We start from the raw sequence: 115,343 nt of genomic DNA, 5'->3' as shown, positions 1-115,343 counted from the left end.
CGGAGCGCGCAGGGCGCCGGCGGGGTTGACCACGAAGGGCCGATGCGACACCGGGGGAAAACCCCCGCCCCGATTCGGCTGCGTACCGGCTGTGCCGGGTTCGCGCCCCTCGCGAGGCTTGAACCATGCCAGGAACACGCCTTCGACCCCCACCACTCCGTCGCCCCCGCGCCGTGCTCGGCACCGCGCTCGCCGCGGTCGCCGCGGGCGGACTCGTGGCGATCGCCTTCGCCGGATGCGGCGTCGTCGGACCCGGACCGATCTCGACGGTCGGCAAGGTCGACTTCGAGACGCCGCTCGCCATTCCGCCGCTCGCCGAGTCCTCCGTCGATGCCGACGGTACGCGTGTGTTCGCGCTCGACGCCCAGGCGGGCACGACCGAGTTCACCGCGGGGGAGCCCAGCACCACTTGGGGCTTCAACGGCAGCTACCTCGGCCCGACGCTCGTCGCCGAGCGCGGCGAGCACGTACGTGTCGACGTCGCGAACTCCCTCGAGGAGCCGACGACCGTGCACTGGCACGGCATGCACCTGCCCGCCGAGATGGACGGCGGCCCGCACCAGATGGTGGCACCGGATGCCTCGTGGTCGCCCGAGTGGGACATCGACCAGCCGGCCGCGACCCTCTGGTACCACCCGCACCCGCATGGCGAGACCGAGGACCATGTCGCGAGGGGACTCGCGGGCATGTTCATCCTGCACGACGAGCAGGAGCGTTCCCTCGGACTGCCGTCGGAGTACGGCGTCGACGACGTGCCCGTCATCGTGCAGGATACGGGCTTCTCGGCAGAAGGCGAGCAGGAGTCGAAGCAACGCGGCTACGCCGGCGGCCTCGGCGACGAACTCATCGTCAACGGCACCCGCGGCCCATACCTCGACGTCTCCGACGAGCTCGTGCGCCTCCGGCTGCTGAACGCCTCGACCGCGCGCACCTACGCCTTCACGTGGAGCGATGCGCGCCCTGTGGAACTCATCGCGACCGACGGTGGGCTGCTCGAGGCATCCGTCTTGCTCGACCACGTGCGGCTGTCGCCCGGTGAACGCGCCGAGGTGCTGCTGCGGGTCTCGCCCGGTGAGCGCGTCGTGCTGCAGTCGAAGATGACCCCCGAGATCGCGGCACTCGTCGGGCCGGTCGCCGACACCAACGGCGGCAGCGACGCGTTCGACGTGCTCGAGGTGCGGGCCGCGGAGCAACTCGACCCGGCATCGCCGGTGCCCGCCGCCCTCAACACCATCGACGACTTCGACGTGGCCGACGTCGCGACCACCCGCACGTTCACCCTGAACGACAGCTTCGAGATCAACGGTGAGGCGATGGACATGGGTCGCATCGACGAGACCGTGACCGTCGACACCCTCGAACGATGGATCGTCGACAACGCGACATCGCTGCCGCACAGCTTCCACGTGCACGACGTGCAGTTCCGCGTCGCGTCGATCGACGGCGCAGCGCCGCCGCCCGAGCTCGCGGGCTGGAAGGACACGATCTTCACCGAGCCCGAGAAGAAGTACGAACTGCTGATGCGCTTCGAGGACTACGCCGACTCCGACACGCCGTACATGTACCACTGCCACCTGCTCTGGCACGAGGATCAGGGGATGATGGGCCAGTTCGCCGTCGTCGAGCCCGGTCAGCATGCCACGATGACTGAAGGAACCCACCATGAGCACTGACACCACCATCGCAGCCACGCCGCCGACATCCGCGTCGGCCGCGAGCGCGGATGCCGCGCCGAAGCGCCGAAGCTACTGGTCGCTCTGGGCGAAGGTGCCTCGCGAGTTCGCCTTCCTCATCCTCACGATGCCGATCGCGATCACCGGTCTCGTCGTGCTCGCGACCACGTTCTTCACCGGTCTCGGCCTGATCGCACTGATCTTCGGCATCTTCATCGTCGTCGCGTCGCTCTTCACCGCCCGCGGCTTCGGCACGCTCGAGCTCGTGCGGCTGCGCTGGGCGGGCCGCCGCGAGATCACCCGCCCGATCTGGAACCGCGACAACCGCGAGCAGGGCTTCTGGCGCACGATGTTCGTGCCGTTCATCGACGGCCACTACTGGCTGTACCTGCTGCACGGCATGGTGATCAACCCGATCGTCAGCATCGTCTCGTGGAGTCTCACGGTCGCGTGGACGTCGGTCGCCCTCGGCGGCACGACCGGCTGGATCTGGCAGCGGTACATTCCCGACGGTCGCGGCGACCAGGACTTCTGGCTCTACGACGTCGTCGTCGACTGGCTGTTCCCGGGCAACACGCTGAGCGTCGACCCCCGCATCGGCGAAGCGGCCTTCGAGTTCGTCGTCGGCCTGATCTTCCTCGCCACCCTGCCGTTCGTGTTCCGGGGCCTCACCCTGCTGCACGACGTCATCGCGCGCGGCGTGCTCGGTTCCTGGCGCTCCGAGGCCCTCGAGCGCGAGGTCGCACAGCTCGACGCGTCACGCGGCGCCGCAGTGCAGGCCGAAGACGCGTCGCTCCGCCGCCTCGAGCGCGACATCCACGACGGCCCGCAGCAGCGGCTCGTGCGCCTGCAGATGGATCTCGCCGCGATCGAGCGCAAGCTCGAACGCGATCCCGATGCGGCACGCGAACTCCTCGGCGAGGCCCGTGAGCAGGCCCGCGAGACCCTCGAGGAGCTGCGCGCGCTCTCGCGCGGATTCGCCCCGCCGATCCTGCAGGACCGCGGTCTCGCCGTCGCCCTGCAGTCGGTCGCGGCGCGCAGCCCGATCCCGGTCACGGTCGAGATCGAACTGCCGGCGGATGCCACGTTGCCCGCCTCGATCGAGCGCAACGCCTACTTCGTCGCCGCCGAACTGCTCACCAACGCCGTGAAGCACGCCGAGGCGAGCGGCATCCGCCTGACGGTCTCGACGCGGGACACGGGCGCGACGGGGCACTGGATCGACCTCTGGGTGACCGACAACGGCCGCGGTGGCGCAGCGCTCACCGCCGGGCACGGCCTCGCCGGCCTCGAGGAGCGCGTGCAGGGCCTGCGCGGCATGCTCGTCGTCGAGAGCCCCGTCGGCGGCCCGACGACGATCGGGGCGCACATCCCGTTCGCGCCGCTCGCCGCGGGCGAGACAGCGCCCTTGAGCTGACATCGAGCAGCGGATGCCTCGTGGCCCAAGCGGCCACGAGGCATCCGCTCGCCCGCCGATAGTGTGGGGGCATGACCGATCGCGCCCCGCTCCGCATCGTGCTCGCCGAGGATTCGGTGCTGCTCCGCGAGGGGCTCGTCCGGCTCTTCGACGAGGCCGGTTTCGAGACGGTCGCCGCGTACGGCGAGGCCGATTCGCTGCTCGCGGCGCTCGACGAGACCCAGCCCGACCTCGCGATCCTCGACGTGCGCATGCCGCCGACCTTCCGCGACGAAGGAGTGCGCGCGGCGATCGAGCTGCGGCGCCGCATGCCGAAGGTCGGGGTGCTCCTGCTCAGCCAGTACGTCGAGGGCACCTACGCCCACGAGTTGCTCTCCTCGGGCGAGGGCGGCATGGGCTACCTGCTGAAAGACCGGGTTGCGTCCCTCGATGAGCTCGAAGACGCCGTCGAGCGAGTGAGCCAGGGCGGCACCGTGCTCGACCCGCAGGTCGTGCGCGAACTGCTCGCCCGCCGCAGCGACCCCCTCGAGACGTTGACGCCCCGCGAGCGCGAGGTCATGACGCTCATGGCCGAGGGCCGCACCAACGCCGGCATCGCGAAGGAGCTCTTCATCGGCGTCGGCGCCGTGGAGAAGAACGTCACGTCGATCTTCCAGAAGCTCGGCCTCGAGGACTCGGGCACCGACCACCGCCGCGTGCTCGCGGTGCTCACCTGGTTGCAGCGCTGACGTTCAGCCGCGCACGAGGCGGCCGATCTCGCGGCCCTCTTGGTCGAGCAACAGCAGCCGGGTCCCGTCGAAGCCAGCCAAGCGCGCCGTCGCGACCCAGCTCGGCACGAAGGCGCCGTCGCAACCCATGAGGGTCGTCGGGCCGGATGTCGCGAAGAACTGGCCATCCGGACCCACCGCCCAGCGCCCGCCGCCTCCATTGCACCCGTCGGATCCGAGCCATGATCCATCGATGGCGAACTCGACATGCGGGTCGGTCGTGCCCGTACTCCCGATGGGTTCCCACCGCCCGACGAGCTGCTCTGGAGTCGCCGCAGCGATGTTCGGCGGCAGCGGGGCCGGCCTCCGGAAGGCGGCGAGCGTCTCACCGGTCAGCTCAGGGGGTCGCGTGTAGAACTCGGCCGCAGTCTCGATCGGTTCGGGTGCGCCGTCGATGGCGAGGCGGGCCACCGCAGCTCCGTCGTCGTCGGTGAGGGTCCATCCCTCACCATCCCGCTCGTAGGAGGTCGCGGACTCCAGCCAATCGAGGCTCGGCACTCTACCCTCGACGCAGGCGCCGTCAGCTCCGAAGACGGAGGCGACGAACACCGATTCGCCCGCACTCCACGAGCCCATCACCATGCCGCACTCGCGCCAGAGCTGGAACTCGTTCGCGTCGAGACGCAGCCACGTGTACGGCCGCTCACCCGCTGTATCGGAGACGCGCCAGAGCCCGACCAGGCCGATGGCCGTCGATGTACCCGAAACGGGCGGGATCGTCGTCGGCGGCGCGTGCGACGCAGCGGGTGGCGTCGAGTGCGCCGTGCATCCGGTGAGCAGCAGTGCCGCAGCCAGGACGGCGACCATGAAGTGTCGCATGAGCACAGGGTACGGCGGGCCCGACAGCAGGGGTCGACTCCCCGTGTCAATTCGTCGGGCTGCGCCGCAGCGGCACATGCGTGCGCAGCACCTCCAGGTAGCTGCGGTAGCCGCGGAACATCCAGAACAGGAACGAGACCACCGCGAGGATCGCCCCGGCGGCGACCGACCACCCCACCGACGCGGTGAATGCGTAGACCAGCGCACCGGTGAGGAGGCCGACGAGTGCGGTGTTCACGACGAGCATCACCATCGCCGAACTCGCGAAGACCTGCGTGCGGTCGCGCGCGGCGAACGGGTAATAGGTCTGGCCGATGCCCGCCTCATCGTCGGTCGTGCCCATGAGGAAGTACCGTTCGATGCCCGGATCGAGGTCGAGGTAGGCACCGCGTAGCCGGTTCATCGCGAGCACGTACGCGAGGTCTTCGGTCGCGGTGTTGAACACGCGGAACTGCGTGATGACCCCGAGCAGCACGAGCAGCACCAGCACGCCGAGCGCCGCGATGCCGAACCATCCGCGGAACTCGGTGGCGTTGCCGAGCACTCCGAGCGTCACGAGCCCCGCAGAGACGAGCGTGAGGAAGATCGCGATGCGGGTGAGCACCTCGCTCTGCGTCGTCGACCGCGACGCGAGCAGGCTCCAGTGCTCGGTGGCCAGCATCTGCGCGCGCAGCGACTTCTGGGCATCGGTCAAGGGCGGGTCGGATGCCGCGGCCGAACTGGCGCCCGCGGCATCCGCCGAAGACGAAACGGGCCCGGGTGCATCCGCCGTCATACCGGCATTCTGCACCCGGGCCCGTCAGCCCGCCATCGCGTGTTACTTCACGGCGACGTGGGAGAAGAGGAACCAGCGGTCCTTGTCGAGGCCGCGGCGGATCTCGATCACGACGTCTTGGCTCACCGGGTCGAGCTCGTCGAGTCCCTCGATCGCCTCGGCGACCTTCTCGGCCGCGAGATCGATCTGGGCGACGACGTCGGCGATCGCCTCGTCGTACGGCTGGAACCCGAGCTTGGGGTTCGCGGCGCCGCTCTTGTCGGCGACCGACTTCAGGCGTCCGTCGACGGGCAGGCCCAGCGCGACGACTCGCTCGGCGGCGAGGTCGGCCCACTCCTGCGCGTGCGCCACGACCACGTCGAGCAGCTCGTGCACCGCGATGAAGTTCACGCCGCGCACGTGCCAGTGCGCCTGCTTGCCGTTGACGGCGAGGGCGACGAGCTCCTGCACGACGGGGGTGAGGAACTGGGCGACGCCCGATGCGACATCGGCGTTCGCGCCGGCCTTCGGGGTCTTGGGAGCAGTCTTCGTGTCGGTCATGTGGTCCACCTTCCCTGAACGTATGTCGGGTTCAACGCTACGCGGGTGCTCACATATTTCAAGGAAGGGAAGGCTGGGCTGATCCGGGGTTGACACGTGGCGCCGTGCACGTGTTCGCCGTCGCTGTCGATGGTCATCGGGTCTGTTCCGGAAGAAGTCCGGGCGGTGCGGTGCCGGTGATCGGGGTGCACCGCGGCGGGAGCGGTGGCTCTGTGGAGGGGATGACGGGAATCGAACCCGCGTGATCAGTTTGGAAGACTGAGGCTCTACCATTGAGCTACATCCCCGCGTACCCGCTCGCGGGCACTGGATCATCGTAGTACACGATGACCCCCGTCTTGTGACGCGCGCCGGGTCCTCGGCCTAACGTAGGGCGGCAATCGAGCGGATGGTGCCGCGAGCGAGCCGAAGCTGGCGCTCGTACGTCGCCGCGAGCACGACGAGCAGCACGCCGGCGATGCCGAGCCACAGCCACCACCACACGGCCTCGTAGAGGTCCGTGATCCACGGCCAGAGCTGCACGAGCGCGTGCATGAGCAGGACGGCACCGCCGAGCAGCAGCGGTGCCTGGAGCCGGCGCACGGCGCCGACGACGAGCACGACGACCGCGACGATGCCGAGCGTCACGATTCGCCAGAGCTGGGGATCGGTGAAGTCGGCGAAGAGCGGCGGGACGAGCAGCACGGCGAGGCCGGGGCCGAGCGCCGGCCAGCTGCCGAGCTCGGGGGAGCGGCGCATGCGGAACCACCCGGCGCCGATGAGGGCGATTCCGACGGCGGCGGTGACGAGGTCGAACGGGTCGACCTGGGCCGATGCGAGGGCGATCGTGCCGCCGATGACGAGTACGCCGAGCGTCGTCCATCCGAAGATCGGGCCCGCCACCGGGCGCGCCGAGGTCGCGGCGGAGGCGATGTGCGCGAGTGCGAGCGCCGTGAAGAGCGCGGCCGCGCGCACCAGGGCGGCCTCGCCGTCGACGATCTCGAGCAGGGTCGGCACGGCGGCGAAGGCGACGGATGCCGCGAGCAGCGCCTCTGCCAGCCAGAGCGGCCGAGACGTGGTGCGCGCCCACATCACCGCGATCGTCACGCCCGCCGCGAGAGCGATGAGCGGCCAGAACTCGACGATGAGCACGCTGTCGGCGACCTCGGTGGCGACGGCGGCCCCGCGAATGAGGCCGGCACCGGTGAAGGCGACCCAGCCCGTGAGTACGCCGAGGAGTCGCACGGGCACCCCGCGTGCGAGTTCGGGGAGGAACACCGCGGCGATCGCGACGACGATGCCGATCGAGACGAGCAGGAGTGCACGCAGCTCGGCTTCGCCTGCGATGCCGATGCTCGGGAGCACCGCGATCGCCGCAGCGGTCGCGAACAGGGCGGTGCGTCCCTGCGCGGGGGCGCTCCCGCTGGTGCGCCGCCAGGTGATCAAGGCGCCCGCCAGGGCGAGGGCGGCGGCGAGCGGCAGCGTGTAGGCCTCGACGCCGACCGGGTCGCCGGCACGGTCTTCCGAGAGCCACGCCCAGACCGTCGCGACGCCGAGCGCGAGGCTCAGCCATCCGAGGTGGCGGCTGGGCGACGCGCCGCCGATGGGATCGCCCGAGAGCGCGGCGAGCACGATCGGCACCGGGGTCAGCAGCAGGAGCACGACCCAGACATCGCCGGCGCCGAACGAGCCGGTGGCGCCGGCGACGAGTGCGAACGCGCCGACGACGCCGGCCGAGACGGCCCAGACGAGACGCGTGCGGCCCGTGCGCAGCGGCACGACATGGGCGAGCGCGGCGGCGAGCAACGCGGAGCCCGCGATGCCGATGCCGACGAACTCCGCGCCGAACGCCTCGTCGATGACGACTGCGGAGACGAAGCCGAGGGCGAGCGGGGTCAGCGCCGCGAACGCGATCCGCAGCCCCTCGGGCGCCCCGAGCCGCACCCACAGCACCCCGGCGATGACGAGGGCGGTCGCGGGCACCCAGCGCCACGAGGCATCCGTCTCGAAGGCGAGCGCCCAGATCGAGATGACGGATGCCGCGAACAGCGGTGTCACCGTGCACACCCGGTCGATCGTGCTGCCGAAGCGCACGACCGCGGCGAAGACGAGGACCACCGAGGAGACGACGGCGAGCCACATCCACGGCTCGACCAGTCGCACGTCGTCGGGCGCCAGCCAGAACGGGATGGAGAACACGGCGAAGACGAAGAGCGTCGAGGCGATCGCGAGATGCGCCGCGCCCACCACCGGCGCTGCAGCGGCGGGCCAGACCCGCGACGCGAGCATGCGACCGGCGACGGCGAGCACGATCACAAGGACCGCGACCCAGGGCCACACCACGGCGCTGGAGTACCCCACCCACCAGGCGAGCCCGGCGCTGGCGACGCCGCCCACAGCGAGGGCTGGGAGGAGGGCCGGAACTGCGAGGCGATGCCGGACGGCTGCGAGCGCGAGCGCCCCGCCGGCGAGCACGAGGAGCACAGCCACGGCGATCGCGGGGCCCGGTGCGACGCAGGCGAGGGCGATGCCGCTCGCGAACGCGGCGGCGGTCGGGATCGCGGCCAATGCCCGGCCGCGGCGCAGGAGCACGGAGACGACGAGCGCGCCGACGCCGACGACCACCGGCACGAGCACCGTGGTGAGGTCGTGATCGGGGACGGCGGGCGGCAGCGGCTCGCTGACCTCGAGGTTCCACGGCGGTACGCTTCCCGCCAGCCGCGTCCAGACAGTACCGAGGTACAGGACCACGCTGGACAGCACCGCGCACGCGGCGACCGCGAGTGCCGCAATGCACGCGGCGAACGAATCGCGTGCAGCAGCGGCTCCGAGGCGCGTGCCCGCGGCGAACGCGGCGGCCACGACGCCCGCCGCCGCCGGCGCGAGCCAGAGTGCGACCTCGCTGTCGAGTTCGCGGAAGATCGCCAGAGTCGGGGCGAGGGCGAGGCTGAGCCCGAACACCGGGGCCGCGATCCGGCCCCAGATGGCCGACACGCCGGGTCGCAGGCGCACCGCGACGAGTGCGACCAGCCACGCGCCCGCCACTGCGAGGTACCACCACAGTTGACTCCACGGCACCTCGGGCAGCGCCCAGTAGGCGGGAAGCAGCGCGAGCGCCCCGGCGATGAAGCCCGCCGTCATCACGATCGTGCGCTCGAGCATGGGGGGAAGGAGCACCGCGAGCGAGCCGAGGAGCGAGACGGCGAGGAACGCGACCCAGAACGGGGTGCTGAGCTGGCCGTCGGGTGCCGCGTCACTGGCGAGGAGGAACACGCCGACGGGTGCGAAGGCCGCCGCGGCGAATCCCGTGACGCGGATGCCGCTCGCCGCCCGCACACCCGCGAGCACCGCCGCGACGACGAGCAGGGCGCCGCCGAAGTACGCCGACGTGCTGACGGTCTCGGTGCCGAACAGCATGTTGGCCCGCACGATCCACACGTCGAGCAGCAGCAGCACGATGGCGACGGATGCCACGCCCTCTGCCGTGCCCGGAAGGCGGCGGGCCCGGAGCAGCCAGGCGACGCCGAGCACGGCGACGCTCGCGACGGCGATGATGATCGAACGCACCTCGAGGGTCGCGACGAGGTAGGCGACGAAGAGGAAGACGATCGCCGTGATCGAGATGAGCACGACGCCGAGCGTCAGGAGCAGCACCTGCACGCCCGAGCGACCGGAGCGAGGGGCGGCCGCAGGCGCAGATGGGGCTGCAGGCGCACCCGCAGCCGGAGGTGCGGCCGAGGCCGCAGCGGCGGGAGCGGCGACGGGCAACGGTTGGGCGACCGGCGCCGGTACCGGAGCCGATGCGGGCACGGGTACGGGTACGGGTACGGGTACGGAGAGAATCGGTGCGACCGCGACAGGGATCGTAGCGGGCGAGCCCGCCGTCGGGGCGGCGTGTGCCGCGGCATCCGTCGCACTCGACGCCGCCACCTGACGGACGCGTGCCGACTGCGCCGCACGCATGGCGGTGATGAGCGTCTGCCGTTCGATCTCCCGATCGTGCACGGCGCGACCCGCATTCAGCAGGTCGACCGCGGCGGGCACCGAGAGGTCGAGCCCGCAGGTGCCGCACACCGCTCCCTGCAGCGCCGTGAAGCACGAGGGGCAGAGCGTGGTGTCGATCAGTTGCAATGGGCCGGACGGCCAGCGTCGGACGTCGCGGGCATCGGCGGGGCGCTCAGGCATGGCCACACTCTGCCATGGTCGAGGGCGGCTGCGGGGGATCCTCCACAAGTCGTGTTCGGGGTCGGAACCCGGGATGCACAACGGGCGCCTCACGCTGTGCAGTAGACTTTCCGGGGTCCATCCGTCTGACGCATGCTTTCGCATGCCCGCGCGGCTGAATCGACGAGTTGAGTCGCGACTCGGGGCGTAGCTCAGCTTGGTAGAGCGCCCGCTTTGGGAGCGGGAGGTCGCAGGTTCGAATCCTGTCGCCCCGACGAGTTCCACGACTCGACACGAACTTCCACACAACAGGAGAACTTCCACATGCCGACCACTTCGGTTGAGAAGCTGAGCCCCACTCGCGCCAAGCTCACCATCTCGGTGACGCCCGAGGAGCTGAAGCCCAGCATCGCCCACGCGTACGAGCACATCGCCGAGCAGATCAACGTGCCCGGTTTCCGCAAGGGCAAGGTGCCGCCGCCCATCGTCGACCAGCGCGTCGGCAAGGGCGCCGTGCTCGAGCACGCCGTCAACGAGGGCCTCGACGGCTTCTACCGCGCCGCCGTCGCCGAGCACGAACTGCGCCCCCTCGGCCGGCCCGAGGCCGACATCGTCGAGTGGCCCAGCGACAAGGACTTCACGGGCGACCTGCTGCTCGCAATCGAGGTCGACGTGCGCCCCGAGATCGAGCTGCCCGCCTACGACGGCCTCGAGCTCACAGTCGACTCCGTCGAGGTCGCCGATGACGAGGTCGCCGAAGAGCTCGACCGCCTGCGCAGCCGCTTCGGCACGCTCATCACGGTCGACCGCCCCGCCAAGACCGGCGACTTCGTGACCCTCGACCTCGTCGCCAAGATCGAGGACGCCGAGGTCGACACGGCCAGCGGCATCTCCTACGAGCTCGGCTCGGGCGACCTGATCGAGGGCATCGACGAGGCCCTCGACACGCTCTCCGCGGGCGAGACCACCACCTTCGCGTCGAAGCTCCTGGGCGGCGACCACGAGGGCGAGACGGCCGAGATCACCGTCACCGTCTCCGCGGTCAAGGAGCGCGAGCTCCCCGCAGCCGACGACGACTTCGCGCAGATCGCGAGCGAGTTCGACACGCTCGCCGAGCTGACCGACAGCCTCAAGGAGCAGGTCGCTCGCAACAAGTCGTTCGGTCAGGGCAGCCAGGCCCGCGACCTCCTCGTCGACAAGCTCCTCGAGCTCGTCGAGGTTCCCGTCGCGCAGGCCGTCATCGACGACGAGGTGCACCGTCACCTCGAGAACGAGAACCGCCTCGAAGACGACGAGCACCGCGCAGAGGTCGCCGAATCGAGCGAGAAGGCGTTCAAGACGCAGATCCTGCTCGACACGATCGCCGAGGCCGAGAAGGTGCAGGTCAGCCAGGACGAGCTGACCCAGTACCTCGTGCAGGGCGCAGCCCAGTACGGCATGGACCCCAACGAGTTCGTGCAGATCCTCAGCCAGAACGGTCAGATCCCCGCCATGGTCGGCGAGGTCGCGCGCAACAAGGCGCTCGCGATCGCGCTCGGCAAGGCGAAGGTGTCGGATGCCGCGGGCAAGCCCGTCGACCTCTCCGAGTTCACCGCCGTCGCCGCTGCAGAGGCTGAAGCCGAGGCAGAGGTCGTCGACGAGGCCGAAGAGATCGTCGAAGAGGCCGAAGCCGCCGAGAAGCCCGCGCCGAAGAAGCGCGCGCCGAAGAAGGCCGCCGCCGACGACGCAGCTGACGCCGCTGAGAAGCCCGCGCCGAAGAAGCGCGCGACCAAGAAGTCCGACGCCGAGTAATCGAGCAGGATTCGACAAGAGGGGCCGGGCGATTTCGCCCGGCCCTTTCCTGTATTGGAAACGTTCCGACGACGGTCTGCGCCGTGGAGGACGCGTGGCGCATGTCCTCCACGCCGCAGAACATCGCGGGACGAGACGGAGGCCAGAGAGATGCGAATGAGCTCGAACGAGGAATGGCAGCAGCGAGTCGACGCCGTCTGGGCTTCGGCCGACGAACTCGGCGACGCAGAGGTGATCCGCCGCATCGACGCCCTCGCGGGCGAGCGGCCGGCGGGGGACCCGCTCGCACTGTTCGAGCGAGCTGGTGCACGCGACTCGGCCGGTCTCGAGGTTGAAGCGGAGCCGCTGTACCGCCAGGCCATCGCGGGCGGGCTCACGGGCTCCGAGCGCGTGCAGGCGCATGTACAGCTGGCCTCGACGATCCGCAACCTCGGGCGCCCGCTCGAGTCCATCTCGATGCTCGACGAGATCGAGCCCGAGGCCGATGAGCTGCGCGACGCCGTGGTCGCGTTCCGTGCCCTCGCTCGGGTCGATGCGGGCGACGCGCGGCTCGCGGCATCCGAGGCCCTCGCAGCCCTCGCACCGCACCTGCCGCGGTACCGGGTGTCGCTCGCCGCATACGCTGCGGAGCTCGCGGCATCCGCCTAGGGCGAACAGCCCCGTTCACGCGCGTTGCACCGGATAGATTCGAGTGAACGCGACAACGGAAACGGAGCGACACATGGCCGAACCGACACCAGGCACCGGTGTTTTCGATCGACTGCTGAAGGACCGCATCATCTGGCTTGGCTCCGAGGTGCGCGACGACAACGCGAACGAGATCGCGGCGAAGCTGCTGCTGCTCGCCGCTGAAGATGCCAAGAAAGACATCTACCTCTACGTGAACTCGCCCGGTGGCTCGATCACGGCAGGCATGGCGATCTACGACACCATGCAGTTCGTGCCGAACGACATCGTCACCGTCGGCATCGGCATGGCCGCCTCCATGGGCCAGCTGCTCCTGACGGCCGGCACCAAGGGCAAGCGGTACATCACGCCCAACGCCCGCGTGCTGCTGCACCAGCCGCACGGCGGCTTCGGCGGCACCGCGAGCGACATCCAGACGCAGGCGCAGCTCATCCTCGACATGAAGAAGCGGCTCGCCGAGATCACCGCGGCGCAGACCGGCAAGTCCGTCGAGCAGATCAACGCCGACGGAGACCGCGACCGCTGGTTCAACGCGCAAGAGGCCCTCGAGTACGGCTTCGTCGACCACATCCGCGAATCGGCGCTCGACGTCGCCGGTGGCGGCGGAACCCAGGCGTAGGCACTCGAGAGAAGAGAGAACGAGCGAATGAACATCCCTGCTTTCGGTGGCACCGCCTTCAACGGCGTCCAGGCACCGGGCTCGCGCTACATCCTGCCGAGCTTCGAGGAGCGCACGGCCTACGGCTACAAGCGCCAAGACCCCTACGCCAAGCTCTTCGAGGACCGCATCATCTTCCTCGGCGTGCAGGTCGACGACGCATCCGCCGACGACATCATGGCGCAGCTGCTCGTCTTGGAGTCGATGGACCCCGACCGCGACATCATCCTCTACATCAACTCGCCCGGTGGCTCCTTCACGGCCATGACTGCGATCTACGACACGATGCAGTACATCCGTCCGCAGATCCAGACGGTCGTGCTCGGCCAGGCAGCCTCGGCGGCCGCCGTGATCGCCGCCGCCGGCACGCCCGGCAAGCGCCTCGCGCTGCCGAACGCCCGCGTGCTGATCCACCAGCCCGCCATGGGCGAGGCGGGTCACGGCCAGGCGTCCGACATCGAGATCCAGGCCGCCGAGATCATGCGCATGCGCTCGTGGCTCGAAGAGACGCTCTCGCGTCACTCGAACCGCACGCCCGAGCAGGTGCACACCGACATCGACCGCGACAAGATCCTGTCGGCGGCCGAGGCGCTCGAGTACGGTCTCATCGACCAGGTGCTGAGCTCGCGCAAGAGCCTCCCGGCGATCACGCGATAGCTCGCGGCACCGTGAACGCGGCGGATGACCGGCTGAACGACAGCCGCGCCATCCGCCGCGTTTCGCTGTCTCCGGATGCCGCGATCGACCGTGTCGCATGGCCGGCGAGCATTCCCGCGATCGACCAGGTGATCGGCGAAGGCGGTCTCGAGTTCGCTCCCGGGCTGACCTTCCTCGTGGGCGAGAACGGCAGCGGCAAGTCGACCCTGCTCGAGGGCATCGCGACGGCCTACGGGCTGCCGCCCGAGGGCGGCAGCACCAACGGCGGCACCACGACCCGACCGAGCGAGTCGCCGCTGGCTGACTGGTTGCGCATCGAGCGCAGCCCGTCGGCCCCGCGATGGGGGTTCTTCCTCCGTTCCGAGACGATGCACGGCTACTACAGCTACCTCGAGGCGCTGCCCGACAGCCCCGATCGGCACCTGCATTCGCTCAGTCACGGCGAGTCCTTCAACGACCTGCTCGACAACAAGCTGAACCATCCCCGCTACCGCGCCGGACTCGTGTGCCTCGACGAGCCCGAAGCGGCGCTCTCGTTCTCCTCGATCCTCGGATGGATCGCCGGCCTCGACCGGATGGTCGCACGCGGCACCCAGATCATCTGCGCGACGCACTCGCCGGTGCTCGCCTCCGTACCGGGCGCGACGATCCTCGAACTGGGGGAGTGGGGCATCCGCGAGACCACCTGGGAAGACCTCGAACTCGTCACGCACTGGCGCGGGTACCTCGACGATCCGCGGCGCTACCTTCGACATCTCCTCGACTGAGCGTCCCGGTTCGCGACCCGCGAACGGCCGAGCGTGTCGAATCCCGCGCGCTACCCTCGATCCGCCCGATCTCGGGCTAGGCTCGGAACAGATTCGTCGACAGGGAGGGTTTCGATGGCACGCATCGGAGAGAGCGCCGACCTGCTCAAGTGCTCGTTCTGCGGAAAGAGCCAGAAGCAGGTGCAGCAGCTCATCGCCGGACCCGGCGTCTACATCTGCGACGAGTGCGTGGAGCTCTGCAACGAGATCATCGAGGAGCGGCTCGCCGAGGCCGGCGAGACCGAAGCCGGCGAGTTCGAACTGCCGAAGCCGAAGGAGATCTTCGGCTACCTCGAGGAGTACGTCATCGGCCAGGAGGCCGCGAAGAAGGCACTCGCCGTCGCGGTCTACAACCACTACAAGCGCGTGCGCGCCCGCACCGCCCTGACTTCGGCCGACGCCAGAGACGACGTCGAGCTCTCCAAGTCCAACATCCTGCTCATCGGCCCCACGGGTTGCGGCAAGACCTACCTCGCGCAGACGCTCGCGAAGCAGCTCAACGTGCCGTTCGCCGTCGCTGACGCGACTGCGCTGACCGAGGCCGGCTACGTCGGTGAAGACGTCGAGAACATCCTGCTGAAGCTCATCCAGGCTGCCGACTTCGACGTCAAGCGCGCCGAGACGGGCATCATCTACATCGACGAGATCGACAAGATCGCCCGCAAAGCGGAGAACCCCTCGATCACGAGGGACGTCTCGGGCGAGGGTGTGCAGCAGGCGCTGCTCAAGATCCTCGAGGGCACGGTCGCCTCGGTGCCGCCGCAGGGGGGCCGCAAGCACCCGCATCAGGAGTTCATCCAGATCGACACGACGAACGTGCTGTTCATCGTGGCCGGCGCGTTCGCCGGCCTCGAAGACATCATCTCCTCGCGTGCCGGCAAGCGTGGGATCGGGTTCGGCGCACCACTCCACAACAAGGAGGAAGAAGCCGACATCTTCAGCGAGGTGCTCCCCGAGGACCTCCACAAGTACGGTCTCATCCCCGAGTTCATCGGTCGTCTGCCGGTCGTCGCGACGGTCATGCCGCTCGACCGGGATGCCCTCATGGAGATCCTCACGGTGCCGCGCAACGCGCTCGTGCGCCAGTACCAGCGCATGTTCGAGCTCGACGGCGTCGAGCTCGACTTCGAAGAGGAGGCGCTGCAGGCGATCGCCGATCTCGCGGTGCTGCGTCAGACGGGCGCCCGTGGGCTCCGAGCCATCATGGAGGAGGTGCTCGGGCCGATCATGTTCGAGGTGCCGTCCTCCACCGGCGTCGCCCGCGTCGTCGTCACGAAGGCGGCGGTGCTCGACAACGCCGCGCCGACGATCGTGCCGCACGCCAAGCAGCGCCGCACCGAGAAGTCGGCGTAGCCCGGCCGAGAGCGAGCGCCACCCATCTTCCACACCGTCGTCGCGGGCGTCATCGCGGCCATCACCGGATTCGCGAGCTCCTTCGCCCTGGTGATCGCGGGCCTCATCGCAGTGGGCGCCTCCGAGACGCAGGCGGCATCCGGTCTCTTCGCGCTCTGCATCGCGACGGGTCTGCTCTGCATCGTGCTGCCGCTCGCGACGCGCATGCCCGTCTCGTTCGCCTGGTCGACGCCCGGCGCGGCGCTCCTCGTCGCCGCGGCGGCGACGACGCAGCAGTTCGCCGCCGCGATCGGCGCGTTCATCGTCTGCGGCGTGCTCATCGTGCTCGCCGGGCTCTGGCCCGCCCTCGGACGAGCGATCACCAGTATCCCGAAGCCCATTGCGAGCGCGATGCTCGCAGGCATCCTCTTCCCGATCTGCGTGGCCCCCGTGTTCGCCGCCGTCGAGCAGCCGGCGATCGCCGTGCCGATGGTGCTCGTCTGGCTGCTCCTCGCACGCCTCGCACCGCGCTGGGCCGTGCCGGCCGCGATGCTCGTCGCGGTGATCGGCATCGCCGTGTTGGCGGGCCCCGCCGTGCTCGCGAGCGAGGCGGTCCGGCCGCAGCTCCAGTTCGTCGCTCCGGTCTTCGACCCGTTCGTGATCGTGAGCCTCGGCCTCCCGCTCTTCATCGTGACGATGGCCGGGCAGAACGTGCCCGGGTTCGCCGTGATGTCGACGTTCGGCTACCGGCTCGCGCCGAGGCCGGTGCTGGTCGCCTCGGGCGTGGCCTCGGTGGGCGCGGCGTTCGCCGGCGGACACGCGTTGAACCTCGCAGCGATCACGGCGGCGATCATGGCGAGCCCCGAGTCGAACCCCGATCCGCGTCGGCGCTGGGTGGCGACCTTCACCTCGGGCATCGTCTACCTCGCGCTGGGCGCCGGCGCCGGGCTCGCCGCCGCCGTCGTGCAGGCCTCGCCGCCGATCATCATCACCGCGGTCGCCGGGCTCGCCCTGCTCGGGGCGATGGTCACCGCGCTGACCGGCGCGCTCGAGGATCCGCGCCAGCGCATCACCGCGATCGGCACCTTCCTCGTCACTGCGTCGGGCGTCGCCGTCGTCGGCATCGGCTCCGCGTTCTGGGGTCTCGTCGTCGGCGGGGTGCTCATGCTGTGGATCGGCAGGGGAGCGGCGGGTCCCGCCGCGCCGGCACAGGGGCCAGCCGCAGCAGCGCCCTCTGCGGGGGCCGCAACGACCGGCTCAGGCGACGAAGAGCTGGATCGCGACCCAGAGCACGCCTGATCAGTCGAAGACGCGCACGAGCTCCCAGCGATCTTCGTCGCGTCGGCGGACATCGAAGACACGGGTCTCGCCGTCGTCGGCACTCGCCTGGAAGCGCCATCCGGTGATCTGCAACGGCGGACGCCCGGGAGACACATCGTGCCGGGCCACCGGCGCCCACCAGTCGCACGGGCCGACGAGGGTGGTCGGTGTATCGCTCACCCGGAACCGTCGGGCACGCCAGACGAGTCGCACGGGGCGCCCGTCGTCGCTGGTCCACAGCTCGACGTACTCCTGGACGAGCGACATGGGCACCTCACCGATTCGAAGATATGTTCGAATGATACCACCGGGTGCTGGCACGCGGAACGCCGCCGTGCAGAAGCACGACGGCGTTCGACGTGCTGGCACGCGGAACGCCGCCGTGCAGAAGCACGACGGCGTTCGACGAGTGCGCTCGGTGGTGCCGCCGGAGTCAGGCCAGGTCGTCGTCCGTGCGCGCGCCGAAGACGATCTCGTCCCAGCTCGGCATTGATGCGCGGCCCTTCTTGGAGCCTCCGCGGGCGCCGGGACTGGCCGAGACGCCCTTGCCGCCCCAGATGCTGCGTGCGGCGGTGCCGGGCTTCTCCTCGGGCTGCTCGAGCTCGGGGGTCTCCTGCGCGGGTGCCGGGGCGGGAGCGGCCTGCGGGCGCTCGGGCTCGCTGCCTGCTGCCTCGCGTTCGCCGCGCCGCCGGCGCAGCGCCTCGAGCAGGTCGGCGGTCTCGCCGAGCGTCTGCTTCGGCTCATCCGCTCGCTTGATCGCGGCGCGGGCGACTGCGGGGCTCGATGTCTGAGGCGTACGTGCGTACGGAAGCGGCTCGAGGTGCGGCGCCGTGTCGAAGTCGCCGTGTTCGGGCTCCTCGAAGGTGAACGCACCGCTGTCGAAGCGCGACTCCTCGGACTCGGGGCCGACGGCGCGGAGCCGGGGGATGAGCCCGCCCTTCATCTCGCCCTGCTGCGAGAGCGTGACCGCCTCGGAGTTCAGCGGCTGCAGCGCCTGCTTGCGGGGCTCGAAGCTCCAGCGGGCGTCGTGGTCGATGGTCTCGGCGGTGAACTCGAGCTTGATGATCCAGCCCCGCTCCTCGTCCTTCCAGCTCGCCCAACGTTCACCGTGGGCTCCGAGCTGCGCGAGGCGTTCGCGGATGACGCCGCCGAACGACGGCGGCTCGTCGGCCGGGTCGGACTCGGTGGTGACGTGCACGGGCACGGCGAGGGCGGAGGTGACCATGTGCTCGCGCTCAGCGAGCACCGGCCCCTCGAATCGTCGGATGTAGTCGATGGCCGCGCCGGTGACCTGGGCGACCTCCTCGGCCGACATGCCGGCTCGGATGTGGGCCTGCACCTCGCGGGGCGAGGGTTTGGGTCCGACGTGCTGCTCGGGTTGCGCCTGACGGATGCGTGATTGCAGCACCTCGTCGATCTCGATTCGGAAGCGCGCTCCATCGTCGGAAGCGGCGAGCAACGCGCCGTTCTCGACTCCGATTACCTTGAGTTCTTGCATCGCGACAAGCCCTTCCGTGCTTTCGTCTCCGCCCAAGGATGCCACGTCCGGATGGGTGCTCGTGGGAATAGGACGGGCGCGCCGGAAGTTGAGCACGTAGCAGCTGTGGACACGCTGCGAAAGTGGTTTGCTAACGCCACCGATTTGATGCAGACTATGGCCGCCGAATCATCGGCGATGAAGAAATGGATGGGAATGGCAACGGATTACGACGCACCGAGGAAGACCGAAGACGACTCCGAGTCGATCGAGGCCCTCAAGGAGCGCGTCCCCGACAAGATGTCGGGCGTAGTGGATGTCGACGATGCCGATAACCCCGGTGGGTTCGACCTCGCTGGTGCCGATCTCTCCGACGTCGAACTCGACGTCGTGGTGCTTCCACCGCAAGCCGACGAGTTCACCTGCGTGAACTGCTTCCTCGTGAAGCACCGTTCGCAGATGGACCACGAGACGAAGCTCGGACCGATCTGCTTGGAGTGCGCGTCCTAGACGCCAGGCTCGGTACCTTCAGGCCGTCGCGATCCATTGATCGCGGCGGCCAGTTCTTTGGGATGACGCGTCGAGACCAGCCAGTAGGGCGTGGGGTCCGACGGGTCGGTGATCGGCACCCGCACGACGGGTTGCACCCAGCCGCGGATCACGAGGAACGCCCGCGCGTCGAGACCTGTGCCGCGTTCGACGCGAGCCGCGGCATCCGTCGCCCCGGTCGCGACGCCCGTGTCCGCCAGCGCGATCGACGCGCGCCCCGCCCGGAGTCGCCCGTCGGCCACCTCGACGACGGGCGCGGTCACGCTGAGCGCTGCGACCGTCGCGCCGTAGAGGATCAGCCCGGTGGCGATGCCCGCGGGCATCGAGACGGGCGCCAGGACCAGGATGCTGGACGGGATCAGCAGCAGGCTGACGACGTAGATCCAGGGCGTCGGCCAGAGTTTCTCGCGGTAGTCGGGCATGGCTCTATTCGACCAGACTTCTGCACTACCCTCGAACAGTGACCGATTCCGTCGATGTGCTGATCACTGCAGACCGCGTGCCGAACTACGCCCATCCGGGCGACGCGGGCGCAGATCTCCACGCTTCAGAGTCCGTCGTGCTCGGCCCCGGCGAACGCGCCACGGTCGGCACCGGCGTCGCGATCGCCCTGCCCGACGGCTACGTCGCCTTCGTCGTGCCGCGCTCGGGCCTGGCCTTCAAGCACGGCATCACGATCGTCAACGCACCCGGCACGGTCGATGCCGGCTACCGCGGCGAGATCAAGGTCGCACTGTTGAACACCGACGCCCGCGAGGCGCACACGATCGAGGTCGGCGACCGCATCGCCCAGATCGTCGTGATGCCGGTGAGCCGCGCTCGATTCGTCGAGGTCGAGCGGCTGCCCGGCAGTCTGCGCGGCGAAGCAGGATTCGGCTCCACCGGTTTCGGGGAGCACAAGTCAGGAGTGAACGCGTGAGCGACATCGAAACCGGCGGCGACATGCCCGCCGAACAGCCCAAGTCCGCACCCGAGGACCGCGCGGAAGCGGGCCCGTTCGACGAGGCCGAGGCGAACCCCGTTCGCCCGTACGTCGATCTCGGCGGAGTGAAGGTGCTGCCGCGCGACGGGCTCCACCTCCGCCTCGAGGTCGAGGAGGGCACGAAGCGCGTCGTCGCGATCGGCCTCGACTACGCGAACTCGACCCTGCAGGTGCAGCCGTTCGCGGCGCCGCGCTCGAGCGGACTGTGGCACGAGATCCGTGCGCAGATCGCCGACCAGATCGCGCGCCAGGGCGGTTCGACCACCGTGCGCGAGGGCTCGTTCGGACCCGAGCTGCTCGCGCAGATCCCCGTCGCCGCAGGCGAGGGGCAGCAGGGTCAGATGCGCCTCGCTCGTTTCATCGGCGTCGACGGGCCCCGGTGGTTCCTCCGCGGCGTCATCGCCGGCGAGGCGGCCGTCGACCCCACGGCGGCGGCGAAGGTCGAAGACCTCTTCCGCTCAATCGTCGTGGTGCGCGGCAGCACCCCCATGCCGCCGCGCGACCTCATCCCGCTGCGCATGCCCGCGTCCTCCGCGGGTGCGCCCACGGTGTGACCACGATGGCGAACGCCGACGGCTCGCCGCGCCCCGACGAGGGCGAGCGAGCGGATGCCCCGGCGGAACGTCCGACCGAGGCCGAGGCCGAGGCCGAAGCCGAAGCCGACGTCGATGCCGGAACCGGCAGTGCGGCCGGCGAGTTCGGCCGGCAGTTCGCCGCAGCCGCCGAGAAGAGCGGCCTCGGTGCGCTCGCGCGCGACGAGAAGCTGAGCGGGCGCGACCTCCTCACCGCAGTCGGCGGCGTGCGCGGCATCCTCGAGGCCCTGCTGCCCGGGCTCGTGTTCCTCATCGTCTACAGCGGGCTCACGAGCTTCGCCGGCCAAGACCCGCAGGCGGCGCTCGTGCCCGCCCTCGTGGCATCCGTCGGCCTCGCCGTCGTGTTCACCGTCGCGCGTCTCGTGACCAAGGGGCAGCCGACCCAGGCCATCGCCGGCCTCATCGGCGTGCTCGCCTCCGCAGCGCTCGCGCTCTGGTCGGGCGACGCCCGCGACAACTACGTGATCGGCTTCTACACGAACGCCGCCTACGCGCTCGCGCTGACCGTGTCCCTCTTCGTGGGCTGGCCCGCGATCGGCCTGATCGTCGGTTTCCTCATGGGCGACGGCGTCGCCTGGAAGCAGGACAAGCGCAAGTACCGCGCCGCCCAGTTCCTCACGCTCGTCTGGATCGGGCTGTTCGTCGCGCGTCTCGCGGTGCAGGTGCCCTTCTACCTCGTCGACAACGTGGAGGCCCTCGGGGCCACGCGACTGCTCATGGGCGTACCTCTCTACGCCTTGGTGCTGGTCTTCTCGTGGCTCGTCGTGCGGGCAATCTACCCGTCATCCGCCCGCTCCGCCGAGTGATAGAGTTATCTCGACGTCAAGATAAATCCGCACACCGTGCGAGGCCTGTCGGCGGGCGAGTGGCTTAGGTTACCCTTGCTGGAACAGCCCCATGTCTGACGGAGAAGATGGAGTGCCGCCTGCATGTCCGGCGGCATCCGCGAAGGAGAGGACATCGTGTCTGCAGTGAACAGTTTCGGGGCGAAGGACACGCTCCGCGTCGGTGATGAGTCCTACGAGATCTTCCGGCTCGACACCGTGCCAGGGCATGAGAAGCTTCCGTTCAGCCTGAAGGTGCTGCTCGAGAACCTCCTGCGCACCGAAGACGGTAAGAACGTCACCAAGGAGCAGATCGAGGCGCTCGGTTCGTGGGTCCCCACCGCCGAGCCCGACACCGAGATCCAGTTCACGCCGGCGCGCGTGGTCATGCAGGACTTCACCGGTGTTCCCTGCATCGTCGACCTCGCCACGATGCGCGAGGCGGTCGTCGCCCTCGGCGGCGACCCCAACAAGATCAACCCCCTCGCTCCCGCCGAGATGGTCATCGACCACTCCGTGATCGCCGACCTCTTCGGCACCGAGAACGCACTCGAGCGCAACGTCGAGATCGAGTACGAGCGCAACGGCGAGCGCTACCAGTTCCTCCGTTGGGGCCAGACGGCGTTCGACGACTTCAAGGTCGTGCCGCCCGGCACCGGCATCGTGCACCAGGTCAACATCGAGCACCTCGCGAAGGTCACCTTCACGCGCACCGTCGACGGCGTGCTCCGGGCCTACCCCGACACCTGCGTCGGCACCGACTCGCACACCACCATGGTCAACGGCCTCGGCGTGCTCGGCTGGGGCGTCGGCGGCATCGAGGCAGAGGCCGCGATGCTCGGCCAGCCCGTCTCGATGCTCATCCCCAAGGTCGTCGGCTTCAAGCTCTCGGGCGCGATCCCCACGGGCGTCACCGCGACCGACGTCGTGCTCACGATCACCGACATGCTCCGCAAGCACGGCGTGGTCGGCAAGTTCGTCGAGTTCTACGGTTCGGGCGTGGCATCCGTGCCGCTCGCCAACCGCGCCACCATCGGCAACATGAGCCCCGAGTTCGGCTCGACCGCCGCGATGTTCCCCATCGACGACGTCACCCTCGACTACCTGCGCCTCACGGGCCGCAGCGACGAGCAGATCGCCCTGGTCGAGGCCTACTCCAAGACGCAGAAGCTCTGGCACGACGCCGACAGCGAGCCCGAGTTCAGCGAGTACATGGAGCTCGACCTCTCGACCGTCGTTCCGTCGATCGCCGGCCCGAAGCGTCCGCAGGACCGCATCGAGCTCTCCGAGTCCAAGAGCGCCTTCGAGAAGGACCTCCTGAACTACGCGACCGTCGACCACGACCTCGTCGACCTCGAGGGCGCCGAGTCGTTCCCGGCCTCCGACCCGCCCGGCAACTCGCCCGAAGACGAGTACAGCCAGCACGAGCACCACCACAAGAGCCACGCTCCGACGACGGCCTCGAAGCCGACGGATGTCACGCTCGGCACCGGTGAGCAGTTCGTGCTCGACCACGGTGCCGTCGCGATCGCGGCGATCACCTCGTGCACGAACACCTCGAACCCGTCGGTCATGCTCGCCGCGGGCCTCCTCGCCCGGAATGCGGCGAAGAAGGGCCTGAAGGCCAAGCCGTGGGTGAAGACCACCCTGGCTCCCGGCTCGAAGGTCGTCACCGACTACTACGAGAAGGCCGGCCTCACCGACGACCTCGAGGCCCTCGGCTTCTACACGGTCGGCTACGGCTGCACGACCTGCATCGGCAACTCGGGCCCGTTGCTCGACGAGATCTCGGCGGCGGTCAACGACTCCGACCTCGCCGTGACCGCGGTGCTCTCGGGCAACCGCAACTTCGAGGGTCGCATCAACCCCGACGTGAAGATGAACTACCTCGCGAGCCCGCCGCTCGTGATCGCGTACGCTCTCGCCGGTTCGATGAACTTCGACTTCGAGGTCGACTCGCTCGGCACGGACACCGACGGCAATGACGTCTTCCTGAAGGACATCTGGCCCGACGCCGCCGAGGTGCAGCACACGATCGACACCTCGATCAACAAGGACATGTTCGTCACGCAGTACGCAGGCGTGTTCGACGGCGACGAGCGGTGGCGTTCGCTCGAGACGCCGACCGGCGCGACGTTCGAATGGGACGCCGAGTCGACGTACGTGCGCAAGCCCCCGTACTTCGACGGCATGACCATGGAGACGACGCCCGTCAGCGACATCGCCGGCGCCCGCGTGCTCGCCAAGCTCGGTGACTCGGTCACGACCGACCACATCAGCCCGGCCGGTTCGATCAAGGCCGACAGCCCCGCCGGTCGATACCTGACCGAGCACGGCGTCGACCGTAAGGACTTCAACTCCTACGGCTCCCGTCGCGGCAACCACGAGATCATGATCCGCGGCACGTTCGCGAACATCCGCCTGAAGAACCAGCTCCTCGACGGCGTCGAGGGCGGCTACACGCGTGACTTCACGCAGGCCGACGCGCCGCAGTCGTTCATCTACGACGCGAGCCAGAACTACCAGGCACAGGGCACCCCGCTCGTCATCTTCGGCGGCAAGGAGTACGGCTCCGGCTCGTCGCGCGACTGGGCGGCCAAGGGCACGAGCCTCCTCGGCGTGAAGGCCGTCATCACCGAGAGCTTCGAGCGCATCCACCGCTCGAACCTGATCGGTATGGGCGTCGTTCCGCTCCAGTTCCCCGTGGGCGAGAGCTGGTCGTCCCTCGGCCTCGACGGCACCGAGATCGTCTCGATCTCGGGGCTCGAGCAGCTGAACGAGGGCGTGACCCCGAAGACGGTGCACGTCGTCGCGGCGCCGAGCGAGCACTCGCCGGCCGGCAAGCAGACGGTCGAGTTCGACGCGGTCGTGCGCATCGACACTCCGGGTGAGGCCGACTACTACCGCAACGGCGGCATTCTGCAGTACGTGCTGCGTTCGCTCGTCTAGCACGCGCACAGAGATTCGGGGCGGTCGGCATCTTGCCGATCGCCCCCTTCTCTGCCCGGCTTCGCAGCCAGCCCGGCGTAGACTCGTCCCGTCCAGCGGCACCGCCCGCAACCCTTCGGAGGCAATTGCATGACCCTGCTCGAGACCATTTCGGGACCTCGTGATCTCGACGCGCTGAGTCCCGAACAGGTCGATCAGTTGGCGCGCGAGATCCGCGAGTACCTCGTCGAGTCCGTCTCGAAGACGGGTGGCCATCTCGGACCGAACCTCGGGGTCGTCGAGCTCACGATCGCGATCCACCGGGTGTTCGAGTCGCCGCGCGACGCCGTCGTCTTCGACACCGGGCACCAGTCGTACGTGCACAAGCTGCTGACGGGGCGGCGCGACCTCTCCACGATCCGCAAGACGGGCGGCCTCGCGGGCTACCCTCAGCGCTCCGAGTCCGAGCACGACATCGTCGAGAGCTCTCACGCCTCGAGCTCGCTGTCGTGGGCCGACGGCATCTCCAAGGCCTTCGAGATGACCGGCCAGTATGACCGGCACGTCATCGCGGTCGTCGGCGACGGCGCGCTCACGGGCGGCATGACGTGGGAGGCGCTCAACAACATCTCCGACGACAACACGCGCAAGCTCATCGTCGTCGTCAACGACAACGGTCGCTCCTACGCCCCGACCATCGGCGGCATGGCGCGCTTCCTGAACACCGTGCGCACGAAGCAGACCTACCGCAACCTGCACCTCTCGAGTCGCCGCGCGTTCGACCGCATGGGTGCACCGGCCAGGGCGCTCTATCGCGGTGTTCGCGGCGGTCTGCACGGGTTCCTGGCCCGCTTCACCAACAACGAGGCCCTGTATTCGAACCTCGACATCAAGTACATCGGGCCGATCGACGGACACGACGAACACGCCATGGAGGAGGCGCTCCGACAGGCGAGAGACTACGGAGCGCCGGTCATCGTGCACGCGATCACCGACAAGGGCCGTGGTTACGAACCGGCCCTGCGCGACGCGGCCGACCAGTTCCACGCCGTCGGCCAGATCGACCCCGAGACCGGGGAGTCCCTCGAGACGGCGTCGGCGCCGTCGTGGACGAGCGTCTTCGCCGACGAGCTCGTGCACCTCGCCGAGAGCAACGATCGCCTCGTGGGCATCACCGCGGCGATGCTGCGCCCGACCGGCCTGCACCGTATGGCCGAGCGGTTCCCGAGTCGCGTGTTCGACGTCGGCATCGCCGAACAGCACGCCGCGACATCCGCTGCGGGTCTCGCATTCGGTGGGCTGCACCCGGTCGTCGCCGTCTACGCGACGTTCATCAATCGCGCGTTCGACCAGGTGCTCATGGACGTGGCGTTGCACAAGGCGGGCGTCACCTTCGTGCTCGACCGCGCCGGCGTGACCGGTCCCGACGGGCCCAGCCACCACGGCGTCTGGGATCTCTCGATCCTGCAGGTCGTCCCCGGCATCCGCATCGCGGCGCCCCGTGACTCGGTCCGTCTCGTCGAAGAGCTCGGCGAGGCCGTCGCCGTCGACGACGCGCCCACCGTCATCCGCTTCCCGAAGGGCACCGTCGGCGTCGACTTCGACGCGGTGCGGCGCACCGACGACGGCGTCGACGTGCTCGCCGAGTCGGAGCGCAAGGACGTGCTCATCGTCACCGTCGGCCCGATGGCCGAGACCGGTCTCCAGGTCGCCGAGCGTCTCGAGGCGCAGGGCATCAGCGCCACCGTGGTCGACCCCCGCTGGGTCGTGCCGGTGCCCCGCAGCATCATGGAGCTCGCAGCGGAGCACCGCCTCGTCGTCAGCATCGAAGACGGCATCCGCGTCGGCGGCATCGGAACACGCATCCGCCAAGACCTGCGGGAGGCCGGAGTCGACACCGCGGTGACCGAGCTCGGCCTTCCCGACGAGTTCCTCGATCACGGCTCGCGCGGCGACATCCTCGAGCGCGTCGGCCTCACGCCGCAGCACATCGCGCGCGACGTCACCGCGATGGTGCTCGGCTCGAAGCTGCCGCATGCGCGCGGTGCCGGCGTCGATACGGGCGTCTCGACCGACACGCGCCCGCAACCGCGCGTCTGACGCGAGCGCCCCTGTTCGCGCTCGCGCGACGCGAGCCGCAGTGAGCGGATGCCCCGGCGTGTGCAGCGCCCGGAACGAGGAACGGCCCCTGGCTCTCGCCAGGGGCCGTTCTCGTGGAGCTGGTGGCTACGCGCCCACGCCCGTGATCGTCGGGTGGTGGAACGTGTCGCCGAAGACCCGCTCGGACGCGCCGACCCGGTCGAGGTACGGCGTCAGGCCGCCCATCTGGAACGGGAAGCCGGCGCCGAGCACCATGCAGAGGTCGATGTCCTCGGCAGCTGCCACGACCCCGCCGTCGAGCATGAGGCGCACCTCGCGAGCGAGACCGTCTTGCAGGGCCACGAGGATGTCGTCGGCCGAGCGCGGGTTCTTGCCGCCGGCGACGAGCTTCAGGGCGCCCTTGTCGAAGCCCTTGACCTTGCCCTTGTCGTCCTTGTCGAGCAGCTTGCCGTAGTCGGCGAGCTTGTGCAGGTTCTCGCTGCGGTAGAACCGCTCGGGGAACGCGGCGTGGTGGGTGTCGAGCACGTGCGCGCCGACCTTCAGGCCCACGAGGTCGAGCAGCGCCGACGGGGCCATTGGCAGGCCGAGCGGTGCGATCGCCTCGTCGACGGTCTGGAACGAGGTGCCCTCGTCGACCGCGCGCATCGCCTCGCCGAGCAGCACGGCCAGGAGCCGGTTGACGACGAAGCCGGGCGTGTCGGCCGTGATCACGGCGTTCTTCCGAAGGTTCTTCGCGGTCACCATGGCGGTCGACAGCGTCGCCTCATCGGTGTGCGGCGTCTTCACGACCTCGATCAACGGCATGACTGCGACCGGGGTGAAGAAGTGGAAGCCCACGAGGCGCTCGGGGTGCGCGAGCTTCGCGCCGATCTGCTCGACCGACAGCGACGAGGTGTTCGTGGCGAGCACGGCCTCGGGCGAGATGAACTGCTCCACCTCGGCGAAGACGTTCTGCTTGATCTCGAGCTCTTCGAAGACGGCCTCGATGACCCAGTCGCAGTCGGCGAAGTCCGCCTTGTCGGTGGTGCCCGTGACGAGCGCCTTCAGGCGATTCGCCTCGTCGGGGGAGATGCGGCTCTTCTCGAGGAGCTTGTCGATCTCTTCCGCGATGTAGGCCACGCCCTTGTCGACGCGTGCCTGGTCGATGTCGGTGATGACGACCGGCACGCGCAGGCGGCGCACGAAGAGCAGGGCGAGCTGGCTCGCCATGTAGCCGGCACCGAGCACGCCGACCTTCGTGACCTTCTTGGCGATCGCCTTGTCGGGCGCGCCCGCGGGGCGCTTGGCCCGCTTCTGCACGAGGTTGAAGGCGTAGATGGAGGCCTGGAGCTGGTCGCCGACGATGAGCTCGGAGAGCACCTCGTCTTCGCGTTCGAAGCCCTCGGCCTTCGTGCCGCTCTTGGCGGCCTTCATGAGCTCGAGCGCCGCGTACGGCGACTTCGGAACCGAGCCGATGCGGCTCTTCAGCATCTTCGTGGCGATCGCGATCGCGGCATCCCACTTGACGAGGCGCTCGACCTTGCCGGGCTCGTTCGGGCGCTTCACCTTGATGCGGCCGGAGACGACGCCGTCGGCCCACTTGATCGAGTCCTCGAGGAAGGCGACCGAGTCGAACTTCGCGTCGGCGATGCCGAGCTCCATCACGTCGTCGGCCTTCATCGTGCGGTTCTGCTTCAGGGGGTTCTCGATGACGACCTTGAGGGCGTTCTCGATGCCGATGAGGTTCGGCAGCAGGTACGCGCCGCCCCAACCGGGGATGAGACCGAGGAACACCTCGGGAAGGGCCACGGCGGGCACCGAGGCATCCACCGTGCGGTAGTCGGCGTTCAGCGCGATCTCGAGGCCGCCGCCGAGAGCGAGGCCGTTGATGAACACGAACGACGGGACGCCGAGTTCCGATGCCTTGCCGAGCGCGAAGTGGCCGAGCTGGCCCATCTTGCGCGCGGTGTCGCGGTCGGGGATCTCGGCGACCTTCGACAGGTCGGCACCAGCGGCGAGGATGAACGGCTTGCCCGTGATCGCCACGGCGTGGATCTCGCCGGCTGCGGCGCGCGCCTTCAGCTCGTCGAGGGTCTTCGCGTACTCGAGCAGCGAGACCGGGCCGAGCGTGTTCGGGCGGGTGTGGTCGCGGCCGTTGTCGAGGGTGACGAGGGCGAGCGTCTTGCCGCCCGAGATCGGCACGTCGCGCACGAACGAGTGCGTGACGACCTCGTCGTCGGAGAGGGCGGCGAGCGAGTCGAAGTCGATCTTCGTGTAGTCGGTCATCAGGCCTTCTTCGCCTTCTTGTCGTAGTTCGGGTTCTCCCAGACCATGGTGCCGCCCTGGCCGAGTCCGACGCACATGCTGGTGATGCCGTAGCGGACGTCGGGACGCTCGGTGAACTGGCTCGCGAGCTGGTTCATGAGGCGCACGCCCGAGGAGGCGAGGGGGTGGCCGACCGCGATCGCGCCGCCCCACGGGTTGACGCGGGCGTCGTCGTCGGCGATGCCGTAGTGGTCCATGAAGGAGAGCACCTGCACCGCGAACGCCTCGTTCATCTCGAAGATGCCGATGTCCTCGATCGAGAGGCCCGCCTTGCGGAGCGCCTTCTCGGTGGCGGGGATCGGGCCGATGCCCATGATCTCGGGGTCGACGCCCGCGAAGGCGTAGCTGACGAGCTTCATCTTCGGCGAGAGGCCGAACTCCTTCGCTGCGGCGCCCGAGGCGAGGATCGCAGCGGTGGCACCGTCGTTCAGGCCCGAGGCGTTGCCGGCCGTGATGCGGCCGTGCGGGCGGAACGGCGTCTTCAGGGCTGCGAGGCCCTCGAGCGTCGTCTCGGGACGCATGACCTCGTCGCGCGTGGCGAGTCCCCAGCCCTCTTCGGTGCGGATCGCGACCGGCACGAGGTCCTGCTGGATCTTGCCCGCGGCGTAGGCCGCCGCCGTCTTCTGCTGGCTCGCGAGGGCGAAGCGGTCGCTGCGCTCCTTCGTGAGCTGCGGGAAGCGGTCGTGGATGCGCTCAGCCGTGGCCCCCATCACGAGGGCGTCCTCGCCGACGAGGCGCTCGCTGAGGAAACGGGGGTTCGGGTCGACACCTGAGCCCATAGGGTGGTGGCCCATGTGCTCCACGCCGCCGGCGATGGCGATGTCGTACATGCCGAAGCCGATCGAGCCCGACATCATGGCGGCGGCCGTCATGGCGCCTGCACACATGCGGTCGATGGAGAAGCCCGGCACGGTCTTGGGCAGGCCGGCGAGGATCGCGGCCGTGCGGCCGAGGGTGAGGCCCTGGTCGCCGGTCTGGGTCGTCGCGGCGATGGCGACGTCGTCGATGCGGTCCTTCGGGATGTTCGGGTTGCGCTCGAGGAGTCCGACGATCGCCTTCACGACGAGGTCATCGGCCCGGGTGTTCCAGTACATGCCCTTGTCGCCGGCCTTGCCGAACGGGGTGCGGACCCCGTCGACGAATACGACTTCAGCTTGATCAGCCACGCTGCAGCTCACTTTCGGTCAGGATGCTTCGATCCTACGAACGCCGCTGAGGAGGCGCTGAATCGCTTGACGGAACCTACGAACCCTCAGACGTGGCGTCCTCGACGGATTGTGCCGCCTCGACAAATGCATCGGCGATTCTCTGTGAGGTTGCGGCAACCTGCCAGCGGCGTGCGCCGAGGGCCAGCAAGGCCTCGCTCACGGCATCGGCGGTCGCGTCGGCGGGTGGCGTCCACGCCACCCTGCGCAGGTGGTCGGGGGTGAGCAGGTTCTCGACCGGCATGTTCATCTGCTCGGCGACCTCGGTCACGGCGGCCTTCGCGAGCCTCAGGCGCGCATCCGCTTCGGGATGCCGCGCGGCCCATGCGCGCGGCGGGGGAGGAGCGTCGCTCGGCACCCGCACCTGCGGCAGCTCGGTGGTCGCGAGTCCGCGCTCCACGGCGGCCCACCACCGATCGAGCTCGGTGCGGCTCGCGCGGCCGTTGAACTCGCGGAGATCGGCGAGGGCGCGCCGCGTCGACGGCAGGGTTCGGGCGACTGCGAGGAGCGAGGCATCCGGAACCAGGCGGCCGGGCGCGACGTCGAGCTCGGTCGCGAGCGCGTCGCGGGAGAGCCAGAGCTCGCGGGCCACCGCGAGGTTGCGGGGGCTGCGCATGGCGTGGATGCCGGAGAGGCGTCGCCAGGGCTCGGCGGCCGGCGGCTTCGCGGCTCGGTGCAGCACGGCATCGAACTCCTCGGCCGCGAGCTCCGCCTTGCCGTCCTCTTCGAGTCGGGCGCCGAGCCGTTCGCGCACGTCGACGAGGAGTTCGACGTCGAGCGCCGCGTACTTCAGCCACGACTGGGGCAGGGGGCGTGTCGACCAATCGGACGCCGAATGCTCCTTCGCGAGCTTGATGTCGAGCAGCTCCTCGACGACCGACGCGAGGCCGACGCGCGGCATGCCGAGCAGGCGCGCACCGAGTTCGGTGTCGAAGATGCGTTCGGGGTCGAGGCCGACCTCACGGAGGCAGGCCAGGTCTTGGCTGGCGGCGTGCAGCACCCACTCCTCGGAGTGGATCGCGTCCTGGAGTGCCGAGAAGTCGGGGATCTGCGGAGGGTCGAAGAGGAAGGTGCCCGACCCCCGCCGGAACATCTGGATCAGGTAGGCCCGCTGCGAGTAGCGGAATCCGCTCGCCCGTTCGGCGTCGACCGCGATCGGCCCCTCGCCGTCGAGGAGCCGCTCCACCGCCTCATCGAAGGCGGCGGGGGTCTCGATCACCTGGAATTCATCCACGGTTCGTCCTCCGACGGGGCAGGGGCGTCACCCCTTCTGATCGGGGCGGCAGTCCTGCGAGCATGCACAACAACTCAGCCCAGCCTTCCACATGCGGGCCGATGGCCGAGTCGAGGGGCGTCCACGAAGCACGCAGCTCGATCTGCGCGCCGTCGCCCTGACGCGCGAGTTCGCCGAAGCCGGTGGAGAGGATCTTCGTCGCCGTGCCCGACGCGGCGATGTATCTGGCGCCCCTCGCATCGAGGGCGTCGACGAGCCACGACCACGCGACGTCGGCGAGGAACGGGTCGAGGCCGATGTCGGTCTCGAGCGGGGCCTGCGCGAAGCAGACGATGCGGAAGCGCCCGCCCCAGGCCTCGGGCTCGCTCTCGTCGTAGAGCAGCACGAACCGGCCGGTGCCGAGCTCGGAGTCGTCGTGACGGCTCGGCGTGACGTCGGCCGACAGGGCCACGGCGTTCGGCGCCAGCGAGCCCGGCGCCGGGATCTCAGAGATGCGCAGCTCGCTCCTGGGAGAGGCGGCCCTGAGCGACTCGAGGGCGGCCTCGAACTCGGGTGGAAGCGGAGGCGCTGAGTCGGGCACGAGTGCAGACTAGAGTCTCGGATACGGGGGACGTCGGCGGCACGCCGCGCCACCGGCACACGGTTCTGCTTCGGGAGGAAACGAATGCCACGAAGGCGCGGTGCAGCGTCAGCGATCGGGATCGCGGCAGGCGCCGTCGGGCTCATCGCCCTGACGATCGGCGCCGCGACCGCCGCCACCGCGGTGTTCTTCGCCCGCAAGGTGGTGACGCCGCCCGAGAGGCGGGAAGAGGACGTCCGCATCGCGCGCGTCGACCTCGCGGCGGGCGAGATCACGCTGCTCGCCTCCGACGAGACGCGGATGCGCGGAGGATACGGCCTCTGGTTCGATCGTGACACCGGGCACGCGCGCCTCGGTGACGTCATCGATGACGGCGAGCACGAAGTGCGCCGCCCGATCGAGTCCGTCGACTTCGGCCGACTCGATCGCGCCACACGCGGCCGCATGGACGGGTACTACCACCTCGGTCCGTGGGAGCTCGATGCGCCGTACGAGAACGTCGTCGTCGACACCGAGCTCGGCCCGGCTCCCGCATGGCTCATCCCTGCAGCGGATGCCTCGGCGCGATGGGTGATCCAGGTGCACGGTCGCGGCGCGACACGACCTGAGACGCTTCGTGCGGTGCAGCCGGCCCGCGACGCGGGGTGGAACTCGCTGCTCATCACCTATCGCAACGACGGTGAGGCGCCCGAGAGCGAAGACCGCAAGTACGGTCTCGGCGGCACCGAGTGGGCCGATGTGGTCGCGGCGACGAGGTTCGCCGTCGAGCACGGCGCCGAGGAGATCGTGCTCATGGGATGGTCGATGGGCGGAGCGATCTCGCTGCAGGCGGTGCTGCGATCGGCGGACGTGCGAGAGCGGCTCGTGGGCGTCATGCTCGACTCGCCCGCGATCGACTGGACCGACATCCTGCGATTCCAGGGCACGCTGAACCGCATGCCGCCGGAACTCGGCGACCTCGTCGTCCGTGTGCTCGGCGGACCGCTCGGCGCCGGTCTCACCGGCATCGCGGCCCCGATCGATGTCCTCGAGCTCGACCCTGTTGCGCGAGCCGACGAGTTCGACGTGCCCATGCTCCTCATGCACAGCGTCGACGACGGGTTCGTGCCGATCGACGGGTCTCGCCGGTTCGCCGCGGCCCGGCCCGACCTGATCGAGTTCGAGGTGTTCGAGGGACCGCGGCACACGAAACTGTGGAACGCCGAGCCCGAGCGTTGGACAGGGCTCATCCGGTCCTGGCTGGAACGCCGCGATTCGCTCGCGCCGGCGACGTTCGGCGACGAGGCCGAGATCGTCGGCTGAGGCCGACGCGAGCGCGTGGCCGGGCCTATGCGGCGGCGACGCGCTCCCGCACCTGCCGCTTGATGCGGCCGAGCATGCCGGTCATGCCGCGCACGCGCAGCGGTGACACCGCCTCGCCGAGGCCGAGCGACTGCGGGTAGTCGGCGGGCACGTCGAGCACCTCGTCGGCCGTGAGCCCGTCGAGTCCCTGCACGAGGATCGAGGCGAACCCGCGTGTGGTCGGCGACTCGGCCGGCGCCGTGGCGAAGAGGTGCACGCGACCGTCGAGGACCTCGACGAAGATGAACACGGGCGACTGGCACTCCTCGACCCGCTCGAACAGGTCGGGGTGGTCGGCGTAGCGCTCGGGCAGCTCGGGCAGCTCGTTCGAGAACTCGAGCAGCAGTTGCAGGCGGTCGCGCACGCCGAGGGCGAGGAAGTCGTCGCGGGTCTCGGCGAGTCGTGCGGGCAGGGTCGTCGCGTTCATCGGGATCCATTCTCCCATGTCGTGCAGCGACCCGGCCCGCCGGGCGTCAGCGCTTCGGCGCCTCGCCGCGTGCGTCGCCGGTGACGATCGGCACGCGTACGGCGCTGCCCCACTCGGTCCACGAGCCGTCGTAGTTGCGCACCTTCTCGAAGCCGAGCAGGTGGTTCAGCACGAACCACGTGTGGCTCGAGCGTTCGCCGATGCGGCAGTAGGCGATGATGTCGTCGCCGTCGGCGAGACCGACCTCGTCGCGGTAGATCGCGTCGAGTTCGGCCCGCGACTTGAACGTGCCGTCGGATGCCGCGGCGCGCGCCCACGGCACGGATGCCGCAGTCGGGATGTGCCCGGCGCGAAGCGCGCCCTCTTCGGGGTAGGCGGGGGCGGTCGTGCGCTCACCGTTGTACTCCTCGGGGGAGCGCACGTCGATGAGCGGGTTGCCGAAGTGCGCGAGCACGTCGTCCTTGTAGGCGCGTACGGCGCTGTCGTCGCGCTCGACCACGGGGTACTCGACCGGAGTCACCTCGGGAGCCGCCGTCGTGATCTCGCGGCCCTCGGCGATCCAGAGGTCGCGGCCGCCGTCGAGGAGGCGCACGTCTTCGTGCCCGAAGAGGGTGAACACCCAGAGCGCGTAGGCGGCCCACCAGTTGTTCTTGTCGCCGTAGATGACGACGGTCGTGTCGCGCGCGATGCCCTTCGAACCGGCGAGGGCGGCGAACTGCTCGCCGTTGACGTAGTCGCGCACGACCGGGTCGTTGAGGTCGAGGTGCCAGTCGATCTTCACGGCGCCGGGGATGTGCCCGGTTTCGTAGAGCAGCACGTCTTCATCGGATTCGACGACGACCAACCCGGGTTCGCCGAGGTGCTCTGCGAGCCATTCGGTGGTGACGAGACGCTCGGGGTGCGCGTACTCGGCGAGCTTGCCTGCGGCATCGAACTCGGCGGACATGGGGTACCTCCTGGGATCGCCTGGTCGGCGGGGTGTTCGAGGGGAGCGGACTAGGCTGATCACCTGTCCACCACGAATCTACGCGGCGCACGGGGTGAAGTCACAGGCCCTGTCATCCGATGCAATAGATGCACACCGGGAGCTCCTCCAGTATGACCACGGCATCGAGCCAGTCACTCATCCGTCTCGTCGAGAGGAACCCGTCGATCTCGGGCGCCGAGATCGCCGCCGAGCTCTCACCGCCGCCGCAGTTCGAGCACGCGTCGTTCGAGTCGTACCGGCCCGACCCCGATTTCCCGTCGCAGCAGGCCGCGCTCGATCGGCTGAAGGAGTTCGCCGGTGCGTGGCGCGCAGCGCAGCGACCGGGCGGGTTCTTCTCGCGCAAGCGCCCTGCGCGGATCGAGTTGCCGGGTGTCTACCTCGACGGCGGGTTCGGCGTCGGCAAGACGCACCTGCTCGCGGCGCTCTGGCACGTGGCGCACGGCCCGAAGTACTTCGGCACCTTCATCGAGTACACGGCGCTCGTCGGCGCGCTGGGCTACCAGCCGGCGGTCGAACTGCTGAGGGGCGCGAAACTCGTCTGCATCGACGAATTCGAGCTCGACGACCCGGGCGACACGATGCTCATGACGCGATTCCTCGGCGAGCTCATGGCCGGCGGCACGCGCGTCGCCGCGACGTCGAACACGCCGCCGAACGCGCTCGGCGAGGGACGATTCGCCGCCTCCGACTTCCTCCGCGAGATCCACGCCCTCTCATCGAACTTCGAGACCCTGCGCATCGACGGGCTCGACTACCGCCGCCGCGACACCGAGGGCCACGCCGAATCGCTCTCGGGCGACGCCGACGTGGCACGCACGGCCGCCGCACTCGCCGAGCGGGGCCACCGCGTCTCGCTCGACGGATTCGACGACCTCATCGCCCACCTCGCCACGGTCCACCCCTCCAAGTACGTCAAGCTCGTCACCGGGCTCGAGTTCATCGCCCTCGAGGGCGTGCACGAGCTCACCGACCAGAACGCGGCGCTGCGCCTCGTCGCCTTCATCGACCGCGTCTACGACGCCGAGGTGCCGATCATCGCGAGCGGACTGCCGCTCGACGAGGTCTTCGCCGCCGACATGATGGCGGGCGGCTACCGCAAGAAGTACCTCCGGGCGATGTCGCGCATGATCGCACTCACCACCGGCGAGCTGCCCCCGCACGACTGAATCCGGCTCGTGTTCCCGCTCGTGCGTGATTCACATGCCTTGAGCGGCGTCGCGAAACGTGCTGTTTACCTGCGGGCACCGCACGTAACAGACGCGAAACAGTAGACGGTCCCGCTCGAAACGTCCTCTCGTGAAACTTGGCGACACAGGTTCCCCCGCCTGTATTCCTGAGAGAGGTTCGAGATGGATCAAGGCAACACCGCGTTCCTGTTGATCATGGCGGCCCTGGTGCTGCTCATGACCCCCGGACTCGCATTCTTCTACGGCGGACTCGTCAAGGCGAAGAGCGTCATCAGCATGATGATGATGAGCTTCGGTGCGATCGGCCTCATCGGCGTCCTCTGGGTGCTGTACGGCTACGCGATCGCCTTCCCCGGTTCCGAGGGACTCGTCGCCCCGTGGTCCATCGACTGGTCGGCCATCGGCCTGACGAGCCTGCTCGAGACGCCGGAGGGCGCCGCCTACCCGCCGCTCGCCTTCGTGGCCTTCCAGGCGACGTTCGCGATCATCACGGTCGCGCTCATCTCGGGTGCCATCGCCGACCGCGCGAAGTTCGGCGCCTGGATGATCTTCGCCGCGGTCTGGGCCACGATCGTCTACTTCCCGGTCGCGAGCTGGGTGTTCAACTTCGGCCTCGCCGACGACGGATCGTTCGCCTACGGCGGCTGGACCACGTTCGGCATGCAGGAGGCGTTCGGCACGGGCGTCATCGACTTCGCCGGCGGCACCGCGGTGCACATCAACGCCGGTGCTGCAGCCCTCGCCCTGGCGCTCGTGCTCGGCAAGCGCGTCGGCTTCTCGAAGGGCGCCCACGTTCCCCACAACCCGCCCTTCGTGCTCCTCGGCGCCGGTCTCCTGTGGTTCGGCTGGTTCGGCTTCAACGCGGGCTCCGAGCTCGCCGCTGACGGCACCGCCGCCCTCGCCTGGATCAACACGCTTGCCGCACCGGCCGCGGCATTGCTCGCCTGGCTCCTCGTCGAGAAGATCAAGGACGGCAAGCCCACGTCGGTCGGCGCGGCATCCGGTGCCGTCGCAGGTCTCGTCGCGATCACCCCGGCATGCGCGTCGCTCACGCCTGGATGGGCGATCGTGCTCGGTCTCATCGCAGGTGCGGTCTGCGCCCTCGCGATCGACCTGAAGTTCAAGTTCGGCTTCGACGACTCGCTCGACGTCGTGGGCATCCACCTCGTCGGCGGCCTCATCGGCACGCTGTACCTCGGCTTCTTCGCGACCGACAAGGGCCTGTTCACCGGCGGCGACGGCACCCAGCTCATGGTGCAGGCGATCGCGGCGTTCACCGTTCTCATCTACTCGTTCGTGCTGGCGTACGTCATCGGCTTCATCATCCAGAAGACCATCGGCTTCCGAGTGACGAACGAAGACGAGATCGCAGGCGTCGACACCGTCGTCCACGGCGAGGACGCGTACAAGCTCGAGACCGTCTGAACCTGACGGAATCACCGCGAGGGCGGTGGGGTAGTGTGCCGGTGTGTCAGACACCAGCCGCTTCCTCACCGCCCTCGTCCGCGTCGTCGGGGCGCTCTTCGGCAGCGGGTCGTCTCGATCGTCGGTCGGCCAGGCGCAGGCGCCGTCACGCCCGCAGACGGCCGGCACGATGCGAACAGCGGATGCCCCTGAGCGGTCGTCATCGACCGACTCGCCGTCTCCGGGGCAGGCGGGGGACTCCGCCACGATCGAGATCGACCCGCGGCGTCTCCGCGGCGTGCAGCTGAGCTATGCGCCGTCGCGTGATGGCGAGCCCGATCCGGGCGAGGTCGTGTGGACGTGGGTGCCGTACGAGGAGAACGACGGGCGCGGCAAGGACCGGCCGGTCGTCGTCGTCGCGGCATCCGGCGCAGGCGATTACCTGGCGGTGCAACTGACCAGCAAGGCGCACGACGGCGATCGCGACTTCGTGTCCCTCGGCACCGGCGCATGGGACGGCGAGGGGCGCCCGAGCTGGGCGCGCATCGACCGGGTCTTCCGCGTGCGCGCCGGTGGCATGCGTCGTGAGGCGGCCTCGCTCGACGCCGAGCGCTACGGCCGCGTGGCTGCCGAGCTCGATGCGCGGTACGGCTGGCGCTGACGCCTCCGTGTCGTGGACGTCGGATGCTGCGTGGGCCGATCAGGCTCGTGGCGGTCGATGCAGCCCGAACGGCGATCCCTGGTCGTCACGGCACAGGCGGAACTCGCCGAACAGCGCTGTCGACGCATCGTCGCCGGGGAGAGCCTCGACCGTGCCGCCGAGACGTTCGACTGCCGCCGCGGCGGCATCGAGGTCGTCGACCCTGAAGAAGACGTACGGCGCGGCGCCCGGGTCGCTGCCGTGGACGCCCGCGGGCACGCCGGCCCCGGTCACCGCGTAACCGTCGCCGCCTGGCCCCGACTCGAACGTCCAGCCGAAGAGCTTGCCGTAGAAGGTGCGGGCCGTCATGGCATCCGCAGCCCCGAACTCGATGAATGAGACCTCGCCGGACATGGTTCCCCCTCGCTTCGACGCGTGGACAGGGCACACGGTAGTCGGCGGCGGGAGCGGCCACAACGGGTGGCGGCGGGCAGCGGTCGGTGGGCCGGGAGAGGCCCGGAGCCGGTGCACGCCCTGGAAATGAAGAAAGCCCCCTGTGGAGAGGGGGCTTTCGTGGGCGATGCCGGGCTCGAACCGACGACCTCTTCCGTGTGAAGGAAGCGCGCTACCAGCTGCGCCAATCGCCCATGTGGGATTCGCGAGTCACGCGAATGACCGCGGACTCGATACTAGCCGACCGCGTGGGGTGAATGCACATCGAGCGGACGGTGCAGATTCGGAGGAGGCCTGAACAGGTGCCGAACCCCCTCGACACGCCCGGGACGCGGGGTCGGATTCGGCCCGTGACCAGCGCGAATCCGCCGCTCGACCCCGTCAGTTTGTGAATCGTTCAGGGAATCAGTTAGAGTCTTCCTGCACGCAGAAATGCGAGCAACGCGGATGTGGCGCAGTGGTAGCGCATCACCTTGCCAAGGTGAGGGTCGCGAGTTCGAATCTCGTCATCCGCTCTGATCAGGATGGGGCGAAAGCCCCATTCCTGTTCTTTTGGTGGTGAACCCAGACACGGTGGATTGGCCGAGAGGCGAGGCAGCGGCCTGCAAAGCCGTATACACGGGTTCGAATCCCGTATCCACCTCCAAGCTGAGAACTTCCATTCTCGACTTGGGCGATTGGCGCAGCGGTAGCGCGCTTCCCTGACACGGAAGAGGTCACTGGTTCGATCCCAGTATCGCCCACCATGAGAAAGCCCCGGCATCGCCGGGGCTTTCGTTGTTTCCGGCCGTTCGCTTCGCCGACCGGCTCGATCACCCGACCTGCTCGAACACGAGCGGGGGATAGCTGATGCGCGTCGTGTACCACGCCCACGACGCACCTGCGGTCTGCTCGATGGCGGCCCAGCCTCCGTATGCGGGCAGGTTCTTCAGGGTGAGGCTCACGGTCTGCTTGCCGTTCACGCTCCTGGGCCCGGCGCCGACGACGGTTCCGGATGCCGCATAGCCGCTCGCGTTCAGCGTCACGGGGGCGCCGGACTCCACCGAGAAGGTGCAGACATAGGTGCCCACCCCCGTGATGCCGTAGGCGGCCGGTTCGAAGTGGATGGAGACTGCGGGGTTGCGGGTCGGCGATTCGCGGCGGTCGAAGCCGGCGTAGGGCGTCACGGCATCGGTCTGCATGATCGTCGGGCGGATGAGGGTGAGGTTCGTGCGCCCCTTGCCGATCGTGTGCACGGGGGAGAGGAAGTCGATCGGCGCCCAGAAGATCGGGCCGAGCACGAGCTCGCCGATCCGGTACTTCTCTGCCCAGTCCTCCAGGCGGATGTCCGGCTCGAAGTCGGCGAATTCGACGACGCGCTCGTCGAACTCGCTGCGGGAGCCCAGTTCTTTCGATGTGTCATACATGAGGGAAACTCTAGAACTGTGATGTGCGCGCCGGGTCAGGGGCAGCACCGAAGTGCCGGGCGGCCACCCCTTCGGCGACTACAGTTGAAGGGTTCTGTAGACCGAATTCAAGGAGTGGATCCAGGTGGCCGACGGCTTCGAGCTCTTCACCGACCGTTCCGTTGTCGCAATGCGCGTCAACGGCGAGCTCAAGGACCTCGCCACGACGGTCACGGACTCCGACGTGGTCGAACCCGTCACGATCGACTCGCCCGACGGCCTGAACATCCTCCGCCACTCGGCCGCGCACGTGCTCGCGCAGGCCGTGCAGTCGATCAACCCCGAGGCGAAGCTCGGCATCGGCCCGCCCGTCACCGACGGCTTCTACTACGACTTCGACGTCGCCGAGCCGTTCAACCCCGAAGATCTCAAGGCGCTCGACAAGGAGATGTCTCGAATCATCCGTGCCGGCCAGCGCTTCATGCGCCGCGTCGTCACCGACGACGAGGCGCGCGCGGAACTCGCGAACGAGCCGTACAAGCTCGAACTGATCGGCCTCAAGGGTTCGGCGTCGACGGGCGGCGACAACGAGAACGTCGAGGTCGGTGCCGGCGAGCTCACGATCTACGACAACGTGGACCCGAAGACCGGCGAGACCGTCTGGAAGGATCTCTGCCGCGGTCCGCACCTGCCGAACACCCGCATGATCGGCAACGGCTGGGCGCTCACCCGCATCGCCGCGGCGTACTGGCGCGGTTCCGAGAAGAACCCCCAGCTCCAGCGCATCTACGGCACCGCGTGGCCGACGAAGGACGAGCTGCGCGCCTACCAGCACCGACTCGAAGAGGCCGCGCGTCGCGATCACCGCAAGCTCGGGCGCGACCTCGACCTCTTCAGCTTCCCCGAGGAGATCGGTTCGGGGCTCTCGGTCTGGCACCCGCGCGGCGGAGTCGTCCGCATGGAGATGGAGCAGCACGCCCGTCGCCGGCACATCGAGGGCGGGTACACCTACGTGTACACGCCGCACATCTCGAAGGAGGACCTCTTCCTCACCTCGAACCACCTCGTCACCTACAAAGACGGGATGTTCCCGCCGATCGTCATGGACGAGGAGCGCGACGCCGAGGGCAACATCACCAAGCAGGGCCAGGACTACTACCTGAAGCCCATGAACTGCCCGATGCACATCCTCATCTACAGGGAGCGCGGGCGCAGCTACCGCGACCTGCCGATGCGGCTCGCCGAGAACGGCACCGTCTACCGCAACGAGCTCTCCGGAGCCCTGCACGGGCTGACCCGTGTGCGCGGCTTCACCCAAGACGACTCGCACCTCTTCGTCACGCCCGACCAGCTCGAGGAGGAGGCGACCAAGGTCATCGAGTTCGTCATCTCGATGCTGCGCGACTTCGGCCTCGACGACTTCGAGCTCGAGCTGTCGATGCGCGACGACGAGAAGGAGAAGTGGATCGGCTCCGACGAGTTCTGGGAGTACTCGACGAACGCGCTCCGCAACGTCGCGCGCTCGAGCGGGTTGAAGCTCACCGAGATGCCCGGCGAGGCCGCGTTCTACGGCCCGAAGATCGACCTGAAGACCCGTGACGCCATCGGCCGCACCTGGCAGCTCTCGACGGTGCAGGTCGACCCGAACCTGCCCGAGCGGTTCGGCCTCGAGTTCACCGACAGCGACGGTCAGAAGAAGCGCCCCATCATGATCCACCGGGCGCTGTTCGGTTCGATCGAGCGCTTCTTCGCGATCCTGCTCGAGCACTACGCGGGTGCGTTCCCGGTGTGGCTCGCTCCCGTGCAGGTCGTCGGCATCCCCGTGGCTGAAGACTTCGCACCGTACCTGGGTGCGATCATCGAGCAGCTGAAGGGCGCCGGCGTTCGCGCCGAGCTCGATGTGAGCGACGACCGCATGCAGAAGAAGATCCGCACGCACACCACCCAGAAGGTGCCGATCCAGCTCATCGCGGGCGACAACGACCGCTCGGGTGAGACGGTGAGCTTCCGCTTCCGCGACGGCACTCAAGAGAACGGCGTCGCGATCGCCGAGGCGGTCGAGCGCATCAAACAGGTCATCGAGGAGCGTCGCCAGGTCGTCACTCGCGACGACCTGTTCTCATGAGCGCGTACCAGCCCGACGAGTTCGAGGGCGTGCCGACGGATGCCGCGGCCGACCTCGCCGGCGTGCCCGACGCGTTTCAACGCCTCTGGACGCCGCACCGACTCGTGTACATCCAGCACGGCCAGCAGCCCGACGAGCACTCGTGCCCGTTCTGCCGTGCACCCGAGATGAGCGATGAGCAGTCGCTCATCGTCGCGCGCGGGGAGCACGCCTTCGTGCTGCTCAACCTCTACCCCTACAACAGCGGGCACCTGCTCGTCTGCCCGTACCGCCACGTCGCGACCTACGACGAGGCGACGCCCGAAGAGGTCGCCGAGATCGGCGAGCTCACGCAGATCGCGATGCGGGTCGTGAAGCAGGTCTCGAGGTGCGACGGGTTCAACATCGGCATGAACCAGGGCCGCATCGCGGGGGCGGGCATCGCCGAGCACCTGCACCAGCACATCGTGCCGCGCTGGGCGCTCGACTCGAACTTCTTCCCGATCATCGCCGGCACGAAGGCGCTGCCGCGCCTGCTCGGCGAAGTGCGTCAGGAGATCGCCGACGCGTGGCCCGCCTGAGCGTGGGCTCTCGACGCTCCTGCTTCGCTCCTCGACCGGCGTTCGCTCAGCGCACCTGGCGCACGGTGAACTGCAGGCTCGGGAACGCATAGAACTCCTGCGCCTCGACGAGCTGCAGCTCGCGCTCACCCGAGCTGTGCGTGAGCGAGAGCAGGTCGAAGACGCTCGACGCGGCGCGAGCGAGGGCGTCGGCCGCGTCGCCCGTGCGCCGGTAGTGCGCCGTGAAGAGCGCCGCGGTGACGTCGCCCGAACCGTTCGCCTTCATCGGCAGCAGCGGGGTCTGCACGATCCAGGCGCCCGAGTCGTCGACGGCGAGCATCTCGATGGTGCCGGCTTCGCGGTCGGGGCGCTCGACGCTCGTCACGAGGACGGTGCGCGGGCCGGTGGCGCGAACGAGGTCGACCGAGGCGAGCGTCGACTCGAGCGTGTCGGGCTCGGTCTCGGTGAGGAAGCCGAGCTCGAACTGGTTCGGCGTGATGATGTCGGCCGCCGGCACCACGCGGTCGCGCAGCAGGATCGGGATGGCGGGGGCCACGAAGCATCCGGATTTCGCATTGCCCATGACCGGGTCGCAGGCGTAGACGGCGTCGGGGTTCGCGGCCTTGACGCGTGAAACCGCATCGAGGATGACGTCGGCGATGCCCTCGCCGCCCTGGTAGCCCGAGAGCACGACATCGATCTGCGGGAACACGCCGCGATCCTCGATGCCGGTGATGACCTCGCGCACGTCGTCGGGGCTGATCATCGGCCCGCGCCACGCGCCGTAGCCGGTGTGATTCGAGAAGTTGACGGTGTAGACCGGCAACACCTCGACGCCGATGCGCTGCAGGGGGAAGACGGCGGCCGAGTTGCCGACATGGCCGTAGGCGACCGCGGACTGGATCGAGAGAATCTTCACCGCTCGATCATCGCATCTCCGTCGGTGCTCCGTCCGCGGTTGGGAGGTCAGCGGCGAACGGCCCTGACAGAGGCGCCGAGATCGGCCGCGAGCTTCTGCAGGTCGTCGTCGTCGAGGTCGTGCACCGTCAGGCGCAGGTGATCGGATGCCTCGCCGCCGCCGAGCGCGAACTCGTCACCGGGTCTCGCGAGCCACCCGCGGCGCATGAGCTGCTCCGAGACGGCCCGAGCGGGCGCGCCGAGCGGCACCCAGACGTTCAGGCCGTCGCCGGCGCTGGTCGGAATGCCCTCGGTCGTGAGCAGCTCGGCGAACGCGGTGTTGCGGGCGGCGTAGTGCTGACCTGCCGCACGGATCCCGGCCGTGATCTCGGGGTCCGTCGCGAGCGCACGTACGAGCCGCTGCAGCAGGTGGCTCACCCAGGTGGTTCCCGGCGTCAGCCGCATCGCGAGGCGGTCGGCGGTCTCCGGGTCGGACGCCGTCACGGCGAGGCACATGTCGGGGCCGAGGAACTTCGACACCGAGCGAACGAGCGCCCACCGCCGGTGCTCGGGGCCGATGAGCGAGTGGTACGGCAGCTGCGAGAGCAGCGAGTAGTGGTCGTCCTCGATGACGAGCACGTAGGGATGGTCGCGGAGCACCGCCCGCAGCTCGGCGGCGCGCCGCTCGGTGAGGCTCGCACCAGTGGGATTCTGCGCACGCGGCGTGCAGATGACGGCACGCACGCCGTGGTCGAGCGCGGCTCGAAGGCCTTCGACCGTCATGCCCTCGTCGTCGATGGGCACCGGGACCGGGCGGTAGCCAGCGACGCGCACCGTGTGGATGCTCGTGAGGAAGCACGGGTCCTCGAGCGCGACGGCGTCGTCGCGAGTGAGTGCCTGCGCGAGGAGCCGCTCGACGGCGTCGCCGGCGCCGCTCGTCACGGTGAGGTGCATCGGGATCTCGGGCGGCAGGTCCGCGCTCATCCAATCCTGCGCCCAGCGAGCCAAGTCGGGGTCGATGACGGGTTCGCCGTACAGCACGGGGCGTCGGGCGATGCTCGCGAGCGCGTGAGACGGGTCGGGGATGCGCGCCGGATCGGGGTTGCCGGTGCCGATGTCGCGGAGCGCCGTGTCCGCGGCGAACCCCTCCTGCGCCACGGCGGCACCGCCGGCGACCCGCGTGCCGCCGCGGCCGAGCGTGATCACGACTCCGGCGTTCATCAGCTGCCGATAGGCCGAGACGGCGGTGTTCCGGTTCACGCCGAGATGCTCGGCCAGGGTGCGGACCGGAGGGAGCGCGTCGCCCGGGCGGAGGGCGCCGCGCTCGATGAGCGTGCGCAGGCTGTCGGCGATCTCGGCCGCTGAGCGGCCCTCGATGTCGATGATGTGCACCGCCCCCTTCTTCGTGTCTGCGCCCATGATATCTTTTGGCCTAGGACAATAGTTCTGTTCGTCTGTTCTGATGTGCGACAGGGCGTCGCGCACCGCCGAGAGGATCCCTTGTGACCGTATCCGAAACGGGTTCGAGCCGCGTGAAGCGCGGCCTCGCCGAGATGCTGAAGGGCGGCGTCATCATGGACGTCGTCACTCCCGAGCAGGCGCGCATCGCCGAGGACGCCGGCGCCGTCGCCGTCATGGCCCTCGAGCGTGTGCCCGCCGACATCCGCTCGCAGGGCGGCGTCGCCCGCATGAGCGACCCCGACCTCATCGACGCGATCATCGCCGAGGTGTCGATCCCCGTCATGGCGAAGGCCCGCATCGGCCACTTCGTCGAGGCGCAGGTGCTGCAGGCCCTCGACGTCGACTACATCGACGAGTCCGAGGTGCTCTCGCCGGCCGACTACGTGAACCACATCGACAAGTGGGCGTTCAATACCCCCTTCGTCTGCGGTGCCACCAACCTCGGCGAGGCGCTCCGCCGCATCAACGAGGGTGCCGCGATGATCCGCTCGAAGGGCGAGGCCGGCACCGGCGACGTCTCCGAGGCGACGAAGCACATCCGCAAGATCTCCTCCGAGATCAACGTGCTCCGCTCGATGACGAAGGACGAGCTCTACGTCGCGGCGAAGGAGCTGCAGGCTCCGTACGAGCTCGTGCTCGAGGTCGCCGAAACCGGCAAGCTCCCGGTCGTGCTCTTCGTCGCCGGTGGCGTCGCCACTCCGGCGGATGCCGCAATGATGATGCAGCTCGGCGCCGACGGCGTGTTCGTGGGCTCGGGCATCTTCAAGTCGGGCAACCCCGAGGCTCGTGCGGCCGCCGTCGTCAAGGCGACCACGTTCTACGACGACCCCTCGGTCGTCGCCGCCGTCTCGCGGGGCCTCGGCGAGGCCATGGTCGGCATCAACGTCGCCGACCTCGCCGCACCGCACCGCCTCGCAGAGCGCGGCTGGTGACCACGAGCCTCAGGAGCGCGTCACTCGACGCGGGGCGGCCGGCTTCTGCCGGGCCCCGCGTCGGGGTGCTCGCACTGCAGGGAGACTTCCGCGAGCACGCGCACGTGCTCGGGACGCTCGGCGCCGAGGTCTCGCTCGTGCGCCGGCCCGAGGAGCTCGAGGCGATCGACGGTCTCGTGATCCCCGGCGGCGAGTCGAGCGTCATGGACAAGCTCTCGCGGATGTTCGGACTGCAGGCCCCGCTGAAGGCCGCGATCGCCGGCGGCATGCCCGTCTACGGCACCTGCGCGGGGCTCATCATGCTCGCCGACACGGTGCTCGACGCGATCGCGGGCCAGGAGTCGCTCGGCGGCCTCGACGTCGTCGTGCGACGCAACGCCTTCGGTTCGCAGAACCAGTCGTTCGAGACCGACCTCGACATCCCCGCCCTCGGCGAGGTGCCGGTGCACGCGGTGTTCATCCGCGGGCCGGTCGTCGAGTCGGTAGGGCCGGATGCCTCGGTGCTGGCCTCGCTCGCCGACGGTCGGGTCGTGGCCGTCGAGCAGGGCAACCTGCTCGGCACGAGCTTCCACCCCGAGATCACGGGGGAGCACCGCTTCCACGAGTACTTCCTCGCCAAGGTCCGCGCTCGGGCGTAGTTGCACGGCCGGCGACGCCGACGATGCGCGTGGTCGGCGGTGCTCGGTAGGGTCGCAGCATGGCCGACTTCATCGCTCTGCTCCGCGGCGTCAACGTCGGGGGCATCACCGTGAGATCCGCAGATCTGCGCGAACTGTTCGAGGGCCTCGGCTTCGTCTCGGTCCGCACGGTGCTCGCGAGCGGCAACGTCGTGTTCGAGAGCTCGGCGAAGGAGTCGCATGCGGCGCTGAAGGCCCGCATCGAGCAGGCGCTCCGCGACCGGTTCGACTACGACGCCTGGATCGTGCTCGTCACGCGCGCCGAACTGCAGCGCGCGATCGACGGCTTCCCCTTCGATGCCGATGACGAGCACCGGCAGCCGTGGGTGATCTTCGCCTCCGAAGACGACGTCCTCGACGAGCTCGCCGCGTTCGCGGGCGACGCCGATGCCGAGGTCGACCCGATCGCGCGCGGCGATGGTGTCGTCTACTGGAACCCCGTGAAGGGCACGACGGTCGACACGCCGTTCGCGAAGCTGCTCGCGAAGGCCAGGTTCAAGCCGACGACCACGAATCGCAACCTGAGGACGCTCCGCAAGATGGTCGGCTGAGCCCGAGGCCGGCGCTCTCTCCGGCGACGGAGTTCAGGGGATGCACCGAGCCGCGAGTCGGGTCGGCACCGGGGCGGGACGCCGAGGCATCCGCTTCGCTGTCTTCCCATGACCACTCGACTTCCCAGTTCCGGCGCGCCCGCGATGAGCGGCGCGCCTGCGACCACCTGCCGCAGCGACGAGATCGTACTCATCCACCGGCTGTTCCGACGCCTCTTCGGTGAGGCTCCCGCGCTCGTGCGGGAGGTCGTGCCCGGCGACGCTCCGCGCGCCGCCTTCCTCTCGAAGCACCTGCACGGCCTCACGAAGCTCCTCCACGTGCACCACCACGCCGAAGACGACTTCTTCTGGGATCGGATGACCGAGCGGGCGCCGGCGTGCGGACTCCACGTCGCGCTCATGCGGAAGCAGCACCAGTCGGTCTCCGACCAGTTGGACGAGATCGACACCCGGATCGACGACTGGACGGCGAGCGGTGCGGATGCCGCGGCGGCCGAGCACCTCGCGACGGCGCTCGACGAGGTCGACCGGAGCCTCGCCGAACATCTCGCCGACGAGGAGCGCGAGGCGTTCCCGGTGCTCGACGCGGTGCTCTCGGAGGCCGAGTGGGACGAGATCTCCGCGCATGCCCAGCGAGAGAAGCCGCCGCTGCCGCTGTTCCTGCTGCTGGGACTCATGATGGACGCCGTTCCCGAATCCGAGCGCGCCGCGTGGATGGCCCGCGAACTGCCCGCCCCGATGCGCACGGCGTACCGCCTGTTCGGTCACCGCAGTTACGAGCGAGCCATGCGCCGGCTGCATCCCATGCCGCAGAAGAGCGTGGAGGGCGGGCGTCGCTGACTTAGAATGGTGGCGCGCGAGCCGCGACCCGGCCGCGCGAGGATTCGATTCAGGAGACGCATGTCCGGGCATTCCAAGTGGGCGACGACCAAGCACAAGAAGGCGATCATCGATTCGCGCCGTGCGAAGTCGTTCGCGAAGCTCATCAAGAACATCGAGGTCGCCGCGAAGATGGGCGGCGCCGACCTCTCCGGCAACCCGACCCTGGTCGACGCCGTGCAGAAGGCGAAGAAGACCTCCGTCCCGAACGACAACATCGATCGCGCCATCAAGCGCGGCGCCGGCCTGACCGGTGAGTCGATCGAGTACACGACGATCATGTACGAGGGCTACGGCCCCAACGGCGTCGCGCTCCTCATCGAGTGCCTCACCGACAACAAGAACCGCGCCGCCGCCGAGGTGCGCACGCTCATGAGCCGCAACGGCGGCACCATGGCCGACCCGGGTTCCGTCGCCTACAACTTCGCGCGCAAGGGCGTCATCGTGGTCGCCAAGACCGACGGCCTCAGCGAAGACGACGTGCTCGGCGCGGTGCTCGACGCCGGCGCAGAAGAGGTCACCGACGAGGGCGAGACCTTCGAGGTCATCACCGAGGCATCCGACATGGTCGCCGCGCGCACCGCGCTGCAGGAGGCCGGCATCGACTACGACTCGGCGGATGCCGCGTTCGTGCCGTCGCTCAAGGTCGAGATCGATGCCGAGACCGCACGCAAGGTCTTCCGTCTCATCGACGCGCTCGAAGACAGCGACGACGTGCAGAACATCTACAGCAACTTCGACCTCACCCCCGAGGTGCAGGCCGAGCTCGAAGCGGACTAGCCGATCGCCGTGCGAGTGCTCGGCATCGACCCCGGACTCACGCGCTGCGGCGTGGGCGTCGTCGATGTCGAGCCGAACCGCACGGCGCGGCTCGTCGACGTCGTCGTGCTGCGATCGCCCGCGGAGCTCGACACCCCGCGCCGGCTCGTGCGCATCGCCGAGGGGCTCGAGGCGATCATCGAGGAGCACCGGCCGCAAGCCGTCGCCCTCGAGCGCGTGTTCGCCCGCAGCGACGTGTCGACCATCATGGGCACCGCCCAGATCTCGGGCGTCGCCATGCTGATCGCCGCACGCCGTGCGCTTCCCGTCGCCCTGCACACGCCGAGCGAGGTGAAGGCCGCCATCACGGGCTACGGCCGCGCCGACAAGAAGCAGGTGGGCGCCATGGTCGCGCGCATCCTCGGGCTCGACGAGGTGCCGAAGCCGGCGGATGCCGCCGACGCCCTCGCCCTCGCGATCTGCCACGCTTGGCGCACCGGGGGAGTCGCGGGCACTGCCGTCCGCGACAGCGCCGACGGATCCGCCGGTGACTCGGCACTCACACCGGCCCAACGGGCGTGGCTCGCCGCGGAGCGCTCCGCCTCCGTGTCGGGGGCGGCCCGTAGGCTGAAGCGGTGATCTCCTCTCTTCGTGGCCGTGTGCTCGCAGCTGCCGGTGGCTCGGTCGTGATCGAGGTCGGCGGGGTGGGGTTCCACGTCAACACGACCCCGGCGCTGGCCCTGTCGATGCGCGAGGGGCACGAGGCATCCGTGCACACGACGCTCGTCGTGCGCGAAGATTCGCTGACGCTCTTCGGCTTCGCGACGCGCGACGAGCTCGACGTCTTCGACCTCCTCATCGGCGTCACCGGCGTCGGGCCGAAGTCCGCGCTCGGCGTGCTCTCGGTGCTCTCGCCCGGGCAGATCGCCGAGGCGGTGCAGCGCGACGACGACGCCGTCTTCCGCAAGGTGAGCGGCATCGGCCCGAAGACCGCGAAGCTCATCACCGTCTCGCTGGCCGGCAAGCTCATCGCACCCGTCTCATCGACTCCGCACGCGCCCGTCGTCGTGGGTGGTGCCGCCGACAGCGTGCTCGCCGCGCTCACCGGGCTCGGCTGGTCGGAGCGGGTGGCTGCTGAGGCCGTCGACGAGACGATCGCCGCGGCATCCGACATCGAGGCCGCTTCGGTACCGACACTGCTGCGGCTCACGCTCGCTCGGCTCGGGCCCGCGCAGCAGACAGGGCGCACGCGATGAGCGACGACCTCGACCTGACCGACCCGGTGCTCGCCTCCGAGGCGGAGCTCGCCTTCGAGGGCGCGCTCCGGCCGAAGAGCCTCGGCGAGTTCGTCGGACAGACCCGGGTGCGCGGCCAGTTGCAGCTGCTGCTCACCGCGGCGACGCTGCAACAGCGCACGCCCGACCACATCCTGCTCGCGGGTCCGCCCGGGCTCGGCAAGACGACGCTCGCGATGATCGTCGCCCACGAGGGCGGCCGACCGCTGCGCATGTCGAGCGGCCCGGCCATCCAGCATGCCGGAGACCTCGCGGCGATCCTGAGCTCGCTCGTGCCCGGCGAGGTGCTCTTCATCGACGAGATCCACCGCATGGCGCGCTCGGCAGAAGAGATGCTCTACCTCGCCATGGAGGACTTCCGCATCGACATCATGGTCGGCAAGGGGGCGGGAGCCACCTCCGTGCCGCTCGACCTGTCGCCCTTCACCCTCGTCGGCGCGACCACGCGGGCCGGGCTTCTGCCGAACCCCCTGCGCGACCGGTTCGGCTTCACGGCGCACCTGGAGTTCTACGACGAGGCGGAGCTCGAGCAGGTGCTCGCGCGCGCCGGCACGATGCTCGGCCTCGACGCCGACAAAGAGGCCCTCGCCGAGATCGCCGGGCGCTGCCGCGGCACACCTCGCATCGCCAACCGACTGCTCCGCCGGGTTCGCGACTATGCGCTCGTGCACGGCGAACGCGCCGACCTCGCAGCCGTCCGCGCAGCGCTCGAACTCTACGACGTCGACCCGCTCGGGCTCGACCGTCTCGACCGCGCGGTGATGGAGATGATCCTGACCCGCTTCGGCGGAGGGCCGGTGGGCCTCAACACGCTCGCCGTCTCCGTCGGAGAAGAGGCCGAGACGATCGAGGCCGTGGTCGAGCCGTTCCTCGTGCGCATCGGGCTCATCACGCGAACCCCGAGAGGCCGCATGGCGACCCCGGCGGCCTGGCGGCACTTCGGTCTCGCAGCGCACGCACCCGATACGGCAGCGGCGCTTCCGATCGATGACCTATAATCCTTGAAGCTGACCCCTCAGCACCGATGACTTCGTGCGCGCGCCGCACTCCGGAAGGTACTTCTCCTCTCATGACGTTCGATCCGTTCACCATCATCATGCTCGCCGTCCTGGCGGTGCTCATCTTCTTCATGTTCCGCAACTCGCGCAAGCGTCAGGCCGACGCCCGCGAACTGCAGTCGAAGGTGCAGGCTGGCGCGAAGGTGATGACCAACTTCGGCGTTTTCGGCACCATCCTCTCGATCGACGAAGAGGAGAACCAGGTGCTCCTCGAGACCTCGCCCGGCACCGTCCTCACCGTGCACCGTCAGACCGTCGCTCGCGTCGTCGAGCCCAAGGCCGACGTCGTCGAAGAGACCGTCGCGGTCGAGGGCGAGCCCGAGTTCGGCGAGCGTCTCGATGCCGAGACCGACGTGACGTCCACGGACGCGACCGACGAGAAGCCCGACACCAAGAAGTCGGACGACTAAGACTCAACCCCAGGTTGGGCCCGTGCGCTGACGCGCGGGCTCTCTGCAGAGAAAGCGGAACACGTGGCTGCACCATCGAAGCGGTCATCTCGGCCGACCCCCGTGCGCAAGGCATGGAGATCACTCATCTGGCTGGGTGTCATCATCGCGCTGCTGTTCGGCATCAATGCCGCCGGCGTCATCTGGGGCGGCGGGTCGTGGACTCCGAAGCTCGCGCTCGACCTCGAGGGCGGCACGCAGATCATCCTCGAGCCCAAGGTCGAGACGGGCGCCAACGTCTCGCAGGAGCAGCTCGACCAGGCGGTCTCGATCATCCGCCAGCGCGTCGACGCCTCCGGCGTCTCGGAAGCGGAGATCAACACCGAGGGTGAGAACGTGGTCGTTCGCATCCCGGGCGAGCTCGACGACCAGACCCGCGCTCGCATCCAGCAGTCCGCGAAGCTCGAGCTCCGGGCCGTGCTGCTCGCGGACGCGGCGACGAACACCGCGATCGACCCGAGCGCGAGCCCCGAGCCGACCGAAGCACCTGCTGAGGAACTCGAGTCGACGCCGACCACCGAACCGACCGACGGCAGCGACCCGGCCTGGGTCACGCCCGCGCTGCAGCAGGAGTTCGACGACTTCGACTGCTCGCAGATCGATGAGAACTCGGCGAACGTGGCACCCGCCGACGAGCCGCTCGTCACGTGCGACGTCACCCGTACCGCGAAGTACCTCCTCGGACCGGTCGAGGCCAGCGGCGAGAACATCGTCGACGCCACCAACGGCATGGTGCAGACCCAGACGGGCGCGTCGACGGGTCAGTGGGCCGTCAACATCGTCTTCGACGCCGAAGGCACCGAAGACTTCGCCAACGTGAGCACTCGTCTGTACGGCCTGCAGGGCCAGACCCCTCGCGACCAGTTCGCCTTCGTGCTCGACGGTCAGGTGCTCACGGCACCGTCGATGAACGGCGCGATCACCGACGGCAAGCCGCAGATCACCGGCAGCTTCGACCAGGCCTCGTCGAAGGCGCTCGCCGACCAGCTGAAGTTCGGCGCGCTGCCCCTCAGCTTCACGGTGCAGTCCTCCGACACGATCTCGCCGACGCTCGGTACCTCGCAGCTGCAGTCCGGCCTGATCGCCGGCCTCATCGGCCTGATCCTCGTCGTGATCTACACGATCTTCCAGTACCGCGCCCTCGCGTCGGTCACCATCGCCTCGCTCGTGATCGTGGGCATCATCACCTACCTGATGATCACGATCCTGTCGTGGCGAGAGGGCTACCGCCTGTCGCTCGCCGGCATCGCGGGACTCATCGTCTCGATCGGTTTCACCGCCGACTCGTTCATCATCTACTTCGAACGCGTTCGAGACGAGCTCCGAGACGGCAGGCCACTCGTCGGCGCGGTCGAGGCCGGCTGGAAGCGCGCGTTCCGAACAGTGCTCGCGTCGAAGGCCACCAACCTGCTCGCCGCGATCGTGCTGTTCGTGCTCGCCGTCGGCAGCGTCAAGGGCTTCGCGTACACGCTCGGTCTCACCACGATCATCGACGTCGTCGTGGTCATCCTGTTCACGCACCCGATGCTGCAGCTGCTCGCGCAGACCCGCTTCTTCTCGAGCGGCAACCCATGGTCGGGCCTCGACCCGAACGCACTCGGCGCCGTGTACCGCGGTCGTGCCGAGTTCCGCAAGCCCGTCGGAGCGCCGGCGAAGAAGACCGCGGCCAGCGCGAAAGAAGCGCAGCGCCGCCAGACCATCGCCGAACGGAAGGCAGCTGCAGCAGTGGGCGCCTCCGATTCGTCCGACGAAGGGAAGGAGTCCTGATGGCGAACCGTCTCACGACCTTCGGCAATGACCTCTACACCGGCAAGCGGTCCTTCAACTTCGTCGGAGGCCGCAAGAAGTGGTACGCGATCGCCGGGGTCCTGATCCTGCTGTCGATCGTCGTTCCGCTCCTCACCGGAATCAACTTCAGCATCGAGTTCCGCGGCGGATCGCAGTTCCAGATCGCCGAGGTCGAGAACGCGACACCCGAGCCGGCGATCGAGGCGGTCCACTCCGTCGTGCCCGACGCCGAGGTGCGGGTGGCGATCGTCGGAGGATCCGGTGTGCGCGTGCAGACCGACCAGCTCGAGCAGGCGGATTCGGAAGACGTGAGCGGTGCTCTCGCCGAAGCGTACGACGTACCGGAGTCGGAGGTCACCTCCTCGTTCATCGGTCCCAGCTGGGGCGCGGATGTCACTCGGCAGGCCCTCGTCGGCCTCGTCGCATTCCTCCTGCTCGCGGGCATCATCATGGCGCTGTACTTCCGCACCTGGAAGATGTCCCTCGCGGCGATCCTCGCGCTCATCGGCGACCTCGTGGTGACCGTGGGCATCTATGCTGCGGTCGGCTTCGAGATCAGTCCCGCAGCGACCATCGGTATCCTCACGATCCTCAGTTACTCGCTGTACGACACCGTCGTGGTCTTCGACAAGATCCGTGAGAACACCGCGGAAGACGGTCAGGAGTCGAGGCGCACCTTCGCCGAATCGGTGAACCTCGCGGTGAACCAGACCCTCGTGCGTTCGATCAACACGAGCGTAGTGGCCGCTCTTCCCGTCGCGGCGATCCTCTTCATCGGAGCCGGCGTGCTCGGAGCCGACACGCTCCGCGACATCTCGCTGGCGCTCCTCATCGGCATCCTCGTCGGCACCTGGTCGACGGTGTTCGTCGCCGCTCCGCTCTACTCGCAGTTGCGTGAAGGGGAGCCGGCGATCCACCGCCACGACCAGAAGGTCCTGAAGGAGCGCGAGCGCGCGGCATCCGTCTCGACGGGGGCCGAGGCGCTGCCCACCGCATGATGTTCGCGGCCGGCGTGAGCCGTGTGGCGCGTCGAAGCCTCCGGAGCGGCGATAATTGAGTTCCGGAGGTGAGCGATGACGGAGACGGGTGTCAACTCGACGGCATCGCTGCGCCGTCTGGTACCGCGCATCTTCTCCAAGGCACAGCCCTCTGGCGCGGTCGACACCCTCATGCGCACGGTGCGGATGCACCATCCGAAAGCCGATCTCTCGCTCATCGAGCGGGCGTACACGGTCGCGGAGCGCGCGCACGAGGGGCAGAAGCGCAAGAGCGGTGAGCCGTACATCACGCACCCGATCGCGGTCGCGCAGATCCTCGCCGATCTCGGCATCGGATCGAAGACGGTCGCCGCGGCGCTGCTGCACGACACCGTCGAGGACACCGCGTACACGCTCGACCAGGTGCGGGCCGACTTCGGCGACGAGATCGCCATGCTCGTCGACGGCGTCACGAAGCTCGACAAGGTCAAGTACGGCGACTCGACGCAGGCGGAGACCGTTCGCAAGATGATCGTCGCGATGTCGAAAGACATCCGGGTGCTCATCATCAAGCTCGCCGACCGGTTGCACAACGCGCGCACGTGGGGTTTCGTGCCGGCGGCGTCGGCTGCGCGCAAGGCGACCGAGACCCTCGAGATCTATGCACCGCTCGCGCATCGCCTCGGCATCCAGACGATCAAGTGGGAGCTCGAAGACCTCTCGTTCGCCGTGCTCTACCCGAAGCTCTACGCCGAGATCGAGAGCCTCGTCAAGCAGCGCACTCCGCAGCGCGAAGAGTTCGTGCAGAACGTCATCGACCTCATCGCAGACGACCTGAAGGCTGCGAAGATCCGGGGCAAGGTCGTCGGTCGGCCCAAGCAGTACTACTCGATCTACCAGAAGATGATCGTGCGAGGCCGTGACTTCGACGAGATCTACGACCTCGTCGGCATCCGGGTGCTCGTGAACTCGGTGCGCGACTGCTACGCGGTGCTCGGCGCGATCCATGCCAGGTGGACCCCGCTGCCCGGCCGCTTCAAGGACTACATCGCGACGCCGAAGTTCAACCTGTACCAGTCGCTGCACACGACCGTGATCGGCCCGAAGGGGCGCGCGGTCGAGATCCAGATCCGCACGCACGACATGCACCAGCGCGCCGAGTACGGTGTCGCGGCGCACTGGAAGTACAAGGAACGGATGGCCGGAGGGCGCACCGCCGACAAGTCGGGTCAGAACGAGACCGACATGGCGTGGCTCGCTCACATCTCCGACTGGCAGGCCGAGACGGCCGACCCGGGGGAGTTCCTCGATTCGCTGCGCTTCGAGATCGGCGCCAAGGAGGTGTACGTCTTCACCCCGAAGGGTCGGGTGATCGGCCTGCCGGCCGGCGCGACCCCGGTCGACTTCGCTTACGCCGTGCACACCGAGGTCGGTCATCGCACGATGGGAGCGAAGGTCAACGGCCGTCTCGTCCCACTCGAGAGCGAATTGCTGAGCGGCGACGTCGTCGAGGTGTTCACCTCGAAGAACCCCGACTCGGGGCCGAGCAAGGACTGGCTCAGCTTCGTCAAGAGCCCGCGTGCCCGCAACAAGATCCGGCAGTGGTTCACCAAGGAGCGGCGCGACGAGGCGATCGAGCAGGGTCGCGACGCGATCGCCCGCGCCATGCGCAAGCAGAACCTGCCCCTGCAGAAGCTCATGAACCAGGAGTCCTTCGCCGAGGTGGCAGCCCAGCTGCGCTACGACGACGTCTCCTCGCTGTACGCCGCCGTAGGCGAAGGCCACGTGTCGACGCAGTCGGTGCTCGAGAAGGTCGTCGCGCTCGTGCGCGACGTCGACGAGGGCGACGAGCCCGACCTGCCGATCCCGGTGCGTTCGCGGCCCCTGCCGCGGCACTCGGACTCCGGAGTCCTCGTGCGCGGTGCGCCCGACATCCTCGTCAAGCTCGCCCGTTGCTGCACTCCCGTGCCCGGCGACGAGATCGTCGGCTTCGTCACGCGCGGCGCCGGCGTCTCGGTGCACCAGGCGAGCTGCCACAACGTGCAGAGCCTCATGCAGGAACCCGAACGCATGATCGACGTGGAGTGGGCGCCGAGCTCGAAGAGCGTCTTCCTCGTGCAGATCCAGATCGAGGCACTCGACCGCGCGGGGCTCCTCTCCGATGTCACGCGCGTGCTCTCGGAGCACCACGTCAACATCCTCTCCGCCAACGTCTCGACGTCGACCGACCGCCTCGCGCTCAGCCGCTTCGTCTTCGAGATGGGCGACACCACGCATCTCGATCGTGTGCTGAATGCGGTTCGACGCATCGACGCCGTCTACGACGTGTATCGCGTCAGCGACGGCTGACGGCGGCCGGCCGAGCCCGATCGAATTCCGTCGGATCGAATTCGACGAGCCTCGCATCGACGTGATCGAGCCGATCGAGGGCGAGGCTCCGGTGCGGCATGCGGATCGCCTCGTCGAACCGCCGACGCAACCGGGCAGCGAGCTTCGCGTCGGCCCTGCAGAGCGCGGTGACGATCGACTCGACCTCCCCGTCGTCTTCGGCGTGCTCGCGCAGCAGGTCGAAGCCCGTGCGCACGACGTTGGTGCATCGCGCGAACGGGAACTCGATGATCTCGTCGGGCTCGATCGCGACCTCGCGCACGACGACGCGCGGCACCGAGACGAGCGCGACCCGTGCGGTGCGGGACACGCAGAACTGCGCGAGCATCGGGGGAGCGTCGAGCGCGCCGTGCACCCAGGCTGCCGATCGTCGTTCGACCACGAGCGCACGCGGCGCGCGGAGCGCAACGGCCGCCGCTCGCAGTGACGGCAGATCGGGCTCATCGACGGGTGCCCACCCGTCGCCGATGGGCATCAGTTCGCCGTCGATGCGGGCGGCGCAGAGTTCCGCGAGCGAGAGGTCGTCGATGCTGAGCACGTTCGGGAGCTTGGCCATACGGACATGCTCCGGCACTGGTGCCCTTCAGGGCGCAGTCAGGCGCGATCTGTGGACAACGGCGCGCTCACGACAGTAGCGCGGCCGAGACCGCGACATCGCGAGGGGGAATCAGCCGCCGACGGCCTTGAGCCAGGCCTTGCGCGCATCGAGGGCTTCGCGAGCGGATGCCGCGGCCTTCGCGTCGCCGGATGCCTCAGCAGCCGCGAGCTCGGCCTCGAGCTTGTCGATCGCGTCGTGGAGCTGACCGAGCATGCCCTCGGACCGCGCCTTCTTCTCGGGGTCCTCGCGCTGCCAGCGCTCCTCCTCGAGCGACTTGACGTGGTTCTCGATCTTGCGCAGGCGGTCTTCGACGACGCGCACCTGATCGCGCGGAACCTTGCCGATCTCGTCCCACTTGCGCTGGATCTTGTTGAGCCCGGCACGAGCCTGCTTCGGGTCCTGCTCGGTGAGCAGGGGCTCGGCCTCGGTGAGCAGCGCGAGCTTCTCCTCGAGGTTCGCGCGGTAGCTCTCGTCCTCCTGCGCGTCGATCTCGGCCTTCGCGCCGAAGAGCACGTCGCCGGCGGCCTTGAACTTCGCCCAGAGGGCGTCGTCGAGCTTCTTGCCGGCACGGCCCGCGAGCTTCCACTCGTCGAGCAGGTGACGGTAGTCGCCCACCGCGTCGGCACCGCGCGGGGCGAGCGCCTCGGCCCGCTCGATCAGCGCCTGCTTGCGCGAACGCACGTCGCGGTGCGCTGCGTCGAGCTCGGCGAAGAACGCCTTGCGGTGCGTCTCGATCGTCGAGCGGGCGGCGCGGAAGCGCTTCCAGAGCTCATTGGCCTCGTTCTTCGGCAGGCGCGGTCCGTCTTGCTGGTGGCGCTGCCAGCGCGCGAAGAGCTCATCGAGCTCTGCGGTGGCCTGCTTCCACTGCGTCTTCGCGGGGTCGCCGGCCGCGAGGGCCTCGGCTGCCTCCACGATCGCGGTGCGCTCGGTGACGGCCTCGGCGACCGCGGCCTTCGACTCGGCCTGCTGCTGTTCGGTCAGCTCCTTGGTCGTGCCCGAGAGCGCCTCGAGACGACGCCCGAGCGATTCGAGGTCGCCGACCGCGTTGGCCGTGGAGACGGAGGACTGGAGCGAGGCCACGGCCTTCGAGACATCCGCTGCGGGCGCACCTCGGCGCACGCGCTGTTCGAGCAGGCCCACCTGGCCCGCCAGATCGGCGTACTTGCGCTCGAAGTAGGCGAGTGCCTCTTCAGCCGAGCCGTCGGGGTACTGCCCGACCGCTCGTTCGCCGTCGCTCGTGCGCACGAAGACGGTGCCCGTCTCGTCGACGCGGCCCCACGGTTGCTGATCTGAATCGGTCACGGCCTCACCCTGTCGTATGTCGGATGCCGCCCGTGGGCGACGTTGACGGCATCAAGCCTATTGCACCGCCGAGGGGCGGTGCGGGCGCTCACTCGATCGTGAACGCCGTGATCGTGGTCGGCACGGCGGGGGCACCGTCGCCGGCACCGTCGCTGGTGCCCGCGTCGATGACGCCGGCTCGGAGCGCGTCGAGACCGCTCGTCACCTTGCCGATGACGGTGTAGCCGCCGGTGTCGCCCGGCAGCGTCGTGTCTTCATAGACGATGAAGAACTGGCTGCCCTGGCTGTACTGCGATGCTGCACGGGCCATCGCGATCGTGCCGGCGGGGTAGACGCCGTCGGACGGAACGTTCTCGACGGGCCCGTAGCTGTAGCCCGGGCCACCCGTGCCGTCGCCGCTCGGGTCGCCGCACTGCAGCACCCAGATGCCCTCGGTCGTGAGACGGTGGCAGCTCGTGCCGGTGTAGAAGCCCGACTGGGCGAGACTGATCTCGCTCGAGACGGCCTGCGGGGCGGCCGCGCCGTCGAGCTCGACGCCGAGCGGGATGTCGTTGAGCGTCAGCGTGCCGGTCCAGGTGCGGTCCTCGGCGATGTCCGCGGAGGGCACGTCGCCCTGGTTCTCCTCTTCGGCCGCCGGAGTCGGAGTCGGGGTCGCCGTGTCGGTGGCAACGGGCTCGGCGCCCGGTCCGCCGCTGAAGTAGAAGATCTGCGCGGCCGTGGCGAGGGCGAGTACGACGACGAGCGCGAGCACCGCGATCACGTTGTCGCGGGTGCGCCGGCGCTGCTTCCGGGTGTGGACTTCCTGGCGTGCCTGGTAGGTGCGAAGGCGCGCTCGTTCTTCACGCGCCTGTCGGTCGTTCGATGCCACGCATGCTCCTTCTCGGGACTCCTGCGTGCCGACTCTACGCAAGGCGGGGTGCCCAGACCAATCGCCGCACCGAACTCCGCGCCGAGATCCTCAGTCGGAAGCCGCGACTCGCGTGGCGTCGTGGTCGATTCGGGCCGGAGATCCGGTGTCGGATGCCGCGACTCGTGTGGCGTCGTGGTCGATTCGGGCCGGAGATCCCGTGTCGGATGCCGCGACTACGCTTGAAGACATGGTTGATTCCGGCCCGGGGCTGCGCTCAGGCGCGACCCCGCTCGCGGTGCGCATGCGCCCGACGAGCCTCGACGAGGTGGCCGGCCAACGGCATCTGCTGACCCCGGGGTCGCCGCTCGTCGCCCTCGCGGGCGATCGCTCGGGGGAGTCGGGCTCCGTCTCCGTGATCCTCTGGGGGCCGCCCGGCACCGGCAAGACGACGCTCGCCCAGGCGATTGCGCGCTCTTCAGGCCGCAAGTTCGTCGAATTGTCCGCGGTGACGGCGGGCGTGCGCGACGTGCGCCAGGTGATGGAGGAGGCGCGGGCGAGCCGCGACCTCTACGGGCTCTCGACGGTGCTCTTCCTCGACGAGATCCACCGCTTCACGAAGGCCCAGCAAGACGCGTTGCTGCCCGGCGTGGAGAACGGGTGGGTCATCCTCGTCGCGGCGACGACCGAGAACCCCTCGTTCTCCGTGATCTCGCCGCTCCTGTCCCGATCCCTCCTGCTGACCCTCGAGCTCCTCACCGACGACGACCTCGGAGTCCTCGTCGACCGCGCGGTGACCGATCCGCGGGGCCTCGCCGGCAAGGTCGCCCTCGACCCCGAGGCGCGGGCCGCCATCATCCGGCTCGCGTCGGGCGACGCACGCCGAGCGCTCACGGCGCTCGAGGCGGCCGCGGTGGCCGCGGCGCAGTCCGTTCCGGCGGCGGATACCGCTGAAGCCGATGACGAGGCCGAAGACGGCGACACGGCAGACCGCCCGGCCGACGACACGGCGGCAGGCGACGACGCGGATGCCGCGGCATCCGCTCCGCCGATGATCACGACCGAGATCGTGGCTCGCGCGGTCGACCGCGCCCTGCTGCGCTACGACCGCAACGGCGACGAGCACTACGACGTCATCAGCGCGTTCATCAAGTCGGTGCGCGGCAGTGACGTCGACGCCTCGCTGCACTACCTCGCCCGCATGATCGAGGCGGGCGAAGATCCGCGGTTCATCGCGCGGCGCATCATCGTGCTCGCCTCCGAAGACATCGGTCTCGCCGACCCGAGCGCGCTCGGCGTGGCCGTGGCCGCCGCCGATGCCGTGCAGTACATCGGCATGCCGGAGGGTCGCATCCCGCTCGCGCAGGCGGTCGTGCACCTGGCCACCGCCCCGAAGTCGAACGCCGCCTACCTCGGCATCAACCAGGCGATCGCCGACGTGCGTGAAGGCAAAGCGGGCCGGGTGCCGAAGCACCTGCGCGACGCGCACTACCCCGGGGCGAAGCGGCTCGGGCACGGCAAGGGCTACAAGTACCCGCACAACGACGAGATCGGCGTGGTCGAGCAGCAGTACCTTCCCGACTCGTTGCGAGGGGCCGTGTACTACGAGCCGACCGAGCACGGCAACGAGCGCGAGGTCTCGGCACGGCTCGCGAAGCTGCGACGCATCGTGCGCGGCGAGCGGTGACGTCGAAGCGCACGTCGTCATCGTGATATCATTTCCGTTGGCCTGAAGCCTGATTCCCGAGCGCGGCTGCGAGGGAGTCACCGGCGAACGGGTGCGATCTGTAGCCGATCCACCCTTGGCGAATCCCTCTGACACAGATTCCCGGCGCACGTTCGCGCCGTGATTTCACTTGAGATTCTTCCGAAAGGACATTCGTGTCGAACCAGTCACGTAGCAAGACCCGCCTCTCCCGTGCGCTCGGCGTCGCCCTCACCCCGAAGGCCGCCCGCTACATGGAGAAGCGCCCGTACGCTCCCGGTGAGCACGGCCGCACCAAGCGCAAGCAGGACAGCGACTACGCCGTCCGTCTGCGCGAGAAGCAGCGCCTGCGCGCCCAGTACGGCATCCGCGAGAAGCAGCTGAAGATCGCCTACGTCGAGGCCAAGCGCACCGACGGCCTGACCGGTGAGAACCTGGTCGAGCTGCTCGAGATGCGTCTCGACGCCATCGTGCTGCGTGCCGGCTTCGCCCGCACCATCTCGCAGGCTCGCCAGTTCGTCGTGCACCGTCACATCCTCGTCGACGGCCAGCTCGTCGACCGCCCGTCGTTCCGCGTGAAGCCGGGCCAGCTCGTGCACGTCAAGGCGCGCAGCGAGGGCACCGAGCCGTTCCAGGTCGCCGCTGCCGGCGGTCACGTCGACGTGCTGCCCAAGCTCCCCGCGTACCTCGAGGTCGAGCTCGACAAGCTCCAGGTGAAGCTCGTCCGTCGCCCGAAGCGCGCCGAGGTCCCCGTGACCTGTGACGTGCAGCTGGTCGTCGAGTACTACGCCGGTCGCTGACGCAGAGCAGTTGAGACAGGGGTCGCGGGGTTTCCCGCGGCCCCTGTGTCGTACCCGGCGAGTGCCTGCGACACGGCCACTAGACTGATGCGAGGCGTGCCGAGCGCACCGCCAGGCGACACATCGATCAGGGAGCAGGAGCACCTCGTGAAGAGCATTCTGTGGTTCACCGTCGGCGTCGCGGCCGGATTCGCGGTCGCACACCAGGTCAACCAGACCAAGCAGGGGCGAGACTTCTTCTCCGCGGTGGACGCGAAGGCCCGCGCCTTCGGCCACGCGATCGCCGAGGGCTACCACGCCCGCGACGCCGAGCTCCGCGCCGAGCAGGGCGAGACGCACGCGGCGCTCTGAGCCGACGCGAGCCGGGTCGACGAGAACCACGTCGGCGCGACCTCGCCGCCACGAATGCGAAGGCCCGGATGCCCCGGGCACGACCGAGAACGGAACCATGCAGACTGCCGACATCCGCCAGCGTTGGCTGGACTTCTTCGCCGAGCGCGGACACACCGTCGTCCCGTCGGCGTCACTCGTCTCCGACGACCCCACGCTGCTCTTCACCGTCGCCGGCATGGTGCCGTTCGTGCCGTACCTGACGGGTCTCGTGCCCGCTCCGTACCCCCGCGCGACGAGCGTGCAGAAGTGCATCCGGACGAACGACATCGAAGAGGTCGGCAAGACTCCGCGCCACGGCACGTTCTTCCAGATGAGCGGCAACTTCTCGTTCGGCGACTACTTCAAGGAGGGCGCCATCTCGATGGCGTGGGAGCTCCTGACGACGCCCGAGGCCGACGGCGGCTACGGCTTCGACCGAAACGACCTCTGGGTCACCGTCTACGAAGACGACGACGAGGCGATCGAGCTCTGGAAGAAGGTCGCCGACCTGCCCGACGAGCGCATCCAGCGACTCGGCAAGGACACGAACTACTGGCACACCGGCCAGCCGGGCCCTGCGGGTCCCTGCTCCGAGATCTTCTTCGACCGCGGCCCCGAGTACGGCATCGACGGCGGCCCGGCCACCGACGACGATCGCTACGTCGAGATCTGGAACCTCGTGTTCATGCAGTACCTCATCGACGACGTCGTGTCGAAGACCGACTTCCGCATCGTGAAGGAACTGCCGAAGAAGAACATCGACACCGGCATGGGTCTCGAGCGCGTCGCCTTCATCAAGCAGGGCGTCGACAACATGTACGAGATCGACCAGGTGCGCCCGGTGCTCGACCGCGCCGCCGAGCTCTCGGGTCGCCGCTACGGCGCGAACCACGACGACGATGTGCGCATGCGCGTCATCGCCGACCACGTGCGCTCCGCGCTCATGCTCATGAGCGACGGCGTGAGCCCGTCGAACGAGGGGCGCGGATACATCCTGCGCCGACTCCTGCGCCGAAGCATCCGTGCAATGCGCCTTCTCGGCGTCGAGGGCCCGACCTTCCGCGAGCTCTTCGCAGCGTCGCGCGACGCGATGAAGACCGCCTACCCCGAGGTCGCGAAGGACTACGCGCACATCGAGCAGCTCGCCCTCGGCGAGGAGGAGACCTTCCTCCGCACGCTCACCGCGGGAACGTCGATCCTCGACCTCGCGGTCTCCAAGACCAAGGACTCCGGTCGCGGCGAGCTCGCCGGCGACACGGCGTTCCTCCTGCATGACACGTACGGCTTCCCGATCGAGCTCACCCTCGAGATGGCCGATGAGGCCGGCCTCGCGGTCGACCGCGCCGCATTCGACACGCTCATGACCGAGCAGCGGTCGCGGGCGAAGGCCGATGCGAAGTCGAAGAAGAAGGTGCTCGCCGACCTCTCGGTGTACGCGGAGTTCCGCGCAAAGGGCGAGACGATCTTCACGGGCTACACCGAGCTGACGACGGCGTCGAGCGTGCTGGGCCTCCTCGTCGACGGCCGACCGGTGCCGTTCGCGACCGCGGGCCAGACCGCAGAGGTCATCCTCGCGGAGACCTCGCTCTACGCCGAGTCCGGCGGACAGGCGCCCGACCAGGGGCGCATCGTCGGTGACGGCTTCGAGCTCGAGGTGCTCGACGTGCAGAAGCCCATCAAGGGCCTCATCAGCCACACCGTGAAGGTGACGAAGGGCGAGGTCGGAGTCGGGGTGCCCGCGACGACGCTCGTCGACGAGCAGTACCGACGCGGGGCGACGCAGGCGCACTCGGGCACGCACCTCGTGCACGCTGCGCTGCGCCAGGTGCTCGGCCCGAACGCCCACCAGTCCGGCTCCTTCAACAAGGCCGGATACCTGCGTCTCGACTACGGCTGGAACTCCGCCCTCTCGACCGAGACCCGCAGCGAGATCGAGGAGATCTCGAACGCCGCGATCCGTGACAACCTCGAGGTCGTCACGCGTGAGATGCCCCTCGACGAGGCGAAGTCGCTCGGTGCGATGGCGCTCTTCGGCGAGAAGTACGGCGACGTCGTTCGCGTCGTCGACATCGGCGGCCCATGGTCGCGTGAGCTCTGCGCCGGTACGCACGTGTCGACGAGTGCCGAGGTCGGCATGATCAACATCGTGGGGGAGTCCTCGGTCGGTGCGTCCAACCGCCGCGTGGAGTCGCTCGTCGGCCTCGACGCCTTCCGCCGATTCGCCTCGGAGCGCGCGCTCGTCTCCGAGCTGACGTCGTCGCTGAAGACGCGGCCCGAGCAGCTCGTCGACCGCGTCGGCGAACTCGTCTCGAGCCTGAAGGCCGCCGAGAAGCGCATCCAGCAGTTCGAGGCCCGCGCACTGAACGACCGCGTGCCCGCCCTCGCCGCGAAGGCCGTGCGTACCGGTGACGTGCTGCTCGTCGCCGAGACGGTCGGCTCGCTCGGCACCGGTGACGAGTTGCGCGCACTCGCGCTCTCCGTGCGATCGCAGCTCGGCGACGCGGCATCCGTCGTGGCACTGGCCGCCGAGGTCGGCGGCAAGCCGGTCGCGATCGTCGCGACGTCGCCTGCCGCTCGAGATGCCGGCGCGAACGCCGGTGCCCTCGCGAAGACGATGGCCGGAGTGCTCGGCGGCGGCGGCGGCGGCAAGCCCGATCTCGCCCAGGGCGGCGGCAGCGACCTCTCGGCGATCCCGGCCGCGCTCGACGCGGTGCGCTCGGCGCTCCGCGGGTAGTCGGCGTGCGCACCGGGGCGAGGCTCGGCGTCGACGTCGGGCGCGCCCGAATCGGCGTCGCCCGTTGCGATGCCGGGGGTCTCATCGCGACCCCGATCGAAACGGTCGCGCGTGCCACTGATGGGGATGCCGATGTCACGCGCATCCTCGAGCTCGCGCGCGAGTACGAGGTGATCGAGATCGTCGTCGGCAATCCGCTGTCGCTCTCGGGCGCCTCGACGCCGTCGACCGACGACGCGGTCGCGTTCGCGGAGCGGTTGACGCGTGCGGGGATCCCGGTGCGGCTCGTCGACGAACGGCTCTCGACCGTGAGCGCCCAGCAGGCGCTTCGTGCGACAGGGAAGTCGACGCGCAAGCAGCGTCCCATCGTCGATCAGGTTGCAGCCGTTATCATTTTGCAACACGCCATCGACGCCGAGCGGGACTTCAACCGCCCGCCCGGCCGGACGATCGAGATCCCCGAAGGGCCATCCCCCCTGTGACCCAGCCCCATTCCGAGCGCGACGCAGACCGTGCAACCGCCGACTGGCACGCGATGCTCGCCGGCAACGAGCCGGTGCGAGCACCGAGATCATCGGATGCCGCGCCCCGCACCTCACCGGTCGCCGCGACACCGACCGGGCCGGCCCAGCCGCAGCCGCCGTCGGAAGGGCGACCGCTGACCCGTCGCGAGGCGAGGGAGGCCGAGCAGCGTCAGGCTGCCGAGGCGGAAGCGGCGGCAGTGCTCGCCGAGGCGGGCCCGCCGGCCGAGCCGGCATCGAGCCTGCCGCTCTTCGAGCCGATCGTGGCGGATCCGGTCGCTCCGGACCCGGCCCGGCCCTCGCGAGCCGAACGGCGTGCGGTCAACGCCGACCCCTACGAGCCCGAGAAGCCGAAGCGACGTGGAGCATGGGGCTGCCTCGTCGGTCTGCTCATCGTCGCCGCGCTCGGCGCGGGGGCGTACTTCTTCCTGCAGGGGCCCATCAACGCCGTCATCGAGCGATTCACGCCGGCAGCGGACTTCGAGGGCACCGGCACCGGTGAGGTCGTCTTCATGATCCACGACGGCGAGAACGGTTCCGACATCGCGACGAACCTCGTCGACGAAGGCGTCACCGCTTCCTATGACGCCTTCTACGACCTGCTGCTCGAGCAGAGCCCCGAACCGGAGTTCCACCCCGGGGCCTATCAGCTGGCCGAGGAGATGAGCGCGCAGGCAGCGCTGGATGCGCTGCAGGATCCGGCGAACAAGCTCGAGCAGACCTTCGTGATCCCCGAGGGCACCTCGCTGCCCGATGCGCTCGTCGCCATCTCCGAGGGCACCGACGTGCCACTCGAGAACCTGCAGGCCGCGGCCGTCGAACCGCCGGCGAGCTATGGACTGCCCGCCGAGGCGACGACGCTCGAGGGCTTCCTCTTCCCGGCGACCTACACGCTGGAGCCGGGCCTCGACGCGCACGCCGTGCTGCAGACGCTCGTGAACCGGCAGTTCGAGGCGCTCGACGCCGCGGGAGTGCCGGCCGATCAGCGGTGGCGCACGATCGTGCTCGCGTCGATCGTGCAACGTGAAGCGGGTTCGAACCTCGACGACTTCCCGAAGGTCGCGCGAGTCTTCCAGAACCGCCTCGACCAGGGCATCAACCTCGAGTCCGACGCGACGGTCGCCTACGGCACGGGCAACACGCACACCGTCTGGACGACCGACGAGGAGCGCGCCGATGCGTCGAACCTCTACAACACGTACGCCAACCCCGGGCTCCCGATCGGTCCGATCGGCAACCCGGGCGACGTGGCGATCAACGCCGCCATCCACCCGGCCGACGGCTCATGGCTGTTCTTCGTGCCGGTGAACCTCGCGACCGGTGAGACGGTCTTCTCGACCACGGTCGAGGAGCACGAGGCGGCCGTGGAGCGCCTGCAGGAATGGTGCGCGCTCGACGAGAACGCCGCGTACTGTGAGTGACCTCCGACGGCTCGCGGTGCTCGGCTCGCCCATCTCGCACTCCAAGAGCCCGGCCCTGCACCGGGCGGCGTACGACCTGCTGGGCCTGTCGTGGCAGTACTCGGCCGTCGAGATGGACGGCGACCGGCTCGGTGAGTTCATCGGCGGCCTGGATGCCTCGTGGCGAGGGCTCTCGCTCACGATGCCCCTCAAGCAGGACGTGCTCCCGCTCCTCGACTCGATCGACGAGGTAGCTGCGATCACCGGTGCCGCGAACACGGTGCTCTTCGACGCCGGTAGCCGGCGAGGCTTCAACACCGACGTCGGCGGCATCGTGCGCACGCTCCGCGAGGCCGGCGTTCACGCGGTGTCGCGCGGGGTGCTGCTCGGCGGCGGGGCGACGGCCGCCTCCGCGCTCGTCGCGATGTCGGAACTCGGTTCGCGCGAGGTGCGGGTGCTCGTGCGTCGACCCGGCGCAGCCGTGGCGCTCATCGAGCTCGGGTCCCGCCTCGGGGTGCGGGTCGACGAGGGCCGCATGGAGGAGCTCGACACGATCGGCCGTGCCGAACTCGTCGTGAGCACCGTGCCCGGCGGCACGGACCTCGGCGTCGCGGCATCCGCTGGGTTGATCGCCTCGGCCACGCTGCTCGACGTCGCCTACGATCCGTGGCCCACCCCGCTCGCGGCCGGCTGGATCGCCGGCGGCGGCACGGTCGTGCACGGACTCGGGATGCTGCTGCACCAGGCACTGCTCCAGGTGCGGATCTTCGTGAACGGCGACCCGAACGAGCCGCTCGTCGACGAAGACGCCGTGCTCGGCGTCATGCGCGCCGCGATCTCCTGACCGCTCGGGGTGTCGCTTTCCTGCGTCGCCGTCATGCGACGTCCGCGTCCCCGAGCCTGTGGAAGGATAGGACCATGCTCCGTTGGCTCACTGCCGGAGAGTCGCACGGCCCTGAGCTCGTCGCGATCCTCGAGGGTCTTCCCGCCGGTATCCCCGTTTCGCTCGACGATATTCGTGCTGACCTCGCACGCCGCAAGCTCGGCTACGGCCGAGGTGCGCGCATGAAGTTCGAGCAGGACGAACTCGCGATCTCGGGCGGAGTGCGCCACGGCCTGAGCCTCGGCAGCCCCGTGGCACTGCGCATCGGCAACACCGAATGGCCGAAGTGGCAGGAGGTGATGAGCCCCGAGCCCATCGACCCCGCCAAGCTCGGCCGCGGTCGCGGCGCCGCGCTCACGCGCCCGCGTCCCGGTCACGCCGACCTCGTCGGCATGCAGAAGTACGGATTCGACGAGGCCCGCCCGGTGCTCGAGCGGGCGAGCGCCCGCGAGACGGCCGCCCGTGTCGCGCTCGGGGCGGTCGCCCGTTCCTTCCTCGCCGAGCTCGGCATCCGGCTCGTCGCGCACACGCTCGCGATCGGTCCGGTCCGCGTGCCCGACGGCCGCCCGCTGCCGACGCCCGACGACGTCGACGTGCTCGATGCCGATCCGCTGCGCTGCTTCGACCCCGAGACGTCCGCGGCGATGGTCGCCGAGGTCGACCTCGCGCACAAGGAGGGCGACACGCTCGGCGGCGTCGTCGAGGTGCTCGCCTACGGCGTGCCGCCCGGCCTCGGCTCGCACGTGCACTGGGATCGGCGGCTCGACGCGCAGCTCGCTGCAGCGCTCATGGGCATCCAGGCGATCAAGGGCGTGGAGGTCGGCGACGGCTTCGAGACCACTCGTCGCCGCGGCTCGGCCGCACACGACGAACTGCACGTCGAGGACGGTCGCATCGCCCGTGCGAGCGATCGCGCCGGCGGCACCGAGGGCGGCATGTCCACCGGCACCGTGCTGCGCGTCCGCGCCGGCATGAAGCCCATCGCGACCGTGCCGCACGCGCTGCCGACGGTCGACGTCGCGACCGGCGAGGCTGCCGCGGCGCACCACCAGCGTTCCGACGTCGTCGCCGTGCCCGCAGCGGGTGTCGTGGCCGAGGCGATGGTCGCCCTCACCCTCGCGAACGCCGTGCTCGAGAAGTTCGGCGGCGACTCGGTCGACGAGACCCGGCGCAACCTCGAGTCGTACCTCGCGGCGATCCCCGACACCCTCCGCACGGCCGGCGCTGCTGCGGACACCGCGGCAGATCGTGTCTGACACGCCGCGGATCGCCCTGCCGATCGTGCTCGTCGGCCCGATGGGCGCTGGCAAGTCCCGGGTCGGGCAGCGGCTCGCGGCATCCGTCGGCGCACCGTTCGTCGACACCGACCTGCGCATCGTCGAGCGCTATGGGCCGATCGAGGAGATCTTCGACCGCGAGGGCGAGGAGTACTTCCGCATCGTCGAACGCGAGGTCGTGGGCGAAGCGCTGCGCGAAGAGGCCGTGATCTCGCTCGGCGGCGGCGCCGTGCTGCACGACGACACGCGCGACGACCTCGCGGGCCTGCCCGTCGTCTGGCTGCAGGTCTCCGCGTCGGCGGTGGCGCCGCGACTCACGGGCGGCAACCGTCCGCTCCTCGCCGATGGCGGCGTCGAACGGTGGAGTGCCATCCTCGACGCGAGGCGTCCCCTCTACGAATCGGTCGCCGACTTCAGCATCGACACCTCGCGTCGCTCGGTCGCGCGGATCGTCGACGACATCACCGCGCACTTCGGAGGAACACGATGACCGCAGACGAGACCCGCACGAGCATCCGCGTCGGTGGCGAGTCGGGCTACGACGTGGTCGTCGGCCGAGGCGTGCTCGCCGAGCTCGGCGATGCGATCGGCTCCGCGGCGACGAAGGTGCTCATCGTGCACCCGGCGACGCTCGGCGCGCGTGCAGCAGAGCTGCGCGAAGCGCTCTCCGATCGCTACCAGGTGCTCCTCGCCGAGGTGCCCGATGCCGAGGCGGGCAAGCGCGTCGAGGTCGCCGCGTTCTGCTGGCAGGTGCTCGGGCAGGCCGACTTCACCCGCACCGACGCGGTCGTCGGCTTCGGCGGGGGAGCGATCACCGACCTCGCCGGCTTCGTCGCCGCGACGTGGCTCCGCGGCGTGAAGGTCGTGCAGGTGCCGACCACGGTGCTCGGTATGGTCGATGCCGCAGTGGGCGGCAAGACCGGCATAAACACGAACGAGGGCAAGAACCTCGTCGGTGCGTTCCACGCGCCGGCCGCGGTGATCTGCGACCTCGACACGCTCGACACGCTCCCGAAGAACGAGATCCTCGCGGGCTTCGCCGAGATCGTGAAGGCGGGCTTCATCCGCTACCCCGAGATCCTCGACATCATCGAGGCCGACCCCGAGGCGGCGACCGACCCCTCGACTCCGCAGTTCCGTCGCGTGATCGAGCTCGCGATCCAGATGAAGGCCGACGTCGTCTCCGAGGACTTCACCGAGCAGGGGCTCCGCGAGATCCTGAACTACGGCCACACGCTCGGCCACGCCGTCGAGCACGCCGAGCGATACCAGTGGCGTCACGGCGCTGCGGTCGCCGTGGGCATGGCGTTCGCGGCCGAGCTCGGCCGGCTGTCGGGCCGGCTCCCCGACGAGGTCGCCGACCGTCACAAGCGCGTGCTCGACCTGCTGAGCCTGCCGACGTCGTACCCCGCGGGCCGGTGGAACACGCTGCTCGCCACGATGCAGCGCGACAAGAAGGCTCGCGCGGGCCAGCTCCGCTTCATCGTGCTCGACGACCTGGCCAAGCCCACGGTCATGCTCGCACCCGACCAGTCGCTGCTCTTCGCCGCGTACCAGGAGATCGCGTCCTGAGCGGTGCACGCGAGAGCGAGCGGATGCCTCGGGCATCCGCTCGCTCTCGTGGATGAGCCCGATCAGCCCGTGGTCGCCGCGCCGAGGCCGGGGTTGTCGCTGAAGAATCCGTCGAGCCCCTCGTCGAGGAACACGCGCAGTTCACCGGCGAGGTCGCCGATGCCCGCGGGATCGGCGCTCGACCGGAACTCTGCCGGGAGGAACGCGTTCTCGCGGCGGAACGTCCAGCCGTGCACTTCGAGTCTGGCCGCGTGAGCGTCGGCGATGAGCGTCGTGGGCGCGCCGAGCGTGCCGGTCGCCGTGCGGGGGATCACGAGGCTCTTCTCGACGCCGACGCCGTCGGCGTACGTCGCGATCTCGGCGAGCCCCGCAGGGGTCGCGAGGTCGGCGTACGTCCGGGCGTCACCCGCGAGCACGAAGTCGTACGGACGACCGCTCGAGTTGACGAGCTGGGCGAGCGCGACGTCGGTGGCGCCGTCGAGCTCGCGCAGGTTGGCGGTCTCGAAGCTCTGGACGATGACCGGTGCATCGGCATCGGCGAGCCCGTTGCGCGAGAGCTCGGCGACGAGCGGCTCCTCGAGGGAGAGGCCGATGGAGTCGAAGTAGCTCGGGTGCTTCGTCTCGGGGTAGACGCCGACGGGCAGGCCGTCGCAGCTCACCGAGTGCCGGGCGAGGTCGAGCACCTCGTCGAGGGTCGGCACCTGATAGAGCCCGTTGAAGGTCGTGTTCCCGGGGCGGATCTGCGGGAGTCGTTCGACCGCTCGCAGGGTCTTCAGCTCGGCGAGCGTGAGGTCCTCGGTGAACCAGCCCGTGACCGAGACGCCGTCGATGAGCTTCGTGGTCCTGCGGTCGGCGAACGCCGGGCGGGTGCCGACGTCCGTCGTGCCGCTGATCTCGTTCTCATGGCGGGCGACGAGCACGCCGTCCTTCGTCGAGACCACGTCGGGCTCGATGAAGTCGGCGCACTCGTTGATCGCGGTCTCGTAGGCGGCGAGCGTGTGCTCGGGGCGAGAGCCGCTCGCGCCGCGATGCGCGACGACGGTGACGCCGGAGGGCTGCACTCGCGTGCGATCGAGGGCGATGACGTCGATCTCGGTGTCGTCTGGGACGCCGGGGATGCGCGCGTCGTTGCCGGGGTAGTTGTTGTCGTTCGCGATCAGGAGATCGCCGTTCTTCAACTGCACGATGGTTTCGAACGACTGCACCGGCAGCGAGAACGGGTCGCCGGTGCCGTAGCCGTCGCCTGCGCCGAGCAGATCGGGGTTCGCGATGCGCAGCGCATCGAGCACGAGGGTCTTCTCCAGCTTGCCCTCGGCGTCGGATCGCGTGAGATCGACCTCGTAGATGCGCTTCGTCACCGACTGGTCGCCTTCGAAGTCGTCGCGTTCGACGAGCAGCAGCACGCCGTTCCGCACGGCGAAGGCGTCGCCCACCACGTTCGCGTCCTGGTCGGTCTGGTAGTTCCATGTGCGATCCGTGTATGCGCCCGCCTTGGTGTCGAACTCGAGGATCTCGCGACGGCGGAGGTCCGCGTCATCCGCGTAGGACCCTTCGACGATCGGGTAAAGGTAGCGTCCGTTGACCGACGACGCGAGCGCCTCGAACCCGCGGCTCGCCCGCACGCGAGGGGTCTCCCCGGCCTGCAGGTAGGGATTCTGCGGCGACTTCGCGTTGCCCGGCATCGGGTGCGGCTTCTCCAGCAGGGTGCCGTCGGCGGCGAAGTGGAGCAGGAACGGGCCGAATTCCTCGCCGACCCAGAAGCTGCCGTCCTTCGCGCGGACGACCGACTCGACATCGAAATCGGCACCGGTGAGGAGGCGATCCTGTGTGGTCTCGTTCGTGATGGGAAAGTCGAGCACGTGGTTCGCGTCGTTGTACGAGACGAACCGCTCGACCTGGATCTCGCCGCTCCCGCCCTCCGCCGTCTGCCACGCCGGCCGGACGAGATAGGTGCGGAGCAGGAAGTCGGCCGAGTTGCCCTTGGCGCCGAAGCCGTTGTCGGGCTGGGCCCAGAAGGTGCCGTCGCCGTTGTCGGTCATCGCCGAGAAGCCCGGGATGACTTGGCCGGCGAAGGGTCCCGTACGCCCGTTCACCGGAGTGGTGAGCGCCGCTCCGCTCGAGGGGCCCGACTCGAGGTGATCGGCCGAAAGGGTCGCCCGGGCGACGAGGGCCGGTTCCGTCTTCTTGACGGACGGACCGTTCGGTCCGTCGCCGCCGTTCCCGGCGGCGACCGCGGCCGAGGGGGCGAGCAGCGCGGCCGCCGTGACGGTGGTGACCGCAGCGACCAGGAGGCGCGTGCGTGTTCGTACAGTGTCTGTTGGCATACGGCGAGCCAATCGGGCGCAGGGCACGTCGCGGTGGCCGTGTGCGGAATGCGGTGCGACCGGCAGGTGAACCCGAGCCCTCTCGGCCACCCGACCCGCCACCCGCCGTCATCGCACCGTTCACCGAGTACGTGCCGTCGCCCGAGGTCCGCTTCGGTCGACCGGCCGGAGGACCACCTCTCGGTAGGCTTGCGGGCATGACGACGATCCTCGTGCTTAATGGCCCGAACCTCGGCCGACTCGGCACCCGCGAACCCGAGGTCTACGGCAGCGAGAGCCTCGCCGACATCCGCGACTCGATCGCAGGGGCGGTGCCCGACGACGTCGAGATCGACCTGCGCCAGAGCGACGACGAGGCGGAGCTGATCGGCTGGATCCACGAGGCCGTCGACCGGAAGCTCCCGGTCGTGCTGAATCCGGCCGCGTTCACCCATTACAGCTACGCGCTGCGCGACGCGGCGGCCCAGCTGAAGCAGGCCGGGGTGCCGCTCGTCGAGGTCCACCTCTCGAACCCGCACACTCGTGAGACATTCCGGCACACGAGCGTGATCTCCGGTGTCGCCACCGGGGTGATCGCGGGCTTCGGCAGCGACTCGTACCGCATGGCCGTCGAATGGGTCGTCAGGAACCGCTGAATACGACGCCGGGTGCGCGGCATCCGGGTGCATTGGCGCAGTCTCGACCGAGCGACTAAACTCGACCGACTGAACTTCTGCGGCCGATTCCGGCCGAGCCTCTTCGCAACTGAACGGAACACACACGCATGGCAAGCACCGCTGACATCAAGAACGGCGTCGTCCTCTCCATCGACGGTCAGCTCTGGAGCGTCATCGAGTTCCAGCACGTCAAGCCCGGCAAGGGCGGTGCGTTCGTGCGCACCAAGCTGAAGAACGTCGTCTCGGGCAAGACCGTCGACCGCACGTACAACGCGGGCGCGAAGATCGAGATCGAGAACGTCGACCGTCGTGACTTCACCTACCTCTACAGCGACGGCGACGGCTTCGTCTTCATGGACCAGACCGACTTCGACCAGCTCACGGTGCCCGGCACCGTCGTCGGCGACGCCGCGAACTTCATGCTCGAGAACCAGTCGGTGACCGTCGCGCTGAACAACGGCAACCCGCTCTACGTCGAGCTGCCCGCCTCGGTCGTGCTCGAGATCACCTACACGGAGCCGGGCCTGCAGGGCGACCGCTCCACCGGCGGCACGAAGCCCGCGACGGTCGAGACCGGCTACGAGATCCAGGTGCCGCTCTTCCTCGAGACCGGCACGAAGGTCAAGGTCGACACCCGCACGGGCGACTACCTCGGCCGCGTGAACGACTAGTGAGCGCTCGTACCAAGGCGCGCAAGCGGGCGCTCGACCTGTTGTACTCGGCCGACATGCGTCAGGTGCCGGTCGAGCAGATGCTCGTCGTCGAGGCCGAGAAGGCGGCGAGCGAACCTGAACGAGCCGCCTCGTGGCTCTACGCACGCGAGATCGTCGACGGCATCGTCGACAATCGCGACGAGATCGACGAACTCATCGAGACCCACTCGCACGGCTGGACCCTCGAGCGGATGCCGGCGGTCGACCGTGCGATCCTGCGCATCGGCGTCTGGGAGATCATCCACAACGACGCCGTGCCCGACCCCGTCGCGATCTCCGAGGCGGTCGAGGCTGCCACGGTGCTCTCGACCGACGACTCGGCCGGCTTCGTGAACGGCCTGCTCGCGGCGATCTCGCACTCGAAGGCCTGACGCCCGAGCTCCTTCCGGCTTCCGCTCGATCCGCGTGGATGAGCCCGCTTCAGCGCCCCCGCACTCGGGGGGTTCTGTGGCCATGTCCCTGAGCCCGCGCTCGGTGGAAACACCGAGCGCGGTTCAGCGACACTCCCGACGACGCGCGCCCGCCGTGGCGATGTGATGAGTGCGCCGCCGATTCCGGCCGCATCTCCCGCATTGCTCTCGGAAGGAGCACCATGTCCAGCACCACCATCGGAACCGGCCGCGTCGCGACCGGAACCGGGCTCGACTCGATCCTCGAACGCGCGAACTCCGCCCAGGCGGTCGTCCAGCGCTTCCTCGCTCGTGCAGGCGTGCCCGCGCTCCGCGTCGCGCTCGGCCTCGTCTTCCTCGTCTTCGGCGCGTTGAAGTTCTTCCCGGGCATGAGCCCCGTCGAAGCGCTCGTGACCCGAACCTGGAACGTGTTGTCGTTCGGCGTGATCGACGGATACGCGGCGCTCGCGCTGACCGCGGCGCTCGAGGTGTTCGTCGGCGTCACGCTCGTGACGGGCGTGCTGCTCCGGATCGGCCTGCTCGCCCTCGCGGTGACCTTCGTGGGCGTGTTCTCGCCGCTCGTGTTCTTCGCCGGCGAACTCTTCACCGCGGCCGGACCCTCGCTCGCCGCGCAGTACATCCTGAAGGACGTCGTGCTCGTGGCCGCGGCCATGGTGATCGCGGCGAAGGCATTCACGCGTCCGATCCGGTGACGCCGTGCATTCGGCCCGTCTCGCTCACGACCCCCGCCGTTCGCGGCGGGGGGTCGTCCGCGGATCCGATAGGATGGGGGAGTTGACAACCTTTAAGGCCGTCCTGTGAGGCGGAGAAGGGAGTCGTTTGATGGCACGTGCCGTGCTCAGTCAAGCTGACATCTCGCGGGCGCTGACCCGCATCTCGCACGAGATCCTCGAGTCCAATCGCGGAAGCTCCGATCTCGTCATCCTCGGCATCCCGACCAGGGGCGTGATCCTCGCCCGTCGCATCGCCGAGACCATCGCCCGCATCGAACCCGATGCCGCACCCCCGCAGGCCGGTGCGCTCGACGTCACGATGTACCGCGACGACCTCACCCGCACGCGCACCCGCACGCCGCAGCCGACCGAGCTGCCGCCGGGCGGCATCGACGGCAAGACCGTCGTGCTCGTCGACGACGTGCTGTACTCGGGCCGCACGATCCGGGCGGCGTTCGATGCGCTCAGCGATCTCGGCCGGGCCCGGGCGGTGCGACTCGCCGTCCTCGTCGACCGAGGCCACCGCGAGTTCCCGATCCGGGCGGACTTCGTGGGCAAGAACCTGCCGAGCTCGACGCGCGAGCGCATCAACGTGCGACTGACCGAGATCGACGGGGACGACGGCGTCGCGATCGACGACACGGCCGCGACCGAAGGAGGCGAGGCGTGATGCGTCACCTCCTGAGCACCCGCGAACTCTCCCGTGAGCAGGCCGTCGAACTCCTCGACATCGCCGAGGACATGGCCGCCGTGCAGGAGCGCGAGGTCAAGAAGCTGCCGACGCTCCGCGGAAAGACGGTCGTGAACCTCTTCTTCGAGGATTCGACCCGCACCCGCATCTCGTTCGAGGCTGCGGCGAAGCGGCTCTCGGCCGACGTCATCAACTTCAGCGCCAAGGGCTCGAGCGTCTCGAAGGGCGAGAGCCTCAAGGACACGGCGCAGACCCTGCAGGCGATGGGCGCCGACGGCGTGGTGATCCGCCACCACGCGTCGGGGGCTCCGTACACGCTCGCGACGAGCGGATGGATCGACGCCGGTGTCGTCAACGCCGGTGACGGCACGCACGAGCACCCCACCCAGGCGCTGCTCGACGCCTTCACGATGCGCCGGCGCCTGCACGGCGCCGCGTCCCGAGGGCGAGCCCTCGACGGCGTGCACGTCGTCATCGTCGGCGACGTGCTGCACTCGCGCGTCGCGCGGTCGAACGTCTGGCTGCTCGCGACCCTCGGCGCTGAGGTCGAACTCGTCGCCCCGCCGACGCTCGTACCGGTCGACACGAGTTCGTGGCCCGCACGCGTCGGCTACGACCTCGACGCCGCCCTCGCCGGCACCCCCGACGTCGTCATGATGCTGCGCATCCAGGCGGAGCGCATGCACGCGGCGTTCTTCCCGAACAGCCGCGAATACGCGCGCACCTGGGGTTTGGACGATGCCAGGTTCGACGCACTGCCCCCCAGTACGATGGTGATGCACCCCGGCCCGATGAATCGCGGGCTCGAGATCGCCGCCCGCGCAGCCGACTCCCAGCAGTCGACGGTGCGCGAGCAGGTTGCGAACGGAGTTTCAGTGAGAATGGCCGCCCTCTACCTGTTGATGTCCGGCGATCGGGGGGACGCCTGATGAGCGAGCGTTTCCTGATCACCGGCGCGACCCTCGCGAGTGGCGAGCGCGCCGACATCCTGCTCGACGGCGGCGTGATCGCCGGCGTCGGCAGCATCGCGGATGCCTCGGGCGCGACGGTCGTCGACGCCGACGGGCTCATCGCCCTCCCCGGCCTCGTCGACCTGCACACCCACCTCCGCGAGCCCGGCTACGAGCAGAGCGAGACCGTGCTGACCGGCACGCAGGCAGCGGCCGCCGGCGGCTTCACCGCGGTGTTCGCGATGGCGAACACCTTCCCCGTCGCCGACACGGCCGGCGTCGTCGAGCAGGAGGCGAGCCTCGGGCGCGCCGCCGGGTACGCGACCGTGCAGCCCATCGGCGCCGTCACGGTCGGCCTCAAGGGCGAACAGCTCGCCGAGCTCGGCGCCATGGCCCGCTCCCGCGCGAACGTGCGCGTCTTCTCCGACGACGGCTTCTGCGTCTCCGACCCGCTGCTCATGCGCAGGGCCCTCGAGTACGTGAAGGCCTTCGACGGCGTCATCGCCCAGCACGCGCAGGAGCCCCGGCTCACCGAGGGTGCGCAGATGAACGAGGGCGCCCTCTCGGGCGAACTCGGCCTGACCGGCTGGCCGGCCGTCGCCGAGGAGTCGATCATCGCGCGTGACGTGCTCCTCGCCGAGCACGTCGGATCCCGTCTGCACGTGTGCCACGTCTCCACCGCCGGTTCCGTCGAGGTGATCCGCTGGGCGAAGGCCCGCGGCATCGACGTGACCGCCGAGGTGACCCCTCATCACCTGCTCCTGACCGAAGACCTCATCGCCGGCTACGACCCCCGGTTCAAGGTGAACCCGCCCCTCCGCCGCGCCGAAGACGTCGAGGCGCTGCGCGCCGCCCTCGCCGACGGCACGATCGACATCGTCGCGACCGACCACGCTCCGCACCCGGTCGAGGCGAAGGAGAGCGAGTGGCAGGCCGCCGCCAACGGCATGGTCGGACTCGAGTCCGCCCTCGCGGTCGTGCACGCCGCCGTCGTCGAGACGGGCCTCATGAACTGGGCGGACGTCGCGCGCGTCATGTCGTCCACGCCGGCGCGCATCGGCCGGCTGCACGGCCACGGCGAGGCGATCGAGGTCGGGGCAGCGCCCGAGCTGACGCTCTACGACCCCGCCGCGGCATCCGAGTTCGACCTCGACCGGCTCGCCGGCCGCAGCACGAACTCGCCCTATCTCGGCCGTCGCCTGCCCGGGCGCGTCGTCGCGACGTTCCACGGGGGCTACCCGACCTTCCTCGACGGTGCCGTGCGCCCGCGCGACGAGGTCGCGCGCAACGCGGCATCCGCTCAGGGGGTCGTGCATGGATAAGGTGATCGGCACCGTCGTCGCCGTCGCGGTCGTCGCGCTCGTCGGCTGGCTCATGTACCGCTCGTGGAAGCGCCGGACCGTGCGCGACGAGTCGCTCGGGTCCTATCCCGTGCCAGCCGAGCACGGTGCGCCGGTCGTCGACGCCGAGGTGCTCTACGTCGCGACCACGCCGTTCGGGGAGCCCCTCGAGCGACTCGCGGTGCACGGGCTCGCGTTCCGCGGCTCCGGTCACGTCGAGGTGATTCCCGAGGGCGTGATCCTCCGCATCGCGGGGGAGTCGCTGACCTTCATCCCGGCCGATCGCCTCGTCGGCGCGCAGCTGGCGAGCTACGCCATCGACCGGGGGGTCGAGCCCGAGGGCCTCGTCGCCCTCACCTGGATCGCCCGGGAGCAGGGAACGCTCGAACCGACCGAACCCCGGGTCGACAGCTACGTGCGCGCCCGGTACCCGGGCGACCCCGCCAGGATCATCCAGGCGGTCAACGACATCGCCGCAGCGCCAGCGCCGCGGTCGGAACAGGACATCGCCGCAGCGCCAGCAGCGCCGCGGCCGGAACACGACATCGCCGCAGCGCCAGCAGCGCCGCGGCCAGAGCAGGAGAGTGAGGCCTCGCATGACTGAGACCCCCGCCGGCACGAGCGATTCCGCCGTGCTCGTCCTCGAAGACGGACGCCGCTACGACGGACGCGCCTACGGTGCGCGCGGCCGCACGCTCGGCGAAGCCGTCTTCGCCACCGGCATGACCGGCTACCAGGAGACCCTGACCGATCCGTCGTACGCCGGCCAGATCGTCATGATGACCGCGCCGCACATCGGCAACACGGGCATGAACGATGAAGACATGGAGTCGGCCCGCATCTGGGTGGCCGGGTTCATCGTGCGCGACCCCTCACGGGTCGTCTCGAACTTCCGCTCGCAGCGGAGCCTCGACGACGACCTCGACTCGTCGGGAGTCGTCGGCATCAGCGGCATCGACACGCGAGCGCTCACGCGGCACCTCCGCTCGGCCGGCGCCATGCGGGCCGGCATCTTCTCGGGCGACGACGCGCTGCTCACCCCCGGCGAGCAGCTCGACCTCGTGCAGAGCGGTGCGGCGATGACCGGCGCGAACCTGTCAGGTGCCGTCTCGACCAGCGAGCCCTACTCGCTGCCGGCCGAGGGCGAGCGCGTCGGATCCGTCGCGGTCCTCGACCTCGGCGTGAAGACCTCGACCCTGAAGTACCTGGCGGAGCGCGGCTTCGACGTGCACGTGGTGCCGCAGTCGGTCACCGCGGAAGAGGTGCTCGCCCTCGCGCCCGACGCGCTGTTCTTCTCGAACGGGCCCGGCGACCCCGCGGCATCCGACCGCCATGTCGAGCTGTTGCGCACCACGCTCCGCGAGGGGCTGCCGTACTTCGGCATCTGCTTCGGCAACCAGCTGCTCGGACGCGCACTCGGCTTCGGCACCTACAAGCTCCCCTTCGGCCACCGCGGCATCAACCAGCCGGTGCTCGACAAGTCCACCGGCCGAGTCGAGATCACGGCCCACAACCACGGCTTCGCCGTGGACGCCCCGATCGATCGCGTCAGCGAGTCGAGCGAGGGCTTCGGCCGCGTCGAGGTCAGCCACTACGGCCTCAACGACAACGTCGTCGAGGGACTCAACTGCCTCGACATCCCGGCGTTCAGCGTGCAGTACCACCCCGAGTCGGCGGCAGGCCCGCACGACGCGAACTACCTCTTCGACCGATTCCGCGACATGGTGATCGCGAACACGACGACGAGCACCGCGACCGAAGGAAGCAACGAGTAATGCCCAAGCGCGACGACATCAACAGCGTCCTCGTCATCGGATCCGGTCCGATCGTCATCGGACAGGCCGCCGAGTTCGACTACTCGGGCACCCAGGCGTGCCGCGTGCTCCGCGAGGAGGGCGTGCGGGTCATCCTCGTGAACCCGAACCCCGCGACGATCATGACCGACCCCGACTTCGCCGACGCGACGTACATCGAGCCGATCACGCCCGAGATCATCGAATCGATCATCATCAAGGAGCGCCCGGATGCGGTGCTCCCGACCCTCGGCGGCCAGACGGCCCTGAACGCGGCCATCGCGCTGCACGACGCGGGCATCCTCGAGAAGCACGGCGTCGAGCTCATCGGCGCGAAGGTCGACGCCATCCGCAAGGGCGAGGACCGTCAGCTCTTCAAGGACCTCGTGATCGAGGCGGGTGCCGGCGTCGCCCGCTCGCACGTCGCGAAGACGCTCGAGCAGGCGAAGGAGTTCGCCCTCGACCTCGGCTACCCGCTCGTGGTGCGCCCGTCGTTCACGATGGGCGGCCTCGGCTCGGGCTTCGCGTACACCGAGGAAGACCTCGTTCGCATCGTCACCCAGGGCCTGCACGACTCGCCCACCACCGAGGTGCTCCTCGAGGAGTCGATCCTCGGCTGGAAGGAGTACGAGCTCGAGCTCATGCGCGACACGGCCGACAACACGGTCGTCGTCTGCTCGATCGAGAACGTCGACCCGGTCGGCGTGCACACCGGCGACTCGATCACGGTGGCACCCGCCCTCACGCTGACCGACCGCGAGTACCAGCACCTGCGCGACATCGGCATCGACATCATCCGCGCCGTCGGCGTCGACACCGGCGGCTGCAACATCCAGTTCGCGATCGACCCGGCCGACGGCCGCGTCATCGTCATCGAGATGAACCCGCGCGTCTCCCGTTCGAGCGCCCTCGCATCGAAGGCCACCGGCTTCCCGATCGCGAAGATCGCCGCGAAGCTCGCCATCGGCTACCGCCTCGACGAGATCCCGAACGACATCACCCGGGTCACCCCGGCGTCGTTCGAGCCGACGCTCGACTACGTCGTCGTCAAGGTGCCCCGGTTCGCGTTCGAGAAGTTCCCGGCCGCCGACCCCACTCTCACGACGACCATGAAGTCCGTCGGCGAGGCGATGGCGATCGGCCGCAACTACGCGACCGCATTGCAGAAGGCGCTCCGCTCGCTCGAGAAGCGCGGCTCCTCGTTCCACTGGGGTGAAGAGGAGCGCTCGATCGAGGAGCTCCTCGAGGTGGCATCCGTGCCGACCGACGGCCGCATCGTCGTCGTGCAGCAGGCGCTCCGCAAGGGCGCCACGATCGAGCAGCTCTTCGAGTCGACCAAGATCGACCCGTGGTTCCTCGACCAGATCGTGCTGATCAACGAGGTCGCCGAGACCATCGCCTCGGCCGAGAACCTCGACACCGAACTGCTGCTGCTCGCGAAGGACCACGGCTTCTCCGACGCGCAGATCGGCCAGCTCCGGGGATTCGGAGAGGCCGACGCCCGCGAGGTGCGCCACATCCTCGGCATCCGCCCGGTCTACAAAACGGTCGACACCTGCGCGGGGGAGTTCCCGGCGCTCACGCCGTACCACTACTCGAGCTACGACCGCGAGACCGAGGTGGAGCCGAGCGACCGCCGCAAGGTCGTCATCCTCGGCTCGGGCCCGAACCGCATCGGCCAGGGCGTCGAGTTCGACTACTCGTGCGTGCACGCCTCCTTCGCCCTCTCTGCGGCGGGCTTCGAGACGATCATGATCAACTGCAACCCCGAGACGGTCTCGACCGACTACGACACGAGCGACCGGCTCTACTTCGAGCCGCTCACGCTCGAGGACGTGCTCGAGGTCATCCACGCCGAGTCCCAGTCGGGCGAGCTCGTCGGCGTCGTCGTGCAGCTCGGCGGCCAGACGGCGCTCGGGCTCGCCAAGGGCCTCGAGGCCGCGGGCATCCCGATCCTCGGCACGACACCCGATGCGATCGACCTGGCCGAAGAGCGCGGTCTCTTCTCCGGCATCCTCGACGCCGCGGGCCTCCTCGCGCCGAAGAACGGCACGGCGATCGACCTCGCCGGCGCGGTGCACGTCGCGGAGGGCATCGGCTACCCGGTGCTCGTGCGTCCGAGTTACGTGCTCGGCGGCCGCGGCATGGAGATCGTCTACGACTCGCCCTCGCTGGCCGACTACTTCGCACGCATCGAGGGTCAGGGCATCGTCGGCCCCACGCATCCGCTGCTCGTCGACCGGTTCCTCGACGACGCGATCGAGATCGACGTCGACGCGCTGTACGACGGCACCGACCTCTACATCGGCGGCGTCATGGAGCACATCGAGGAGGCCGGCATCCACTCCGGCGACTCGAGCTGCACCCTGCCTCCCGTGACGCTCGGCCGCGCCGAGGTCGACCGGGTCCGCGAGGCCACCCGCGCCATCGCCGAGGGCATCGGCGTGCGTGGCCTGCTGAACGTGCAGTTCGCGATCGGCGCCGGCGTGCTCTACGTGCTCGAGGCCAATCCCCGTGCGAGCCGCACCGTGCCCTTCGTCTCGAAGGCGCTCGGCATCCCGCTCGCGAAGGCCGCGTCGCGCATCATGGTCGGTGCGACCGTCGCCGAGCTCATCGCCGAGGGCATGCTCCCCGCCTCCGACGGCTCGCGAGTGCCGCTCGACGCGCCGGTCGCCGTGAAGGAGGCCGTGCTGCCCTTCAGCCGGTTCCGCACCCGCGAGGGGATCATCGTCGACTCCGTGCTCGGCCCCGAGATGCGCTCGACCGGCGAGGTCATGGGCATCGACAAGGACTTCCCGACCGCGTTCGCGAAGAGCCAGCTCGCAGCCTACGGCGGCATGCCCACCTCGGGCACGGTGTTCGTGTCGGTCTCCGACCGTGACAAGCGTGCGATCATCCTGCCGGTGCTGCGACTGCAGCAGCTCGGGTACGACGTCGCAGCGACCGAGGGCACCGCAGAGGTGCTGCGTCGGAACGGCATCCGGGCGAAGGAGGTGCTGAAGTTCAGCGAGAAGACGAGCGAGGACGCGGCATCCGTGGTCGAGCTCATCCACCGCGGTGAGATCGACGTCGTCGTGAACACGCCCAGCGGGCGTTCTTCGCGCGCCGACGGCTACGAGATCCGTGCAGCGGCTGTGGCGTCCGACATCCCGCTGTTCACGACCATCGCCGAGCTCTCGGCGGCGGTCGCCTCGCTCGACGTGCAGCGCGACGGCTTCGAGGTCACGAGCCTGCAGGAGTACGCCCGCCGTCGGGAGGCCAGCGCATGAGCGACATCACGCCCTTCGGCGACCGGCTCGAAGCCGTCTTCGCCGCGTACGGCCGGCTCTGCGTGGGCATCGACCCGCACGCCTCGCTCCTCGACCAGTGGGGGCTTCCCGACTCGGCAGAGGGTCTGCGCGAGTTCGGCCTTCGCACGATCGACGCCGCCGCAGGGCGCGTCGGCATCGTGAAGCCGCAGGTCGCCTTCTTCGAGCGGCACGGGGCGGCGGGCTACGCGGCGCTCGAGCGCGTGCTCGCCGAGGCCCGCGACGCCGGCCTGATCGTGATCGCCGACGTGAAGCGCGGGGACATCGGCTCGAGCGTCGAGGCCTACGGGCAGGCCTGGCTGACGCCCGGATCGAGCCTCGAAGCCGACGCGATGACGATCAGCGCGTACCAGGGCCTCGGCTCGATCGCCGGCGTGCTCGAGGCCGCCGAGTCGACCGGCAAGGGCGCCTTCGTGCTCGCCGCGACCTCGAACCCCGAGGCCGCCGCGATCCAGCGCGCCGTGCTGCAGCAGTCGAGCCGTGCCGGCTCCACGGTCGCCCAGGCCGTCACGAGCGGAGTCGTCGCCTGGAACCAGGGTCGGGCGGATGCCGCGACGCGCGGGCTCGGCTCGGTCGGCGTCGTGCTCGGCGCGACGATCGACCTGCGCAGTTCGGGCATCGACCTCGACGTCGATCCGCCGCGACCGGGGCTCCCGGTGCTGGCACCCGGCTTCGGACATCAGGGTGCCGAACTCCGCGACCTCCGCGCGATCTTCGGGTCGCTCGCCGCCGGCGTCATCGTGAGCGAGTCGCGATCGATCCTCGGTGCAGGGCCCGACGGCCTCGCCGAGGCGATCACGCGCCGCGTCGGCGATGTGGGGGCGACGAGTGTCTGAGCAGACGACCGTCTCGGGGGCTGCGCGCCCCACACCCCCCGACGTCGATCGGGTGGCGGCATCCCGTGCCGCAGTCGCAGCGCGTCGCGCACGCGCCACCGTCAAGTCCGCGATCGCCGCCGGCTCGCGAAGCCCGCTCGACGTGCTGCGCGAGGCGTTCGAATCGCCTGAAGGCGTCGAGGGGCGCCTTCGCGTCACCGAGTTCCTCACCTCGATCCCCGCGATCGGGCAGACGAAGTCGGCGCGCATCATGGAGGAGCTCGAGATTTCGCCGTCCAAGCGTCTCGGTGGCCTCGGTCGCCTGCAGCGGCGGCGCCTCCGCGAGTTCCTCGCGGACTGGGTCGCCGCGCACGGTGGCACGGGCGACCGTCTCGTCGTCCTCGCCGGACCGACCGCGGTGGGCAAGGGCACCGTCGCCGAGTACATCCGCCGCAACCACCCCGATGTGCGTCTCTCCGTCTCGGCGACGACGCGTCAGCCGCGACCCGGCGAGGTCGAGGGCGAGAGCTACTTCTTCGTCGACGACGCCGAGTTCGACCGCATGGTCGAGGCCGGCGAACTGCTCGAATGGGCGACCGTGCACAACGCGTCGCGATACGGCACGCCCCGCAAGGCGGTCGAAGAGGCGATCGCGGCGGGCAACAGCGTGCTGCTCGAGATCGACATTCAGGGCGCCCGATCGGTTCGACGCGCCGCACCCGAGGCGACGCTCGTCTTCCTCCTGCCGCCGAGCTGGGACGAACTCGTGCGCCGACTCGTCGGTCGGGGCACTGAGAGCCCGGCCGAACAGCAGCGCCGTCTCGAGACCGCGAAGGTCGAATTGGCGGCCGTCGAGGAGTTCGACCACCAGGTCGTGAACCACGACGTCGCCGAAGCGGCGCAGGAGGTCGTAGACTTGATGAGATCTCGCAAGGGTCGGCGTTGAGCTGCCCTCGTCACGACTTTCCGCGCACCGAGGGTGCGCATCCACGATCTAAGGAGTCATTCCATGGCTGAGAAGCTGTCCGGCATCATCGACCCGCCCATCGACGACCTGCTCTCCAAGGTCGACTCGAAGTACCAGCTGGTCATCTTCGCGTCCAAGCGCGCGCGCCAGATCAACGACTACTACGCCGACCTGCACGAAGGCAGCCTCTTCGACAACGTCGGCCCGCTCGTGGACTCCTCGATCGACGACAAGCCGTTGTCGGTCGCGATGCACGAGATCAACGAAGACAAGCTCCGGCTCCGCCCGATCGCCGAGTGATCCGGAGGGCCGGATGACTCGGCTCAACATCGTCGTCGGCATCACGGGCGGCATCGCGGCGTACAAGGCCGTCGGGGTCGTGCGCGCGCTCGTGCTCGCCGGCCACGACGTCCACGTCGTGCCGACCGAGGGCGCGCTGCGCTTCGTCGGCAGGCCGACACTCGAGGCGATCTCGCGCAATCCGGTGCACACCGAGTTGTACGAGGGTGTCGCCGAGGTGCGGCACGTCGCCATCGGCCAGGCCGCCGACCTGATCGTCATCGCGCCGGCCACCGCGAACTCCATCGCGAAGCTCGCGACGGGCCTCGCCGACGACCTCCTCGGCAACACGCTGCTCGCGAGCGAGGCGCCCGTCGTGATCGCTCCGGCCATGCACACCGAGATGTGGCGTCATCCCGCCACCCGGGCGAACATCGAGACGCTCCGTTCGCGCGGGGTCACGATCGTGGGTCCCGCGGTCGGCCAGCTCACCGGCTCCGACAGCGGCCCGGGTCGCATGGAGGAGCCCGACGAGATCGTGCGCATCGCCCTCGAGCGCGTGCTCGGGCGCGGCGCCGGCGCCGAGGCATCCGCTCGCCGTGGTGATCTCGCAGGCCGCCATGTCGTGGTGAGCGCCGGCGGTACGCGCGAGCCGCTCGATCCCGTGCGCTTCCTCGGCAACCGTTCGAGCGGCAAGCAGGGCATCGCGATCGCCGAGGCGGCGCGTGAACGCGGAGCGAAGGTCACCCTCATCGCCGCGAATCTCGAGGTCGCCGAGCCCGACGGCTGCGACATCCGCCGCGTCTCGACCGCCCTCGAACTGCAGGCCGCGGTGACCGAGGCCGCGAGCGGCGCCGACGTCGTCGTGATGGCCGCAGCCGTGGCCGACTACCGGCCCGCGAGCGTCAGCGAGGGCAAGATCAAGAAGGACCAGAGCGACGACGGGCTGACGCTCGAACTCGTGCGCAACCCCGACATCCTCTCGGGCCTCGGCCATGCGCCGCATGCGGGAACGCTGCTCGTCGGCTTCGCGGCCGAGACCGAGCCCGACGACGACCGCCTCATCGCGCTCGGCCGCGGCAAGCGCGAGGCGAAGGGCGCCGACCTGCTCGTCGTCAACCGCGTCGGCTGGAACGAGGGCTTCGCGAGCGACGAGAACCGGGTCGTCGTGATCGGCCGTGACGGCGACGTCGTCACACGAGCACACGGAACGAAACAGTCGGTGGCGCATGACATCCTCGATGTGGTGGTCACGGAAGTGACCGCAGCCACCGCCGCGACGACCTCGAAGGAATCAGAAACCGCATGAGCGCACTCCGCCGCTTCACCTCCGAGTCCGTCACCGAAGGCCACCCCGACAAGCTCTGCGACCAGATCTCCGACTCCATCCTCGATGCGCTGCTCCGCGAAGACCCGCACAGCCGGGTCGCGGTCGAGACGCTCGTGACCACGGGTCTCGTGCACGTCGCGGGCGAGGTCACCACGAGCGGGTACGTCGAGATCCCGGCCATCGTGCGCGAGCGCGTCACCTCGATCGGCTACGACTCCGCAGACGCCTGGTTCGACGGGCGTTCGTGCGGCGTCTCGGTCTCGATCGGCGGGCAGTCGCCCGACATCGCGCAGGGCGTCGACCATGCGTTCGAGGCGCGCGAGGGATCGAGCGAAGACGCCCTCGACATGCAGGGCGCCGGCGACCAGGGCATCATGTTCGGCTACGCCACGCGCGAGACCCCCGAGCTCATGCCGGTGCCGATCTGGCTCGCGCACCGCCTCGCCGAGCGCCTCTCCGCCGTGCGCAAGAGCGGCGAGCTCGACTACCTCCGCCCCGACGGCAAGACGCAGGTCACGATCGGCTACGACGGACAGGTGCCGAAGACGGTCGAGACCGTCGTGCTCTCGACGCAGCACACCCTGGCGGTGTCGACCGAGCAGCTGCGCGCCGAGGTCGAAGAGCTCGTGATCCGCCCCGTGCTCGACACCGTCGAGCTCGCGCGCCCCGACCTCGCCGTGCTCATCAACCCGACCGGTCGCTTCGAGATCGGCGGCCCGCAGGGCGACGCGGGCCTCACCGGCCGCAAGATCATCATCGACACCTATGGCGGCGCGAGCCGGCACGGCGGCGGTGCCTTCAGCGGCAAGGACCCGTCGAAGGTCGACCGCTCAGCGGCGTACGCGATGCGCTGGGTCGCGAAGAACGCCGTCGCGGCGGGCCTCGCCGACCGTCTCGAGCTGCAGGTGGCGTACGCCATCGGCAAGGCTGCGCCCGTCGGCCTCTACGTCGAGAGCTTCGGCACCGGTGCCCTGCCCGACGAGCAGATCACCGCGGCGATCCGCGAGGTGTTCGACCTGCGACCGGCGGCGATCATCCGCGACCTCGACCTGCTGCGCCCCATCTACGCGCAGACCGCGAGCTACGGCCACTTCGGCCGCGAGCTGCCCGACTTCACGTGGGAGCGCCTCGACCGCGTCGACGATCTCCGCTCCGCTGCCGGACTCTGACGTGGCCGGCGGCTCCGTCGCCCGCGTGCTCGTCGACTCGCCGCTCCCGCAGCTCGACCAGCTCTTCGACTATGCGGTGCCCGAGCGGCTCCGCGACGCCGCGGTCGCCGGTGTGCGCGTGCGCGTTCCGCTGCGTTCCGGCGGGCGCATCGCCAACGGATGGCTCGTCGAGCTCGCGTCCTCGAGCGAGTACGACGGGCGTCTCAGCGAGCTCGAAGACGTCGTCTCCGAAGTGCCGCTCCTGACGCCAGAGGTGTGGGCGCTCGCACGTGCCGCTGCCGACCGCGCGGCCGGCAACGCCGGCGACATCCTGCGGGTGGCCATTCCGAGCCGCTATGTGCGGGCCGAGCGGGCGTGGCGGGCGGCCGAGCCGGACGCGGGCGAGCTGCCGGGTCCGGCCGCGCCGATTCCGGGCTACGAGCCGGGCCGTATCGAGACGGGCATCGACGCGGGCGAGCGGATGGCGCTGGCCGCCGATCCCCGCCCGGTGCTGCTCTCGTCGGGCGAGTGGGTCGGCGCATGGGCGGCGACGCTCGCTGCAGCTGCCGCGCACACGCTCGCGGCCGACCGTTCGAGTCTCATCGTCGTTCCCGACTATCGCGACCAGGAGCAACTGCAGGCGGCCCTCGCCGATCGCGTCGACCCTCGCCGGGTGCTCCGCACCGATGCGCGGCAGACGGGCGGCGAGCGGTTCCGCGCGTTCCTCGACGCCACGGGCACCGACGCCCGCGTCGTCATCGGCAACCGCTCGACGGTCTACGCGCCGGCGTCGCGTCTCGGCCTCATCGCCATCTGGGACGACGGGGACTCGCTCCAGAACGAGCAGCTCTCGCCGGGCGTGCACCCGCGGGATGCCGCGCTCATCAGGCAGGAGCAGTCGGGTGCGGCACTGCTCTTCCTCGGGCACAGCCGCAGCGTCGAGGTCGAACGCCTCGTCGAGATCGGATGGGTGCACGAGGTGCCGGCCGTCAGGCACGTTCGACCGAAGGTCATCCCGACCGAGCAGCAGGCCTCGCCCGAGCCGGGCTCGGCCAGGATCCCGTCGAGCGCGTGGCGCGCGGCGCAGCAGGCGATCGCCGAGGGGCCCGTGCTCGTGCAGGTCGCGCGGCCGGGGAACGCGCCGCTGCTCGCCTGCGATCGCTGCCGCGAGCCGGCCCGATGCGCAGCGTGCGGCGGAGCCCTGGTCGTGCCACGCAGCGGCGGCGACCCGCGATGCGTGCTGTGCGGCACGAGCGCGAGCGCCTGGAGGTGTCCGGTCTGCGAGGCCACGAAGCTGCGCGCGGTCACGGTCGGCGCGAGCCGCACGGCCGAGGAGCTCGGTCGTGCCTTCCCGAAGGCCCGCGTGATCCTCTCCGACGGCGAACGGCCGGTGCTGAAGGTCGGTGCCGAGCCCGCGCTCGTCGTCGCGACTCGAGGCGCAGAACCCATCGCCGAGGGCGGCTACCGTGCCGTACTCCTCCTCGACGGCGAGCGGATGCTGCTGCGCGAGTCGCTTCGCGTGGCTGAGGACTGCCTGCGCTGGTGGGCGAACGCCGCGGCGCTCGCGGCGCCCGGCTCACCGGTCTACCTGGTCGGGGTGGCGGGCGCGCTCGCGCAGTCGCTCACATCATGGCGGCTCTCCGAGTGGGCGAGCGGCGAACTCGCGAGCCGCCGGGCGCTGCGATTCCCGCCTGCGGTGCGGGTCGCGAGCGTCACGGCGGCGCCCGCCCTCGTCGCCAGGGCGCTCGATGCGGCCCGCGACGCCGCCGCCGGCGTCGACTCGCTCGGCCCGGTGCCGGCCGACGAGGGACTCGAGCGCGGCATCGTGCGGTTCGACTACGCCGCAGGTGCAGCGGTCGCGAAGGCGCTCCGAGCCGAGATGATCCGGGTCGCGACCGAGCGACGGCGCCCGGTCGCCGGGCAGCCGCCCAAGCGGCCCGCGGTGCTCCGGGTGCGTTTCGACGACCCCGAGGTCCCGTAGTCCGCCTTCGTCGGCGACAATGGAGTGTGCAGAAGCTCCGCCTCGTCTTCGCCGGCACTCCTGCCGTCGCCGTTCCATCACTCGACCGTCTCGCAGCGAGCGGGCATGATCTCGTCGGCGTCGTCACCCGGGAGCCGGCTCCGCTCGGGCGCAAGCGCGTGCTGACCCCGTCGCCCGTCGCGCAGGCGGCGACCGCACTCGACGTGCCGCTCATCGAGGCGAACCGGCTCGATGCCGACGTGACGGCGCGGGTCGCCGCACTCAAGCCCGATCTCGGCGTCATCGTCGCCTACGGCGGCCTCGTGAGAGAACCCCTGCTCTCGACCCCCGTGCACGGCTGGATCAACCTGCACTTCTCGCTGCTTCCCGCCTGGCGCGGGGCGGCGCCCGTGCAGCACTCCCTCATCGCGGGCGACACCGTCGCCGGGGCATCCGTGTTCCAGCTCGTGCCCGAGCTCGACGCCGGCGAGGTCTTCGCCGAGCTGCGGCATCCGCTGCAGGGCCACGAGACGGCCGGTGAGCTGCTCGACGCCCTCGCGGACTCGGGCGCAGGCCTGCTCGCCGACGTCGTCGACGCCATCGCCGACGGCTCGGCGCGATCGGTGCCCCAGCTCGGTGAGCCGAGTCTCGCTCCCAAGCTGTCGATCGACGACGCGCGGCTCGACTGGACGCTGCCCGCACACGAGGTGCACTCCCGATTCCGCGGCGTCACGCCCGAACCCGGCGCCTGGACGACGATCGACGAGCAGCGGGTGAAGCTCCTCGACCTCGGCGCTCCCGTCGGCGACGACATCCCCGCTCTCGCCCCTGGCGAGCTCGTGCCCTCGGCGCGCCGAGTACTCATCGGCACCGGTACCACGCCGCTCGAGCTGCGCCGGGTGCAGCCGGCGGGCAGACCGGCGATGGATGCCGGAGACTGGTGGCGCGGGTCCGGACGCAGCACGGCGGTGGCTCGATGAGCGGCGGGAACGGCGGACGCGGGGGGAGCACCGGCCGTAGCGGCTCCGGCGGCCAGCGCCGTGGTGGTGGTGGCGGCGGCGGAGTCTCCGCTCGCTCGACGCCAGCGCGCATCGCCCCCGCGCGCATCGTCGCCGTCGAGGTGCTCGAGGCCGTGCGCGCCGACGAGGCCTATGCGAACCTGCTCCTGCCCACCCGCATCCGCCGAGCAGGCCTCGACCGCGCCGACGCCGCCTTCGCGACCGAACTCACCTACGGCACGCTCCGCATGCAGGGCTTCTACGATCGGGTGATCGAGCTCGCGGCGAACCGGCCCGCCTCCGCGATCGACACCGCGGTGCTGGACGTGCTCCGGCTCGGGGCGCACCAGCTCCTCGCCACCCGGGTCGCCACGCACGCGGCCGTCAACGAGCAGGTCGAACTCGCACGTCGGGTCGCGCCGAAGGCTGCCGGGTTCGCCAACGCCGTGCTCCGCACGATCTCGCGCACGTCGCCCGAGGAGTGGCGCGAGCTCGTCGCCGAGGGCGCGCGCAGTGAAGATGCGCGTCTCGCGGCCGTCACGAGCCACCCCGAGTGGATCGTGCGGGCGCTTCGAACCGCCCTCGACCACGAAGGACGGGCCGGCGAGCTCGAACAGCTGCTCGAGGCCGACAACGCCTCGCCCCGGGTGAACCTCGCGGTGCTGCCGGGCCTCGACCTCGACACCGACGCCATCGAGGGCTTCGAGCCCGATCGCTTCTCGCCGATCGGCGCGGTCGCCGCCGACCCGATCGCCACGGCCGAGCGCTCGGGCGGTCGCATCCGCGTGCAGGACGAGGGGTCCCAGCTCGCCGCCCTCGCACTCAGTCGTGCCGAGCCGGTCCGCGCGGGGGAGCGCTGGCTCGACCTGTGCGCGGGCCCGGGCGGCAAGACGGCGGTGCTCGCGGCCGAGGCGCTCGCGACCGGCGCGGTGCTCGCGGCGAACGAGACCGTGCCGGTTCGTGCCGAACTCGTGCGCAATGCGATCGTCGGGGTGCCGCTCGACGTCGAGGTGCACGTCGGCGACGGACGCGAGCTCGACCTCGAGGCGCTCGGCGCACCCGGCGGGTTCGACCGCATCCTGCTCGACGCACCGTGCACCGGGCTGGGCGCGCTCCGTCGCCGGCCGGAGGCCCGCTGGCGCAAGGCTCCATCGGATGTCGCCGAGCTCACGAAGCTCCAGGGCCAGTTGTTCGACAGCGCCTTCGCGGCCCTCGCGCCCCGCGGCATCCTCGCGTACGTGACGTGCTCGCCCCACACCGGGGAGACCCACGGCACGCTCGCGGCCGCACTCCGTCGCGCGGGCGATTCGGCCGAGCAGCTCGACACGCGCTCCGTGATCGAGGCGGTCTCGCGGCATCCGCTCGACCTCGCCGGTGCGCCCGAGACCGTGCAGCTCTGGCCGCACCGGCACGGCACCGACGCCATGTTCATCGCGCTCGTGCGCAAGCGGCAGGCGTGAACGGCCGCCTCGACCCTCGATAGGGTGGCTGCATGACGACGCGGATCAACCCGAGCATCCTCGCTGCCGACTTCGCGAACCTCGAGCACGAGCTCGGGCGCATCGCGAGCGCCGACCTCGTGCACGTCGACGTGATGGACAACCACTTCGTGCCGAACCTGACGTTCGGGCCGCAGATGGTGGGCCGCCTGCAAGAGGTCAGCCCAATCCCGCTCGACGTGCACCTCATGATCTCCGACGTCGATCGCTGGGCGCCCGGCTATGCCGAACTCGGCGCGTTCTCGGTCACCTTCCACGCCGAGGCCACCGACGAGCCCGTGGCGCTCGCGCGCCGGCTCCGCGAGATCGGCGCGCGCGCCGGCATCGCGCTGAAGCCCGGCACCGACGTCGAGCCGTACCTCGAGCTGCTGCCCGAGTTCGACCAGGTGCTCGTGATGACCGTCGAGCCCGGCTTCGGCGGCCAGTCGTTCATGGCCGAGACGATGCCGAAGCTCGAGCGCCTCTCGCGCGTGGTGCGAGAGACGGGCCTCGACGTCTGGCTGCAGGTCGACGGCGGCATCTCGCTCGACACGATCGGCATCGCAGCAGATGCCGGGGCCGACACCTTCGTCGCCGGCTCAGCGGTCTTCGGGGCCGAGGTGCCCGCCGACCGCATCATCGCCCTTCGTGACGCCGCGATCGCGCACCGGCATTGAGCCGGGCCGGGCACCGGTAGTCTTGACGGGTGAAGACCTTCGACGAGCTGTTCATCGAGCTCGCTGACAGAGCCGCCACCCGCCCCGAGGGCTCAGGCACCGTACGCGAGCTCGACGCCGGCGTGCACGCCATCGGCAAGAAGATCGTCGAGGAGGCCGCCGAGGTGTGGATGGCCGCCGAGTACCAGAGCGACGACGAGACGGCAGAAGAGATCTCCCAGCTGCTCTACCACCTGCAGGTGCTGATGCTGGCGAAGGGGCTCACGCCCGCCGACGTGTACCGACATCTCTGATCCCGCCCATGGCCGATCAGAACCGTCGACACGAAAGTACCGAAATGCTCCGAATCGCCGTGCCCAACAAGGGCTCGCTCGCCGAAACCGCCGCGCAGATGCTGTGGGAGGCCGGGTACACCGGTCGCCGCGACCCGCGCGACCTTCACACCGCCGACCCGCGCAACGGGGTCGAGTTCTTCTACCTCCGCCCGCGCGACATCGCGACCTACGTCGGATCCGGCGCGCTCGACGTCGGCATCACGGGTCGCGACCTCCTGCTCGATTCCGGCTCGGATGCCTCCGAGATCGCGCCGCTCGGATTCGGCGACTCGACGTTCCGCTTCGCGGGGCCGGCGGGCGCCTTCACCGACCTCACGGGCCTCGAGGGCGTTCGGGTGGCCACGAGCTACCCGGGCCTCGTCGGCGACTTCCTCGCCGGCCACGGCGTCACGCCCGCCAAGCTCGTGAAGCTCGACGGCGCCGTCGAGTCCGCGGTACGGCTCGGCGTGGCCGACGCGGTCGCCGACGTCGTCTCGACGGGCTCGACGCTCCGCCAGGCGGGTCTCGAGATCTTCGGCCCGGTCATCCTCGACTCGACGGCCGTCCTCATCGGGTCCGGCATCGACAAGCCGGGCGCCGCGACACTGCTCCGCCGCCTCCAGGGCGTGCTCGTGGCACGCCAGTACGTGCTGCTCGACTACGACGTGCCGGTCGAGCACCTCGAGCGGGCGACGGCCGCCGCGCCCGGATTCGAGTCGCCCACGGTCTCGCCGCTGCACGATCCCGAATGGGTCGCCGTGCGCGTCATGATCCCGCGCGCCGACATGAACCACGTCATGGACGAGCTGTACGAGCTCGGCGCGAGGGCGATCCTCGTGAGCGCGATCCACGCAGCTCGGTTGTGAGGCAGCGCGCATGTCTCTCGCCGTCCGTGTGATCCCGTGTCTCGACGTGGCAGCAGGCCGCGTCGTGAAGGGCGTGAACTTCCAGAACCTGCGCGACGCGGGCGATCCCGTCGAACTCGCGGCCCGCTACGCGGAGCAGGGTGCCGACGAGCTCACCTTCCTCGACGTCACCGCCACCGTCGACGACCGCTCCACGACGTACGACATGGTGCAGCGGGTCGCCGAGCAGGTCTTCATCCCGCTGACCGTGGGCGGCGGCATCCGCTCGGCCGACGACGTCGCGCGCCTGCAGGGCCACGGCGCCGACAAGATCGGTGTCAACAGCGCCGCGATCGCACGCCCCGCGCTCATCGGCGAGATCGCCGACCGGTTCGGTGCGCAGGTGCTCGTGCTCTCGCTCGACGTCAAGCGATCCGACCGCACGCCGTCGGGATTCGTCGTGACGACCCACGGCGGCCGCACTGAGACCGACCTCGACGCGCTCGAGTGGGCCCGTCGCGGCATCGAGCTCGGCGCCGGCGAGCTGCTCGTCAACTCGATCGACGCCGACGGCACGAAGGCCGGGTTCGACCTCGAGCTCACGGCGCTCATGCACGAGCTCTCGAGCGTGCCCGTCATCGCCTCCGGCGGTGCCGGTGCGGTGGCCGACTTCCCGCCGGCGATCGCAGCCGGAGCCGATGCGGTGCTCGCGGCCTCCGTCTTCCACAACGGCGAGCTGACCATCGGCGAGGTGAAGGCCGCGCTGGCGGCCGACGGAAGGATCGTCCGATGACCACGGAATCGACCGTCGAAGCTGCGCTCGAGCGCGCCGCCTTCAACGCCGACGGGCTGCTGCCCGCCGTCATCCAGCAGTGGGACACCGGCGAGATGCTGATGCTCGGCTGGATGGACCGCGAGGCGCTCCGGCGCACGCTGACCGAGGGGCGCGTCACGTTCTGGTCGCGGTCGCGCCAGGAGTACTGGCGCAAGGGCGACACCTCGGGGCACGCCCAGTACGTGCGCTCCGCGGCGCTCGACTGCGACGCCGACACCCTCCTCGTGCGCGTCGAGCAGATCGGGGTGGCATGCCACACCGGCACCCGCACCTGCTTCGACGGCGACCCGATCGCCGTGACCCCCGGATTCCCGCCCGCCGACTGACGACTGACGACGAGGAGCACACGTTGGCCGACGCCACGACCACCTTCGAGGAGTTCACCGCCCTGCTCTCGGGGCGCCGGGTCGTGCCCGTCGTGCGCGAGCTCTTCGCCGACGGCGAGACGCCGGTGGGCATCTACCGCAAGCTCGCCGGCGGACGCCCCGGCACCTTCCTGCTGGAGTCGGCCGAGCAGGGCGGCATCTGGTCGCGCTACTCGTTCGTGGGCGTCTCGTCGTACGGCGTGCTCACCGAGGCATCCGACCGCGTCGAGTGGCAGGACTACGGGCTGAGCGCCGAGCGCGCACTCGGCGACGCTGCCGAACTCGCGCCCCTCGCCGCACTCGAGGCGCTCTTCGAACGCTGGCGCACCGAAGACGTTCCGGGCGCGCCGCCGCTCACCGGCGGGCTCGTCGGGTTCATCGGCTGGGAGGCGATCCGTCAGATCGAGCGCCTGCCGAACCGCCCGCCGTCGGAGTTCCCGATGCCGGGCCAGGCGTTCGCGTTCGTCTCCGAGCTCGTCGTGATCGATCACCGCACGGGCACCGTGCAGCTCATCGCCTCGGCGCTGAACGACCGGGGCGACGCACCGGAGCAGCTCTGGCAGGGCGCGCAGGCGAGCCTCGACCGCATGCAGCAGGGCCTCGCCCAGCCGACCGAGGCGTGGCTCGCCGAGATCGACCTTGCGCGCGCCGCCGACCCGGTGCACCGCACCGAGAAGTCCGACTTCCTCGCGGCGGTCGACCGGTCGAAGGAGTACATCCGTGAGGGCGACATCTTCCAGGTCGTCATCTCGCAGCGCTTCGAGCAGGAGGCGACGGCGCATCCGATCGATGTGTACCGGGTGCTCCGCAGCCTCAACCCGAGTCCGTACATGTACCTCCTGCACCTCGAGGACACGGCGGGGGAGCCGTACTGGATCGTCGGCTCCTCGCCCGAGGCGCTCGTGAAGGTGCAGCACGGCCGCGTGTTCACGCACCCGATCGCCGGATCGAAGCCGCGTGGGGCGACCCCCGAGGCCGACGCCGACCTCGAGGCCGAGCTCATCGCCGACCCGAAGGAACAGGCCGAGCACCTCATGCTCGTCGACCTCGCCCGCAACGACCTCGCGAAGGTCTGCACCGCCGGCACGGTCGAGGTGACCGAGTTCATGCGGGTCGAGCGGTTCAGCCATATCATGCACCTCGTCTCCTCGGTCGAGGGCGACCTCGTCGGCGACGCGAACGCGATCGACGTCTTCCGCGCGACCTTCCCGGCGGGCACGTTGTCGGGCGCGCCGAAGCCGCGAGCGCTCGAGATCATCGACGAGTTGGAGCCTTCGCAGCGGGGCCTCTACGGCGGCGTCGTCGGCTACTTCGGATTCGGCGGCGACGCGGACCTCGCGATCGCGATCCGCACCGCGACGATCTCCGGAGGCGTCGCACGCGTGCAGGCCGGCGGCGGCCTCGTCGCCGACTCCGACCCCGAGTCCGAATACCAGGAGTCCCGCAACAAGGCCGCGGCGCCCCTGCGTGCGGTCGCCGTGGCGAACGCGATGCGCCGGGTGGAGTCGTGAATCCGGCCCGCATGAAGCTGCCCGTGATCGTCGCGACGGTCGTGGGCGCCGGGCTCGTGCTGCTCTCGTGGAGCCAGACCTGGTTCGAGCTCCTCATCGAGGCGAGCACGACCGGCGGCACCGGCGAACCGATCGACGTCACGGGCAGCGTCGCGTCCCCGGCCCTCGCAGCCCTCGGCCTCGCCGGCCTCGCGCTCGTGGCCGCGCTTGCGATCGCAGGTCCCGGCATCCGCGTCGTGCTCGGCGTGCTCGAGGTGCTCCTCGGCGGCTGCGTGCTGCTCGCAGCCGTCCTGTCGCTGGCCGACCCCATTGCTTCGGTGTCGCCTGCCGTGACGGATGCCACGGGCGTCGCCGGCGCCGCACCGACCGCCGAGCTCGTGGCATCCGTCTCCGCGACGGTCTGGCCGGTGCTGGCGATCGTCGGCGGGGCCCTGCTCGTCCTGGCCGGCATCGCGATACTCGTGACCGGCACCCGCTGGCCCGCCTCCTCGCGGCGGTACAGTGATTCCCGCATGGCCGCCGACGACGCTGCCGCGACGCCCGTCGAACGCCCGGCCTCCGACCGCGCCATCGACGACTGGGACGGCCTCAGCCGGGGCGACGACCCGACCGACGAGACAACCGAACGTCACGACGACCGCTAGACTGGCCGACGAAACCCCAGCACGAAGGAGCATCATGAGCATTGAGACCGCAGATCCCGGCCACGGACACTCGCCCGCGGCATGGACCGCCGTCACGATCATGCTCATCGCATTCACGATCGGCACGGTCGCCTTCTTCTTCGACGCGCAGTGGCTGGTCTGGGCGTCGGCAGGTCTCCTCGTCGTCGGCATGATCGTCGGCTGGGTGCTCGCGCGCGCCGGCTACGGTGTCGGCGGCTCGAAGGTCGCCGAAAAGGCGCACTAGTGCTCGCCGAGCTGACGGCGAACGCGGTCGCCGACGCTGTGGCGCGCCGCGAGAGCGCACCGCTCGCAGTCGTCGAAGCCGCGGCGCTCGCGCGCCCGGCGGCACTCGACGCACTCGAGGCGCTCCGCCCTGCCGCCCACGTCAAGGTCATCGCCGAGATCAAGCGTTCGAGCCCTTCACGGGGTTCGCTCGCGACGATCAGCGATCCGGCCGCCCTCGCTCGTCAGTACGAGCTCGGCGGCGCGAGTGCCATCAGCGTGCTCACCGAGGGCCGCAAGTTCGGCGGGTCGCTCGCCGACCTCGAGACCGTGCGTGCGGCCGTCTCGTTGCCCGTGCTGCGCAAGGACTTCATCGCGACGCCCTACCAGGTGTTCGAAGCACGCGCGGCAGGCGCCGACCTCGTGCTGCTCATCGTGGCCGCGCTCGACGACCAGACGCTCCGCGAGCTCCACGACCTCATCATCGAGCTCGGCATGACACCGCTCATCGAGACGCACTCGGCCGACGAGCTCGAGCGCGCGGCCGCACTCGGCGCGCGCCTCATCGGCGTGAACGCCCGCGATCTCTCGACGTTCGAACTCGACCGCGACCTCTTCGGTCGTCTCGCGCCGCGATTCCCCGAGGGCGCGATCCGCGTCGCGGAGTCCGCCGTGCTGTCGGCGACGGATGTCGCGCACTACCGCTCCTCGGGCGCCGACGTCGTCCTCGTCGGCGAGGCGCTCGTCACGGGCGGCGACCCGATTGCCAACCTCTCAGCTTTCCTGGCGGTGTGACATGGCGCTCAGAGCGCAGACCGGTCCCTACTTCGGCGACTTCGGCGGGCGCTTCGTGCCCGAGTCCCTCGTCGCCGCCCTCGACGAGCTCGGCGAGGCCTACGACCTCGCGAAGCTCGATCCGGCGTTCGGCGAAGAGCTCGCGGAACTCGGCCGCAGCTACACGGGCCGACCGTCGATCATCACCGAGGTGCCGCGATTCGCCGCGCACGCCGGCGGCGCCCGGGTCATCCTGAAGCGTGAAGACCTGAACCACACGGGGTCGCACAAGATCAACAACGTGCTCGGCCAGGCGCTGCTGACGAAGCGCATCGGCAAGACGCGCGTGATCGCCGAGACCGGCGCCGGCCAGCACGGCGTGGCGACGGCGACGGCTGCGGCCCTCTTCGGACTCGACTGCGTCATCTACATGGGCGAGGTCGACACCGAGCGTCAGGCGCTGAACGTCGCGCGCATGCGGCTCCTCGGCGCCGAGGTCATCGCCGTGACGGCGGGCTCTCGCACGCTGAAAGACGCGATCAACGAGGCAATGCGCGACTGGGTCACCAACGTCGAGACCACCAACTACATCTTTGGCACGGTCGCGGGCCCGCACCCGTTCCCCGAGATGGTGCGCGACTTCCAGAAGATCATCGGCGAGGAGGCCCGCCAGCAGGTCATCGACCTCACGGGCGGGCTGCCGACGGCGGTCGCCGCCTGCGTCGGCGGCGGATCGAACGCGATCGGCATCTTCCACGCCTTCCTCGACGACGAGGGCGTCGCCCTCTACGGGTTCGAGGCCGGCGGCGAGGGGGCCGAGACCGAACGGCACGCTGCGACCATCACGAAGGGCCGCCCCGGCGTGCTCCACGGGGCGCGTAGCTACCTGTTGCAGGACGACGACGGCCAGACCATCGAGTCGCACTCGATCTCGGCCGGACTCGACTACCCGGGCGTCGGCCCAGAGCACTCGTGGCTCGCAGCCCTCGGTCGCGCGAACTACCGACCCGTGACCGACGACGCGGCGATGCAGGCGCTTCGCCTCCTCACCCGGACCGAGGGCATCATCCCGGCGATCGAGTCGGCGCACGCCCTCGCGGGGGCGCTCGAGCTCGGTCGAGAACTCGGGCCCGAGGCCACGATCCTCGTGAACCTCTCGGGTCGCGGCGACAAGGACATGGACACGGCCGCCCACTACTTCGAGCTCTACGACCAGGAGAACGCCCGATGAACACGGTCGGTTCCGTCATCCGCCGTCGCAACGACGAAGCGTCCGGCGCGCTCATCGGCTACCTGCCGGTCGGCTTCCCGACGTTCGACGAGAGCGTCGAGGCCGCGGTGGCGATGGTCGAGAACGGCGTCGACATCCTCGAGCTCGGCCTGCCGTACTCCGACCCCGTCATGGACGGCCCGGTCATCCAGGCGGCCACGCAGCAGGCGCTCGCGAACGGCTTCCGTCTCTCCGACGGCTTCGAGGCCGTGCGCCGCATCACCGAACGGGTGGATGCCCCGGTGCTGATCATGACCTATTGGAATCCCGTCGTGCAGTACGGCGTCGACCGGTTCGCCGACGACCTCGTGGCGGCCGGGGGAGCGGGCCTCATCACGCCCGACCTCATCCCCGACGAGGGCGCCGCGTGGATCGCGGCATCGGAGCGCACCGGTCTCGACCGGGTCTTCCTCGCCGCGCCGACCTCGACGGACGCCCGCATCCGGCAGGTCATCGACGCGAGTCGCGGCTTCGTCTACGCCGTCTCGACCATGGGCATCACGGGCGCCCGCAGCGACGTCGACCGGGCCGCTCGGACGCTCGTCGAGCGATTGACCGCTGCAGAGGCTCCCGCGAGCTGCGTCGGCGTCGGCATCTCGACGGCCGCCCAGGTCGCCGAGGTGCTCGAGTACGCCGAGGGCGCGATCGTCGGGTCGGCGCTCGTGAATGCACTCGCCACCGGCGGCGTTGCCGCGGTGGGCGAGCTCGCGGCCGAACTCGCGCGCGGCACGCGCGCCTGAGTGAAGTACGCTCATTGAGGCCGTCAGCGGCCGAAGAAACTGAGGAAAGGCAGCAGCCGGCGTGATCGCACCGTTCAGCATTCCGAGCCCCGACCCCGCGTGGCGCGCCCTCGAGATCCCGCTTCCGTGGGGTGGCGAGCTGACGATCCAGACGTACGCGCTCTGCATCCTCGTCGGCATCGTCCTCGCCGTCATCATCACCTCGCGCCGGCTCACGAAGCGGGGCGCCGAGCCCGGCATCGTGCTCGACATCGCCCTGTGGGCGGTGCCGCTCGGCATCATCGGCGCTCGGTTCTACCACGTGTTCACGCACCCCGACGACTACTTCTACGCGGGCGCCAACGTCTGGAACCCGTTCCAGCCGGGTGCGATCTGGAACATCTGGGAGGGCGGCAACGCGATCTACGGCGCCCTCCTCGGCGGTGCCGTCGGTGTGATCATCGGCTGCCGGTTCACGGGTATCCGCTTCTGGTCGTTCGCCGACGCGCTCGCACCCGGACTCCTCGTCGCGCAGGCGGTCGGCCGCCTCGGCAACTGGTTCAACCACGAGCTCTTCGGCTCGCCCACCGACCTGCCGTGGGGTCTCGAGATCTCCTCCGACAACCCGGCCTTCCCGGCCGGCCTCGTCGACGGCACGCTCTTCCACCCGACGTTCCTCTACGAGCTCGTCTGGAACCTCCTCGGAGCCGCCGCGATCGTCCTGCTCGAGCGCCGCTTCAACCTGCGCTGGGGCAAGGCGTTCGGCGTCTACCTCATCTGGTACGGCGCCGGCCGTGCATTCTTCGAGTCGATCCGACTCGACCCGAGCGAGATGTTCTTCGGCATCCGGGTCAACGTCTGGGCCTCGCTCGCGGCGGTCGTGCTGGGAATCGTGCTGATCCTCGTGCAGCGTCGCCGGCACACCGGCGACGAGGCGAGCCCGTACGTGCCGGGACGTGAATGGAGTGCGCCCAATGCTGAGGTAGACTCCGAAGACATCGAGTCCGACTCCGACTCTCTCGACGATGATGTCGAGGGTGAGAGCGAAACGGGCGTGACGGCGGCCACAAGCCCGAGCCGATCCACCTCAGCGTAAAGCGCCCACGTAGAACGCTTCTCCGAACCGACGCCGCACCACGCGTCGCGACATCTCCCTGATGGGCCGACGACGTCCCCCGCTGCACACTTAGTTGATGAGGACGGTTCACGTGTCGCTCACCCCACCCTTCTCGAGGTTCGGTACCGTACCGGCTGCCCAGGGCATGTACGACCCTGCCGCCGAGAAAGACGCCTGCGGCCTCGCGATGGTCGCCACGCTCCGTGGCACCGCCGGACACGACATCATCACGGCGGCGCTCGATGCGCTCCGCAACCTCGAGCACCGAGGCGCGGTCGGCTCCGACGCCGGCACCGGTGACGGCGCGGGCATCGTCACGCAGGTGCCCGACGCGTTCCTCCGCGCGGTGACCGCGTTCGGGCTTCCCGACGCCGGCGCCTACGCGGTCGGCAACGCCTTCCTCCCGGTCGACCCCACCGCGCGCAGCCGGATCAAGCAGGCACTCGTCGGGCTCGCGGCATCCGAAGGCCTGTCCGTCATCGGATGGCGCGAGGTGCCGGTCCGTCCCGACGAACTCGGCTCGCTCGCTCGTGCGGCCATGCCCGTCGTGCAGCAGCTCTTCGTGCAGGCGGTCGCCACGTCGTCGACCGGCGCGACCGTGTCGGGCATCGACCTCGACCGGCTGACGTTCCGACTGCGCAAGCGCGCCGAGCGCGAGCTCGAGCTGTACTTCGCCTCGCTGTCGAGTCGCACCATCGTCTACAAGGGCATGGTCACGACGCTGCAGCTCGAGCCGTTCTACCCCGACCTCTCCGACGAGCGCTTCGCGTCGAAGCTCGCCCTCGTTCACTCGCGGTACTCGACGAACACGTTCCCGTCGTGGCCGCTCGCCCAGCCGTTCCGCATGATCGCCCACAACGGCGAGATCAACACGATCCAGGGCAACCGCAACTGGATGCGGGCGCGCCAGTCGCAGCTCGAGTCCGAGGTGCTCGGCGACCTCGCGCCGCTCCGGCCGATCGTCACCCCCGGCGCGAGCGACTCCGCCTCGTTCGACGAGGTCGTCGAGCTGCTGACGCTCGCGGGCCGCAGCCTCCCGCACGCCGTCATGATGATGGTGCCCGAGGCGTGGGAGAACCAGACCGAGATCGCACCCGAGCGCCGCGCGTTCTACGAGTACCACTCGATGCTCATGGAGCCGTGGGACGGCCCCGCGGCCATCGTCTTCACCGACGGTTCGCTCGTCGGCGCGACCCTCGACCGCAACGGGCTGCGCCCCGGCCGCTACGTCGTGACCGACGACGGCCTCGTCGTGCTCGCGAGCGAGATCGGCGTGCTCGACATCGAGCAGAGCCGGATCGTGCGCAAGGGCCGGCTGCAGCCGGGTCGCATGTTCCTCGTCGACACCGAGGCGGGTCGCCTCATCGAAGACGACGAGATCAAGGCCGAACTCGCCGCGGCCGAGCCGTGGGGCGACTGGCTCGAGCAGGGTCGCATCCAGCTCGCCGAGCTGCCCGAACGCGAGCACATCGTGCACCCGCCGGCATCCGTGAACCGTCGTCAGCGCACCTTCGGCTACACCGAGGAAGAGGTGAAGATCCTGCTCGCGCCGATGGCGCGCACCGGGCAGGAGCCGCTCGGCGCCATGGGCTCCGACACGCCGATCGCGGTGCTGTCGAAGCGTCCGCGCCTGCTCTTCGACTACTTCACACAGCAGTTCGCGCAGGTGACGAACCCGCCGCTCGACTCGATCCGCGAAGCGGTCGTGACCTCGCTCGGCACCTCGCTCGGCCCCGAGCGCAACCTCCTCGACGCGGGGCCCGAGCACGCACGTCAGGTCGCGCTGACCTTCCCGGTGATCGACAACGACGAGCTCGCGAAGATCGTGCACATCGACCCGGCGCCGGGTGCGCGCACGACGGTCACGATCCGCGGCCTCTACCGCTTCGACGAGGGCCCCGAGGCACTCCGCAACCGCATCGCCGCCATCTGCGGCGAGGTCGACCAGGCCATCGCCGACGGCGCGGCATTCATCGTGCTGAGCGACCGCGACTCGAACAAAGACCTGGCGCCCATCCCGTCGCTCCTCATGCTCTCCGCGGTGCACCACCACCTCATCCGCTCCGAGAACCGCATGAAGGTCGGGCTCGTGGTCGAGGCCGGCGACGTGCGCGAGGTGCATCAGGTCGCCCTGCTCATCGGCTACGGGGCATCCGCTGTGAACCCGTACCTCGCCATGGAGACGTGCGAAGACCTCGTACGCTCCGGTGTCATCACGGGCGTCACGCCCGAAGACGCGGTGCACAACGTCATCAAGGCGCTCGGCAAGGGCGTGCTGAAGATCATGTCGAAGATGGGCATCTCGACGATCTCGTCGTACGCGGGGGCCCAGGCCTTCGAGGCGATCGGGCTCGACCAGGGCTTCATCGACGAGTTCTTCACCGGCACGACCTCGAAGCTCGGCGGTGTCGGCATCGACACGATCGCGTCCGAGAACCTCGACCGGCACACGCAGGCCTACCCGCAGGATGTCGCGGTGCGCGCCCACGAGCGCCTCGCGACCGGCGGCGAGTACCAGTGGCGCCGCGACGGCTCGCCGCACCTCTTCAACCCCGAGACGGTGTTCCGCCTGCAGCACGCGACGCGCAACCGCCGCTACGACGTCTTCCGCGAGTACACCTCGCTCGTGGACTCGCAGGCTGAAGACCTCATGACCCTGCGGGGAATGTTCGCGCTCCGCACGGGCACGCGCCCTGCGGTGCCGATCGACGAGGTCGAGTCCGTCGAGTCGATCGTCAAGCGATTCTCGACCGGGGCGATGAGCTACGGCTCGATCTCGAAGGAGGCGCACGAGTCGCTCGCGATCGCGATGAACCGCCTCGGCGCGAAGTCCAACACGGGCGAGGGCGGCGAAGACCTCGACCGGCTGCTCGACCCCGAGCGGCGCAGCGCGATCAAGCAGGTCGCCTCGGGTCGCTTCGGTGTCACGAGCATGTACCTGACCCACGCCGAAGACATCCAGATCAAGCTCGCCCAGGGCGCCAAGCCCGGCGAGGGCGGCCAGCTGCCGCCCACGAAGGTGTACCCGTGGGTCGCCCGCACTCGGCATGCCACCGCCGGCGTCGGCCTCATCTCGCCGCCGCCCCACCACGACATCTACTCGATCGAAGACCTGAAGCAGCTCATCTTCGACCTGAAGCGCGCGAACCCGAAGGCACGGGTGCACGTGAAGCTCGTGAGCCAGTCGGGTATCGGTGCGGTCGCCGCCGGCACCGCCAAGGCCCTCGCCGACGTCATCCTCGTCTCGGGTCACGACGGCGGCACCGGCGCGAGCCCGCTCAACTCGCTGAAGCACGCGGGCACGCCCTGGGAGCTCGGCCTGGCCGAGACCCAGCAGACGCTCATGCTGAACGGCATGCGCGACCGCGTCGTCGTGCAGGTCGACGGCCAGCTGAAGACCGGCCGTGACGTCGTGATCGGCGCGCTGCTCGGCGCAGAGGAGTTCGGTTTCGCCACGGCGCCGCTCGTCGTGCAGGGCTGCGTCATGATGCGGGTCTGCCACCTCGACACGTGCCCTGTCGGCGTCGCGACGCAGAACCCCGAGCTCCGCAAGCGCTTCACCGGCAAGCCAGAGTTCGTCGTCAACTTCTTCGAGTTCATCGCCCAAGAGGTGCGCGAGTACCTCGCCGAGCTCGGCTACCGCTCGATCGACGAGATCGTCGGCCGTCGCGAACTGCTCGACATCGACCGTGCGCTCGACCACTGGAAGGCGTCGGGCCTCGACCTCACGCCGATGCTCGTCGGACCCGACTTCTCCGAATCCGAAGCGCGTCGCAACATCCGCGGCCAGGACCATGAGCTCGAGGAGCACTTCGACAACGAGCTCATCCGGCGCAGCCGGCTCGTGCTCGAGCAGGGCGGCAATGTCGAGATCGCGCTGCCGATCCGCAACACCGAGCGGGCCGTCGGCACCATGCTCGGCCACGAGGTCACCGTGCGGCGGGGCGAGCACGGCCTGCCGAACGGCTCGATCGACATCACGCTCACGGGCTCGGCCGGCCAGTCCCTCGGAGCGTTCCTCCCCGCGGGCATCACGCTCCGCCTCGAGGGCGACTCGAACGACTACGTGGGCAAGGGCCTCTCGGGCGGACAGATCGTGGTCCGTCCGTCCCGCGACAGCGGCTTCGTCGCCGAGCGCAACGTGATCGCCGGCAACGTCATCGGCTACGGCGCCACCCAGGGCAGCATGTTCATCCGCGGCATCGTCGGCGAACGCTTCCTGGTGCGCAACTCCGGAGCCACCGCGGTCGTCGAGGGCGTGGGCGACCACGCGCTCGAGTACATGACCGGCGGCCTCGCGCTCATCCTCGGCGAGACCGGCCGAAACCTCGGTGCCGGCATGTCGGGCGGCACCGCCTATGTGCTCGGCCTCCGCGAAGAACGCGTGAACCGCGAATCGTTGACGACCGGAGAGCTCGAGCTGCACCCGCTCGGCAGCGCCGATCGCGAGATCGTGCGCGACCTGCTCGAACAGCACGTCGCGAACACCGACTCCGCGGTCGCCGCCTCGCTCCTCGCCGCCGGCGACGAGGCGTTCGACCGCTTCACCAAGGTGCTGCCGCGCGACTACGCCGCAGTGCTCCGAACCCGCCAGAGCGCGGTCGACGAAGGGCTCGACCCCGACGGCGACGTGGTCTGGACGAGAATCCTGGAAGTGACCAATGGCTGACCCGAAGGGCTTTCTGAAGGTCACCGAGCGAGAGCTGCCCAAGCGGCGGCCCGTTCCGGTGCGGATCATGGACTTCAAAGAGGTCTACGAGCAGGGCGACCCGGCGCAGCTCCGGCGACAGGCCGGCCGCTGCATGGACTGCGGCGTGCCGTTCTGCCATCAGGGCTGCCCCCTCGGCAACCTGATCCCCGAGTGGAACGACCTCATGTACCGCGGCGAGGGCCGCGCAGCGTCCGAGCGCCTCCACGCCACGAACAACTTCCCCGAGTTCACGGGTCGGCTCTGCCCGGCACCGTGCGAGTCGGCCTGCGTGCTCGGCATCAACCAGCCCGCCGTGACGATCAAGCAGGTCGAGGTCTCGATCATCGACGAGGCGTTCGGCAACGGCTGGGTCCAGCCGCAGCCGCCGGGTCGCCTGACCGGCAAGACGGTCGCCGTCGTCGGTTCCGGCCCCGCCGGCCTCGCGGCAGCGCAGCAGCTCACGCGCGCCGGGCACACGGTCGCCGTCTTCGAGCGCGACGACCGCATCGGCGGTCTTCTGCGGTACGGGATCCCCGACTTCAAGATGGAGAAGAAGCACCTCGACCTGCGGCTCGCGCAGATGACCGCCGAGGGCACCCGGTTCCGTGCCGGCGTGAACATCGGCGTCGACATCACGTGGGCGCAGTTGCGCGAGCGCTACGACGCCGTCGTGGTGGCCACCGGAGCGATCGTTCCGCGCGACCTGCCGATTCCCGGCCGCGACCTGCCCGGTGTGCACTTCGCCATGGACTACCTCGTGCAGTCGAACCGCCACCTCGCCGGCGACCAGGTCTTCGACCAGATCACGGCCGAGGGCAAGCACGTCGTCGTCCTCGGCGGCGGCGACACCGGTGCCGACTGCATCGGCACGGCGCACCGCCAGGGTGCCCTGTCGGTGACGAACCTCGCGATCGGCAAGGAGCCGAGCGCGAACCGGCCGGAGCACCAGCCGTGGCCGATGCACCCGACCCTGTTCGAGGTGCAGAGCGCCCACGAAGAGGGCGGCAACCGCCAGTTCCTCGCCTCGACGGTCGAGTTCCTCTCGAACGACGTCGGCGAGGTGCGCGCCATCCGCGTCGCCGAGACCGAGTACCTCGACGGCCGCCGCGTGCCGAAGGCTGGTACCGAACGGGAGATCCCGGCCGACCTCGTGCTCCTCGCACTCGGCTTCACCGGCCCTGAGACCGCCGCGCTCGACGACCAGCTTCAGCTGTCCGTCACCGATCGCGGCAACCTGGCACGCGAGGCCGACTACGCGACCGCGCAGCCGGGCGTCTTCGTCGCCGGCGATGCCGGCCGCGGGCAGTCGCTCATCGTCTGGGCGATCGCAGAGGGGCGAGCTGCGGCATCCGCCGTCGACCGCTACCTTGAAGGCGAGACCCTGCTGCCGTCGCCGATCGCCTCGACGGCACGCGCCTTCTCCATCTGACCACTGCGCGCCGCATGGCGCGCTTCGACCAACACCCGGCGCTTCGGCGCGGAACATGGGAGCACAAAATAATGAGACGAGCGAAGATCGTCGCCACCCTCGGGCCGGCGACATCGAGCTATGAGCAGATCCGGGCGATTCTCGATGCAGGCGTCGACGTCGCGCGGATGAATCTCAGCCACGGCAGCTACGACGTCCACGAGGGCGTCTACCAGAACGTGCGGAAGGCGGCGAGCGACTCGGGTCGTGCCGTCGCAGTGCTCGTCGACCTCCAGGGGCCGAAGATCCGTCTCGGCAAGTTCGCCGACGGACCCCACGAGCTCGCCGAGGGCGACATCTTCAAGATCACGACCGAAGACGTCGTCGGCACGAAGGAACTCGTCGGAACGACCTTCAAGGGGCTGCCCCACGACGTCAAGCCGGGCGACTTCCTGCTGATCGACGACGGCAAGGTGCGCGTCGAGGTCGTCGAGACCGACGGCGTCGTCGTCACCACCAAGGTCATCGTGGCCGGACCGGTGTCGAACAACAAGGGCATCAACCTGCCCGGCGTCGCCGTCAACGTGCCGGCACTCTCCGACAAGGACGAGGCCGACCTCCGCTGGGGACTCGAACTCGGCGCGGACCTCATCGCGCTCTCGTTCGTGCGCAACGCGTCCGACATCACCCGCGTGCACGAGATCATGGACGAGGTGGGCCGCCGCGTGCCCGTCGTCGCGAAGATCGAGAAGCCGCAGGCCGTCGACGCCCTCGAGGAGATCACCGAGGCGTTCGACGCCATCATGGTCGCCCGCGGCGACCTCGGCGTCGAGCTGCCTCTCGAGGCCGTGCCGATCGTGCAGAAGCGCGCGGTCGAGATCGCTCGCCGTCTCGCGAAGCCCGTCATCGTGGCGACGCAGATGCTCGAGTCGATGATCCACAGCCCCGTGCCGACGCGCGCCGAGACCTCCGACGTCGCGAACGCGGTGCTCGACGGGGCCGACGCGGTCATGCTCTCGGGCGAGACGAGCGTGGGGGAGTACCCCGTCATCACGGTGCAGACCATGGCGCGCATCGTCGAGTCGACCGAGCAGCACGGGCTCGACCGCATCGCGCCCCTCGGCACGAAGCCGCGCACCCAGTCGGGCGCGATCACGGCCGCCGCGGTCGAGGTCGCCGACTTCGTCGAGGCCAAGTACCTCTGCGTCTTCACCGAGTCGGGCGAGACGGTGCGTCGCATGACGCGCCTGCGCTCGAAGATCCCCATCCTGGCGTTCACGCCCGACCCCGCGATCCGCCGCCGCATGGCGCTCAACTGGGGTGTCGAGTCGTTCGTCGTGTCCCGGGTGACCCACACCGACCAGATGGTCGGCCAGGTCGACGAGGCGCTCGCGAAGACGGGCAAGGCGGTGAATGGCGAGAAGGTCGTCATCATCTCGGGTTCCCCTCCCGGAATCCCCGGCACCACGAACGACGTGCGCGTGCACGTCGTCGGCGAGGTGCTCTAGCCCGTACGACGAGAGGAGCCGGTCCGCGAGGGCCGGCTCCTTTCGCGTGTCCGCGGTGACGAGCAGCGGATGTCGCAGCCACCGTTCGACCGCCGGCCGTCGTCGTGCTGCTCGAGGTGCCAGACTCGGAGCATGGTCGAGTTCGAGTGCAGCACCCGTCTGCCGATGACGGTGCAGCAGGCCTTCGACCGTTCCCGGAACATCGACGTGCACGTGGCATCCATGTCCGATTCGCGAGAGCGCGCGATCGCCGGTGTCACGACGGGCCTCATCGGCGCGGGCGAAGAGGTGACGTGGCGGGCCCGGCACTTCGGCGTGCCGTTCCGGATGACGAGCCGGATCAGCGAGTTCGACCCGCCGTCGTCGTTCGTCGACGAGCAGGTCGCCGGGCCGTTCCGTTCCTTCCGCCACGAGCACGAGTTCTCGGATGATGCCGCGGGCGGCACGCTCATGGTCGATCGGGTGCGGTTCGCCGCGCCGTTCGGGCCACTGGGTCGCGCCGCGGAGCTCGTGCTCGGACCCTACCTGCGGCGTCTCATCGAGCACCGGAATGCAATCCTCGCCTCAGACGAGGCTCCTCCGTCCACGAAATGAGGTCGACCATGCCGACATCCGTTCTCCCTGCAAGCGGATCGCCCGCCCTCGACTGGGCCGCACGTTCGATGCCGCTCCTCGCCGCGACCATGGCGGCGCACGCCGACGACTTCGCCGGGCGGCACGTCGGCATCTGCCTGCACATCGAGCCCAAGACCGGGGTGCTCGTGCACTGGCTGCTCAGGGTGGGGGCGGGGGTCACGATCACCGGCAACCTCGGGACGACCGACCAGGCGACCGTCGACACGCTGCGTGCGCTCGGCGCGACGGTGATCGGCGGTCACGACGACGATGCCGCCCAGCACGCGCGCAACCTCGACGCCCTCGTCGCCGCCCAGCCCGACCTCCTCCTCGACAACGGGGCGGAGACGATCGAGCGGATCCTCCGCGGCGGGCCCCGCGGCGCAGGCTTCCTCGGTGCGACCGAGGAGACGACGACGGGCGGGCGGCGACTCCGCGAGCTCGACGTCGCTGCGGACTTCCCGGTCGTCGTCATCAACGACAGCCCGCTGAAGCTCCTGATCGAGAACGAGTTCGGCGTCGGCCAGAGCATCGTGCAGGGGTTCATGAACGCCACGAACGCGATGCTGCCGGGGACCCGGGCGACCGTCATCGGGTACGGTCCGTGCGGCAAGGGCGTCGCGGAGACGCTCGCACGGCTCGGGGCGCGGGTGAGCGTGGCCGACACCAATCCCTACCGGGCGCTCGAGGCGATCATGCACGGCCACCGCGTCGCCCCGGTCGACGCGCTGCTTCCGGACTCGCAGCTCGTGTTCCTCGCGACCGGCCATCCCGGCGTGATCTCGGGCGACCGGCTCGACCTCCTCGGCAACGGTGCCATGCTCGTCGGCGTCGGGCACGAGGCCGACGAGATCGATCTGCCCGCGCTGCGGTCGCGCGCCCTCCGGACCTCGTCGCTCTCGACGCCATCGGGCGACGCCGACGCCCGGATCCTCTACGAGATGGCCGACGGACGCGAGATCGTGGTGCTGCACGGCACCAAGATGATCAACCTCGTGGCAGCCGGCGGCAATCCCATCCAGGCGATGGACCTCGGACTCTCGTTGCAGGCGGCGAGCCTCGCCGCCATCGCACGCGGCGGGGTCGGATTCACCGGACCGTTCGGAGTGCCGGCCGACATCGACCGCGAGCTCGCGACCGCACTGGTCGGTCTCTGGAGCTAGTGCCTCGCCCGATTCGGGACGTGGTGCCGGTGGTGGGGGTCGAACCCACACGCCCTTTCGGGCAAAGCATTTTGAGTGCTCCGCGTCTGCCATTCCGCCACACCGGCCAAAGGCCTCGCTCAGAATACCGTAGGCTTTCCTCCGTGACAGACACCGAACCAACTCAGTCGGCACCGCGCCGCGTGGTCGTGGCGGAAGATGAGTCGCTCATCCGCCTCGATATCGTCGAGATCCTGCGCGACAACGGCTTCGAGGTCGTCGGCGAGGCCGGTGACGGCGAAACGGCAGTGGCGCTCGCCACCGAGCTGCGACCCGACCTCGTCATCATGGACGTCAAGATGCCCCAGCTCGACGGCATCTCCGCGGCGGAGCGGCTCTCGAAGGGCCACATCGCCCCGGTCGTGCTCCTCACGGCGTTCAGCCAGAAGGAGCTCGTCGAGCGCGCCAGCGAAGCCGGCGCCCTGGCCTACGTCGTGAAGCCGTTCACGCCCAACGACCTCCTGCCCGCGATCGAGATCGCCCTGGCCCGCTACGCGCAGATCATCGCGCTCGAGGCCGAGGTCGGCGACCTCGTCGAGCGCTTCGAGACCCGAAAGCTCGTCGATCGGGCGAAGGGCCTCCTCAACGAGAAGATGGGACTCTCGGAGCCCGAGGCGTTCCGTTGGATCCAGAAGGCCTCGATGGACCGCCGCCTGACGATGAAAGACGTCTCGCAGGCCATCATCGAGCAGCTCGCGGCCAAGAAGTAGCACCCACAGGCTTCCAGAACAGCGGATGCCGCGGCGACACGTGTCGCCGCGGCATCCGCTGTTCTCGTTGCGTCTCAGGCGGCCACGCGGTCCTCGATGACGCGTCGGGCGGTGTCGTCGGCCGCTTGTAGTCTTGGGGGGTGTCGGACGCAGAAAAGCCCACCCTCCTCGTCGTCGACGGCCATTCGCTGGCCTTCCGGGCGTTCTACGCCCTCCCAGTCGACAGCTTCACCACCCGCGACGGTCAGCACACGAATGCCATCCACGGCTTCCTGTCGATGCTGCTCCTGCTGCTCGCGAACGAGAAGCCGACGCACATCGCCGTCGCCTTCGACATCTCGCGGGCCTCGTTCCGCACGCGCGAGTACCCCGAGTACAAGGGCACTCGGGGTGAGACGCCGGTCGAGTTCAAGGGCCAGGTGCCCCTGCTGCAAGACGCCCTGAAGGCGATGGGCGTGCGCACCCTCGAAAAGGAGGACTACGAGGCCGACGACATCCTCGCGACGCTCGCGGCCCGCGGCCGCGCCGAGGGCTACCGTGTCCTCCTCGTCTCCGGCGACCGCGACACCATCCAGCTCGTCAACGACGACGTCACGCTGCTCTACCCGAACACGCAGGGCGTCTCGCAGCTGAAGCGCTACGACACCGACGCGGTCGTCGAGCGCTACGGCATCCGCCCCGAGCAGTACCCAGACATCGCCGCACTCGTCGGTGAGACGAGCGACAACCTCATCGGCATCACGAAGGTGGGCGAGAAGACCGCCGTCAAGTGGCTCGGCCTGTACGGCTCGCTCGACGGCATCCTCGAGCACGCCGAAGAGATCAAGGGCGTCGTCGGGCAGAACCTGCGCGACGAGAAGGAGAACGCGATCCGCAACCGCCGGCTCAACCGGCTCGTCACCGACGTCGAGCTCGACGTCGCGATCGAGGAGCTCGTGGCGAAGCCGATCGACATCGAGGCGGTGCAGCCGATCTTCGAGCGGCTCGAGTTCCGCACGCTGTTCGAGCGCATGAAGAAGATCGTGGCCGGCAACGGCAACGGCAACGGTGCTGCCGCGGCATCCGCTGCGCCCGTGGCCCCGGTCGCAGACGCTCCCGCCGCTCCCGCGGCGCCGACTCCGCGGCGGCTCCTCGACGAGGAACTCGCCGCCTGGATCGAGCGCGCCGTCGCCGCAGAGCCTGCCGGCCTCGGCCTCAGCATCGAGGTGCTCGACGGCGCCGTGATCGGCGCCGGGATCGCGACGGCGACGGAGTCCGTGCACCTGCCGTGGCAGCAGGGGCGCACCGACTACGCGCCGTTCGAGGCGTGGCTCGCGAGCGACGCCCCGAAGATCATGACCGACGCGAAGCCGCAGCTGAAGGCGCTCATGCGGTCGGGTCTGGCCTTTGACGGGCTCGTCGTCGACACCCTCGTCGCCGGATGGCTCGTGCGACCGATCCTCGCCGAGAAGACGCTCGCCGACCTCGTCGAGCGCTACCTCGGCGAGACTGTTCCCCAGGGCGACCCCGCTCAGCTCGTGCCCGAAGAGTGCACCGACGCGGGCGCTCCGGAGTACGCGTGGTATTCGCTGCGCGTCGCGCCCGTCGTGCTCCGGGCCCTGCCTGAGAGCTCGCGGCAACTGCTCGCCGATGTCGAGATGCCGCTCGTGCCGGTGCTCGCCGCCATGGAGGTGCGCGGCGTCACGGTCGACCACGCCGAGCTCAGCGCGCTCTCGGCCGAACTGGGCGCTCGCGCAGCCGGCCTGGCCGAATCCGCGTTCGCGGAGATCGGGCGCGAGGTCAACCTCGGTTCGCCGAAACAGTTGCAAGAGGTGCTCTTCGACCAGCTCGGCATGCCGAAGACGCGCGCGACGAAGACCGGGTACACGACCGACGCGAGCGCGCTGGCCGACCTGCAGGAGTCGAACCCGCACCCCTTCCTCGGGTATCTGCTCGAGCACCGCGACGCCACGAAGCTGCGCCAGATCGTCGAGTCGCTCGACAAGTCGATCGCGGGCGACGGTCGCATCCACACGAGCTACGGCCAGATCGGCGCCGCCACGGGCCGCATGTCGTCGAACGACCCGAACCTCCAGAACATCCCGATCCGCACCGAAGACGGCCGCCGCATCCGCAAGGCCTTCCGTCACGGACCCGAGTACACCGAGCTGCTCACGGCCGACTACTCGCAGATCGAGATGCGCATCATGGCGCACCTATCGGGCGACCCCGGCCTCATCGAGGCGTTCAACGCCGGTGAAGACCTCCACCGCTTCGTCGGCGCCCGCGTCTTCTCGGTGGATCCCGCCGATGTCACTCCCGTGATGCGCACGAAGGTGAAGGCCATGTCGTACGGCCTCGCGTACGGTCTCAGCGCGTTCGGCCTCTCGAAGCAGCTCCGCATCGACCGCGCCGAGGCGACGCAGCTCATGAAGGAGTACTTCGAGCGCTTCGGCGCGGTGCGCGACTACCTGCGCATGGTCGTCGAGCAGGCGAAGATCGACGGCTACACCGAGACGATCTTCGGTCGCCGTCGTCCGTTCCCCGACCTCAACAGCCCGAACCGGGTGCTTCGCGAGAACGCCGAGCGCGCCGCCTTGAACTCGCCGATCCAGGGTTCGGCGGCCGACATCATCAAGATCGCGATGTCGCGGGTCGAGCACGACCTCGCGGCGCAGGGCATGGCGAGTCGCATGCTGCTCACCGTGCACGACGAGCTCATCTTCGAGGTCGCCGACGGCGAGTCCGGCACGCTCGAGACGCTCGTTCGCGAGCGCATGGCGAGTGCGGCCGAGCTGCTCGTGCCGCTCGACGTGCAGATCGGTCGCGGGGCCAACTGGGAGGACGCGGCGCACTGATCGGTGCGCCGCCGCCGGGATGCGTGACGTCGGTCGGCTGCCATAGGCTCGCTCCATGGCATCGAGTGAACGCACCCCGACCGACGTCGATCGCATCGCAGAGGGGTGGGTCGACACACTCGTCGAATTGAACCCCGGCGTCGGCACCTACATCGGCCGCACGACGTTCGACGAACAGCTCGCCGACTACTCTCCCGAGGGCCACGAGCGCTCGATCGCCGCCACCCGCGAGGCGCTCGCCGCGCTCCGTGCCGCGACGCCGGTCGACGACGTCGATCGCATCACCGTCGCCGACCTCGGCAGCGAACTCGAGCTCGAGCTCGAGCGCCACGATGCCGGGCTCCACCTGCGCGACCTCAACGTGATCGCGAGCCCCGCTCAAGACATCCGCGAGGTCTTCGACCTCATGCCGAC

The 115,343-nt window shown here is 69.6% G+C and carries 104 protein-coding genes and 7 tRNA genes (2 of these 111 cut by a window edge); 87 read left to right on the top strand and 24 right to left on the bottom strand.

Annotated features, from left to right (window positions below):
• From ASD23_RS08735 to ASD23_RS08720, 4 genes are all read left to right on the top strand, one after another.
• A protein-coding gene (locus ASD23_RS08735; protein ID WP_056009427.1) for a Fic family protein crosses the window boundary here: on the top strand, positions 1-29 show its final stretch. It extends 1,159 nt beyond the left edge of the window; 29 of the gene's 1,188 nt are visible here — the last part of the coding sequence; its start codon lies beyond the left edge, outside the window; the stop codon is at positions 27-29.
• Positions 30-125: 96 nt separating this feature from the next.
• Positions 126-1,673, top strand: coding sequence for a multicopper oxidase family protein (locus ASD23_RS08730; RefSeq protein ID WP_056009425.1), 1,548 nt, complete (start codon positions 126-128; stop codon positions 1,671-1,673).
• Complete coding sequence (locus ASD23_RS08725; protein ID WP_082571319.1) at positions 1,663-3,090, top strand: sensor histidine kinase; 1,428 nt, start codon at positions 1,663-1,665, stop codon at positions 3,088-3,090. The genes ASD23_RS08730 and ASD23_RS08725 overlap by 11 nt, the downstream gene beginning before the upstream one ends.
• Positions 3,091-3,161: 71 nt before the next feature.
• Positions 3,162-3,818: a response regulator transcription factor gene (locus tag ASD23_RS08720; RefSeq protein WP_056009423.1), complete on the top strand. Its 657-nt coding sequence runs from the start codon at positions 3,162-3,164 to the stop codon at positions 3,816-3,818.
• A 3-nt stretch (positions 3,819-3,821) separates the two neighbouring features.
• Here ASD23_RS08720 and ASD23_RS08715 read toward each other — a convergent pair whose 3' ends face one another.
• The 5 genes from ASD23_RS08715 to ASD23_RS08695 form a co-directional block, all read right to left on the bottom strand.
• Positions 3,822-4,676: a hypothetical protein gene (locus ASD23_RS08715; RefSeq protein WP_157377047.1), complete on the bottom strand. Its 855-nt coding sequence runs from the start codon at positions 4,674-4,676 to the stop codon at positions 3,822-3,824.
• A 46-nt stretch (positions 4,677-4,722) separates the two neighbouring features.
• A complete protein-coding gene (locus tag ASD23_RS08710) occupies positions 4,723-5,451 on the bottom strand; it encodes a hypothetical protein (RefSeq protein ID WP_147305619.1) in 729 nt (242 codons plus the stop codon).
• Between the two features lie 42 nt (positions 5,452-5,493).
• Entirely contained in the window at positions 5,494-5,991 is a 498-nt protein-coding gene (locus ASD23_RS08705) for a Dps family protein (protein WP_056009419.1), read from the bottom strand.
• A 213-nt stretch (positions 5,992-6,204) separates the two neighbouring features.
• Positions 6,205-6,278: transfer RNA gene (locus tag ASD23_RS08700), tRNA-Gly, on the bottom strand.
• A 76-nt stretch (positions 6,279-6,354) separates the two neighbouring features.
• Positions 6,355-10,155, bottom strand: coding sequence for an SCO7613 C-terminal domain-containing membrane protein (locus ASD23_RS08695; protein ID WP_157377046.1), 3,801 nt, complete (start codon positions 10,153-10,155; stop codon positions 6,355-6,357).
• Between the two features lie 180 nt (positions 10,156-10,335).
• Between ASD23_RS08695 and ASD23_RS08690 the strand changes: the two genes are divergently transcribed.
• The 8 genes from ASD23_RS08690 to ASD23_RS08655 all read left to right on the top strand — a co-directional run bounded on the left by ASD23_RS08690 (position 10,336) and on the right by ASD23_RS08655 (position 17,364).
• Positions 10,336-10,409: transfer RNA gene (locus ASD23_RS08690), tRNA-Pro, on the top strand.
• Positions 10,410-10,458: 49 nt separating this feature from the next.
• Complete coding sequence (tig, locus tag ASD23_RS08685) at positions 10,459-11,925, top strand: trigger factor (RefSeq protein WP_056009415.1); 1,467 nt, start codon at positions 10,459-10,461, stop codon at positions 11,923-11,925.
• A 156-nt stretch (positions 11,926-12,081) separates the two neighbouring features.
• The gene (locus ASD23_RS08680; protein WP_056009413.1) at positions 12,082-12,573 is read left to right on the top strand and encodes a tetratricopeptide repeat protein; all 492 of its coding nucleotides are present in this window, start codon (positions 12,082-12,084) and stop codon (positions 12,571-12,573) included.
• 73 nt (positions 12,574-12,646) lie between these two features.
• Positions 12,647-13,231 carry an ATP-dependent Clp protease proteolytic subunit gene (locus tag ASD23_RS08675; protein WP_056009411.1) on the top strand — a complete coding sequence of 195 codons (585 nt, stop codon included), beginning with the start codon at positions 12,647-12,649 and terminating at the stop codon, positions 13,229-13,231.
• 27 nt (positions 13,232-13,258) lie between these two features.
• A complete protein-coding gene (locus tag ASD23_RS08670; RefSeq protein ID WP_056009407.1) occupies positions 13,259-13,927 on the top strand; it encodes an ATP-dependent Clp protease proteolytic subunit in 669 nt (222 codons plus the stop codon).
• 11 nt (positions 13,928-13,938) lie between these two features.
• Positions 13,939-14,694, top strand: a complete 756-nt coding sequence (locus ASD23_RS08665; RefSeq protein WP_082571316.1) for an AAA family ATPase — start codon at positions 13,939-13,941, stop codon at positions 14,692-14,694.
• A 114-nt stretch (positions 14,695-14,808) separates the two neighbouring features.
• Complete coding sequence (gene clpX, locus ASD23_RS08660; protein ID WP_056009405.1) at positions 14,809-16,086, top strand: ATP-dependent Clp protease ATP-binding subunit ClpX; 1,278 nt, start codon at positions 14,809-14,811, stop codon at positions 16,084-16,086.
• Between the two features lie 24 nt (positions 16,087-16,110).
• Positions 16,111-17,364, top strand: coding sequence for a benzoate/H(+) symporter BenE family transporter (locus ASD23_RS08655; protein ID WP_082571315.1), 1,254 nt, complete (start codon positions 16,111-16,113; stop codon positions 17,362-17,364).
• Here ASD23_RS08655 and ASD23_RS08650 read toward each other — a convergent pair whose 3' ends face one another.
• Positions 17,365-17,652 (bottom strand): hypothetical protein, encoded by a 288-nt coding sequence (locus tag ASD23_RS08650; protein ID WP_056009403.1) that lies wholly within the window; start codon positions 17,650-17,652, stop codon positions 17,365-17,367. It abuts the gene before it with no gap.
• 166 nt (positions 17,653-17,818) lie between these two features.
• Positions 17,819-18,883, bottom strand: a complete 1,065-nt coding sequence (gene sepH / locus ASD23_RS08645; RefSeq protein ID WP_056009401.1) for a septation protein SepH — start codon at positions 18,881-18,883, stop codon at positions 17,819-17,821.
• A gap of 195 nt (positions 18,884-19,078) precedes the next feature.
• On the opposite strand from sepH, the gene ASD23_RS08640 reads away from it, so the two are divergent.
• A complete protein-coding gene (locus tag ASD23_RS08640; protein WP_056009399.1) occupies positions 19,079-19,372 on the top strand; it encodes a DUF4193 domain-containing protein in 294 nt (97 codons plus the stop codon).
• Here the strand turns inward: ASD23_RS08640 and ASD23_RS08635 are convergent.
• A complete protein-coding gene (locus ASD23_RS08635) occupies positions 19,369-19,833 on the bottom strand; it encodes a DUF3093 domain-containing protein (RefSeq protein ID WP_056009397.1) in 465 nt (154 codons plus the stop codon). The two genes, ASD23_RS08640 and ASD23_RS08635, sit on opposite strands and share 4 nt — an antisense overlap.
• A 38-nt stretch (positions 19,834-19,871) precedes the next feature.
• Here ASD23_RS08635 and dut point away from each other — a divergent pair, with 38 nt between their 5' ends.
• The 5 genes from dut (at position 19,872) to dxs (ending at position 26,838) form a co-directional block, all read left to right on the top strand.
• Entirely contained in the window at positions 19,872-20,330 is a 459-nt protein-coding gene (dut, locus tag ASD23_RS08630) for a dUTP diphosphatase (RefSeq protein ID WP_056009395.1), read from the top strand.
• A 23-nt stretch (positions 20,331-20,353) separates the two neighbouring features.
• Positions 20,354-20,947, top strand: coding sequence for a DUF3710 domain-containing protein (locus ASD23_RS08625; protein WP_056012805.1), 594 nt, complete (start codon positions 20,354-20,356; stop codon positions 20,945-20,947).
• 5 nt (positions 20,948-20,952) lie between these two features.
• Positions 20,953-21,792, top strand: a complete 840-nt coding sequence (locus tag ASD23_RS08620) for a DUF3159 domain-containing protein (RefSeq protein ID WP_082571525.1) — start codon at positions 20,953-20,955, stop codon at positions 21,790-21,792.
• A gap of 156 nt (positions 21,793-21,948) precedes the next feature.
• Positions 21,949-24,759, top strand: a complete 2,811-nt coding sequence (gene acnA, locus ASD23_RS08615) for an aconitate hydratase AcnA (RefSeq protein ID WP_056012802.1) — start codon at positions 21,949-21,951, stop codon at positions 24,757-24,759.
• Positions 24,760-24,888: 129 nt separating this feature from the next.
• Positions 24,889-26,838: a 1-deoxy-D-xylulose-5-phosphate synthase gene (dxs, locus tag ASD23_RS08610; RefSeq protein WP_056009392.1), complete on the top strand. Its 1,950-nt coding sequence runs from the start codon at positions 24,889-24,891 to the stop codon at positions 26,836-26,838.
• Between the two features lie 126 nt (positions 26,839-26,964).
• Here dxs and ASD23_RS08605 read toward each other — a convergent pair whose 3' ends face one another.
• The 4 genes from ASD23_RS08605 to ASD23_RS08590 all read right to left on the bottom strand — a co-directional run bounded on the left by ASD23_RS08605 (position 26,965) and on the right by ASD23_RS08590 (position 32,161).
• Entirely contained in the window at positions 26,965-29,103 is a 2,139-nt protein-coding gene (locus ASD23_RS08605; RefSeq protein ID WP_056009390.1) for a 3-hydroxyacyl-CoA dehydrogenase NAD-binding domain-containing protein, read from the bottom strand.
• Positions 29,103-30,308, bottom strand: a complete 1,206-nt coding sequence (locus ASD23_RS08600; RefSeq protein WP_056009388.1) for a thiolase family protein — start codon at positions 30,306-30,308, stop codon at positions 29,103-29,105. The genes ASD23_RS08605 and ASD23_RS08600 overlap by 1 nt, the downstream gene beginning before the upstream one ends.
• A 76-nt stretch (positions 30,309-30,384) precedes the next feature.
• Positions 30,385-31,581 (bottom strand): ribonuclease D, encoded by a 1,197-nt coding sequence (locus ASD23_RS08595; protein ID WP_056009385.1) that lies wholly within the window; start codon positions 31,579-31,581, stop codon positions 30,385-30,387.
• Entirely contained in the window at positions 31,574-32,161 is a 588-nt protein-coding gene (locus tag ASD23_RS08590) for a DUF3000 domain-containing protein (protein WP_056009383.1), read from the bottom strand. Before ASD23_RS08590 ends, ASD23_RS08595 begins: the two co-directional genes overlap by 8 nt.
• 84 nt (positions 32,162-32,245) lie before the next feature.
• On the opposite strand from ASD23_RS08590, the gene ASD23_RS08585 reads away from it, so the two are divergent.
• Positions 32,246-33,463 carry an alpha/beta hydrolase family protein gene (locus ASD23_RS08585; protein WP_056009381.1) on the top strand — a complete coding sequence of 406 codons (1,218 nt, stop codon included), beginning with the start codon at positions 32,246-32,248 and terminating at the stop codon, positions 33,461-33,463.
• 25 nt (positions 33,464-33,488) lie between these two features.
• Here the strand turns inward: ASD23_RS08585 and ASD23_RS08580 are convergent, their stop codons facing one another.
• Both ASD23_RS08580 and ASD23_RS08575 read right to left on the bottom strand, forming a co-directional pair.
• The gene (locus ASD23_RS08580) at positions 33,489-33,929 is read right to left on the bottom strand and encodes a SufE family protein (protein WP_056009379.1); all 441 of its coding nucleotides are present in this window, start codon (positions 33,927-33,929) and stop codon (positions 33,489-33,491) included.
• Positions 33,930-33,975: 46 nt separating this feature from the next.
• Positions 33,976-34,875: a sulfurtransferase gene (locus ASD23_RS08575; RefSeq protein WP_056009377.1), complete on the bottom strand. Its 900-nt coding sequence runs from the start codon at positions 34,873-34,875 to the stop codon at positions 33,976-33,978.
• Positions 34,876-35,027: 152 nt separating this feature from the next.
• Between ASD23_RS08575 and zapE the strand changes: the two genes are divergently transcribed.
• From zapE to ASD23_RS08560, 3 genes are all read left to right on the top strand, one after another.
• On the top strand, positions 35,028-36,083 hold the full coding sequence (gene zapE, locus ASD23_RS08570) for a cell division protein ZapE (protein WP_056009374.1): 1,056 nt from the start codon (positions 35,028-35,030) through the stop codon (positions 36,081-36,083).
• A 183-nt stretch (positions 36,084-36,266) separates the two neighbouring features.
• Positions 36,267-37,529 (top strand): ammonium transporter, encoded by a 1,263-nt coding sequence (locus ASD23_RS08565; RefSeq protein WP_056009372.1) that lies wholly within the window; start codon positions 36,267-36,269, stop codon positions 37,527-37,529.
• Between the two features lie 43 nt (positions 37,530-37,572).
• Entirely contained in the window at positions 37,573-38,169 is a 597-nt protein-coding gene (locus ASD23_RS08560; RefSeq protein ID WP_235507687.1) for a type II toxin-antitoxin system PemK/MazF family toxin, read from the top strand.
• Between the two features lie 39 nt (positions 38,170-38,208).
• On the opposite strand, the gene ASD23_RS08555 is transcribed toward ASD23_RS08560, so the two are convergent.
• Both ASD23_RS08555 and ASD23_RS08550 read right to left on the bottom strand, forming a co-directional pair.
• Positions 38,209-38,562 (bottom strand): VOC family protein, encoded by a 354-nt coding sequence (locus tag ASD23_RS08555; protein WP_056009370.1) that lies wholly within the window; start codon positions 38,560-38,562, stop codon positions 38,209-38,211.
• A 160-nt stretch (positions 38,563-38,722) separates the two neighbouring features.
• Positions 38,723-38,795: transfer RNA gene (locus ASD23_RS08550), tRNA-Val, on the bottom strand.
• Between the two features lie 249 nt (positions 38,796-39,044).
• Between ASD23_RS08550 and ASD23_RS08545 the strand changes: the two genes are divergently transcribed.
• The 3 genes from ASD23_RS08545 to ASD23_RS08535 all read left to right on the top strand — a co-directional run bounded on the left by ASD23_RS08545 (position 39,045) and on the right by ASD23_RS08535 (position 39,347).
• Positions 39,045-39,116, top strand: a tRNA-Gly gene (locus ASD23_RS08545).
• A 57-nt stretch (positions 39,117-39,173) separates the two neighbouring features.
• A tRNA-Cys gene (locus tag ASD23_RS08540) sits at positions 39,174-39,247 on the top strand.
• A gap of 25 nt (positions 39,248-39,272) precedes the next feature.
• A tRNA-Val gene (locus ASD23_RS08535) sits at positions 39,273-39,347 on the top strand.
• Positions 39,348-39,413: 66 nt separating this feature from the next.
• Here the strand turns inward: ASD23_RS08535 and ASD23_RS08530 are convergent.
• The gene (locus ASD23_RS08530) at positions 39,414-40,007 is read right to left on the bottom strand and encodes a hypothetical protein (protein WP_056009368.1); all 594 of its coding nucleotides are present in this window, start codon (positions 40,005-40,007) and stop codon (positions 39,414-39,416) included.
• 169 nt (positions 40,008-40,176) lie between these two features.
• Here ASD23_RS08530 and thrS point away from each other — a divergent pair, with 169 nt between their 5' ends.
• Both thrS and ASD23_RS08520 read left to right on the top strand, forming a co-directional pair.
• On the top strand, positions 40,177-42,111 hold the full coding sequence (gene thrS / locus ASD23_RS08525; protein ID WP_235507772.1) for a threonine--tRNA ligase: 1,935 nt from the start codon (positions 40,177-40,179) through the stop codon (positions 42,109-42,111).
• Complete coding sequence (locus ASD23_RS08520) at positions 42,108-42,671, top strand: HIT family protein (protein WP_056009364.1); 564 nt, start codon at positions 42,108-42,110, stop codon at positions 42,669-42,671. Before thrS ends, ASD23_RS08520 begins: the two co-directional genes overlap by 4 nt.
• Before the next feature lie 46 nt (positions 42,672-42,717).
• On the opposite strand, the gene pdxY is transcribed toward ASD23_RS08520, so the two are convergent.
• Entirely contained in the window at positions 42,718-43,569 is an 852-nt protein-coding gene (pdxY, locus tag ASD23_RS08515) for a pyridoxal kinase PdxY (RefSeq protein WP_056009362.1), read from the bottom strand.
• A gap of 47 nt (positions 43,570-43,616) precedes the next feature.
• Positions 43,617-44,966: an aminotransferase class I/II-fold pyridoxal phosphate-dependent enzyme gene (locus ASD23_RS08510; protein WP_056009360.1), complete on the bottom strand. Its 1,350-nt coding sequence runs from the start codon at positions 44,964-44,966 to the stop codon at positions 43,617-43,619.
• Positions 44,967-45,049: 83 nt separating this feature from the next.
• On the opposite strand from ASD23_RS08510, the gene pdxS reads away from it, so the two are divergent.
• From pdxS to ASD23_RS08450, 12 genes are all read left to right on the top strand, one after another.
• On the top strand, positions 45,050-45,940 hold the full coding sequence (gene pdxS / locus ASD23_RS19245) for a pyridoxal 5'-phosphate synthase lyase subunit PdxS (RefSeq protein ID WP_056009358.1): 891 nt from the start codon (positions 45,050-45,052) through the stop codon (positions 45,938-45,940).
• A complete protein-coding gene (gene pdxT, locus ASD23_RS19240; protein WP_082571314.1) occupies positions 45,937-46,578 on the top strand; it encodes a pyridoxal 5'-phosphate synthase glutaminase subunit PdxT in 642 nt (213 codons plus the stop codon). Before pdxS ends, pdxT begins: the two co-directional genes overlap by 4 nt.
• Before the next feature lie 59 nt (positions 46,579-46,637).
• A complete protein-coding gene (locus ASD23_RS08495; protein ID WP_056009354.1) occupies positions 46,638-47,168 on the top strand; it encodes a DUF1697 domain-containing protein in 531 nt (176 codons plus the stop codon).
• 108 nt (positions 47,169-47,276) lie between these two features.
• The gene (locus tag ASD23_RS08490; protein WP_082571313.1) at positions 47,277-48,008 is read left to right on the top strand and encodes a hemerythrin domain-containing protein; all 732 of its coding nucleotides are present in this window, start codon (positions 47,277-47,279) and stop codon (positions 48,006-48,008) included.
• 60 nt (positions 48,009-48,068) lie between these two features.
• Positions 48,069-48,827, top strand: coding sequence for a YebC/PmpR family DNA-binding transcriptional regulator (locus ASD23_RS08485; protein ID WP_056009349.1), 759 nt, complete (start codon positions 48,069-48,071; stop codon positions 48,825-48,827).
• A 9-nt stretch (positions 48,828-48,836) separates the two neighbouring features.
• The gene (gene ruvC / locus ASD23_RS08480) at positions 48,837-49,445 is read left to right on the top strand and encodes a crossover junction endodeoxyribonuclease RuvC (protein WP_199470560.1); all 609 of its coding nucleotides are present in this window, start codon (positions 48,837-48,839) and stop codon (positions 49,443-49,445) included.
• Positions 49,442-50,062 (top strand): Holliday junction branch migration protein RuvA, encoded by a 621-nt coding sequence (gene ruvA, locus ASD23_RS08475; protein ID WP_056009345.1) that lies wholly within the window; start codon positions 49,442-49,444, stop codon positions 50,060-50,062. The genes ruvC and ruvA overlap by 4 nt, the downstream gene beginning before the upstream one ends.
• Positions 50,059-51,099, top strand: a complete 1,041-nt coding sequence (gene ruvB / locus ASD23_RS08470) for a Holliday junction branch migration DNA helicase RuvB (RefSeq protein WP_056009343.1) — start codon at positions 50,059-50,061, stop codon at positions 51,097-51,099. The genes ruvA and ruvB overlap by 4 nt, the downstream gene beginning before the upstream one ends.
• Positions 51,100-51,170: 71 nt before the next feature.
• Entirely contained in the window at positions 51,171-51,569 is a 399-nt protein-coding gene (yajC, locus tag ASD23_RS08465) for a preprotein translocase subunit YajC (RefSeq protein ID WP_056009341.1), read from the top strand.
• A gap of 63 nt (positions 51,570-51,632) precedes the next feature.
• Entirely contained in the window at positions 51,633-53,375 is a 1,743-nt protein-coding gene (secD, locus tag ASD23_RS08460) for a protein translocase subunit SecD (RefSeq protein ID WP_056009339.1), read from the top strand.
• Positions 53,375-54,394, top strand: coding sequence for a protein translocase subunit SecF (gene secF / locus ASD23_RS08455; RefSeq protein WP_056009337.1), 1,020 nt, complete (start codon positions 53,375-53,377; stop codon positions 54,392-54,394). The genes secD and secF overlap by 1 nt, the downstream gene beginning before the upstream one ends.
• Before the next feature lie 75 nt (positions 54,395-54,469).
• Positions 54,470-56,722, top strand: coding sequence for a RelA/SpoT family protein (locus ASD23_RS08450; RefSeq protein ID WP_056009335.1), 2,253 nt, complete (start codon positions 54,470-54,472; stop codon positions 56,720-56,722).
• Here ASD23_RS08450 and ASD23_RS08445 read toward each other — a convergent pair.
• From ASD23_RS08445 to ASD23_RS08435, 3 genes are all read right to left on the bottom strand, one after another.
• Entirely contained in the window at positions 56,709-57,317 is a 609-nt protein-coding gene (locus ASD23_RS08445) for a hypothetical protein (RefSeq protein WP_056009333.1), read from the bottom strand. The genes ASD23_RS08450 and ASD23_RS08445 overlap by 14 nt on opposite strands.
• 111 nt (positions 57,318-57,428) lie before the next feature.
• A complete protein-coding gene (locus ASD23_RS08440) occupies positions 57,429-58,661 on the bottom strand; it encodes a DUF349 domain-containing protein (protein ID WP_056009330.1) in 1,233 nt (410 codons plus the stop codon).
• Between the two features lie 88 nt (positions 58,662-58,749).
• Entirely contained in the window at positions 58,750-59,529 is a 780-nt protein-coding gene (locus ASD23_RS08435; RefSeq protein WP_056009328.1) for a peptidylprolyl isomerase, read from the bottom strand.
• A 229-nt stretch (positions 59,530-59,758) separates the two neighbouring features.
• Between ASD23_RS08435 and ASD23_RS08430 the strand changes: the two genes are divergently transcribed.
• The 10 genes from ASD23_RS08430 (at position 59,759) to aroB (ending at position 70,772) form a co-directional block, all read left to right on the top strand.
• A complete protein-coding gene (locus tag ASD23_RS08430) occupies positions 59,759-61,195 on the top strand; it encodes a replication-associated recombination protein A (protein WP_082571311.1) in 1,437 nt (478 codons plus the stop codon).
• 194 nt (positions 61,196-61,389) lie between these two features.
• A complete protein-coding gene (gene rpsD / locus ASD23_RS08425; protein WP_056009326.1) occupies positions 61,390-62,013 on the top strand; it encodes a 30S ribosomal protein S4 in 624 nt (207 codons plus the stop codon).
• Between the two features lie 147 nt (positions 62,014-62,160).
• Positions 62,161-62,364, top strand: a complete 204-nt coding sequence (locus tag ASD23_RS08420; RefSeq protein ID WP_056009324.1) for a hypothetical protein — start codon at positions 62,161-62,163, stop codon at positions 62,362-62,364.
• Positions 62,365-62,461: 97 nt separating this feature from the next.
• Complete coding sequence (gene alaS, locus ASD23_RS08415) at positions 62,462-65,119, top strand: alanine--tRNA ligase (protein WP_056009322.1); 2,658 nt, start codon at positions 62,462-62,464, stop codon at positions 65,117-65,119.
• Between the two features lie 5 nt (positions 65,120-65,124).
• Positions 65,125-65,601: a Holliday junction resolvase RuvX gene (ruvX, locus tag ASD23_RS08410; protein WP_056009320.1), complete on the top strand. Its 477-nt coding sequence runs from the start codon at positions 65,125-65,127 to the stop codon at positions 65,599-65,601.
• On the top strand, positions 65,598-67,061 hold the full coding sequence (gene mltG, locus ASD23_RS08405) for an endolytic transglycosylase MltG (RefSeq protein ID WP_056009318.1): 1,464 nt from the start codon (positions 65,598-65,600) through the stop codon (positions 67,059-67,061). Before ruvX ends, mltG begins: the two co-directional genes overlap by 4 nt.
• The gene (locus ASD23_RS08400; RefSeq protein ID WP_056009315.1) at positions 67,054-67,884 is read left to right on the top strand and encodes a shikimate dehydrogenase; all 831 of its coding nucleotides are present in this window, start codon (positions 67,054-67,056) and stop codon (positions 67,882-67,884) included. Before mltG ends, ASD23_RS08400 begins: the two co-directional genes overlap by 8 nt.
• 74 nt (positions 67,885-67,958) lie before the next feature.
• Positions 67,959-69,179 carry a chorismate synthase gene (aroC, locus tag ASD23_RS08395; protein WP_056009313.1) on the top strand — a complete coding sequence of 407 codons (1,221 nt, stop codon included), beginning with the start codon at positions 67,959-67,961 and terminating at the stop codon, positions 69,177-69,179.
• Positions 69,172-69,690 (top strand): shikimate kinase, encoded by a 519-nt coding sequence (locus tag ASD23_RS08390; RefSeq protein WP_235507686.1) that lies wholly within the window; start codon positions 69,172-69,174, stop codon positions 69,688-69,690. Before aroC ends, ASD23_RS08390 begins: the two co-directional genes overlap by 8 nt.
• A complete protein-coding gene (gene aroB, locus ASD23_RS08385) occupies positions 69,687-70,772 on the top strand; it encodes a 3-dehydroquinate synthase (RefSeq protein WP_056009311.1) in 1,086 nt (361 codons plus the stop codon). Before ASD23_RS08390 ends, aroB begins: the two co-directional genes overlap by 4 nt.
• Before the next feature lie 62 nt (positions 70,773-70,834).
• On the opposite strand, the gene ASD23_RS08380 is transcribed toward aroB, so the two are convergent.
• Positions 70,835-73,096: an esterase-like activity of phytase family protein gene (locus tag ASD23_RS08380; RefSeq protein WP_056009309.1), complete on the bottom strand. Its 2,262-nt coding sequence runs from the start codon at positions 73,094-73,096 to the stop codon at positions 70,835-70,837.
• Between the two features lie 197 nt (positions 73,097-73,293).
• Between ASD23_RS08380 and ASD23_RS08375 the strand changes: the two genes are divergently transcribed.
• From ASD23_RS08375 to ASD23_RS08205, 35 genes are all read left to right on the top strand, one after another.
• Entirely contained in the window at positions 73,294-73,731 is a 438-nt protein-coding gene (locus tag ASD23_RS08375) for a type II 3-dehydroquinate dehydratase (RefSeq protein WP_056009307.1), read from the top strand.
• Positions 73,732-73,859: 128 nt separating this feature from the next.
• The gene (efp, locus tag ASD23_RS08370; RefSeq protein ID WP_056009305.1) at positions 73,860-74,423 is read left to right on the top strand and encodes an elongation factor P; all 564 of its coding nucleotides are present in this window, start codon (positions 73,860-73,862) and stop codon (positions 74,421-74,423) included.
• Positions 74,423-74,836 carry a transcription antitermination factor NusB gene (nusB, locus tag ASD23_RS08365; protein ID WP_056009303.1) on the top strand — a complete coding sequence of 138 codons (414 nt, stop codon included), beginning with the start codon at positions 74,423-74,425 and terminating at the stop codon, positions 74,834-74,836. The genes efp and nusB overlap by 1 nt, the downstream gene beginning before the upstream one ends.
• Positions 74,837-75,057: 221 nt before the next feature.
• Positions 75,058-75,567 (top strand): DoxX family membrane protein, encoded by a 510-nt coding sequence (locus ASD23_RS08360; protein ID WP_056009301.1) that lies wholly within the window; start codon positions 75,058-75,060, stop codon positions 75,565-75,567.
• Positions 75,568-75,694: 127 nt separating this feature from the next.
• On the top strand, positions 75,695-76,258 hold the full coding sequence (pyrR, locus tag ASD23_RS08355) for a bifunctional pyr operon transcriptional regulator/uracil phosphoribosyltransferase PyrR (RefSeq protein ID WP_056009299.1): 564 nt from the start codon (positions 75,695-75,697) through the stop codon (positions 76,256-76,258).
• On the top strand, positions 76,258-77,208 hold the full coding sequence (locus tag ASD23_RS08350; protein ID WP_056009297.1) for an aspartate carbamoyltransferase catalytic subunit: 951 nt from the start codon (positions 76,258-76,260) through the stop codon (positions 77,206-77,208). The genes pyrR and ASD23_RS08350 overlap by 1 nt, the downstream gene beginning before the upstream one ends.
• The gene (locus ASD23_RS08345; protein ID WP_056009295.1) at positions 77,208-78,551 is read left to right on the top strand and encodes a dihydroorotase; all 1,344 of its coding nucleotides are present in this window, start codon (positions 77,208-77,210) and stop codon (positions 78,549-78,551) included. The genes ASD23_RS08350 and ASD23_RS08345 overlap by 1 nt, the downstream gene beginning before the upstream one ends.
• Positions 78,544-79,173 (top strand): PH-like domain-containing protein, encoded by a 630-nt coding sequence (locus ASD23_RS08340; RefSeq protein WP_157377045.1) that lies wholly within the window; start codon positions 78,544-78,546, stop codon positions 79,171-79,173. Before ASD23_RS08345 ends, ASD23_RS08340 begins: the two co-directional genes overlap by 8 nt.
• A complete protein-coding gene (gene carA / locus ASD23_RS08335; RefSeq protein ID WP_199470562.1) occupies positions 79,166-80,344 on the top strand; it encodes a glutamine-hydrolyzing carbamoyl-phosphate synthase small subunit in 1,179 nt (392 codons plus the stop codon). The genes ASD23_RS08340 and carA overlap by 8 nt, the downstream gene beginning before the upstream one ends.
• A complete protein-coding gene (carB, locus tag ASD23_RS08330) occupies positions 80,344-83,631 on the top strand; it encodes a carbamoyl-phosphate synthase large subunit (RefSeq protein ID WP_056009291.1) in 3,288 nt (1,095 codons plus the stop codon). Before carA ends, carB begins: the two co-directional genes overlap by 1 nt.
• On the top strand, positions 83,628-84,506 hold the full coding sequence (gene pyrF, locus ASD23_RS08325) for an orotidine-5'-phosphate decarboxylase (protein WP_056009289.1): 879 nt from the start codon (positions 83,628-83,630) through the stop codon (positions 84,504-84,506). Before carB ends, pyrF begins: the two co-directional genes overlap by 4 nt.
• A complete protein-coding gene (gene gmk, locus ASD23_RS08320) occupies positions 84,499-85,431 on the top strand; it encodes a guanylate kinase (protein WP_235507685.1) in 933 nt (310 codons plus the stop codon). Before pyrF ends, gmk begins: the two co-directional genes overlap by 8 nt.
• A gap of 63 nt (positions 85,432-85,494) precedes the next feature.
• Complete coding sequence (rpoZ, locus tag ASD23_RS08315; RefSeq protein ID WP_056009287.1) at positions 85,495-85,752, top strand: DNA-directed RNA polymerase subunit omega; 258 nt, start codon at positions 85,495-85,497, stop codon at positions 85,750-85,752.
• Positions 85,753-85,765: 13 nt separating this feature from the next.
• Positions 85,766-87,040, top strand: coding sequence for a bifunctional phosphopantothenoylcysteine decarboxylase/phosphopantothenate--cysteine ligase CoaBC (gene coaBC / locus ASD23_RS08310; RefSeq protein ID WP_056009286.1), 1,275 nt, complete (start codon positions 85,766-85,768; stop codon positions 87,038-87,040).
• Positions 87,037-88,230 (top strand): methionine adenosyltransferase, encoded by a 1,194-nt coding sequence (metK, locus tag ASD23_RS08305; protein ID WP_056009284.1) that lies wholly within the window; start codon positions 87,037-87,039, stop codon positions 88,228-88,230. The genes coaBC and metK overlap by 4 nt, the downstream gene beginning before the upstream one ends.
• A 1-nt stretch (position 88,231) precedes the next feature.
• Complete coding sequence (locus ASD23_RS08300; RefSeq protein ID WP_056009282.1) at positions 88,232-90,190, top strand: hypothetical protein; 1,959 nt, start codon at positions 88,232-88,234, stop codon at positions 90,188-90,190.
• A 26-nt stretch (positions 90,191-90,216) separates the two neighbouring features.
• A complete protein-coding gene (fmt, locus tag ASD23_RS08295; RefSeq protein WP_056009280.1) occupies positions 90,217-91,149 on the top strand; it encodes a methionyl-tRNA formyltransferase in 933 nt (310 codons plus the stop codon).
• A complete protein-coding gene (locus tag ASD23_RS08290) occupies positions 91,146-92,627 on the top strand; it encodes an RsmB/NOP family class I SAM-dependent RNA methyltransferase (RefSeq protein WP_082571523.1) in 1,482 nt (493 codons plus the stop codon). The genes fmt and ASD23_RS08290 overlap by 4 nt, the downstream gene beginning before the upstream one ends.
• A gap of 32 nt (positions 92,628-92,659) precedes the next feature.
• Positions 92,660-93,322 (top strand): ribulose-phosphate 3-epimerase, encoded by a 663-nt coding sequence (rpe, locus tag ASD23_RS08285; protein WP_056009278.1) that lies wholly within the window; start codon positions 92,660-92,662, stop codon positions 93,320-93,322.
• Positions 93,323-93,351: 29 nt separating this feature from the next.
• Positions 93,352-93,615 carry a phosphoribosyl-ATP diphosphatase gene (locus tag ASD23_RS08280; protein WP_056009276.1) on the top strand — a complete coding sequence of 88 codons (264 nt, stop codon included), beginning with the start codon at positions 93,352-93,354 and terminating at the stop codon, positions 93,613-93,615.
• A 44-nt stretch (positions 93,616-93,659) separates the two neighbouring features.
• A complete protein-coding gene (gene hisG, locus ASD23_RS08275; RefSeq protein WP_056009274.1) occupies positions 93,660-94,502 on the top strand; it encodes an ATP phosphoribosyltransferase in 843 nt (280 codons plus the stop codon).
• A gap of 10 nt (positions 94,503-94,512) precedes the next feature.
• Complete coding sequence (gene hisF, locus ASD23_RS08270) at positions 94,513-95,274, top strand: imidazole glycerol phosphate synthase subunit HisF (RefSeq protein ID WP_056009272.1); 762 nt, start codon at positions 94,513-94,515, stop codon at positions 95,272-95,274.
• On the top strand, positions 95,271-95,642 hold the full coding sequence (gene hisI / locus ASD23_RS08265; protein ID WP_056009270.1) for a phosphoribosyl-AMP cyclohydrolase: 372 nt from the start codon (positions 95,271-95,273) through the stop codon (positions 95,640-95,642). The genes hisF and hisI overlap by 4 nt, the downstream gene beginning before the upstream one ends.
• Entirely contained in the window at positions 95,567-97,192 is a 1,626-nt protein-coding gene (locus ASD23_RS08260; RefSeq protein ID WP_082571310.1) for an anthranilate synthase component I, read from the top strand. The genes hisI and ASD23_RS08260 overlap by 76 nt, the downstream gene beginning before the upstream one ends.
• 11 nt (positions 97,193-97,203) lie before the next feature.
• Positions 97,204-97,836 carry a Trp biosynthesis-associated membrane protein gene (locus tag ASD23_RS08255; protein ID WP_056009266.1) on the top strand — a complete coding sequence of 211 codons (633 nt, stop codon included), beginning with the start codon at positions 97,204-97,206 and terminating at the stop codon, positions 97,834-97,836.
• 34 nt (positions 97,837-97,870) lie between these two features.
• Positions 97,871-98,101 (top strand): DUF6704 family protein, encoded by a 231-nt coding sequence (locus ASD23_RS08250; RefSeq protein WP_056009264.1) that lies wholly within the window; start codon positions 97,871-97,873, stop codon positions 98,099-98,101.
• Positions 98,101-98,874, top strand: a complete 774-nt coding sequence (gene trpC / locus ASD23_RS08245) for an indole-3-glycerol phosphate synthase TrpC (RefSeq protein ID WP_056009262.1) — start codon at positions 98,101-98,103, stop codon at positions 98,872-98,874. Before ASD23_RS08250 ends, trpC begins: the two co-directional genes overlap by 1 nt.
• Position 98,875: 1 nt before the next feature.
• Positions 98,876-100,084: a tryptophan synthase subunit beta gene (gene trpB / locus ASD23_RS08240; RefSeq protein WP_056009260.1), complete on the top strand. Its 1,209-nt coding sequence runs from the start codon at positions 98,876-98,878 to the stop codon at positions 100,082-100,084.
• Positions 100,081-100,863 (top strand): tryptophan synthase subunit alpha, encoded by a 783-nt coding sequence (gene trpA, locus ASD23_RS08235; RefSeq protein ID WP_056009258.1) that lies wholly within the window; start codon positions 100,081-100,083, stop codon positions 100,861-100,863. The genes trpB and trpA overlap by 4 nt, the downstream gene beginning before the upstream one ends.
• A gap of 61 nt (positions 100,864-100,924) precedes the next feature.
• Positions 100,925-101,938, top strand: a complete 1,014-nt coding sequence (gene lgt, locus ASD23_RS08230; protein ID WP_424219112.1) for a prolipoprotein diacylglyceryl transferase — start codon at positions 100,925-100,927, stop codon at positions 101,936-101,938.
• 97 nt (positions 101,939-102,035) lie between these two features.
• A complete protein-coding gene (gene gltB / locus ASD23_RS08225) occupies positions 102,036-106,628 on the top strand; it encodes a glutamate synthase large subunit (protein ID WP_056009256.1) in 4,593 nt (1,530 codons plus the stop codon).
• Complete coding sequence (locus tag ASD23_RS08220; RefSeq protein WP_056009254.1) at positions 106,621-108,078, top strand: glutamate synthase subunit beta; 1,458 nt, start codon at positions 106,621-106,623, stop codon at positions 108,076-108,078. Before gltB ends, ASD23_RS08220 begins: the two co-directional genes overlap by 8 nt.
• Positions 108,079-108,149: 71 nt before the next feature.
• Positions 108,150-109,565, top strand: coding sequence for a pyruvate kinase (gene pyk / locus ASD23_RS08215; RefSeq protein ID WP_056009252.1), 1,416 nt, complete (start codon positions 108,150-108,152; stop codon positions 109,563-109,565).
• A gap of 132 nt (positions 109,566-109,697) precedes the next feature.
• Positions 109,698-110,159, top strand: coding sequence for an SRPBCC family protein (locus tag ASD23_RS08210; RefSeq protein WP_056009250.1), 462 nt, complete (start codon positions 109,698-109,700; stop codon positions 110,157-110,159).
• 8 nt (positions 110,160-110,167) lie between these two features.
• Positions 110,168-111,343 carry an NAD(P)-dependent oxidoreductase gene (locus tag ASD23_RS08205; RefSeq protein ID WP_157377044.1) on the top strand — a complete coding sequence of 392 codons (1,176 nt, stop codon included), beginning with the start codon at positions 110,168-110,170 and terminating at the stop codon, positions 111,341-111,343.
• A 21-nt stretch (positions 111,344-111,364) separates the two neighbouring features.
• On the opposite strand, the gene ASD23_RS08200 is transcribed toward ASD23_RS08205, so the two are convergent.
• Positions 111,365-111,450: transfer RNA gene (locus tag ASD23_RS08200), tRNA-Leu, on the bottom strand.
• Positions 111,451-111,486: 36 nt separating this feature from the next.
• On the opposite strand from ASD23_RS08200, the gene ASD23_RS08195 reads away from it, so the two are divergent.
• The 3 genes from ASD23_RS08195 to ASD23_RS08185 form a co-directional block, all read left to right on the top strand.
• Positions 111,487-112,092: an ANTAR domain-containing response regulator gene (locus tag ASD23_RS08195; protein ID WP_056009246.1), complete on the top strand. Its 606-nt coding sequence runs from the start codon at positions 111,487-111,489 to the stop codon at positions 112,090-112,092.
• Between the two features lie 140 nt (positions 112,093-112,232).
• Positions 112,233-114,929, top strand: a complete 2,697-nt coding sequence (polA, locus tag ASD23_RS08190) for a DNA polymerase I (RefSeq protein ID WP_056009244.1) — start codon at positions 112,233-112,235, stop codon at positions 114,927-114,929.
• Between the two features lie 55 nt (positions 114,930-114,984).
• On the top strand, positions 114,985-115,343 hold the 5' portion of the coding sequence (locus tag ASD23_RS08185; RefSeq protein ID WP_056009242.1) for a DUF885 domain-containing protein. Its footprint extends 1,318 nt past the window's final position; 359 of the gene's 1,677 nt are visible here — the first part of the coding sequence; its start codon is at positions 114,985-114,987; the stop codon falls past the right edge of the window.

It is taken from the genome of Agromyces sp. Root1464 (genome assembly GCF_001427265.1).
Taxonomy (GTDB): Bacteria; Actinomycetota; Actinomycetes; order Actinomycetales; family Microbacteriaceae; genus Agromyces; species Agromyces fucosus.
The sequence above is the reverse complement of the archived record's forward strand: the minus strand, read 5'-3'. Positions and strand labels throughout refer to the sequence as shown.

Excerpts from the sequence above, each read along its gene's own strand:
- ASD23_RS08250 (WP_056009264.1), top strand. The coding sequence starts at position 97,871 with ATGAGCATTGAGACCGCAGATCCCGGCCACGGACACTCGCCCGCGGCA.
- ASD23_RS08510 (WP_056009360.1), bottom strand. The coding sequence starts at position 44,966 with ATGGGCGCAGACACGAAGAAGGGGGCGGTGCACATCATCGACATCGAG.
- ASD23_RS08210 (WP_056009250.1), top strand. The coding sequence starts at position 109,698 with ATGGTCGAGTTCGAGTGCAGCACCCGTCTGCCGATGACGGTGCAGCAG.
- aroB (WP_056009311.1), top strand. The coding sequence starts at position 69,687 with ATGACCGCAGACGAGACCCGCACGAGCATCCGCGTCGGTGGCGAGTCG.
- ASD23_RS08255 (WP_056009266.1), top strand. The coding sequence starts at position 97,204 with ATGAAGCTGCCCGTGATCGTCGCGACGGTCGTGGGCGCCGGGCTCGTG.
- ASD23_RS08520 (WP_056009364.1), top strand. The coding sequence starts at position 42,108 with ATGAGCGCGTACCAGCCCGACGAGTTCGAGGGCGTGCCGACGGATGCC.
- pyk (WP_056009252.1), top strand. The coding sequence starts at position 108,150 with ATGAGACGAGCGAAGATCGTCGCCACCCTCGGGCCGGCGACATCGAGC.
- trpB (WP_056009260.1), top strand. The coding sequence starts at position 98,876 with ATGGCGCTCAGAGCGCAGACCGGTCCCTACTTCGGCGACTTCGGCGGG.
- secF (WP_056009337.1), top strand. The coding sequence starts at position 53,375 with ATGGCGAACCGTCTCACGACCTTCGGCAATGACCTCTACACCGGCAAG.
- ASD23_RS08575 (WP_056009377.1), bottom strand. The coding sequence starts at position 34,875 with ATGTCCGCCGAGTTCGATGCCGCAGGCAAGCTCGCCGAGTACGCGCAC.
- ruvB (WP_056009343.1), top strand. The coding sequence starts at position 50,059 with ATGAGCGACGACCTCGACCTGACCGACCCGGTGCTCGCCTCCGAGGCG.
- ASD23_RS08670 (WP_056009407.1), top strand. The coding sequence starts at position 13,259 with ATGAACATCCCTGCTTTCGGTGGCACCGCCTTCAACGGCGTCCAGGCA.
- ASD23_RS08625 (WP_056012805.1), top strand. The coding sequence starts at position 20,354 with ATGCCCGCCGAACAGCCCAAGTCCGCACCCGAGGACCGCGCGGAAGCG.
- ASD23_RS08220 (WP_056009254.1), top strand. The coding sequence starts at position 106,621 with ATGGCTGACCCGAAGGGCTTTCTGAAGGTCACCGAGCGAGAGCTGCCC.
- hisG (WP_056009274.1), top strand. The coding sequence starts at position 93,660 with ATGCTCCGAATCGCCGTGCCCAACAAGGGCTCGCTCGCCGAAACCGCC.
- ASD23_RS08340 (WP_157377045.1), top strand. The coding sequence starts at position 78,544 with ATGGATAAGGTGATCGGCACCGTCGTCGCCGTCGCGGTCGTCGCGCTC.
- carB (WP_056009291.1), top strand. The coding sequence starts at position 80,344 with ATGCCCAAGCGCGACGACATCAACAGCGTCCTCGTCATCGGATCCGGT.
- sepH (WP_056009401.1), bottom strand. The coding sequence starts at position 18,883 with ATGCAAGAACTCAAGGTAATCGGAGTCGAGAACGGCGCGTTGCTCGCC.
- ASD23_RS08430 (WP_082571311.1), top strand. The coding sequence starts at position 59,759 with ATGGTTGATTCCGGCCCGGGGCTGCGCTCAGGCGCGACCCCGCTCGCG.
- ASD23_RS08650 (WP_056009403.1), bottom strand. The coding sequence starts at position 17,652 with ATGTCGCTCGTCCAGGAGTACGTCGAGCTGTGGACCAGCGACGACGGG.
- alaS (WP_056009322.1), top strand. The coding sequence starts at position 62,462 with ATGCAGACTGCCGACATCCGCCAGCGTTGGCTGGACTTCTTCGCCGAG.
- thrS (WP_235507772.1), top strand. The coding sequence starts at position 40,177 with ATGCGCGTCAACGGCGAGCTCAAGGACCTCGCCACGACGGTCACGGAC.
- rpoZ (WP_056009287.1), top strand. The coding sequence starts at position 85,495 with ATGGCTGAGAAGCTGTCCGGCATCATCGACCCGCCCATCGACGACCTG.
- hisI (WP_056009270.1), top strand. The coding sequence starts at position 95,271 with ATGACCACGGAATCGACCGTCGAAGCTGCGCTCGAGCGCGCCGCCTTC.
- aroC (WP_056009313.1), top strand. The coding sequence starts at position 67,959 with ATGCTCCGTTGGCTCACTGCCGGAGAGTCGCACGGCCCTGAGCTCGTC.
- ASD23_RS08345 (WP_056009295.1), top strand. The coding sequence starts at position 77,208 with ATGAGCGAGCGTTTCCTGATCACCGGCGCGACCCTCGCGAGTGGCGAG.
- ASD23_RS08375 (WP_056009307.1), top strand. The coding sequence starts at position 73,294 with ATGACGACGATCCTCGTGCTTAATGGCCCGAACCTCGGCCGACTCGGC.
- ASD23_RS08580 (WP_056009379.1), bottom strand. The coding sequence starts at position 33,929 with ATGAACGCGACGACCCTGCCCGCACGACTCGCCGAGACCCGCGACGAC.
- ASD23_RS08585 (WP_056009381.1), top strand. The coding sequence starts at position 32,246 with ATGCCACGAAGGCGCGGTGCAGCGTCAGCGATCGGGATCGCGGCAGGC.
- efp (WP_056009305.1), top strand. The coding sequence starts at position 73,860 with ATGGCAAGCACCGCTGACATCAAGAACGGCGTCGTCCTCTCCATCGAC.
- ASD23_RS08565 (WP_056009372.1), top strand. The coding sequence starts at position 36,267 with ATGGATCAAGGCAACACCGCGTTCCTGTTGATCATGGCGGCCCTGGTG.
- ASD23_RS08635 (WP_056009397.1), bottom strand. The coding sequence starts at position 19,833 with ATGCCCGACTACCGCGAGAAACTCTGGCCGACGCCCTGGATCTACGTC.
- ASD23_RS08705 (WP_056009419.1), bottom strand. The coding sequence starts at position 5,991 with ATGACCGACACGAAGACTGCTCCCAAGACCCCGAAGGCCGGCGCGAAC.
- ASD23_RS08715 (WP_157377047.1), bottom strand. The coding sequence starts at position 4,676 with ATGCGACACTTCATGGTCGCCGTCCTGGCTGCGGCACTGCTGCTCACC.
- ASD23_RS08445 (WP_056009333.1), bottom strand. The coding sequence starts at position 57,317 with ATGGCCAAGCTCCCGAACGTGCTCAGCATCGACGACCTCTCGCTCGCG.
- tig (WP_056009415.1), top strand. The coding sequence starts at position 10,459 with ATGCCGACCACTTCGGTTGAGAAGCTGAGCCCCACTCGCGCCAAGCTC.
- ASD23_RS08380 (WP_056009309.1), bottom strand. The coding sequence starts at position 73,096 with ATGCCAACAGACACTGTACGAACACGCACGCGCCTCCTGGTCGCTGCG.
- dxs (WP_056009392.1), top strand. The coding sequence starts at position 24,889 with ATGACCCTGCTCGAGACCATTTCGGGACCTCGTGATCTCGACGCGCTG.
- ASD23_RS08205 (WP_157377044.1), top strand. The coding sequence starts at position 110,168 with ATGCCGACATCCGTTCTCCCTGCAAGCGGATCGCCCGCCCTCGACTGG.
- clpX (WP_056009405.1), top strand. The coding sequence starts at position 14,809 with ATGGCACGCATCGGAGAGAGCGCCGACCTGCTCAAGTGCTCGTTCTGC.
- ASD23_RS08675 (WP_056009411.1), top strand. The coding sequence starts at position 12,647 with ATGGCCGAACCGACACCAGGCACCGGTGTTTTCGATCGACTGCTGAAG.
- ASD23_RS08495 (WP_056009354.1), top strand. The coding sequence starts at position 46,638 with ATGGCCGACTTCATCGCTCTGCTCCGCGGCGTCAACGTCGGGGGCATC.
- metK (WP_056009284.1), top strand. The coding sequence starts at position 87,037 with ATGAGCGCACTCCGCCGCTTCACCTCCGAGTCCGTCACCGAAGGCCAC.
- zapE (WP_056009374.1), top strand. The coding sequence starts at position 35,028 with ATGACCACGGCATCGAGCCAGTCACTCATCCGTCTCGTCGAGAGGAAC.
- ASD23_RS08490 (WP_082571313.1), top strand. The coding sequence starts at position 47,277 with ATGACCACTCGACTTCCCAGTTCCGGCGCGCCCGCGATGAGCGGCGCG.
- pyrF (WP_056009289.1), top strand. The coding sequence starts at position 83,628 with ATGAGCGACATCACGCCCTTCGGCGACCGGCTCGAAGCCGTCTTCGCC.
- ASD23_RS08725 (WP_082571319.1), top strand. The coding sequence starts at position 1,663 with ATGAGCACTGACACCACCATCGCAGCCACGCCGCCGACATCCGCGTCG.
- ASD23_RS08720 (WP_056009423.1), top strand. The coding sequence starts at position 3,162 with ATGACCGATCGCGCCCCGCTCCGCATCGTGCTCGCCGAGGATTCGGTG.
- ASD23_RS08290 (WP_082571523.1), top strand. The coding sequence starts at position 91,146 with ATGAGCGGCGGGAACGGCGGACGCGGGGGGAGCACCGGCCGTAGCGGC.
- ASD23_RS08360 (WP_056009301.1), top strand. The coding sequence starts at position 75,058 with ATGTCCAGCACCACCATCGGAACCGGCCGCGTCGCGACCGGAACCGGG.
- ASD23_RS08530 (WP_056009368.1), bottom strand. The coding sequence starts at position 40,007 with ATGTATGACACATCGAAAGAACTGGGCTCCCGCAGCGAGTTCGACGAG.
- ASD23_RS08450 (WP_056009335.1), top strand. The coding sequence starts at position 54,470 with ATGACGGAGACGGGTGTCAACTCGACGGCATCGCTGCGCCGTCTGGTA.
- ASD23_RS08260 (WP_082571310.1), top strand. The coding sequence starts at position 95,567 with ATGCCACACCGGCACCCGCACCTGCTTCGACGGCGACCCGATCGCCGT.
- ASD23_RS08555 (WP_056009370.1), bottom strand. The coding sequence starts at position 38,562 with ATGTCCGGCGAGGTCTCATTCATCGAGTTCGGGGCTGCGGATGCCATG.
- yajC (WP_056009341.1), top strand. The coding sequence starts at position 51,171 with ATGACGTTCGATCCGTTCACCATCATCATGCTCGCCGTCCTGGCGGTG.
- ASD23_RS08730 (WP_056009425.1), top strand. The coding sequence starts at position 126 with ATGCCAGGAACACGCCTTCGACCCCCACCACTCCGTCGCCCCCGCGCC.
- hisF (WP_056009272.1), top strand. The coding sequence starts at position 94,513 with ATGTCTCTCGCCGTCCGTGTGATCCCGTGTCTCGACGTGGCAGCAGGC.
- coaBC (WP_056009286.1), top strand. The coding sequence starts at position 85,766 with ATGACTCGGCTCAACATCGTCGTCGGCATCACGGGCGGCATCGCGGCG.
- trpA (WP_056009258.1), top strand. The coding sequence starts at position 100,081 with ATGAACACGGTCGGTTCCGTCATCCGCCGTCGCAACGACGAAGCGTCC.
- ASD23_RS08680 (WP_056009413.1), top strand. The coding sequence starts at position 12,082 with ATGAGCTCGAACGAGGAATGGCAGCAGCGAGTCGACGCCGTCTGGGCT.
- ASD23_RS08620 (WP_082571525.1), top strand. The coding sequence starts at position 20,953 with ATGGCGAACGCCGACGGCTCGCCGCGCCCCGACGAGGGCGAGCGAGCG.
- ASD23_RS08695 (WP_157377046.1), bottom strand. The coding sequence starts at position 10,155 with ATGCCTGAGCGCCCCGCCGATGCCCGCGACGTCCGACGCTGGCCGTCC.
- rpe (WP_056009278.1), top strand. The coding sequence starts at position 92,660 with ATGACGACGCGGATCAACCCGAGCATCCTCGCTGCCGACTTCGCGAAC.
- gltB (WP_056009256.1), top strand. The coding sequence starts at position 102,036 with ATGAGGACGGTTCACGTGTCGCTCACCCCACCCTTCTCGAGGTTCGGT.
- carA (WP_199470562.1), top strand. The coding sequence starts at position 79,166 with ATGACTGAGACCCCCGCCGGCACGAGCGATTCCGCCGTGCTCGTCCTC.
- ASD23_RS08640 (WP_056009399.1), top strand. The coding sequence starts at position 19,079 with ATGGCAACGGATTACGACGCACCGAGGAAGACCGAAGACGACTCCGAG.
- ASD23_RS08710 (WP_147305619.1), bottom strand. The coding sequence starts at position 5,451 with ATGACGGCGGATGCACCCGGGCCCGTTTCGTCTTCGGCGGATGCCGCG.
- ASD23_RS08350 (WP_056009297.1), top strand. The coding sequence starts at position 76,258 with ATGCGTCACCTCCTGAGCACCCGCGAACTCTCCCGTGAGCAGGCCGTC.
- ASD23_RS08485 (WP_056009349.1), top strand. The coding sequence starts at position 48,069 with ATGTCCGGGCATTCCAAGTGGGCGACGACCAAGCACAAGAAGGCGATC.
- ASD23_RS08605 (WP_056009390.1), bottom strand. The coding sequence starts at position 29,103 with ATGACCGACTACACGAAGATCGACTTCGACTCGCTCGCCGCCCTCTCC.